Origin of the sequence: Caenimonas koreensis DSM 17982 (assembly GCF_009646335.1) — a bacterium.
GTDB lineage: Bacteria > Pseudomonadota > Gammaproteobacteria > Burkholderiales > Burkholderiaceae_C > Ramlibacter > Ramlibacter koreensis.
This window is the reverse complement of sequence record NZ_WJBU01000009.1, coordinates 1-111,458: the sequence shown is the minus strand read 5'-3', so window position 1 is coordinate 111,458 and position 111,458 is coordinate 1. Positions and strand designations below refer to the sequence as shown.

Below are 111,458 nucleotides of genomic sequence, written 5' to 3'. Positions count from 1 at the left end.
CGAAGCGGTCAAAGATCGCGCGATATGCCTTCGCCATGACCTGGTAGCTGGCCTTGGCGGACGTCACATCACGGTCGAAGCTGTACGCATCTTTCATGATGAATTCGCGGCTGCGCATCACGCCGAAGCGGGGCCGGCGCTCATCGCGGAATTTCGTCTGGATGTGATACAGGTTTCGCGGCAGTTGCTTGTAGCTGCGCAGCTCCTGGCGGGCGATGTCAGTGACAACTTCCTCGCTGGTGGGCTGCACGATGAAATCGCGGTCGTGCCGGTCTTTGATGCGCAGCAGCTCGGGGCCCATGGACTGGTAGCGGCCAGTTTCCTGCCAGTATTCAGCAGGCTGGATGACGGGCATCAACAGCTCGACGGCGCCGGCGCGATTCATCTCTTCGCGCACGATGCCTTCAATCTTGCGCAACACCCTCAGGCCCATGGGCATCCAGGTGTAGATGCCGGCGCCGAGCTTTTTGATCATGCCCGCGCGCATCATGAGCTGATGGCTGGCGACTTCGGCGTCGGCGGGGGCTTCCTTCAGGGTAGAAACTAGAAACTGGGAAGCTTTCATTCGTCGTGAGTGTCGCGCGTTAATCGCGGCTTACCGCGCAAGACAAGGTAGTACCAAGCCCATAGCCTGCGCGTGTGGCGCCGTGCATAATGAACTCAGTTTAAAAAATTTGGGGTTTGATTATGCTTGACCGGGACGGCTTTCGGCCGAACGTCGGCATCATCCTGCTCAACCAGAAAAACCAGGTTTTTTGGGGCAAGAGGATACGCACCCACAGCTGGCAGTTTCCGCAAGGAGGCATCGACCGGGGCGAAACCCCGGAGCAGGCGATGTTCCGCGAACTGCACGAAGAAGTCGGGCTCGCGCCCGAGCATGTGCGTATCGTTGCCCGTACCCGCGACTGGTTGCGCTACGAGGTGCCTGACAGGTACATACGCCGCGACGCGCGCGGCCACTACAAGGGCCAGAAGCAGATCTGGTACCTGCTGCAGTTGATAGGCCACGACTGGGACCTCAACCTGCGCGCCACCAACCATCCGGAGTTCGATGCCTGGCGCTGGAACGACTATTGGGTGCCGCTCGATGTCGTCGTTGAATTCAAGCGTGGTGTGTACGAGATGGCGCTCACGGAGCTCGCCCGGTTCCTGCCGCGGCACGACCATCGCAATCGCTACCTGCGAAGCGGCATGCGAGTGCGCGACCAGGACCACGATGGCCCTGAGCACGCCATGGACCATATGCCGGGCGCGAGCTTCGAGCTGCCGCCCGGCGCGACTTTCGAGCCAGACCCCCAGGCCGCGTTGAATACGCAGGCCCACGAAGACAAGCATGCGCCCTAGTATTTCAAAAGTCCTTCTCTGCCTTTCACTCTCTGTTGTTTGCGCGTCCGTTCAGGCGCAACTCTTCGCCCCGACGATCGATCCCGACTGGCGTGAGGCCGCAGCGCCCCCGCCGCCACCTATCAGGACTGAGGGCTTGGTCGCGCTGGAAATGCCAGGCTCCCAGCTTCGATTTGGCGTCGATCCGGCATCCATACAGATCGGCAAAGACGGCGTCGTCAATTACGTGGTGGTCGCGTCCAGCAGCTCCGGCGCCGTCAACGGCATGTACGAAGGCGTGCGCTGCGCAACGGGTGAGATGAAACTCTACGCACGCAACCTGCCGGGCTCGGGGTGGGTGCCCGCCAAGGAGGCAGAGTGGAGGCCGCTGCACTCGCAGGGCATGTCGCGTCACAGCCTGCTTATTGCGCGCAACGGGGCTTGCGTTGGCCAGGCGCCGAACCAGTCGCCGTCACAAATCGCTCGCGACTTGCAGGGCAATCCGGAATATCGCTTTCGCCCGGAAATTCGCTAATCCGCTTTTTGGCGGGCAACCTAGCGAGTGACGACCAGGTTGGTGCGGTGGATCATTTCCGGCTCGGCGACGTAGCCCAGCAGCTTCTCGATGTCGCCGGAAGGCTTGCGGCAAAGCAGGCGCGCTTCGGCGCTGGCGTAGTTGGCAAGCCCGCGCGCCACTTCCACGCCTGACGGATCGCGCACGGCGATCACGTCACCGCGCGAGAAATCACCTTCGACCTGCATCATGCCGATCGGCAGCAGGCTCTTGCCCTCGGCGCGCACCTTGGCGGCGGCGCCTTCGTCCACCACCACGGCCCCACGCATCTGCAGGTGATCGGCCATCCACTGCTTGCGGGCCTGACTCTTTTGCGTCGGTGCGACAAGCAGCGTGCCGATTGCTTCGCCGCCAACCAGCCGCAACAGACAGTCGCGCTCCCTGCCCCACGCAATCACTGTCGATGCGCCCGAACCTGCCGCACGCTTGGCCGCGAGGATTTTGGTGATCATGCCGCCACTGCCGATGTTCGAGCCGGCACCGCCCGCCATCGCTTCGAGCGCAGGATCGCCGGCGCGGGCTTCGCTGATAAAGGTTGCCGCAGGGTCCTTGCGGGGGTCGGCGCTGTAGAGGCCCTTCTGGTCGGTGAGGATGACCAGTGCGTCGGCCTCGACCAGGTTGGCGACAAGTGCACCAAGCGTGTCGTTGTCACCAAACTTGATTTCGTCGTTGACGACCGTGTCGTTCTCGTTGATGACCGGCACCACGCCGAGCCGCAGCAACGTGATGAGCGTGGATCGCGCGTTGAGATACCGCTCACGGTCTGCCAGATCCGCATGCGTGAGCAGCACCTGGGCGGAGCCCATGCCGTTTTCACGAAGTTTGGTTTCGTACATCTGCGCCAGGCCCATCTGCCCGACTGCCGCAGCGGCCTGCAGTTCATTGACTTCATGCGGACGGACTTTCCAGCCCAGGCGCTTCATGCCTTCAGCAATCGCGCCGCTGGACACCATGATCACCTCGCGGCCGTCCTTCGCGAGCAGGGCCAGCTGGCGACACCACTCGCCGATCGCCTGTTCGTCGAGGCCGCGACCCTCGTTGGTGACAAGACTCGATCCAACCTTGACAACAATGCGTCGCGCCTCAGGCAAGACGCCTGACGACGCCTTGCCGCTGGCGTCAATCATTCGGCTGCCTCGCCAGAAAACCGCGGGTCAACATACACCGGTGGCTGCTCGGCCACCTGCAGTGACTTGATGTGGCGATAGACATCGCGGATCAACTGCTCGCAGCCTTCACGCGTCAACGCGGAAATCTCGAATACAGGCCCCTTGTGCTTGAAGCGCTTGACGAAGTCTTTCACGCGCGCGGCCCGCTCGTCGTCAGGAACCATGTCGAGCTTGTTCAACACAAGCCAGCGCGGCTTTTCGTAAAGACCGGCGTCGTACTTCTTCAGCTCGAGGACGATGGCCTTGGCTTGCGCGACCGGATCGACGCCATCAAAGGGCGCAAGGTCCACGATGTGCAGCAGAAGGCGCGTGCGTTGCAGGTGGCGCAGGAACTGGTGGCCCAGGCCCGCGCCTTCGGATGCGCCTTCGATCAGGCCCGGCAGATCGGCCACGACGAAGCTTTGTTCAGGCCCAACGCGCACAACACCCAGATTGGGGTGCAGCGTGGTGAAGGGGTAATCTGCAATGCGGGGCTTCGCATTGGAAATCGCGGTGATGAGCGTGGACTTGCCTGCATTGGGCATGCCAAGCAGGCCGACGTCGGCAAGCACCTTGAGTTCGAGCTTCAGGCTCTTTTTCTCGCCGGGCCAGCCGGGTGTCTTTTGCCGGGGTGCACGATTGATGGCACTCTTGAAGCGCATGTTGCCGAAGCCGCCATCGCCGCCTTTGGCGATCGTGATGACTTCGCCGGGCGTGAGCAACTCATAGAGGACTTCACCAGTTTCTGCGTCGGTAATGATCGTGCCGACTGGCATCTTCAAAGTGATGTCGTCACCGGCCGCGCCGAACATGTCGGAGCCCATTCCATGCTCGCCGCGCTTGGCGTCGTGGCGCCTGGCATAGCGAAAGTCGACCAGCGTGTTGAGGTTGGGATCTGCCACGGCGAACACGTGACCGCCTCGTCCACCATCGCCGCCGTTCGGCCCGCCGAACTCCTTGTATTTCTCATGGCGGAAGGACACGCAGCCGTTGCCGCCATCGCCTGCAGCGATGTCGATGAAGGCTTCGTCGACGAATTTCATGGAAGGGCCAGTATAAAAAACAAAGCCCCGACGTTGGTCGGGGCTTCGCGAAATCAGGAACGGCGCCTGGGCGCCGCGCGAAGTAACGGCTCAGGCCGGAACAACGCTGACGGTTTGCTTGCTCAGCGAACCTTTGACCTTGAACGCCACATGGCCATCGACCAGGGCGAAAAGGGTGTGGTCCTTGCCCAAACCGACATTCGTGCCAGGGTGGAACTTGGTGCCACGCTGGCGCACGATGATGGAACCAGCGCTGATGAGTTCACCGCCGAAAGCCTTCACGCCAAGCATCTTGGGCTGGGAATCCCGCCCGTTTCGCGTAGAGCCGCCGCCTTTTTTCTGTGCCATTTCTTAGCTCCTGAACCGGCTTTTAACCGGCAATTGCGCCGATTTGCAGTTCAGTGAACTGCTGGCGGTGGCCTTGGCGCTTCTGGTAGTGCTTGCGACGGCGCATCTTGAAGATGCGAACCTTGTCGTGCTTGCCGTGAGACAGCACGGTGACTGTGACAGTAGCGCCGGACACCAGGGGCGTGCCAACCTTGATTTCGCTGCCGTTGCCGACGGCGAGAACCTGATCGATCACGATTTCCTGGCCTACGTCCGCAGCAATCTGTTCTACTTTAATTTTTTCGCCGGAAGCAACGCGATACTGCTTGCCACCGGTTTTTATGACCGCGTACATGATGACCTCTGAAATTGAGACGAAACGCTTGCAATGCTTTTCAGCACGCTCGCGCTTCTTTTCATACCCACCGGACGGATTTCCGGTGAGCCCGCGATTATAGCTTGGTTTGTGACCACTCACAATCACCGCAGCGCGACGTGATCAGGCCGGTTTCTATAATCGCCAGAACCCTTTACTTTCCTTGCCCTTGACCGCTCCTTCCGCCAGTTCGGGCTCCGTGCTCTCCCTCATCGCCGCCGACATGGACCAGGTCGATGCCGTGATCGCCCGTCGGCTCCAGTCGGCCGTGCCGCTGGTCGGCGAAGTATCGCGTTACATCATCAGCGCGGGTGGCAAGCGCCTGCGGCCCGCGCTGCTGTTGATGGTGTGCGGCTCCCTTGGCTACAAGGGCGACCAACGCTTCAACCTGGCCGCAGTGGTCGAGTTCATCCACACCGCAACGCTCCTGCACGACGACGTGGTCGACGAATCGACTCTGCGGCGCGGACGCGCGACTGCCAATGAAAGCTTCGGCAACCCGGCGAGTGTGCTGGTCGGCGACTTCCTGTATTCGCGCGCATTCCAGATGATGCTGGATGCGGGCGACATGCGCATCATGGAAATCCTGGCCGATGCGACCAACGTCATCGCCGAAGGCGAAGTGCTGCAGCTGATGAACATGCACGACGCCTCGCTGGACGAAGAGGCGTACCTGCTGGTCATCCGGTCCAAAACCGCCAAATTGTTTGAGGCCAGCGCCCGGCTGGGCGCCGTTCTGGCGGGCGCAGATTCCCGCGTGGAACAAGCGTGCGCCACATTCGGCCAGGCGTTAGGCACAGCCTTCCAGGTCATCGACGACATGCTCGACTATGACGGCGACGCCAGCGAGATGGGCAAGAACCTCGGTGACGACTTGCGCGAAGGCAAGGCGACACTGCCGCTGATTGCTGCGATGCAGCGCGGCTCCAGCGAACAGCGCGAGTTGATCCGCCACGCCATCGAAACCGGGGGCTTGACCGATCTCGACAACATTGTTGCCATCGTTCGCGCAACCGGCGCGCTTGAAGCGACACGCCAAGCTGCGGCGGCTGAAGCACAACGGGCCATGGACGCGGCCCGGTGCCTGCCCGTCAACGCCTACAGCGCCGGCCTGCTTGATCTGGCGGGCCAATTGCTCCAGCGGCGCAACTGACCGGTTGCCGCCAGCACGCGGGCATGCGTTCGTCCGACCTTCGAATACCCGCTCAGCTGCTGCCCAGGATCGGCGGAATGGCGACCATGCCGAGCCGCATCGACACGCTGCGTGTCGCGTTGCCGGGCATCCTTGCCCAAGTCGACCGCCTCTATCTGTATCTCGACAAGCAGGTCAAGATTCCGCAGGAGCTCGCCTCCATTCCAAAGCTCGTTTGCATACTGCCAACGTCGGGCGAAAGAGTGCTGGGCACGTCGGGCAAGTTCCTGGCCCTCAAAGCCTATCGCGAACCATGCCTTTTCTTCACGTTCGACGATGACATCCTGTATGCGCAGGACTACGTGAAAGTGCTGTCGGCTGCGCTACGGCGGCACCACTACAGGGCCATTGTCGGGCTGCACGGCGCCATCTACCGGCAACCCTTGGCGTCGTATGTCCGCGACCGGGAGGTCATCCACTTTCGCAAGGCACTCGGATTCGATTCGCACGTCGATGAGCTGGGCACAGGCGTCCTCGCCTTCCATTCGAGCCTGGTCGACATCGACCTGGCGCGTTGGGCCCACCCCAACATGGCAGACCTTCACCTCATGCTCGACGCCGTGCGGCAGGAGATTCCGCGCATCTGCGTGCGCCGCAGGCAGGAACAGGCGACGCCGCTCGAGCAGCACCAGCCAGATTCGCTCTTCATGCAATCGCTGCGCGATGACAGTGTGGAGACCGCCCTGCTCCGGGACGCGTTTCGCCACTACCCCGGCAGGTGGTGCATGTCGTCCTGAAGCACCCACACCGCCTCGTGGGGCATGGCCGGTGGCGCCACCGCCGGAGAGTAGGCTTCGATGGAATCGATTCGGGCAGTCAGCTGCGACGGATAGAGCCGCACCAGCTCCATCTTCGACAGCTGCGCAGCTTCGTCGGCCAGCGCAATCACGCGACGCGCGAGCGAGCGGTCACCAGCGAGCTCCTTCAGGCGAGTCACACCGCTGGCTCTCACATCGGCTTTTGACGCGTAGTGCAGGTCTTCGTAGAAAGCAATCCGGTACAGCGGACTCAACCGGTCGATGTTGTCCATCACGACCGTCGTGACAGCCAGGTGGTCTACATGGCCGCCAATACCCGCCGGGCAGAACAACCAAGGGCGAGGATGGGTCACGCGGCCAATGGTAGGGGCGAGAATCGCCCTCATCACGACCTCTGCTATTTGCCGCGCAACCTCACCCGCTGGCGCAGCGTCAAACGGCGGTTGCCCGCGTGCGAACGCATCAGGAAACGACAGCCACTGGGGAACAAGTCCGCATCGTTGCGCGAAGGATGCATCTTCAGCGATGCGAATTCGGGTCGTCGCGCGGATGTCGTCGGCGACAAGTTGCCTGCGGCCCGCCTGGTAAGCGGTGACGGTGAACACCGTGCACAACATGCCAGCTCCGCGCGAGTGCGCTAGCTGACCGATCGAAAAGCAGACGTCGTCCGAATGCGGGGCCAGGTAAAAGTCCAGCGCAGCGGCACCGTCCGGCCCAAATTCCTCGGTCACCGCGTCCAAGTTCCAATTTCCCCCGAATTTTGATAAGCGCGATTTGCTACAATTAAAGGCTGAACTGCTGCTTCGTTGCGATCTTGTCCAAGATGGCGACGCTGACACGCAGAACGGGGTGTAGCTTAGCCTGGTAGAGCGCTACGTTCGGGACGTAGAGGCCGGAGGTTCGAATCCTCTCACCCCGACCAGTTTCCACAAGTGTGCAAACAGGTTGTGCGAACAGATACGCGAGCCGTATGCCTTCACCCCCCTCCAGTTCGTACGGGTTGCATCTGACCGCGAGTTGGCGTCCCCTACAAGGTGCAGGTTTCGCGGTCACGCAGTCAGGCCTTGTGGCGCGCATCAGCACCACCATCCCCCAACAACTTGATTTCAGCGCAATCGACCAACTTTTCGGCACGCTGCTTGAGTCGCCAGGCACCGTTTCGGTCCCCGCATCTGACCCACGCCTAGGGTTGATCGAGCGCATCGTTCTTTGGCACCTTTGTGTCCAGCGCCAGCAAAAGATCCCCGTCTTCGGCCCCTACTACATTGCCGCCATCGATGCCGACCAGGCGGCGTTCGATGTCGCAGTGCCTTCCTTTGAACCGGAAGCAACCACGCTGGCGTTTCGCTGGATGCGCGAGGCGGTCAACAGCCTGATCGGCACGCCGTCCCCGTCTGCCAGTTCTATCGCACGTGTGCGAGCCGATTTTGAGTCACTGCTTGGGCGCCTGCAAAAGCATGCGCTCGTGGGTGTCAACAACTTCCACTTGATGGCTGCCGCCCATGCCTGCGGTATTCCCAGCCTGCGCATCAGCCGTGACACGTTCTGTTTCGGTCAGGGGCATCGTGCACGCTGGTTCAACAGCACCATCACTGACCGCACCCCGTCCATGGGCGTCAAGATGTCCAAGAGCAAGACCATGACGGCGCACGTGCTTGCGCTGCACGGTCTGCCCGTACCGGTTCACGAGCTCGCAAAGGATGAGGGCGAAGCACTCCAGGTTGCCGCGCGGCTTGGCTGGCCCGTGGTGGTCAAGCCAGACGACCACGACCAGGGCCGCGGCGTAGAGGCAGGGCTCAGGGACGAGGCCGGCGTGCGACGGGCCTTCGCCAGCGCGAGCGCGCTCTCCAGCCGGGTGCTCGTCGAGAAGCATCACTTTGGCGAAGACTACCGCCTGACAGTGCTTCACGATCGCGTCGTGAAGATCCTGCATCGGCGCGCCGGCGGCGTCACCGGCGACGGCAGGCAGAGCGTCGCCCAGCTCATCGCCGCTTCGCAGATGACCGAACGCGCGGTGCGCATCAGGCGACAGTCGGGGCGCGAGCTTCTGGCACTCGACAGTGAAGCCAACGGGCTGCTACAGGAACAGGGGCTCGCTGCGCATGACATTCCTGCGCAGGGCGCTTTCGTTGTGCTGCGACGACGCAACAACATCTCGGCAGGCGGCATCCAGACGCTTGTTCCCGTCGAAGATGCACATCCCGACAACCTGGCGCTCGCCGTGCGAGCGACACGCGCGATTCGCCTCGATATTTCCGGCGTCGACCTGCTCATAGCTGATATCCGACGCTCGTGGCTGGAGACCGGCGCCTGCATCATCGAGATGAATTCGCAGCCGCAGGTCGGCATCCAGAACGCGCCGCACGTGTACGAGGAAATCATCCGCGCCGCGGTACCTGGGGACGGCCGCATCCCGGTGCATCTGGTCCTGTGCGCAACACAGGCGGATGAACCGTCTGACAAGTCAATTCTTGAGCGGGCGGCGGCACTGGGCTGCAACGGCGTGGCCACCAGGCGGGGCCTGTGGGTAAGCGGTCAACAGGTCGCAGCGGCTTTCACCAACCCACTCGACGCGGGCCGCGCCTTGCTGCTCGACGACCGCGTGACGAGCGCCTTGTGCGTGATGACCGCGCGCGATGCAGTGGTGTGCGGCCTGCCATCGGATCAGATTGAATCGCTCACGATGGCGGGTCCGCAGGACGCGCCCGTGGTGCGCGCCGCGCTGGTCATGGCGGCGCCGCACGTCAAACGTCCTACCTTTGGTAACACGATGGCACCAATGCCGACGTGACATTGTTCCAACTCCCGCAGGCGGGCAACAGCTGAGAAGATTTACAGGGCTGGGCCAATGAGCGATGATCAGACAGCGTAGTGCGCCCCGTGCTGGCGCGGACTGTTTCTAAAGAGTATTCGTCATTCCAATGGCAGCCGTCGATCCTGTAGCCGCAGAACCTCAAGCAATGGCATTGCCAGGGCTCGCACGCGCCCTGATTTCCGCTGGCAAGCTGGGCCAGAAATCCGCCGAAGACATCTCGCGCAAGGCGCAGACCAACCGGGTGAGCTTCATCCAGGAGCTCACAGGCTCGGGTGCCGTCTCCGCCTCGGACCTGGCCCACACCATGTCCGCCGCATTTGGCGCACCGCTGCTCGACCTTGACGCGATCGACCTGACCCGGCTGCCCAAGAACCTGCTCGACAACAAGGTCTGCCAGCAGTTCCGCGTGATCGTGCTGTCCAAGCGCAGCAACCGCCTGATCGTCGCCACGGCCGACCCGTCTGATTCACAAGCCGCCGAGCGCATCAAGTTCTCCACCCAGATGGGTGTGGACTGGATCATTGCCGAATACGACAAGCTCACCAAGATGGTGGAGCAGAACACCACCAGCGCCACCGAGGCGATGGACAGCATCATCGGTGACGACTTCGAGTTCGACGAGTCCACCATGGAGGCGGGCGACGAAGACAAAGAGGTCGCCGCCTCTGAAGTCGAAGACGCGCCAGTCGTCAAGTTCCTGCACAAGATGCTGCTCGACGCTTTCAGCATGCGCGCATCGGACCTGCACTTCGAGCCGTACGAGCACAACTACCGCGTGCGCTTTCGCATTGACGGCGAGCTGCGCGAGATCGCCTCGCCACCCATTGCCATCAAGGACAAGCTCGCCTCGCGCATCAAGGTGATCTCGCGGATGGACATCTCCGAGAAGCGCGTGCCGCAAGACGGCAAGATGAAGCTGAAGGTCGGCCCCGATCGCGTGATCGACTTCCGCGTCAGCACATTGCCCACGCTCTTTGGCGAAAAGATCGTGATCCGTATCCTGGATCCGTCCAGCGCGCGCCTGGGCATTGAAGCGCTGGGCTACGAGCCCGACGAGAAAAAGCGCCTGCTCGATGCAGTGGCCAGGCCGTACGGCATGGTGCTGGTCACTGGGCCGACCGGTTCAGGCAAGACGGTGTCGCTCTACACCTGCCTGAACATCCTGAACAAGCCTGGCGTGAACATCTCGACGGCCGAAGACCCGTCGGAAATCAACATGCCAGGCATCAACCAGGTCAACGTGAACGACAAGGCGGGCCTGACATTCGCGGCGGCACTCAAATCGTTCCTGCGTCAGGATCCGGACGTGATCATGGTCGGCGAAATCCGCGACCTTGAAACCGCCGACATCGCGATCAAAGCCGCGCAAACGGGCCACATGGTGCTGTCCACCCTGCACACCAACGACGCACCCACCACGCTGACGCGCATGCGCAACATGGGCATCGCGCCGTTCAACATCGCGTCGAGCGTGATCCTGATCACGGCCCAGCGGCTGGCGCGGCGCCTGTGCCCGAGCTGCAAGGCGCCAGCCGATATCCCGCACGAGACACTGATCGACGCCGGCTTCACAGAAGAAGAAGTCGATGGCTCCTGGACGCCCTACCGGCCCGTCGGCTGCACGATGTGCAACAACGGCTACAAGGGCCGCGTCGGCATCTACCAGGTCATGCCGATCAGCGATGAAATCCAGCGCATCATTCTGGCCGACGGCAGCGCCATGGACATCGCGGCGCAGGCGCAGGCAGAAGGCGTTCGCTCGCTGCGCCAATCGGGTCTGCACAAGGTGAAGCTCGGTGTGACCTCGCTCGAAGAGGTGCTGGGCTGCACCAATGTATAAAGTCTAAGGAGCAAGCGCATGGCAACGGCCGCAGTCAGCAAGGTCACCGAGTTCGTCTTCGAATGGGAAGGGCGTGACCGCAATGGCAAGCAGGTCCGCGGCGAGACACGCGCGGCAGGTGAAAACCAGGTGCAGGCCGCGCTCAGGCGCCAGGGCATCACGCCCAACAAGGTCAAGAAGCGCCGCATGCGCTCGGGCGCGTCGATCAAGCCCAAGGACATCGCGATTTTCACGCGCCAGCTGGCCACCATGATGAAAGCCGGTGTGCCGCTGCTGCAGGCCTTCGACATCGTCGGCCGCGGCAACGCCAATGCCAGCGTCACCAAGCTGCTGAACGACATCCGCACTGACGTCGAGACAGGCACGTCACTCTCCGCAGCGTTCCGCAAATATCCGCTTTACTTCGATAGCCTGTATTGCAACCTCGTCGAAGCAGGCGAAGCCGCCGGTATTCTTGAAGCGCTGCTCGACCGCCTGGCGATTTACATGGAAAAGACCGAGGCGATCAAGTCCAAGATCAAGTCGGCGCTGATGTACCCGATCTCCGTGGTCGTGGTGGCGTTCGTCGTGGTCGCGGTGATCATGATCTTCGTGATCCCGGCCTTCAAGGAAGTGTTCTCGTCCTTCGGTGCCGACCTGCCCGCGCCGACGCTGTTCGTGATTGCGCTGAGCGAGATTTTCGTCAAGTGGTGGTGGCTGATCTTCGGCGGCATCGGCGGCGGCCTCTACTTCTTCATGCAGGCGTGGAAGCGCAGCGAGAAGGTGCAGATGTTCATGGACCGGCTTATGCTCAAGGTGCCCGTCTTCGGCAACCTCGTCTACAAGTCGGTCATCGCGCGCTGGACGCGCACGCTGGCAACCATGTTTGCCGCGGGCGTGCCACTCGTGGAAGCACTTGACTCCGTGGGCGGCGCGTCCGGCAATTCCGTCTACGCCATGGCCACGGAAAAAATCCAGACCGAGGTGTCCACCGGCACCAGCCTGACGGTGGCCATGACCAACGCCAATGTGTTCCCGACCATGGTGCTGCAGATGTGCGCCATCGGCGAAGAATCCGGCTCGATCGACCACATGCTGGGCAAGGCAGCCGACTTCTATGAAGCCGAGGTGGACGACATGGTGGCTGGCCTCTCAAGCCTGATGGAGCCAATCATCATCGTGTTCCTGGGCACGCTCATTGGCGGCATCGTCGTGTCGATGTACCTGCCGATCTTCAAGCTGGGCCAGGTCGTCTGAAGAAATGATCGTTTCCCCATTGGTGGACGCTGCACTGGCGGGCGTCATAGGCCTACTCGTGGGCAGCTTCCTCAATGTCGTCATCTACCGGCTGCCGATGATGATGTACCGCGACTGGCTCGATAACTACCTTGACGAGCTCGTCCCGGCCGACGGCATCCCGGGTCTGTGGCGGCTCGTGTTCGGGCCCGCGTCCACCCAGCCCAAACCGCTCGCAGATGCCGCAACCGCTGCCCTTGCAGACGTGCGCGCCCTGCCCGCCTTGACGCTGTCGAAGCCCCGCTCACGCTGCCCGCATTGCGGCGCACCTATCCACTGGTACCAGAACATTCCCGTCATCAGCTGGCTGGCGCTGCGCGGCAAATGCGCGTCGTGCAGCGCTAGGATCAGCGTGCGCTATCCCATCGTCGAACTGGTCACGGCCGGCTTCTTCGCGTTTTGCGTGGCGCGCTTTGGCGTCTCACTGGCGGCTGCTTTCTGGATAGCCTTCTGCTGCATCCTCATCTGCCAGTTCCTCATCGACGTCGACACGATGATGCTGCCCGACGCATTGAACTATCCGCTGCTCTGGCTGGGCCTGATTGCTGCGGCATTGAAGCTCACACCCGTCACCCTCGTATCGGCCGTCTGGGGCGCCGTGTTCGGCTACCTGGCCTTGTGGATCGTGTTCCACGCTTACCGGCTGCTCACGGGCAAGGAAGGCTTTGGCTATGGCGACTTCAAGCTGCTCGCGGCGCTAGGCGCCTGGTTCGGCGGCGAGTACCTGATCGCGATCATCCTGCTGTCGTCCATCGTGGGCTCTATCGTGGGTGTCGGCCTAGTGCTGGCCGGCCGTATCGCCAACTTGCAGGTGAAGATTTCGTACGGCCCGTTCCTTGCCGCCACGGGCCTCGTCGCCATGATCCTCGGGCCGCAGGGCTTTCACGAGTACTTCGCGTTCGCCTTCCCCTTTGACAAGTATTGAAGAGGCAGCCGGCATGCGTATCGGCCTGACGGGCGGCATCGGCAGCGGCAAGAGCACCGTGCTCCAGCTGCTCGCCGCGCGCGGTGCAGCGGCGATTGATGCAGACGCCATCTCGCGCGCGACAACGGCCAGCGGCGGCGCGGCCATCGAGGCGATCCGCCAGCAGTTTGGCGCCAGCTTCATCACGGCCGAAGGGGCACTCGATCGCGCCCTCATGCGCGATCACGCCTACGCCAATCCGCAGGCGCGAAGGCAGCTCGAAGCGATCATTCACCCGCTGGTCGGGCAGGAAAGTGCGCGCCAGGTGCAGGCTGCGTTGGCCCGCGGCGCGCGCTGCATCGTCTTTGACATTCCGCTACTGGTGGAATCGGGCCGGTGGCGCTCCCAGGTCGATCGCGTGCTGGTGGTGGATTGTTCGCCGCAATCCCAAGTCGACCGCGTCATGACGCGCAGCGGCCTGAAAGCCGACGAAGTTCGCGCCATCATGGCCGCCCAAGCCACTCGCGCCGCGCGCCTGGCGGCTGCGGACATCGTCATCTGCAACGACGGCATCTCGCTGGCTGAACTGGGTGACATCGTGGAACAGGCCGCGCGCCGCTTGGGGCTATGATTGGGCGCTTTGTGGTGAAGGCCCTCGCCGCGTGATCCTCTACGAATACCCCTTCAACGAACGCATCCGCACTTACCTGCGGCTTGAGCACCTGTTCCGCCGGCTCAGCGAGCTGGTGCCGCGTTCGCACCCCATCGATCACCACTACGCGCTCGCCACCATTTTCGAAGTGATGGACGTGGCAGCCCGCGCCGACCTCAAGTCCGACGTGATGAAGGACTTGGACAAGCAAAAGCAGATCCTCAATGCGTATCGCGGCAACCCGGCCATCTCGGAAGACGTGCTCGACGAAATCACGGGCAAGCTCGACCGCTACTTCAACGCCCTGAACACCACCCCCGGCAAGGCAGGCCTGTCGCTCACCGAGAACGACTGGCTGATGAGCATTCGCAGCCGCGTCGGCATTCCCGGCGGCACCTGCGAATTCGACCTGCCTTCCTACTACGCCTGGCAGCATCGCGACGCCGCTGACCGCCAGAGCGACCTTGAAAACTGGGCCGCACCGCTGGGCACGCTGGCCGAATCGATTCACCTGCTGCTGAAGCTGCTGCGCGACTCCGGCACGCCGCAAAAAGTCGTCGCCGCGCATGGCCAGCTGCAGCAGAACCTGCCGCAGGGCCGCACCTTCCAGCTGCTTCGCCTGCGCCTGGACCCGGCCATGGGCCTCGTGCCGGAAATCAGCGGCAACCGCCTCATGGTCTCCGTGCGCCTGATGAAGCAGGAAGCGCCCGATCGCCTCGCCGTCAGCACCGACGACGCGCAATTCGAACTCACGCTTTGCTCCTGAGATGTCGGCGAGCGAACCTGTCGTGAAGCCGCGCATCGTGAGATGCCCCGCCTGCGGAGGCGACAGCATCTACGCGTCCACCAACCCGTTCCGGCCGTTCTGCAGCGATCGTTGCAAGAGCATGGATTTCGGCGCCTGGGCCAGCGAGAACTTCCGCGTGCCAGACCCCACACCGCCCGACGACCTGCCGTTTGGCGACCCGAAGGTGCACTAGGCGGCTGCGCGCGCGGGCCTCAGGTCGCGGGCTCGTGCGTGGCACCTTCAAAGCTGCGCTCCTGCGCGAACCACGCCAGCACCGGCACCGTTCCCGGCAACACCGGCTTCACACGCACCGGCAATGTCTCCCACGAGAAGCTCTGGCCTTCGTGCATGTGCAGCTCGCCGCTCCACTCGTAGACCTTGCAGAAGTTCAGCCGCACGAGCGCATGCGGATAGTCGACCAGCTCGACGCGCCACGGATGCACCGCGCCGATGGTCACGCCGATCTCTTCGATCAGCTCGCGCCGCAGCGCCTGCTCAATCGACTCGCCCGCCTCGACCTTGCCGCCCGGGAATTCCCAATAGCCCTCGTACACCTTGCCGGCTGGCCGTGACGTGAGCAGGAAGGCTCCGTCTGCGCGCAGCAGCACACCGACTGCGACTTCGACTTGCTTGCGGTTGGGGCCGCCCTCGCGTGGCCGGTCGCCGTGGGCAACAAGAATCTCAGTTGCCATGCCGTCCGGCGTAGTCGCGAGCGAATTGGTAGGCCACGCGACCGCTGCGCGAGCCGCGCTCCAGCGCCCACACCAGCGCCTCGGGCCGCGCCGCATCGATGGCTTCACGCTTCACGCCAAACGACGACAACCACTGCGCCGTGATCGTCAGGTACTCATCCTGCGTGAACGGATAAAAACTCACCCACAAACCAAACCGCTCTGACAACGAAATCTTTTCCTCCACCACCTCACCCGGATGCACCTCGCCATCCTCAGTGTGCGTGTACGTGAGGTTTTCCTTCATGTACTCGGGCAACAAGTGCCGCCGGTTGCTGGTCGCGTAGATCAGCACATTTGGCGTTGCCGCCGCAACCGAGCCATCAAGAATCGACTTCAGCGCCTTGTAGCCCGGCTCGCCATCTTCAAAGCTCAGGTCGTCGCAGTACACGATGAACTTTTCCGGCTCGCCCGAGACGACATCGACGATATCGGGCAAGTCCACCAGGTCGGCCTTGTCGACCTCGATCAAACGCAAGCCCTGCGCTGCGTATTCGTTCAGGCACGCCTTGATCAGTGACGACTTGCCCGTGCCGCGCGCGCCCGTGAGCAGCACGTTGTTGGCCGGCAGGCCATTGACGAACTGCAAGGTATTGCGTTGGATCTTCTCTTTTTGCGGCTCAATCTCCTTCAGGTCCGCCAACGAGATCGACGCGATGTGCCGCACAGGTTCGAGCGCGCCGTGCCCCGACGAGCGTTTGCGGTAGCGCCATGCAACGGCTTGCGACCAGTCCGGCGCCGTGAGGGGCTGCGGAAGAATCGCCTCGATGCGCTCGAGCAGTTGCGCGGCCCGCTCGATCAGGTGTTCGAACTTTTCGTTCATGATGTTCTTTTGAACCGCTCAGGAACGGTAATCGGCGTTGATCGTCACGTACTCGTGGCTGAAGTCGCACGTCCATACCGTGTCGCTCGCGTCGCCACGGCCCAGGCCGACACGAACCGTGATCTCGCTTTGCTTCATCACGCGCTGGCCGTCTTCTTCGCGGTAAGCGGGGTTGCGCCCGCCCTTCACGGCAACATGCACGTCGTCCAGATGCAGGTCGATCTTTGTCTGGTCGAGATCGGTGATGCCGGCATAGCCCACCGCGGCCAGGATGCGACCCAGGTTCGGGTCACTGGCGAAGAACGCCGTTTTCACGAGTGGCGAATGCGCGATTGCATACGCAACCAGCCGGCACTCCTGCTGCGTCTTGCCACCATCCACCTGCACGGTGATGAACTTGGTCGCACCTTCACCATCGCGCACGATCGCCTGCGCGAGCTGGCGCGCAACGCCGAGCATGGCTTGCTTCAACGCCTTGCCAGCATCGCTGTCGAGGGAAGTGACGGGCGCATTCGCCGCCTTGTTCGTCGCAATCACGACGAATGAATCGTTCGTGGACGTATCGCCATCGACCGTCACGCGGTTGAACGAGCCTTCTGCCAGCTCGAACGCAAGTTGATGCATCACCGCCTGGTCCACCTTCGCGTCCGTCGCCATGAAGCCCAGCATCGTCGCCATGTTCGGCCGGATCATGCCCGCGCCCTTGCTGATGCCCGTGACAGTGATCGTCGCGCCACCCACCGTCGCCTGCGCGCTGAACGCCTTGGCGATCGTGTCTGTGGTCATGATGCCTTCGGCGGCGCGCAGCCAGTTGTCGGCCTTCGCATCGGCAATCGCAGCGTCGAGGCCTGCCGTGATGCGATCGACAGGCAGCGGCTCCATGATCACGCCGGTCGAGAAAGGCAGCACCTGTTCGGCAGACAGCGAGAGCTTTTGCGCCAGCGCATCGCACGTCGCACGCGCGCGTGCCAGGCCTTCTTCGCCCGTGCCGGCATTGGCGTTGCCGGTATTGATCACCATCGCGCGAATGCCGCCCTTGGCGAGATGCTCGCGGCACACCTGCACAGGCGCGGCGCAAAAGCGGTTCTGCGTGAACACGCCGGCCACCGACGAGCCTTCATCGATCAGGACCACGGTCAAGTCCTTGCGATTGGCTTTGCGCACACCGGCTTCGGTGACGCCGATCTTCAGGCCCGCAACGGGACGCAGGTCGCGCGCTTGCGGCGCGTTCAGGTTCACTGGCATGTCTTGCTTGCTCTTGGAAAAAAATTTGAATCGAGAGGAATGGCTTGTCAGCCCTGGCGCCACGGCAAGCCACGCAGGCGCCAGCCGCCGCGCTTGCCGCGTTGCCCATTGTCGTCGGGGTCGCCCTCGAAGCCTTCGAGGATGTTGTAGGCCTCGATGCCCAGTTCGGTCGCGCGCCGCGCAGCCGCGATGGATCGCACGCCGCTGCGGCACAGCAGCACGGCCTTCTTGCCGGGCGGCACAGCGGCCTTGATGCCTTCATCAAAGCTCGCGTTCATCGCCATGCCCGGCCATTGCTTCCACGCGAGCGCCACGGCACCGGGCACAAAGCCGACCCACTCGCGCTCGGCGTCGCTGCGCACATCGACCAGTACGGCATCACCTGCCTGCCACCAGTCATACGCCAGATGAGCCGATACATCGCCTGCATAGCCAACCGCGGGCTTGGGCTGCGCGGCTGGGCCGCCACCTGCATCCTGCCGCAGGCCTGAACTCAGGTTTGCGGGAACCGCTTCGTCAATGCGTCGCGGCTTGGGCAGATTCAGCTCGTCCATGATTGCCTTGAACTCGGCCAGTGTCTTGCCTGCAATGCGCGGGTTGCCCTGCTTCTGCGCGCCGATGGTCGTGTTGCTGCGGCCGTGGTAGTCATGCCCCGGCCACACCACCGTGTCGTCGGGCAGGGCAAACAGCACCTCGTTCAGGCTGCGATAAAGCGCTGTGGCACTGCCCGACTGGAAATCCGTGCGGCCGCAGCCGTCGATCAACAGCGTGTCGCCTGTAAATACATTGCCGTCCCATACATAGCTCATGCTGCCCGCGGTGTGCCCAGGCGTGTGCAAGGCTCGCAGTTCCTGGCTGCCAAAGCGCAGCACGTCGCCGTGCTTGAGCTGCACCGCCACCGTGCCGATGTTGCAACCGTCGGGTGCCGCTGTCTTGGCGCCCGCATGCTCGGCAAGCAAGCCCGCGCTGGTGATGTGATCGGCATGGGCATGCGTCTCAACAGTCCATAGGAGTTTCAGGCCGTTGTCGCGCAACACGTCAAGGTCGCGCTGCAGCTGCTCATCGACGGGATCGATGATCAGCGCCTCGCGCGTTGCCGGGTCAACCAGGATGTAGGTGTAAGTGCTCGACGCGGCGTCGAACAGCTGGATGGGAGTCATCCCATGTTTCTACACGATCTTGACGCTCAGGTTCGGCAGGCCATCGATATGCATTTCGATCACATCGCCGCGCACGACCGGCCCGACGTTTTCCGGCGTGCCCGAATAGATGATGTCGCCGGGGAACAGCTCGTTGGCCTCCGACAGCTTGCTGATCTGCTCCGCAACCGACCAGATCATCTGGCTCAGGTTGGCGTTCTGCTTGACCTGCCCATTGACCTTCAACCAGATGGCACCCTTGGCGAAGTGCCCGATCTGTGCCACCTTGTGCACCGGGCCGATCGGTGCAGACCGGTCGAAGCTCTTGCCAATTTCCCACGGCTTCTTCTCGTCGCCCATCGCGCGCTGCAAATCGCGGCGCGTCATGTCCAGGCCCAGCGTGTAGCCCCACACATGTTCAAGCGCAGTGGCCACGGGAATGTTGCGCCCGCCCTTGCCGATCATCGCGACCAGCTCGGCTTCGTAGTGATAGTTTTTCGTCAGCGACGGATACGGATGGTCCGCCACGGTGCCGGGCGCAACATATTGAATCGCGTCGGTGGGTTTCTGGAAGAAGAACGGCGGCTCACGATCCGGGTTGGAGCCCATCTCAATGGAGTGCGCGCGATAGTTGCGGCCGATGCAGTAGATGCGGCGCACGGGGAACACTTCGTCAGATCCCACGACCGGAATCGTGATGGCGGGCACGGCAAACGGCGTGCGACCTGCCGCTTGCGCCTGGCCCGGGGCTGCGCATCCGCCCAGCGCCGCTGCTGAAGCTGCGGCCACGGTCCCTTCAAAAAATTTTCGTCTCTGCATGGCTGTCTCCATCGGTTGTTATGAGCACACTTGATGAGTGAAGATAGCTTGCTAACGATTCGAAATCAATCGCTGCAAACCCAACCAGCCTGATGCACAGCAGAGTCTGATCGGCCTACTATCGGGTCAACACTTGAAAGGTCAGGCGATGCCGCACAAATCCGCAACCACCCTAGATTCGAAGCGCCTGCGGCCCTGGCTGGTCGCATCGCCATCGAGCAAGCCGTGGCCGCTCGAACTAGCCGACCCGTCCGCGCAACCCTTCTCCAGCGGCAACAAGTCGCGCGACAAGGACGAGGTGCGCAAGATCGCTGACGACATCGACGTGTTGCAGGACACGCTGTTTGCCGACCGGCGCTTTCGCGTGCTGGTCGTGCTGCAGGGCATGGACGCGGCGGGCAAAGACGGCACCGTTCGCGGCGTGTTCGGCGAAGTGAGCCCGCTGGGCGTGCGCACGATGAGCTGGAAGGCGCCGACACCCGAAGAGCGGGATCACGATTTCCTATGGCGCATCCACCAGCACGTGCCCGCGTCGGGCGAGTTGATGATCTTCAATCGCAGCCACTATGAAGACGTGCTCGTGCCGGTGGTCAACGGCGACATCTCCGCCGCCACCACGCTCGACCGCTACCGCCAGATCAACGACTTCGAGCGGCTGCTCACCGAGACGGGCACCGTCATCCTGAAATTCATGCTGCACATCAGCCGGGATGAGCAACGCAAGCGCCTGCAGGCCCGGCTGGACGAGCCCGCCAAGGGCTGGAAGTTCATGCCACGCGACCTGGAAGTGCGCGCGCAATGGCCGGCCTACATGAAGGCCTACGAAGCACTGCTGGGCGCCACCGGCACCGCCATCGCGCCCTGGATCGTCGTGCCGTCGAACTCCAAAACCCACCGCAACCTGATGATCGGCACCATCGTGCGCGAGCGGCTGAAGCTACTGGGGCTGCGGTACCCGCCGCGCGACCCGCGGTTCGATGGACTCAAGGTAAGTTGAGCGTTAGGCGTTCGGCGTTGAGCGAGGAATTCCGCATTCACGCCTGACGCCGCACGCTCATCGCCCAACCTCCCCAACATGGGAGTTGAGCGTTGGGCGTTCGGCGTTGAGCGAGGAATTCCGCATTCACGCCTAACGCCGCACGCCCAACGCTCAACCTCCGCCGGTTGACGTTGACGTAAACGTCAAGTAATGTAGCGGTCTCCCGAAGGACACCCATGACCGACCTGTCCGCCGAATTCAAGGCGCTTGCGAACTACCGCCCCACGCACAAGGTGCGTTTCGTCACCGCTGCCAGCCTGTTCGACGGGCATGACGCAGCCATCAACATCATGCGGCGCATCCTGCAGGGCATGGGCGCCGAGGTGATCCACCTCGGGCACAACCGCAGCGTCGATGAGGTTGTCACCGCCGCCTTGCAGGAAGACGTGCAGGGCATCGCCATCAGCTCTTACCAGGGCGGGCACGTCGAATATTTCAAGTACATGGTCGATCTGCTGCGCTCGCGCGGTGGCGAGCACATCCAGGTGTTCGGCGGCGGTGGCGGCGTGATCGTGCCGCCGGAAATCCGCGAACTGCAGGCCTATGGCGTCACACGCATCTACAGCCCCGAAGACGGCCAGCGCATGGGCCTGGCCGGGATGATCGGCGAGATGGTGATGCGCTGCGACAAGGACATCTCGTCGTTCGCGCCCAAGAGCGTTGAAGCCATCGACGGACATGGCGAGATGAACTGGCGTGCGCTGGCCCAGCTGATCACCGCGCTGGAAGCCGACGTTGCCGATGCAGCGCTGCTTGATGCGGTGAAGAGCAAGGCTGCGACGCGCAAGGTGCCCGTCATCGGGATCACCGGCACAGGTGGTGCAGGCAAGTCATCGCTGACTGACGAGCTCATCCGCCGCCTGCGGCTCGACCAGGACGATGCGCTGCGCGTTGCCGTGATCTCGATCGACCCCTCGCGCCGCAAGAGCGGCGGCGCGCTGCTGGGCGACCGCATCCGCATGAACGCGATATCGCCGTGGAGCCAAGGCCCGCGCGTGTTCATGCGATCGCTCGCCACGCGCGACTTCGGCAGCGAGATTTCTGCGGCGCTGCCTGATGTGCTCTCGGCTTGCAAGGCTGCGGGCTTTGATCTCATCGTGGTCGAGACGTCCGGCATCGGCCAGGGCGACGCCGCCATCGTGCCGCTGGTCGATGTGCCGATGTATGTGATGACGCCCGAGTTCGGGGCCGCGAGCCAGCTCGAGAAAATCGACATGCTCGACTTCGCCGAATTCGTGGCGATCAACAAGTTCGACCGCAAGGGCGCGTCCGATGCGCTGCGCGATGTCGCCAAGCAAGTGCAGCGCAACAAGGAAGCGTGGACGAAGCGGCCCGAGGAAATGCCGGTGTTCGGCACCATGGCCGCGCGCTTCAACGACGACGGTGTTACCGCGCTATACCAGGCACTGAAGGCACGCCTGGCCGACCTCGGCATGAAGCTGGCCGACGGCTCGCTGCCGCTCGTGGACGTGCGCCACAGCACCAACCAGTCGCCCGTCGTGCCCGCTGCGCGCGTGCGCTACCTGGCCGAGATCAGCGACACGGTGCGCGGCTACAAGAAGCGCGCCCGCCAGCAGGCCACGCTCGCGCGCGAAGTGCAGCAGCTCAGTGAAGCAGCGCGCATGCTGAAGGCCGACAAGCCCGACCGCGCCACCGCCGCCGAAGCAGCGCTGGACCTTGCCGGCCAGCGCCAGTCGCGCATGGACCGCGATGCGCAGCACCTGCTCAAGCAATGGCCCGACCTGCAGAAAGCGTATGCGGGCGATGAATACGTCGTGAAGATCCGCGACAAGGAAATCCGCACGGCCCTCACGAGCAAGTCGCTCTCGGGCACCACGATCCGCAAGGTGAGCCTGCCGCAATACGAAGACCACGGCGAAATCCTCAAGTGGCTGATGCTCGACAACGTGCCGGGCAGCTACCCGTACACAGCGGGCACCTTCGCGTTCAAGCGCGAGAACGAAGACCCCACGCGCATGTTCGCCGGTGAAGGCGATGCGTTCCGCACCAACACACGCTTCAAGCTGCTCAGCTCGGGCATGGATGCGAAACGCCTGTCCACCGCGTTCGACTCCGTCACGCTGTACGGCAACAACCCCGATCCGCGGCCGGACATCTACGGCAAGGTCGGCAACTCGGGCGTGTCGATCGCCACGCTCGACGACATGAAGGTGCTGTATTCAGGCTTTGACCTGTGCTCGCCCACGACATCGGTCTCGATGACGATCAACGGCCCCGCGCCGTCGATCCTGGCGATGTTCATGAACACCGCCATCGACCAGAACATCGACAAGTTCAAGGCCGACAACGGCCGCGAACCGACGGACACGGAAGCAGCCAAAATCCGTGAATGGGTGCTGGCGAATGTGCGCGGCACGGTGCAGGCCGACATCCTGAAAGAAGACCAGGGCCAGAACACCTGCATCTTCTCCACCGAGTTCTCGCTCAAGGTCATGGGCGATATCGCGCAGTACTTCGTGCACCACAACGTGCGCAATTTCTACTCGGTGTCGATCTCCGGCTATCACATCGCCGAAGCCGGTGCGAACCCGATTTCGCAGCTGGCCTTCACGCTGTCGAACGGCTTCACGTTTGTCGAGGCGTATCTCGCGCGCGGCATGCACATTGACGACTTCGCGCCCAACCTGTCGTTCTTCTTCTCCAACGGCATGGACCCGGAATACACGGTGATGGGCCGCGTCGCGCGCCGCATCTGGGCCGTGGCGATGAAAGAGAAGTACGGCGCGAACGAGCGCTCGCAAAAACTCAAATATCACATCCAGACGTCGGGCCGCTCGCTGCATGCGCAAGAGATCCAGTTCAACGACATCCGCACCACGCTGCAGGCGCTGATTGCGATCTACGACAACTGCAACTCGCTGCACACCAACGCATTCGACGAGGCGATCACCACGCCGACCGAAGACAGCGTGCGCCGCGCGATGGCCATCCAGCTGATCATCAACCGCGAGTGGGGCCTGGCAAAGAACGAGAACCCGAACCAGGGCGCGTTCATCATCGAGGAGCTGACGGAACTCGTTGAAGAAGCAGTGCTCGCCGAATTCGAGCGCATCGCCGAGCGTGGCGGCGTGCTGGGCGCGATGGAAACGGGCTACCAGCGTGGCCGTATCCAGGACGAGTCGATGCACTACGAGATGCTCAAGCACACGGGCGAGCTGCCCATCGTGGGCGTGAACACCTTCCGCAACCCGCATGGCGATGTGGTGCAGGACAAGCTCGAACTCGCGCGCTCGACGGATGAAGAAAAGCAGAGCCAGTTGAAGCGCCTGGCCGACTTCCACCAGCGCAATGAGGCGCAGGCGCCAGCCATGCTCAAGCGCCTGCAGCAGGCCGTGATCGACAACCAGAACGTGTTCGAAGTGTTGATGGACGCCGTGCGTGTTTGCTCGCTTGGCCAGATCACGAACGCGCTGTTTGAAGTGGGCGGGCAATACCGGCGCAACATGTAATTGGGGGCGTGAAGAGGCTTCACGCAAAACTACCTAGGGTCTAACCCCGTTCCGCAGTGCAGCAAAGGTTCCTAGCATTCGCCATCCCAATCAGGAGCGCGATTTGCCAGGTGACTTCATCCTTGAGACGAGAGGCTTGACCAAGGAGTTCAAGGGCTTCGTCGCGGTCAACAACGTCGATCTCCAGGTCCGCCGCGGTCACATCCATGCGTTGATCGGCCCGAACGGCGCAGGCAAGACGACGTTCTTCAACCTGCTCACGAAGTTTTTGCCGCCCACGCGTGGCACCATCACCTATCTCGGCGACGACATCACGCATGAAAAGCCCGCGCAGACAGCGCGCCGCGGCATCGTGCGTTCGTTCCAGATTTCTGCCGTGTTCCCGCACATGACCGTGCTGGAAAACGTTCGTGCTGCGCTGCAGCGCAACCTGGGCACATCGTTTCACTTCTGGAAGCCCGAGCAATCGCTCTTCCATTTGCACCAGCGCGCTGAAGAGCTGCTAGCTGCGGTTGACCTCCAATCGTTCACCAACGAGCTCACCGTGAACCTGCCCTATGGCCGCAAGCGCGCGCTGGAGCTGGCAACAACGATGGCGCTGGAGCCTGACCTGATGCTGCTAGACGAGCCGACGCAGGGCATGGGCCATGAAGACGTGCATCGCGTCACCGAGCTCATCAAGAAGGTGAGCGCCGGCCGCACGATCCTGATGGTTGAGCACAACATGAACGTCGTCTCCAGCATTGCTGACCGCATCACGGTGCTGCAGCGCGGCGCGGTGATTGCGGATGGTCCGTATGCGGAAGTGTCAGCGAACCCGCTCGTGATCGAGGCGTATATGGGCACAGCCGACACCCAGCTGGCGGGGGCGCACTGATGACGAAAGAAGTCCTGCGCATCGAAGGCCTGCACGCCTGGTACGGCGAATCGCACATCCTGCATGGCGTTGACGTGAGCGTGAACGAAGGCGAAGTGGTGTGCCTGCTGGGGCGCAACGGCGCTGGCCGCACGACCACGATGCGCGCCATCATGGGCCTGACCGGCTCGCGCAAGGGCTCGATCCGCATTGGCGGTGAAGAGTCGATCAAGATGGCACCGCACAAGATCGCGCGGCTGGGCGTGGGCTACTGCCCCGAAGAGCGCGGCATCTTCGCGAGCCTGTCGGCTGAAGAAAACCTGATGCTGCCGCCCGTGATCAAGTCCGGCGGCATGAGCATCGACGAGATCTACGCGATGTTCCCCAACCTGAAAGAGCGCGCCAGCAGCCCCGGCACACGCCTGTCGGGTGGCGAGCAGCAGATGCTGGCTGTCGCGCGCATCCTGCGCACCGGTGCGCACTTGCTGCTGCTCGATGAAATATCGGAAGGCCTCGCGCCCGTCATCGTGCAAAAGCTGGCCGAGATGATCCGCACGCTCAAGGCCCGGGGCTACACCATCGTGCTGGTCGAGCAGAACTTCCGCTTTGCGGCGCCGCTGGCCGATCGCTTCTACGTGATGGAGCACGGCCAGATCGTCAAGCAGTTCGAACAGCGCGAGCTCGCGAACAACATGGCGATGCTGCAGGAATTCCTCGGCGTCTAGGCGTCCCGCGACTTTCGATTTAGTTTTTTTGATTTTGTTCAGCACTACAACCCAGTTCTATCCAGGAGACCTTTGACATGAAACTCAAGACCCTCGTTGCAGCCATGGCCGTGGGCCTCGGCACTGTGAGCGCTTTCGCGCAAGCCCAGTCCGGCCCCGTCAAGATCGGCATGATCACCGACATGTCGAGCCTCTACGCCGACATCGACGGCCCCGCAGGCGCCGAGATGGTGAAGTGGGCCGTGCAGGACTTCGGCGGCAAGGTGCTGGGCCGCCCGGTCGAAGTGCTCTCTGCTGACCACCAGAACAAGGCCGACGTCGCATCGTCCAAGGCCCGTGAGTGGATCGACAAGGAAAACCTCGCGATGCTCGTCGGCGGCACGTCGTCGGGCACTGCGCTCGCCATGGCCAAGGTCGCTGCTGAAAAGAAGCGCCCCTTCCTCGTGATCGGCGCCGGCTCGGCCCGCCTGACGAACGAAGACTGCAACCCGTACACCGTTCACTACGCTTACGACACAGTGTCGCTGGCCAAGGTGGCTGGCTCTGCACTCGTGAAGGCCGGCAACAAGAGCTGGTACTTCCTGTCGGCTGACTACGCTTTCGGCGCTTCGCTCGAAGCAGACGCCACTACGGTGGTGAAGGCCAATGGCGGCTCTGTCGCCGGCTCCGTGAAGCATCCGCTCAACGCATCGGACTTTTCGTCGTTCCTGCTGCAGGCACAAGGCTCCAAGGCGCAGATCCTGGCCATGGCCAACGCCGGTGGTGACTTCACCAACGCGATGAAGGCTGCCAAGGAATTCGGCATCACCAAGACGATGAAGGTCGCCGGCCTGCTGGTGTTCATCAACGACGTGCACTCGCTGGGCCTGTCCAACACCGAAGGCCTGCAACTGGCCGACAGCTGGTACTGGAACCAGGACGACGCTTCGCGCAAGTTCGCCAAGCGCTTCTTCGAGAAGTACAAGCGCATGCCTTCGAGCCTGCAGGCTGCTGACTACTCGGTGACCATGAACTACCTGAAGGCCGTGCAAGCCGCCGGCACGACGGATGCCGACAAGGTCATGGCCACGCTCAAGGGCATGAAGATCGACGACTTCTATAACAAGGGCCAGATCCGCGCTTCGGACAACCGCATGATCCACGACATGTACCTGTACGAAGTCAAGAGCCAGAAAGACTCCACGACGCCCTGGGACTACTACAAGCTGATCTCCAAGGTGCCCGGCGAGCAGGCGTTCACGACGCCCGCCGAGTCCAAGTGCAAGATGCCCAAGTAACCTGGCGCAGTAACTGAAGACCGCAGCCGGGCCGATGAGCCTGGCTGCAACCTGGACCTCGAGGAATTGATGGAGATATTCGGCATACCGTTGCAGGCGTTCCTGGGCCAGCTCGTGCTCGGGCTGGTCAATGGCGCGTTCTACGCCATGCTCAGCCTGGGCCTGGCCGTGATCTTCGGATTGCTGGACATCGTGAACTTTGCGCATGGCGCGCTGTACATGGTTGGCGCGTTCGCCGCGTGGATCATGCTCGACAAGTTCGGCATCAATTTCTGGTTTGCGCTCGTGATCGCGCCGCTCATCGTCGGTGTGCTCGGTGTGATCATCGAGCGAACTTTTCTCAAGCGGCTGTACGGGCTCGACCCGCTCTACGGCCTGCTTCTTACCTTCGGCCTGTCGCTGATCCTTGAAGGCGTCTTCCGCGATCAATACGGCGTATCTGGCCAGTCTTATCCGGTGCCCGACCTGCTGGCGGGCGCGACCAACCTGGGCTTCATGGTGCTGCCGAACTACCGCGCCTTCGTCGTGGTGGCCTCGCTGGTCGTCTGCCTTGGCACCTGGTACCTCATCGAGCGCACACGCCTGGGTGCCTACCTGCGTGCCGGCACTGAAAACGCCAAGCTCGTGCAGGCGTTCGGCGTGAATGTGCCGCTGATGGTGATGCTGACTTACGGTGGTGGTGCCGCGCTGGCCGCGATGGCCGGTGTGCTCGCTGCGCCCATTATTCAAGTGACACCGCTGATGGGGTCCAACCTGATCATCGTGGTGTTCGCCGTCGTCGTGATTGGCGGCATGGGCTCGATTCTTGGCTCCGTGATCACAGGCCTGGGGCTGGGCGTGATCGAGGGCCTGACCCGCGTGTTCTACCCCGAAGCGTCGAGCGTCGTCGTCTTCGTGGTGATGGTGATCGTGCTGATCATTCGTCCCGCTGGCCTGTTCGGCAAGGAAGCCTGAGATGACGAACGACGCCAAACTCATCCGCATCACTTACTTCGTGCTGTTTGCGCTGGCGCTGGTGGCGCCGGTGATCGGCCTGTACCCCGTGTTCGTGATGAAGCTGCTGTGCTTCGCCCTGTTCGCGTGCGCCTTCAACCTGCTGCTGGGCTTCACGGGCCTGCTGTCATTCGGCCATGCGGCGTTCTTTGGCTTCGCGGCGTACATCACCGGCTACTGCATCAAGTCGCAGGGCCTGCCGCCTGAAGTGGCGATCCTGGCGGGCACGCTGGTCGCTGCGTTCATCGGCCTGGTGTTCGGCCTCGTCGCGATCCGCCGGCAAGGCATCTACTTCGCGATGATCACGCTGGCGCTGGCGCAGATGGTGTACTTCATCTGCCTGCAAGCTTCATTCACGGGCGGCGAAGACGGCCTGCAAGGCGTGCCGCGCGGCAAGCTGCTGGGCATGCTCGACCTGTCGTCGGACACCACGATGTACTACGTGGTGCTGGCCGTGTTTGTGGTGTGTTTCCTCGCGATCACGCGGATCGTCACCTCGCCCTACGGCCAGGTGCTGAAGATGATTCGCGAGAACGAGCCGCGCGCCGTGTCGCTCGGCTATGAAGTCGACAAGTACAAGCTGCTCGCATTCGTTCTGTCCGCCTCGCTCGCCGGCCTGGCCGGCTCGCTCAAGACGCTGGTGATGGGCTTTGCCACGCTGTCCGATGTGCATTGGTCCATGTCCGGCGAAGTGATCCTGATGAGCCTGCTCGGTGGCGTCGGCACGTTCTTCGGCCCGGTGTTCGGCGCTGGCGTGGTGATCGCCCTGCAAGACCTGCTGGCCGACAAGGTCGGCGCTTGGGTCACCGTGATCATCGGCGTGATCTTCGTGGTGTGCGTGCTCGCCTTCCGCAAGGGCGTGGTCGGTGAAGTGCGCGCGTACCTCGACAGGCGGCGCGCAAGGGCGTAGCCGCCGGGCCTGGCCCCGCGCGGCGGCGGGTGTCATCCATGTGATTGGGCCGTGGGCCAGCTCGCGCTAACCTCTGCGCAGTCAACCAAGGACTGCACATGAACGACCTCTTTTCCCTCCAGGGCCGCACGGCACTCGTTACCGGCGGCTCGCGCGGCATCGGCAAGATGATCGCCGCGGGCTTTCTGCAGCAAGGCGCGAAGGTGTACATCTCGTCGCGCAAGGCCGATGCGTGCGAAGCCACGGCGCGTGAGTTGTCCGCCCTCGGCACCTGCATTCCCTTGCCGATGGACGTATCAACGGTTCAAGGCGCACAGGCGCTCGCTGCTGCGTACGCCAAGCTCGAGCCCTCGCTCAACATCCTGGTGAACAACGCGGGCGCAGCGTGGGGCGAGTCGTTCGATACCTTCCCCGAAAAGGGCTGGGACAAGGTGATGGACCTGAACCTGAAGTCGCCCTTCTTCCTGACGCAGGCTTTGCACGAGCTGCTGCGCAAGGGTGCTGCGAAGCAGCCGGCGAAGGTGATCAACATTGCGTCGATCGATGGTGTGTCGGTCAATCCGCAGGAAACGTATTCCTACGCTGCCAGCAAGGCGGGCTTGATTCACCTCATCAAGCGCATGTCGCTGCGGCTCGTGCAGGACAACATCGTCGTGAGCGGCATTGCGCCGGGCGCTTTCGCGTCAGAGATGAATCGCGTGGCGCGCGACCATGAAGCCGAGACAGCCAAGCGCATTCCGGCGGGGCGCATCGGGCGCGACGAAGACATGGCGGGCGTTGCCATCTACCTTGCTTCGCGTGCGGGCGACTATGTGGTGGGCGAGACCATCGTGGTCGATGGTGGGGTGACGCTCGCGCGGGGGTGAATTCTTCGGTATCATTCCTTATCATCAGATGATAAGGCTATGACTTGACAGCGCGTGATCAGGGTATCGAGACCCTTCTAGACCTTGACGCAAGCTTGCTTGAACAGGAGGCTGGATATTGGATAAAGATCGAGGCCAGACGGGTCGCTCCGACGGACTTCATACCGCACGGCATTCGCTACACATTGACCTTGCATAACCAGCATGGGACGCGTGTTCTGGGCTACGACAACGCCCACGCGGTGAAGCCGCCGGGCAAGTTCAAGTTCGCTGGCCGTCGCCTGCCCTATGACCACAAGCACCGCACCGCAAGCGACAAGGGCGTGCCCTATACATTTGATTCTGCCCAGAAGTTGTTGGAAGACTTCTTTGCAGAGGTAGACAGAGTGATTACCGCTGCATCTCAAGGAGGTTCGAAATGAAGACCATTGTCATTGGCGTGATGTCGCAGGAAAAGGTTCGCGCCCGGACGATCGCGATTGCCAAGGGGGAATACAAACCCAAGCCAGGCGAGCCGAAGATCTGGTTCAACTCCATGCGTTCGATGGCAGAGGTATTGAGCGATTCGAATCGCGCCCTGTTGAAGGCGATCGAAGAAACCGCACCACACTCCATGAGTGAGCTTGCTGAGACAACAGGCCGCAAGCCTGGCAACTTGTCTCGCACACTGAAGACGATGGAGCGGTACGGGCTCGTGTCACTGCACCGCGAAAAGAATCAGATTCGCCCCGTTGCGAGAGCGACTGATTTCAAGATCCTCGCATCTGCTTAAGCGAAGTAAGCAGCGGCCGATTCAAGGCAATGCGAAGCGAGCCGAGACTTCGCCACTCACCCGCGCAACGAAGACAAGTCGTAGTTCTGCGGCCCCCGGCTGGCGATCTTGAGCGCCCCGACCTGATTGCCCAGTTCGGCACACTTCGCCAGCGACCAGCCCTGCTCCAGGCCAAACAGCAGGGCGCCACGCCAGGCATCGCCGCAACCCGTCGGGTCAACCACCGCCTCGGCCGTCACGGCAGGCACGACCGTCTTTTCGCCGCCCACCCACACCTCGCAGCCTTCACCGCCGAGTGTCACCACCAGCCCCTGGACGCGGCGAGATATCTCGGCGCTGCTCCAGCCGGTGCGCTCTGACAGCATCTTGCCTTCGTAGTCATTGACGGTGACCCACGTCGCGCGCTCGATGAAAGCAGCGAGTTCCTTGCCGTCGAACATCGGCAAGCCCTGGCCCGGATCGAACACGAAAGGAATGCCAGCCGCTTTGAATTGCTCGGCGTGCTGCAGCATCGCATCGCGCCCATCGGGCGAGATGATGCCGAGCTTGAAATCACCGCGCTGCTCGATGCGCGTCACGTGCGCCTGCATCATCGCGCCGGGGTGAAACGCCGTGATCTGGTTGTTGTCACGGTCGGTCATGATCATGGCCTGCGCGGTATAGGAGTCGGCGATCTCGCGCACGAAACTCGTGTCGATGCCAAGATCCTTGAAGCGCGCCACATAGCCGGCACCGTCGCTGCCCACAGTCGCCATCGGCACCGGTTTGCCACCCAGCGAATTCAGTGCGTATGCGATGTTGCCCGCGCAGCCGCCGAAGTCGCGGCGCAGCGCGGGAACCAGGAACGACACGTTCAGGATGTGCAGCTGGTCGGGCAGGATCTGCTCGGCAAAGCGGCCCTCGAAGGTCATGATCGTGTCGAAGGCGAGGGAGCCGCAAATCAGGGAAGCCATGTTGATTCTCTTGTTGGTGAATTCGTTCGGGAAAAGATCGGGGCAAAAATCAGCGAAGCATCACGGGTAAAAAGCCAGCACCCGGTAGCCCGCCACGCGCGACGCTGAACCATTCGCGGCCACCGCAAGCGCAACACTTCCGGCCCAGTCGCCGCCCGCGGGCATCACGGCGCGTTTGCTGCTGAGCTCAGCCGGCGTCAGCACGCGGCGCAGCACGGGTTGGTCTTGCGCGTCCGTCAGCGTGAGTTCAACCGCAGGCACTTCCACTTCCATGGCGCCCTGGTTCTTGAGCGTGACGTTCAGGCGGTAGGTGTCTGCGCGCAGCTTGTTGAAAGACGAGCTGTCGATCGCGATTGCCTCGATCTGGCGCGGCGGTGCAATCTGGCAATTCATGCGTTCACAAATGGCCACCAGCCACGGCTTCCAGTCGGGCCGCATCGCGGCAATCTTGTCGCGATCATGGATGGCGAACTGCAGCGCCAGCAACGCGCCGAATGCCAGCACTGCCGCCCACTGGGCCAGCAGCATCGGCTTGCTCGACCAGAAAGCGTTGCGGCGCGCATCGCGCACAAACGACAAGTCGTGCAGGTCTGCTGAGTCAGCGAATCCGGATTCCAGCGGCAGTGATTGCTGCCGGTCATCGGGCGGCGGGTCTTCAACACGCTGCAGCACAAAGGGCCGGTCGAGCGGGCCTTCGTGCAGGAACTGCGCTTCTTCGCGAAGCATGGCCGAGTCGGGCGGCTCCGGCGGCAGGCTGGAGCCGACTTCGGTGATCAATGACGACTGGTAGCCCTCTGAGGGCATGAACGGCATGGACGGTGCCGCTGGCGCCGACGGCATGGGCGGCATCGATGGCAAACCCGAGTCGCCCGGATCACGTACGTTGGTGTTGACGGGTGGCGGGGGCAAAGCGGCGGGAAGCTCGCCCGGCACAGTGACGCGGCCTGCCGTATCGCCTTGCAGTTGCGAGGCGGCATCGAACACTTCGGAGCAATGGCCGCACCGCACCCAACCTTCAGAGATCCTGAGTTGGTCGGGCACGACTTTGAACATCGTCCCGCAGGCGGGGCAGCGCGTGATCAGGCTCATCTGCGGGCGATTGTAGCCAGCGCCTGTGGAATACGGCGAGCCGCTACAGCGTGGCCGTCATCAGGATCCAGCCGTCCTCGGCGTCGGACACCTCGAGCCTGGCGAACGGCGCGTAAGCCGCCTTCAGTTCGTCGGCCTGCCGCTCCAGGATGCCGGCCAGCACCAGCGAACCCCCCGGCGCGACATAGGAGCACAGCAGCGGCGCAAGCATCTTCAAAGGCGTGGCGAGGATGTTCGCGAGCACCACACGGTAGGTGCCCATGGCCATGTCCGGCAGGCCGGCATCCAGCTGCACTTCATTGGCGACGGCGTTGTCGATCGTGGACTGAACTGCCGCCGGATCAATGTCCACTGCGTCGATGCCTGATGCACCAAACCGCGCCGCGCCAATGGCCAGGATGCCCGAACCACAGCCGTAGTCGAGCACGCGCGCACCAGTGGGCGCGTGCTTCGCGATCCAGCGCAGGCACATGCGAGTCGTAGGATGGGTGCCGGTGCCAAATGCCAGCCCGGGGTCAAGCCGGATCACCTGCTTCGCCTGCTCGGGCGCCTCATGCCAGGTGGGCACGATCCAGAACTCAGGCGTGATCTCCACTGGCGCGAACTGCGATTGCGTCAGGCGCACCCAGTCTTCATCGGGCACGGGCTGCACGCCCAGCACCTCGCAGTCAGCAAAAAAATCCTGCAGCTTGAGCAAGCCGGCGGCTTCCAGCGCGAGGGCTTCCGTGGGAAACAGCGCCGAAATGCGCGAACGCTGCCAGCCCTCCTTGGGCGGCGGCAAGCCCGGCTCGCCGAAGAGCGCCTGCTCGGCATCCGTCTGGGCGTCGGCGTCTTCGACGGACACACTCAGCACATCGAGCGCGTCGAGCGCCTCGCTCACCGCCTCGATGCGGTGCTCCGGACACATCAGCCGCAGCTCGTGCATCAGCGGCCCCTTACCGCTTATGGTGCGACAACCACTCTTCGAGGTAGTGGATGTTGGTGCCGCCGGCCATGAACTTCGCATCGACCAACAGCTCCCGATGCAGCGGGATGTTGGTGTTGATGCCTTCGATGACGGTCTCCAGCAGCGCCGTGCGCATGCGCGCCAGGGCCTGCTCGCGTGTGTCGCCATGCACGATGATCTTGCCGACCATCGAGTCGTAGTTCGGCGGCACGAAGTAGTTCGTGTACACGTGCGAATCGACACGCACGCCCGGCCCGCCCGGTGCATGCCACATGGTGATGCGGCCCGGCGACGGCACAAACTTGTAGGGGTCTTCCGCGTTGATGCGGCATTCGATCGCGTGGCCGCGAATCGCGATGTCGCGCTGCGCGAACGGCAGCTTTTCGCCGGCAGCGACCATGATCTGCGTCTTGACGATATCGACACCCGTGATCAGCTCGGTCACGGGGTGCTCGACCTGCACGCGGGTGTTCATCTCGATGAAGTAGAACTCGCCGTTCTCATACAGGAACTCGAACGTGCCGGCACCGCGGTAGCCGATCTTCTTGACGGCAAGAACACAGCGCTCGCCGATCTTGTCGATCAGCTTGCGCGGGATGCCCGGCGCCGGCCCTTCCTCGATCACCTTCTGGTGGCGCCGCTGCATCGAGCAGTCGCGCTCGCCCAGGTACACGGCGTTGCGGTGCTTGTCGGCCAGGATCTGGATTTCGATGTGGCGCGGGTTCTGGAGAAATTTCTCCATGTACACAGCGGGATTGTTGAAAGCCGCGCCCGCCTCCGCCTTGGTCATCTGCACTGCGTTGATCAGCGCTGCCTCGGTGTGCACCACCCGCATGCCACGCCCGCCGCCGCCGCCCGCCGCCTTGATGATGACCGGATAGCCGACTGCCTTCGCAATCCTGCGGATGACGACGGGGTCATCAGGCAGTTCGCCTTCGGAGCCGGGCACACAGGGCACACCCGCCTTGATCATGGCCTGCTTGGCCGACACCTTGTCGCCCATGATGCGGATCGACTCGGGCGTGGGGCCGATGAACTGGAAGCCGCTCTTTTCCACACGCTCGGCGAAGTCGGCGTTTTCGGAGAGAAAGCCGTAGCCGGGGTGAATCGCTTCGGCGTCGGTCACTTCGGCCGCCGAAATGATGGCGGGCATATTCAGGTAGCTCTGCCCGGACGGCGCCGGACCAATGCAGACGGCCTCTTCGGCGAGCTTGACGTACTTGGCTTCGCGGTCGGCCTCGGAATAGACCATCACGGCCTTCACGCCCAGTTCGCGACAGGCTCTCTGGATGCGAAGGGCGATCTCGCCCCGGTTCGCGACTAGGATTTTCTTGAACATTCAGTCTCCGCTGATCCGTCGCGTGCTTACTCGATGATGAAGAGCGGCTGGCCGTATTCGACCGCCTGGCCGTTCTCGACCAGGATCTTTGAAATCGTGCCGGACTTGTCGGTCTCGATTTCGTTGAGGATCTTCATGGCTTCAATGATGCAAACCGTCTCGCCTTCCTTGACCTGGCTGCCGATCTCGATGAAGGGCTTGGCGCCGGGGCTGGCGGAGCGATAGAAGGTCCCCACCATGGGCGACTTGACGACGTGGCCCGTGGCGGCCTCGACGGGTGCGGGTGACGCGGCCACCACTGGTGCAGCGACCGGTTGCGGCGCGGCTTGAGGTTGCGGCGTGACGACTTGATGCATGACGGGGGCTGCGCCACCGCCCTTGACGATGCGTACTTTGCCTTCCGCCTCGGTGATCTCGAGTTCGGAAACATTCGATTCCGACACCAGGTCGATCAGCGTTTTCAGCTTTCGCAGGTCCATTGTGTCCCCTCCAACGATCTAATGAAGGATCGCGAATTTACAGCAAAATTCGCGTTCTTTTCGCATCATCGGTCTTTTTTCGTTATTTTTCCGGAAAGCCTTGACTTCTCCGGATGTGCCGCAGCGAGTCGCCTGGGGCTCGGCTGCTTCAGCTGGCGCGGCTCCAGGCAGCCAGATCATCTGCCGTGACGCGCCCGATTCTACGCTGCAGCACACCACCAGACGAATTCAAAGCCACCGAGAAAGGCAGGCCGCCACTCACATTCCCCAGAGCCTTGGACAGTTCCGTGCCGCCCAGACCCGCCAGCCCGATCGGAAAACTGACGGGCGTCTTGCGCAGGAATTCGCGCACTTTGCTGGGCTGGTCGATAGCCAGGCCAACAACTTGCCAACCGTTAGCTGCATTTTGCTTGAAGAAGCTATCGAGTAGCGGCATTTCTTCAACGCAGGGCGGACACCATGTGGCCCAGAAATTGATCAACAGAGGCTTGCCTCGCAGCGACTGCATGGCAATCGGTGCGCCGGAAGGTGAATCGAAACTCATGGGCCAAAGCAATGCGACTTCCTCGCTCGACACCTTGGCTGGCGCCCACTTCCACCAGGCCGTGCCTGCGCCCGCCAATGCTGCGACCGCGCCGACACCTGCGTAGATCAATCCGCGCCGCGATGCGCTGGCGGTGGTTTCAGTCTGTTCGTTCATGTCGCCGGATTGTCCAGCAATGCACGCACCGCTGCGGCATTGCCGCGGGGCGGCCTGCCCTTCGTGTCGGGTTTGAGCGCGCCGCGCACGTCGTCGTGGTCGTAGACAAGCAGGTGCACACCGATCGACTCCCCCAACTCACGGCTGACGCTTGACAGACTCAGTGCCTCGACCGGCTCGCCGTGAAAGCCGGTCACGGTGCGCGCCTCGTAGTCGACGTTCTTGTCGATCAGCGCGATCTCGGCCGACTTCGGGTCGTCGCAGAACAGCTGGATATAGATATCGGACAGGCGGGTGGCCGTCCCCCGCCACACGGCGCCACCCAGGTAGGGACGAAACTGTTCCAGCCGTTCCATCCAGGTCAGTGCAAGCCGGCGCAGTGCCGCGAGTTCGGCAGGTTGTGTGTCGGCGCAGAACAGCTCGATGTACTCCAGCACAGCCTCCTCCACTTCGCTGTTGTCCGGCAAGGCCGAGCGCGCATTCAGCCCCAGCTGTTTGACTGCGCGCCGTTTCGCCGGGCCGTATTCCATGCCCTCTTCGACCACCATGCGTGCAGCAGTGGCCGCAATCTCAGATTTCGCGCTTTCCATCTGCAGGCATTTTGCATGGACTGCGACGGCGCCGGGGCGCGGCAGCCTGCCATTTCGCCGCGTCGATAATTCGACGATGCACATTCACATTCTCGGCATCTGCGGGACCTTCATGGGCGGCGTTGCCGCACTGGCGCGCGAAGCCGGCCACCGGGTCACCGGTTGCGACAGCGGCGTCTACCCTCCCATGAGCGAGCAGTTGCGCGCACTCGGCATCGAGCTGATCGAAGGCTATGGCGCGGACCAGGTTTCACTGCGGCCCGACGCCTGGGTGATCGGCAACGTCGTCTCGCGCGCGCGGCTGGCCGACGGGGCGCCACGCTATCCCCTGATGGAGGCAATCCTCGATGGGGGCCTGCCCTACATCAGCGGGCCGCAGTGGCTGGCCGAGAACGTCCTGCAGGGGCGCCACGTTCTTGCCGTGGCGGGGACTCACGGAAAGACGACCACAACGTCGATGCTGGCGTGGATCCTTGAGCATGCCGGGCTGCAGCCGGGCTTTCTTGTAGGCGGCGTGCCCACCAATTTCGGCATCTCGGCGCGGCTGGGGGGCGGCAAGTACTTCGTCATCGAAGCCGACGAGTACGACACGGCATTTTTCGACAAGCGCAGCAAGTTCGTGCACTACCGGCCGCGCACGGCCGTGCTGAACAACCTCGAGTTCGATCACGCCGACATCTTTGACGATCTTGCTGCGATCGAGCGGCAATTCCATCATCTTGTGCGAACGGTGCCCGCATCAGGCAGGGTGGTGGTCAATGGCCTGGAAGAAAGCCTGGCCCGCGTGCTGCATGCCGGCGTCTGGAGCGAGGTGCGCACCTTCGGCGCCACCAACAGTGACTTCACTGCCGTGGGCGAGCCGGGCCACTTCGACGTGCTCTCGAAAGGGCTGCCGGTCGCGCAGCTCGACTGGGAGTTGAGCGGCGTGCACAACCAGCTCAATGCACTGGCGGCCATCGCTGCGGCCGACCACGTGGGCGTGGCGCCAGCCGCTTGCGCAGCGGCCCTGGCGAAATTCCTCAACGTGCGGCGGCGCATGGAGGTGCGCGGTACCGTCAACGGGGTGACGGTGTACGACGACTTCGCCCATCACCCAACGGCCATTCGCACCACCGTCGACGGCCTGCGTCGTAAAGTGGGCGCGCAACGCATCCTGGCGGTATTCGAGCCGCGCAGCAATACGATGAAGCTCGGCTCGATGAAAGCGCAGCTGCCGTGGAGCCTGGAGCAGGCCGACCTGGCTTTCACGCATCGGACCAACCTGGGCTGGGACCCGGCCGAATCGCTGCTGCCCCTGGGCGATCGCGCACACGTGAGCGACGACATTGCGCAGCTGCTGGCGAACGTGCTGGCGGCAGTGCGACCGGGCGATCACATCCTGTGCATGAGCAATGGGTCGTTCGGCGGCATCCACGGCCTGCTGCTGCAAGCGCTCGCAAAAAAAGCCTAGTACAGCCCGATTGGCGCAGGCGCCGTGAAGTCGGGGTCTGCGCCGTTGCGGCGCGCCATGTCCGGCGGCACCGAATCGAGGCCCGAGGGCAGGTTGCTCGCCGGCCCTGACCTCATCTCCACATCCGGGCCTGTCGTGCGTGTCGGCGGCCGGGCAGCGCGCTTCGGGTTCGAGGTGATGCTCCCCACGAAGTACAGCGCCGCCAGGTGATGCGACAGTTGCCGCTCGCCCATGCCGCTGCGCCGCTGGAGCGCCTCGAATGTTGCGGGTGCGGCCGAGAGTTCGCGCAGCAGGTACAGATGCGAGTCATCGAGCTGGCGCTGCTGCACACGCGGTGGGCGCCTGAAGAACAGCGCACCCGTCGTGTAATGAGCCGGCAGCATGTCGCGCTTGGTACGTGAGGCGTATTGCCACATCAGCTGCGACATCGTGGCGCGCGAGAAGTTGTCCGGGATGACCAGGTCGGGCGTCTGGCGGGTCCACACCGCCGCATCCAGGTCAGCCGGCCCCAGCGAAGGGAGCACGCCGGTCTCGCCATGCATGCTGACCACCGCCAGCGTCACGCCACGTGCACGCAGGTCGAACACGCCCGAACGCAGCGCCGACTGATGCTCGACGATGCTGGACGCCAGGCAGAACTGGGCAATCAGCGGTGCGAGCCAGACTTCGAACTTGTGCAGCACGGCAGCAAGGCTCGGCCGCGAACCCATGTCGAAGGTGAAATGCGGCGCCGCCAGCTTGGCGGGCTTGGTGAAGGCGATCGGCCGGTCCAGCTCGGCGAGGTTGATCTTGATAGCATGGCCCGACGCAATGCCAGAGCCGATGCGGATACGCCCATCGTCCAGCTCCTGCACGCGCGAGCCATTGACCAGCCACGCGTCGGCACGCTCGATGTCGCAGAAATCCCAGTTGACGTCGCCGACTGCCACACTGGGAACGAGCGCGAACAGGTGCTCCTGCTCCTCTCTTGAGAAGCCGGCAAGGCCGAGGCGCAGGACGGGTAGTTCGTTGGTCAAAGCAGCAGTCAATATAGATGCGCTGTTACCAAAGGTAAATACCCACTGACACGGGCAGGGCCCAAATAGTTCAGAGGCTGCGACGCGCGAGGACAGACTGCGACAGGATGTCGAGCACTTCCAGCGATTGATCCCAACCTAGGCATGCATCGGTGATGCTTTTGCCGTACTCAAGGCCCGCGGGGTTGTCGCGCCCGGGTGTGAACTTCTGTGCACCGCCGCTCAAATGGCTCTCGATCATGACCCCGAAGACCGAGTGCGAGCCCTTGGCGATTTGCCTGCCAATTTCAGCCGCGACTTCAACTTGCCGCTCATGCTGCTTGCTGCTGTTGGCGTGGCTGCAGTCGACCATCAACGTGGCGGGCAGTTTTGCTGCCTCCAGGTCGCGGCACGCTGCTGCGACGCTTGCTTCGTCGTAGTTCGGCGCTTTGCCGCCGCGCAGGATCACATGGCAGTCCTTGTTGCCGTTGGTCTGCACCACCGCCACCTGGCCGTTCTTGTGCACCGACAGGAAGTGGTGCCCGCGCGCCGCCGCCTGGATCGCGTCAGTGGCGATACGGATGTTGCCGTCCGTGCCGTTCTTGAACCCGATCGGCGCCGACAGCCCCGAAGCCAGTTCGCGGTGAACCTGGCTCTCGGTCGTGCGTGCGCCGATGGCGCCCCACGAAATCAGGTCACCAATGTATTGCGGCGAGATCACGTCCAGGAACTCGCTGGCTGCAGGCAGGCCCGCGCGATTGATCTCGATGAGCAGCTGCCGAGCAATGCGCAGGCCTTCGTCGATGCGATAGCTCTCGTCGAGGTAGGGGTCGTTGATCAGGCCCTTCCAGCCGACAGTGGTGCGCGGCTTTTCGAAGTAAACGCGCATCACGATCTCCAGCGTGCCGGAATGGCGGTCGCGCACTACTTTCAGCCTGCGTGCGTAGTCGAGTGCGGCAGCAGGGTCGTGGATGGAACACGGCCCGATCACCACCAGCAGCCGGTCGTCCTGGCCGGCCATGATGTTGTGGATGTTGCGCCGCGTGGCGGTGATCAGCGCCTCCACGGCTGTGTTGCGGATCGGGAAGAACCTGATCAGGTGCTCGGGAGGCGGCAGCACGGTGATTTCCTTGATGCGCTCGTCATCGGTCAGGCTGGTCTTGTCGACGGGGCGCGCATTCCAGGCGGTGTTGCCGGGCGAGGTCTTGGTGGTCATCGTGTGCTCTCTCGGATGGACAGAAGGGATGGACAAAAAAAAACCGCCGGTGTGTCCGGCGGTTTGGTGGGAGTCTTTCGCGTACTGGTTGGAAACGCTTCAGTTCTCTCGACCGCCGGTGGGCGTGAGATGCCAGAAGAAGCCAAAAAAGTAGGCGCAAGCCAAATGCATGAGAGGCAATGTATCACATGGATGGGCTCGCACGGCTACAGGATGGGCTCGCACTTACTACAGCCGCAGCTTCTTCCACCACTGCAGCGCCCGCTCGAGCTGGGGCTCTTCCAGCGGGCCCAGGTCCGAAGGCGGCTGCGTCTCGGCTGGCTCGCCGCGGCGCCACTGGTCATACATGTCGATCATCAGCATGCCCTCGCCGAGGGTGCGCCACGCGACCAGCTCGAAGTCTTCGGCCGTCAGCAGCAGGTCGACGCTGCGGGGCCCGCCATCGAGCAGCCACTGGCCGATCAGCACGCGGAAGTTGTTCAATGCCTGCAGGTAGGCGGCGTACTCGTAGAGGCCGCGCCAGGCAAGCGGCAGTTTGACAACCAGTGTGCGATGCGCCCGCAGCACCGACAGCATGTCCACCAGCATCGGCGCCACGTTGGTACGCATGCGGCTGATGCGCAGCTGCGCAATGATCGCCTCAATGTGCAGCGACAGCTGCGCCATGCTCTCCGAGACCACGCGGCTGTCTTCATCAGCGACCGCGCCGCGCAGGAAGTTGCTGAGCTCGCCAAACGAGTGAATGCTCGGCAGGTTCGTGGAAGGATCGAGACGCAGGCGCGATGGTGTCGACACAGTTGCTCCTGTCCCAATTCGCGCTAAGTGGCTGCGCGGCTAGGCGGTACCGCCGACTGTCAGGCCGTCGATGCGCAAGGTGGGTTGCCCCACCCCCACCGGCACGCTCTGGCCTTCCTTGCCGCAGGTGCCCACACCGCTGTCGAGCTTCATGTCGTTGCCGATCATGGTCACGCGCGTCAGGGCATCAGGGCCATTGCCCACAATGGTCGCGCCCTTGACGGGATACAGGATCTTGCCCTTCTCGACCCAGAAAGCCTGGGCTGCAGAGAACACGAACTTGCCGGAGGTGATGTCCACCTGGCCGCCTGCGAAGTTCGCGGCGTAAATGCCCTTGTCGATGCTGGCGATGATCTCTTCGGGCGGCGTGTTCCCACCGAGCATGTAGGTGTTGGTCATGCGCGGCATCGGCACATGCGCATAGCTCTCGCGGCGGCCGTTGCCTGTGGGCGCGACCCCCATCAGGCGCGCATTCATCGAGTCCTGGATGTAGCCGCGCAGGATGCCGTCTTCGATCAGCACCGTGCGCTCTGTCGCATTGCCTTCGTCATCGACGTTGAGCGAGCCGCGGCGATCGGCGATCGTGCCGTCGTCAAGCACCGTGACGCCCTTGGCGGCCACACGCTGTCCGACGCGGCCCGAGAAAGCACTGGAGCCCTTGCGGTTGAAGTCGCCTTCGAGCCCGTGGCCAATCGCCTCGTGCAGCAGGATGCCGGGCCAGCCCGGCCCGAGCACCACCGTCATTTCACCGGCAGGCGCCGGCCGCGAATCGAGGTTGGTCAGGGCCGTGTGAACCGCCTCGTGCACATACGACTCGACCTGCTCATCGGTGAAGAAGGCCATGCCGAAGCGGCCGCCCCCGCCGGCCGACGCTGTTTCGCGGCGGCCCTTCTGTTCGGCGATCACGGTCACCGACAGCCGCACCAGCGGGCGAATGTCAGCGGCGATGGTTCCATCGGCGCGCGCGACCATGACCACGTCGTACTCGGCAGCCAGGCCCGCCATCACTTGCACAATGCGCGGGTCTTTGGCGCGCGCCATCTTTTCGCAGCGCTCGAGCAGCTTCACTTTGGATGCACTGTCGAGCGAGGAAATCGGGTCGAGCCCGTTGTACAACGCCCGCGCGCCCGCAATCTTCTTCGTGCCAACGCGGCTCTTGCCGGTCGCACCGGCCGACGCAATGGTGCGCACAGTACGCGCTGCGTCCAGCAACGAGGCCAGCGAGATGTCGTCCGAGTAAGCGAACGCCGTCTTCTCGCCGCTCACGGCCCGCACGCCGACCCCCTGGTCGATGCTGAAGCTGCCTGTCTTGACGATGCCCTCTTCCAGGCTCCAGCCTTCGCTGCGGGTGTACTGGAAGTAAAGATCGGCGTCGTCAACCTTGCGGGCGGTGATCTCGGCCAGCGCTTTCATCAAGTGGCTTTCGTCGAGGCCGAACGGCTCGAGAAGCAGGTGCCGCGCCGTGGCCAGGCGCTCGATCGTGGGTTCGCGTGAAATCATCGGGACATTCTAGGCGTGGCGGCACGCCACTGTGGCAGCGCGGGCATCGCCCGAAAGCCGTCAGCGCGAAATAGCCTGCAGGTCGTCCAGCAGCGCCTGCGCCGACGGGTAGCGCTCAGCCGGCTTCTTGCACATCAGCCGCTCAACAATGGGCTGCAACGCCTCATGGGGCGCCGGCAACAGCGGTGTCGGCGCCGAAATATGCTGCGCCAGCAACGACTCCAGTGTCTCGGCCTTGTACGGCCGCGCGCCCGCCAGCATCTCGAACATCATCACGCCCAGGCTGTAGAGGTCAGAAACGGGCGTGATCGCGCCGCCTGCTGCCTGCTCGGGGCTGAGGTAATACGGCGTGCCCACCACATCGCCATGGCGCGTCTGCGTGAAAGCCATGTTCTCCTGCTGCAGCATCGACTTGGCAATGCCGAAGTCAGCGAGCGCAACACTGCCATCGGCGCGCTGCATGATGTTCTCGGGTTTCAGGTCGCGGTGGATCACGCCCATCTGGTGGATGGCCTCCAGGGCCTGCGCCACCTGCGTGATGATCTCTATCACGCGCGGCCCGCTCATGCCTTTGGTGATCTCCGCGCGCAAGTCACCTGTCTCGAAATACTCCATCGCGATGTACGCGTGGTCGTCGGTAAAGCCCTGGTCGTAGATGCGGATCACATGCGGATGGTCGATGCGCGAGAGCAGCGTGTATTCCTGGATGAACCGCGACAAGTGCTCGCTCACGGCCTTGCCGCTGGCATCCAGCACCTTGAGCACTACGGGCAACGAGTCGCTCTCGCGCACAGCGAGGAACACCTCTGTCATGCCGCCCGTGCCTATCTTTCGCGTGAGGCGATAGCCCTTCAGGCGCAGCGGCTCGTCGCCCTGCGAGAACTGGTGGTCCTTGAAGGCGGAGAGTTTCGACTGCAGCGCCCCTTTGACGGCGCGCGCCGTGATCTCGGAATTGACGCGCACGGCGTCGCGCACGTCCTGCGCCCGCTCAGTGAGCGTCGCCATGCCGTGTCGCATGTCTTCGATGTTGGTGACCAGGCCGATGATCTCGGCCACGTCGACAAAACCATCCTTGCCGCGCGCGTTCAACGATGTCATGCCGCCGGTCTGGATGCCGTCGCCGGCACCTTCAAGCACTGCGCTGCTGGCAACCACCGTCCAGCCCAGTTCCTTGCTGGACGATTCGAGCCGCGCCGCCACGTTCACCGTGTCGCCGATCGGAGTGGTTTCCTTGTTGTGGATGGTGCCCAGCCGGCAGATCGTGACTTCGCCCGAATGCATGCCCACGCCAATGGCAAAGGGCGGCAGCCCGCGGTGGCCGAAGCGCTCGTGCAGCCAGGCGCGAAATTCATGCGTGGCCAGTGCCATGCCGAGCGCGGCGGACACGCTGCGCCGCGCCGCCGGCAGGGGCGAGCCGCCGCTGAGCGTATCGGCAAAAACAGCCATCAGCCCGTCGCCGATGAACTTGAGGTGCCGCCCGCCGTTCTTGAGCACGGGCTCGCACACGCGCTCGAAGTACTGCGTGAGCAGCTCAGCGACTTCCGCCGAATCGAGCCGCTCGGCCAGGGACGTGAAATTGCGGATGTCCGAGAAGAGCACTGTCGCCGCCATCACCGTATCTGGCACGGCCCCCAGCGGCGCCTCCAGGCCGAATTTGTCAGCCACGGTCGCGCCGCCCAGGCTCTGCGTGAAAGCACGGCGCAGGTGATCTTCGCGCGCCTTCACGGCAGACTCGACCGTCTCGTCGATGCGTTCCTTTTTCTTGAGCAGGCCCTGAAGTGCATCCAGCAGCTCCACCCGCGTGAAAGGCTTGGCCAGATAGTCGTCGGCGCCGGATGTCATGCCGCGGCGCATGCTGGCCCGGTCATCAAGGGCGGTGAGCAGCATCACCGACGTTGAAGCCAGGAACCGGTCGGCGCGGATGGCTTCGAGCAGCTGGAAGCCGTCCATCAGCGGCATGCTCACGTCGGAAATAACGACATCGGGCTTGTGGCGCAGCGCCTGCTCCAGCCCCGCCTGCCCGTTCTCGGCCGACACGATCTCGAACCCCTCCAGCTTGAGCAGGCGGATGATGTTGTTGCGGATGGCGTCGTCGTCTTCGACGATCAGGACCGTGGGCATGGGCTACAGCTTAACGCCGGGCTGTAAAAAAACGGAAGAGTGCTGCGTCATCCAGGCCACCCAGGCCCGCCCGCGTGGCGGATTCGAACACGTCACGGGCAACCGGCCCGAGCGTGCAGCTAAAACCCGCGGCAGCCGCCGCTTCGACGGCCAGCCGGGTGTCCTTTTGCAGCAGCGTCACGTGGGCGCGCGGCTCATAGTCGCCGGCAATGGCCCGCTTCATCCGGTCCGAGCCTATCCAGCTTTGGGCACTCGACTGCTCGATCACCGCCAGCGTCCTGGCCAGGTCAAGCCCCAGCCGCTGCGCCATCGCCATGGCTTCAGCGGCACCTGCGAGGTTGATGCCGGCGAGCAGGTTATTCACCAGCTTGGTCCGCGCGCCGTCGCCGGGCTTTTCGCTGATGCGGAAAATGTGGCCACTCAGGACATTGAGCATCGCGCTGTGTTCATCGAACACAGCGTGGTCGCACGCGACCATGAGGCTCATCGTGCCTTCGCGCGCCCGCACGGGGCCGCCGGACATGGGCGCGTCGATCACGGCAACGCCGCGCTCGGCCAGCCGGGCGGCAAAACCTTCGACATCGGCCGGTGAAATCGTCGGGCACAGCACCACCACCTGGCCCGCGCCCATCGCTGCTGCCGCGCCACGCGGGCCAAACAGCACCTCTTGCGTTTGCGCAGCGTCGACCACGCAGACGATCAGCACGTCGCAGCCGTCAGTAGCGTGCGCTGCGTCGGCACACGGCACCGCGCCGTGCGCCTGCAGCGCGGCCATCTTTGCGCTGTCGATATCGAAGATCTGCACCGGCCAGCGCTGCTCCAGCAGGCGCTGGCACATGGCCCCACCCATGTTGCCCACGCCGACCATCGCCACGCGCTTCATGCTGGCCTCACGATTGCACCAGCCGCTTGGCTTTGGCGATCGACATCAGGATGCCCAGGCCCAGGCCGAGCGTCACCATGGCGGTGCCGCCGTAGCTGATGAAAGGCAACGGCACGCCCACCACAGGCAGGATGCCGCTCACCATGCCCATGTTCACGAAGGCGTAGGTGAAGAAGATCATCGTGATGGCGCCGGCCAGCAGCCGCGAAAACACCGTGGACGCTTCCAGCGCAATGCCCAGCCCGCGCAGCACGAGGAAGAGAAATCCGCAGATCAGGAACAGGTTGCCCAGCAGCCCGAATTCTTCGGAATACGCGGCAAAGATGAAGTCAGTCGTGCGCTCGGGAATGAATTCGAGGTGGGTCTGCGTGCCCTGCATGAAGCCCTTGCCCAGAACACCCCCGGAGCCGATGGCGATCATCCCCTGGATGATGTGAAAGCCTTTGCCCAGCGGGTCTTTGCTCGGGTCCAGCAGGGTGCAGACGCGCTGCTGCTGGTAGTCATGCAGCAGGGGCCAGCGCACACCGTCCGCGCACAACTGCGGCTCGAAAAAAACGATCAACGTCGCGCCGACGATGCCCAGCATCAGTGGCGGCAGGATGAGCTTCCATGAGAGGCCGGCAAAGAAGATCACGGCAAAACCGGCCGCCGTGACCAGGATGGCGGTGCCCAAGTCAGGCTGCTTCACGATCAGGCCCACGGGCACGATCAGCAGCAAGCCCGCCACCAGGAAGTCGAGCGGCCGCATCTGGCCTTCGCGCTTCTGGAACCACCAAGCCAGCATGAGCGGCATGGCGATCTTCAGGATTTCGCTCGGCTGGATGACGATGCCCACGTTGAGCCAGCGCCGTGCGCCTTTTTTGGTGATACCGAAGACAGCAACAGCGATCAGCAACGCCACGCCGGCCATATAAAGCGGCACGGCAAAGGTCTGCAGCCGCTGCGGCGGTATTTGCGCCACCACGAACATGATGACCCCGGCCAGCAGCATGTTGCGCCCGTGATCGACAAAGCGCGAGCCGTAGTCGAACCCGGACGAATACATCGTCAGCAACCCCGCGCACGCCAGCAGGAAAACAGCAAATGCCAGGGGGCCATCGAAGCCATGCAGCATGGGCGCCACGCGGCTGAGGTACGACGGCTTTTCGAATACAGCGGACATGGCCGCAATTATCGTGGGAACATCGCCCGATGCCCGCCGCGCCCACCACTCATCTGCTCTATCTGCACGGCTTTCGCTCATCGCCGCAATCCACCAAGGCGCGCAAGGTCGCCGCGTGGATGCAAGCACACCACCCCGAGGTGACGTGGTGGTGCCCGCAGCTGCCACACTCGCCTGCTGCTGCCATGAAGCTGATCGAAGCTGGCACGGCGGCGTGGCCTACTGAAACCATGGGCGTGATGGGCTCGTCGTCAGGCGGCTTCTATGCCACCTGCATTGCCGAGCGCAGGGGCTGCCGCGCCGTGCTGCTCAACCCGGCGGTGTATCCGGCGCGTGATTTGGCCAAGTACATCGGCGAACAAACGTCATGGCATGACGCCGGAGAGCGATTTTTCTTTGAGCCGCGCTTCATCGACGAGCTGCGCGCGCTGGATACCGGCACGCTCGCACACCCCGACCGCTACTTTGCCGTGATCGCCAAAGGCGACGAGGTGCTGGACTGGCGCGAGATGACGGGGCGGTATCCGGGGGCACACATCAAGCTGCTGGAAGGCAGCGACCACGCCTTGAGTGAGTTTGACGATGACATGGATGATGCCCTCGGCTTCCTGGGTCTTGCCTAGCTGAAGCCGCCCAAACCCCGCATGGGACAATCGCGCCCATGTTCGCAATGTTTGAAGAAGCCGGCAAGTTTCAGGCCGGACGTGTGCTCAGCGAGGCGGATTCGTCCGCACAGGTCGAGCTCGACAGTGGCAAGCGCGTCAAAGTCAAGGCGGCCAACATCCTGTTGAAGTTCGAAAAGCCCTCGCCCGCCGACCTGATCCGTGAATCGCAGGCGCTGGCTGAATCGATCGAGCTGGAAATGGCCTGGGAATTCGCACCCGATGAAGAGTTTGGCTTCGCCGACCTGGCGCGCGACTACTTCAGCGACAAAGCCACGCTCACGCAGCAGACGGCCATGCTGTTTCGCCTGTTCGAGGCGCCGCATTACTTTCGCCGCGCAGGCAAGGGGCGCTTTCGCAAGGCCGCCGCTGACATCGTGCAGCAGGCACTGGCCGCCATCGAAAAGAAAAAGCAGATCCAGGCACAGATCGCGCAGTGGGCGAGCGAACTCGCAGCCGGCCAGTGCCCGCAACCTATCCGCGAGCAGCTGTTCAAGATCCTGTTCAAGCCCGACAAGAACGCGCCCGAATACAAGGCCGTGGTGGACGCCTCGCGTGCCACGCAAACCGCGCCGCTCGATTTGCTGCAGCGCTCGGGCGCCATCTCATCGCCCTACCAGTTCCACTGGCAGCGCTTTTTGTTCGACAACTTCCCCAAAGGCACGGCCTTCCCGCCGCTGCAGGCACCGCCTATCGTGGACGACCTGCCGGTGGCCCCGGTGAAGGCCTTTTCGATCGACGACTCCAGCACCACTGAAATAGACGACGCCCTCTCCGTGCAGGGCCTGGGCACAGGCACCGTCACTGTCGGCATCCACATCGCAGCGCCGGGGCTGGCACTGCTGCCGTCGTCACCCGTGGACGCAGTGGCACGGCAACGCCTGTCCACCGTGTACATGCCGGGCTACAAGATCACGATGCTGCCCAACGACGTGGTCGAGGCCTACACGCTGCAGGAAGGGCGCGACTGCCCCGCCGTCTCGCTGTACGTCACCTTCGACGAAACCACGCTCAGCTTCATGTCGAGCGAAACAAAGCTCGAACGCGTGCCGATTGCAGCCAACCTGCGCCACGACCAGCTCGATGAAGTCATCACCGAAGACTGGTTGCTCGCCACCGACCCGCCCGCCGACGCACGCTTGCCGATGGAAGGCTTGCATGGGCCGATGTCATTCCTGTTCCGGCTCGCGCGCTACCTGAAGTCGCTGCGCGAGATCGCACGTGGCAAGCCCGAGAACTTCAACCGGCCCGACTACAACTTCCGCCTGGCCGATCACGATGGCACAGAGCCACAGGGCGACGAGCAAGTGCAGATCAGCGTGCGCCGCCGCGGCGCGCCGCTGGACCTGATCGTCTCGGAAGCGATGATTCTGGCCAACAGCACCTGGGGCAGCTGGCTGGCCGATCACGGCGTGCCGGGCATCTATCGCAGCCAGGCCAGCCTTGCGCCGGGTGTGAAGGTGCGCATGGGCACCAAGGCGCTGCCGCACGCGGGCATCGGTGTGAAAAGCTATGCGTGGAGCACCTCCCCCCTGCGCCGCTACACCGATCTGGTCAACCAGTGGCAGATCATTGCCGTGGCGCGCCATGGCCGCACCGCGGCGCTGGCCGCGCCCTTCAAGCCGAAAGATGCGGAACTGTTCTCGGTGATCTCCGCATTCGATTCAGCCTACAGCGCCTACAACGGCTACCAGGGCGGCATGGAGCGCTTCTGGACGCTGAAGTACCTGCTGCAGAACGGCATCACCGAAATCACGGGCACGCTGTTCAAGGAAGGCATGGTGCGCGCGGACGACCTGCCGCTCGTGCTGCCCGTGATGGGCGCGGGCGATGCACCACGCGGCGCGCACCTTCGCGTCAAGCTCGGCGACATCGACCTGATCTCGCTCGACGTGCGCGGCACGGTGGTCGAACGCCTCGACATGCCGGCAGAAGAATTGCCGTCGGAAGAAGACGACAGCGAGGAAGAATCGGTAGCAGGCCCGATTGCCATTGCGGTGGACGTGAACGACACTGGCGAGGCTGCTTCTTCCCCTGGCACCGTCAATACACCCGCGTGAACCTCCGGCAGTTCTCGACACTACAGATTGCTCTCGGCGTCTCGTTCGCCGTCCACGCCGTTCTGCTGACGGTTCGCTTCGTCGACCCTGAAGGCTTCAACCGCGTCTTCCAGGACACGCCGCTCGAAGTGATCCTGGTCAACGCCAAGACCAACGAAAAGCCCGACAAGGCGCGCGCCATCGCGCAGAGCTCGCTCGCCGGTGGCGGCGACGCCGAGAAGGGCCATGCCACGTCGCCCCTGCCGCCGTCTGCGCTCACGGAAATTGGCGACTCCGCCGAGGACGCGCAAAAGAAGATCGACGCCATGCAGGAGCAGCAGACCATCCTGCTCACGCAGCTCAAGCGCGCGCTGGCCGCGCTGCCGCCGCCCGATCCGCGCGAGTCGAACACACAGCCTGAAGCGATTGCGCGCGAAGACAAGCGCCGCCAGCTGATCAAGTTGCTGGCCGAAATCGAAAAGCGCATCAATGAAGAGAACGCGCGGCCCAAGAAGCGCTACATCAGCCCCGCCACGCGTGAAGAGGTGTATGCCGTCTATTACGACGCACTGCGCCGCAAGATCGAGGACAGGGGCACACAGAACTTTCCGGAGCTTGCCGGCAAGAAGCTGTACGGCGAGCTGACGATGGTCGTCACGGTGAACCACGATGGCCGCGTGATCGACACCGATGTCGTCCAGACATCGGGCAGCCTCATCCTGGACCGGCGCGCCAAGGCCATCGCGCGCTCGGCGGGCCCGTTCGGCAACTTCACAGACTCCATGCGCCGCCGTGCCGACCAGATCGTCGTGGTGTCGCGCTTCAAGTTCACGCGCGACGAAACGCTCGAAACGCAACTGACTGCACGCTAAACAGAATCAGACAATGGACAAGTACTGCGTGATGGGCAACCCCGTCGAGCACAGCAAATCGCCGTGGATCCACGCGCGGTTTGCACAGCTGACCGGGCAGGACATGGAATACGGCAAGCGGCTGGTGGCCACCAACACCTTTGCCAGCACCGTGCGCGCGTTTCGCGCCGAAGGCGGCAAGGGCTGCAACATCACGGTGCCGTTCAAGTTCGAGGCTGCGCCGCTTGCAACGACACTGACCGCGCGGGCCGAACTGGCAGGCGCAGTCAACACGCTGCGCTTTGACGGCGACGACGTGTTTGCCGACAACACCGATGGCATCGGCCTCGTGGCGGACCTCACCCGCAATGCGGGCATCAAGCTCGCGCGTGTCGATGTGCTGCTGATAGGCGCGGGCGGCGCGGCCGCAGGCGTGCTGGGGCCGCTGATCGAAGCGAGGCCGCGCTCCATCGTCGTCGCCAATCGCACGCAGGCCAAGGCAGGCGTGCTGATCGAGCGCCACGCCGAGCTCGCCGCGATGCACAACGTGCGGCTCGCCGCGCCCGAATTGCACGAAGTGCGCGACGGCTTTGAAGTGGTCATCAATGCCACCGCCAGCAGCCTGGCCGGCGAAGCGGTGCCCGTATCGCCCGAAGTGCTGATGCGCGGCACGCTCGCCTGCGACCTGATGTACGGGCCCGCCGCGCAAGGTTTCATGGACTGGGCGAGCCAACACGGCGCCATCGCGCGCGACGGCCTGGGCATGCTGGTCGAGCAGGCGGCCGAAGCGTTTGCGGTGTGGCGCGGCGTGCGGCCACCTTCTGCCCAAGTGCTTGCTGAACTGCGGGCCGCGCTGGCGTGATGCGAGCGACATGAAAGCGCTCACACGCTGGCTGTTCCTGGCAATCGTTGCAGCGCTTGCGTTGCAAGTCTTCTTTCTCATGCGCATCGCCATGGCCGCGGCGGTTGCGCCGCAATCGACAACGTTCCAGCGCTCTGAAGCCTGGCGCATTGCCACGCACAAAGGCAGCCTCGCGTGGCGCGAGCAATGGGTGCCCTACGACAGCATTTCCGACAACCTCAAGCGCGCAGTGATCGCATCGGAGGACGACAGCTTCGTCAATCACGATGGTGTGGATTGGGAGGCGATGGAAAAAGCGTGGCAGAAGAACCAGCAGGCCGAAGAACGTGCCGCGCGGCAGGCTCCCCGCAAGGCTCAAGCCGCGAATGCAGCGCCGCCCGCCAAGCCGCCCAAGATCGTCGGCGGCTCCACCATCACACAGCAGCTTGCGAAAAACCTGCTGCTCTCGGGCGAGCGCACGTTGTTTCGCAAAGGACAGGAGATCGTGCTGACGTTCGCGCTCGAAAAAATGTTGAGCAAACAGCGCATCCTGGAGGTGTACCTGAACAACGTCGAATGGGGCGAGGGCGTGTTCGGCGCGGAAGCAGCGTCGCAGCATTACTTCCGCAAGAGCGCTTCGCAGTTGTCGGCCTACGAAGCCGCGCGGCTTGCCGTGATGCTGCCGCGGCCAAAGTATTTCGAGAAGCTCGCCAACTCCGGCTATCTCGCAAGTCGTGCACAAACAATCGTGCAGCGCATGCGCGGGGCCGAGCTGCCCTGAGCTGCTCGCGCCTGCGCCTATCATTCGCGCCATGCTTGCGAAGTTGATGAGTCTGTTCCTGCTGGGCCTGGTCCGTGTATTGACCGGCGCGCAAGCCCGTTGGTATGGATGCCCGCCCAAGGCAGAACAGCGAATCTATTTTGCGAACCACCAGAGCCACGCCGATCTCGTGATGATCTGGGCGGCACTGCCCAAAGAGCTGCGCAGCATCACGCGGCCTATCGCCGCGAAGGACTACTGGACGAAAACGCCGTTTCGCGAATGGATCACCACTCGGGTGTTCAATGCCATCTATGTGGACCGCGCGCGCGTGGGCGAGCAAGACCCGCTCGAGCCGCTGATCGACGCGCTGCGCAGCGGCGACTCGATCATCATCTTTCCTGAAGGCACGCGCGGGTTTGCCGATGAGCCGCAGCCGTTCAAGGCAGGCCTGTACAACCTGGCGCAGAAGTTCCCCAACGTAGTGCTCGTGCCTGCGTGGATCGACAACATCCAGCGCGTGATGCCCAAGGGCGAAGTCGTGCCGGTGCCGATTCTTTGCTCGGTGACATTTGGCGCGCCGATCCAGCTCGAAGAAGGTGAAGACCGGCGCGCGTTCCTCGACCGCGCTCGTGCCGCCGTTATTGCGCTGCGGGAGATCTGAGCGATGAACCAGTATCTTCGCGGCCTCACCTCGACGCAGCAAGTCGGCGTGCTGTTCCTCATCGTGTTTGGCGTGCTCATCGTCGTGAGCGTCACCGCCTTCCTGCTCACATTCCGCCGTGCCACCACCGAGCAGGACGAAGCGCGCCTGGGCGAGTTGCGCGATTTCCGCGCGGTGCTCAGCACCTCATGGTTCATGGTGATCGCGTTCTGGCTTGCGTGGGCGGCCGGCAACTACTTCGCGACGGTGCTGTTTGCCTTTATCTCGTTCTTTGCGTTGCGCGAGTTCATCACGCTGTCGCCCACACGGCGCGGCGATCACAACAGCCTGGTGCTCGCGTTCTTCATCGTCCTGCCCGTGCAGTACTGGCTGGCGGGATCGCGCCACTTTGACTTGTTCACTGTGTTCATCCCGGTCTATGTGTTCCTTGCGATTCCGCTGGCGAGCGCGCTTGCGGGCGACACGCAACGCTTCCTGGAGCGCAACGCCAAGCTGCAGTGGGGGATCATGGTGTGCATCTACGGCATGAGTCATGTGCCGGCGCTGCTGCTGCTTGAGTTCCGCAAGTACCAGGGCAAAGGCGCGTTCCTCGTGTTCTTCCTGGTGTTTGTCGTGCAGACCTGCATGTTCGTGCAGTACGTGGTCGCGCGTCGCCTCAAGCGTGCGCCCAGCCTGCCCGAGGTGAGCAAGAGCTTCAACTGGCTCAGCTGGGGCCTGGGCATGATCGTTGGCAGTTTTGCCGGTGGTGTGCTGTCATTCATCACGCCCTTCAAGCCGGGCCAGGCGCTGGCGATGGCGTTCATCGCGTGTGTCGCAGGGTCGATGGGGCACCTGGTGATGAAGGCGCTCAAGCGTGATCGCGGTGTGACGTCATGGGGCAAGCGCACGATGTCGGTTACTGGCGCGAATGGTCTGCTGGATCGTGTCGATGCGTTGTGTTTTGCGGCGCCGATCTTTTTTCATTCGGTGCGGTGGTATTTTGGTGGGGCTGGTGGGGTGTGATTGCCTCTTGTTGTTTTGCGCCTTCTGTTCAGGGGTGGGCTGCGAGCGATGGGCGGCCTTTTCCCTCCGTGTCATTCCGCCGGCCACGAGGCCGGGCTCCCTTCTTTACCTGCGGGAAAAGGCCGCCCATCGCTCGCAGCCTGCTCAGAGCGGTTCAGTATTTACTCAGTGATCACCGCTGCACGTTAAACAAGACACAGCGGTTGTCACAGAGTTGATCGCCAACCGCACAGTGCGAGGACGTGGACGCTGTGTGGCCGTTTCCCGCAGGTAAAGAAGGGAGCTCGCCAGCACCAGTAGGGTGCTTCGCAATTAGGGCGGCGGAATGACACGGAGGGAAACGGCCACACAGCGGCCGCGTCCTGACCCCGAATCGAGAGACAATGCACCATGCGAATTCTCGGCATTGACCCTGGCCTGCAGACGACTGGCTTTGGCGTCGTTGATGTCAATGGCGCAGCGCTGACTTACGTCGCTAGCGGCACCATCACCACCACACATCTCTCGCGCGGCGACCTGCCTGCACGCCTGAAGGTTTTGTTCGACGGCATCGCCGAAGTCAAAGCGCGCTACCAGCCTGATGTTGCCGCCGTTGAGATCGTGTTTGTGAATGTGAATCCGCAGGCCACGCTCCTGCTCGGCCAGGCGCGCGGCGCGTGCGTCACAGCTCTGGTGTCATGCGACTTGCCGGTGGCCGAATACACCGCGCTGCAAATGAAGCGCGCCGTCGCAGGGCACGGTCAAGCCGCGAAGGCGCAGGTGCAAGAGATGGTCAAGCGCTTGCTGAAGCTGCCGGGGCTGCCGGGCAAAGACGCAGCCGATGCGCTTGGGTTGGCGATCACGCATGCCCACGCGGGCGCATCGATGGCGCGCATTGCGACAGCTGTGGATGCCACACGCAAGACGACCGGCATGTACCGCGCTGGCCGTACGCACTGAGCCCCCGCGCAGGTCTGTTCACGCAGCGTTATTCGAGCAGGTTTTCCGCGATCAACACCGCGAAAAAGACGAACCCAGCCGCGAGCGTTGTGAACAGGAGCTTCAGGCCGACGGCTTTGTAGCGAGGCTGCCCTGTCACGGCGAAGATCAGGAAGCAGATCGCCGAGGCGACCAGCAGGACAAGCACCGCCCAGCGAAAGACAGCCATCGCCTACCAGGCCCGTGCGGGTTTCAGGAAACCAGCGGGTGCCTGCTTGTCGTCTTCGAAGGTGACGATCTCGTACGCATCAGGATGCGAAAGCAATTCGCGCAGCAACTTGTTGTTCATCGCGTGGCCGGAGCGGAATGCCGTGTACGACGCCAGCAGCGGCTTGCCCACGAGGTACAGGTCGCCCATCGCGTCGAGGATCTTGTGCTTGACGAACTCGTCGTCGTAGCGAAGGCCGTCGCTATTGAGCACACGGTAGTCGTCCATCACCACCGCATTGTCGAGACCACCGCCGAGGCCCAGGCCGTTGGCGCGCATCGTCTCCAGGTCTTTCGTGAAGCCGAAGGTGCGGGCGCGTGCGATGTCGCGCGCATACGAGCCAGAGCCGAGATCGAACGTCACGCGCTGGCCCGTCGAGTCCACCACGCGATGCGCGAAGTCAATTTCAAAGCTGAGCTTGAAGCCGTGATACGGATCCAGCCGCGCCCACTTCAAGTCATCGCCCTCGCCCAGCCGGACTTCCACAGGCTTGATCACGCGCATGAAGCGCTTGGGCGCGTTCTGCAATTGCACGCCCGCGCTTTGCAGCAGGAACACGAACGATGCCGATGAGCCATCCAGAATCGGCACTTCTTCAGCGGTGATATCAACGTAAAGGTTGTCCAGCCCGAGCCCAGCGCAGGCCGACATCAGGTGTTCGACCGTCTGCACCTTGGCGCTGCCGTTGGAAATTGTGGAAGCGAGCCGCGTATCCGTCGCCGCATCAGCGCGCACCGGAATATCAACAGGCACCGGCAGGTCAATGCGGCGAAAGACGATGCCCGTATCAGGCGCTGCAGGCCGCAACGTCAGCTCAACGCGCTGGCCGCTGTGCAGCCCCACGCCCACAGCCTTGGTGAGAGTCTTGAGTGTGCGTTGCTGGAGCATGGCGGAATTTTAGTGGTTCAACAGTGAGTTGACATTTAGCAGCCGTAAAGACCACCCGGGGTCCAAACCCGCTAGCGACACTGCCCGGCCGCAGCGCAGTGAAAAAAGAAATGGGGCGAATCCACTTGCAACGGATTCGCCCCGAACACTCCCCTTGGAGAACACTCTTTAAATTTGTAAATACAGCGTTTCTCTCAAACTTTTGAATCTCTTCAATCAGTCCGCTTGCTTGCGCAGGAATGCGGGGATCTCAAAGTCATCCATGCCGCCGCTGGACAGCGCGTCAACCTTCGCAGCTGCCTGCGTGCGGTTCGTGCGCCATACGCTGGGCACAGCCATGCCTGCGTAGTCCTGCTGGCCGGCGACACCCATCTGCTGGTCACGCGTGACGATGGCGCCTGGGCCGGCAACAGCGTTGTTCACCGTGGGCACGTTGATCGGCGTGTTGTCGGTGCCGGTGCGCAGCACTTGCAGCGGAGGCGCCGTGCGGCGCTGGCCATGACGCGACAGGCCCGTGGCCACCACCGTGACGCGCATTTCGTCGCCCAGCTGGTCGTCGTACGCAGCGCCGTAGATCACATGCGCATCCGGCGAGGCATAGGCGCGGATCGTGTTCATCGCCAGCTTCGACTCCGACAGCTTCAGGCTGCCCTTGGCTGCTGTCACCAGCACCAGCACGCCCTTGGCGCCCGAGAGGTCGATGCCTTCGAGCAGCGGGCAGGCCACAGCCTGCTCGGCGGCGATGCGCGCGCGGTCCGGGCCGGCAGCGATGGCAGTGCCCATCATGGCCTTGCCCGGCTCGCCCATCACGGTGCGCACGTCTTCGAAGTCGACGTTCACGTTGCCGTACTCGTTGATGATTTCCGCGATACCGCCGACAGCGTTCTTGAGCACGTCGTTGGCGTGCGCAAACGCTTCGTCTTGCGTGATGTCATCGCCCAGCACTTCGAGCAGCTTCTCGTTCAGCACCACGATCAGCGAATCAACATTCGCTTCGAGCTCGGCCAGGCCGTTGTCGGCGTTGGTCATGCGGCGGCCACCTTCCCAGTCGAACGGCTTGGTCACGACGCCGACCGTGAGGATGCCCATCTCCTTCGCGACGCGTGCGATCACCGGCGCTGCACCGGTGCCCGTGCCGCCACCCATGCCAGCGGTGATGAAGAGCATGTGCGCGCCTTCGATGGCCGCGCGAATTTCTTCGACGGCTGTCTCAGCGGCATCGCGGCCCTTCTCAGGCTTGCTGCCTGCGCCCAGGCCCGTGACGCCCAGCTGGATCGTCTTGTGGGCGGCGCTGCGTGCGAGCGCCTGCGCGTCCGTATTCGCGCAGATGAACTCCACGCCCTGCACGGCGCGGCCGATCATGTGTTCGACAGCGTTGCCGCCACCGCCACCGACGCCGATCACCTTGATCTGCGTGCCGAGGTTGAACTCTTCGACTTCGATCATTTCGATGCTCATTTCATATCTCCTGAATGCTTTTGCAGTTGCCGTTAACGATTGTTGATAGTTGTTGTTCATGAACGCGCCGATGGCGGCCCGGTGCACCGCCTTCGGTCTTTTCTTTTCCGGTGGGGACTCCCACGCGCAAGCCAGAGCTTGGCCGAGCACCGACGGGCCGCCCCTAGGTGCGAGAGCCCCCTCGGGGGGCAGCGCAGCGCTAGCAAGCGTGGGGGCCAATTGCTCATTGTTAGAAGTTCCCCACGATGAAGTCCTTGAAGCGGCCAAAGGCCGTTTTCACTGAACCGTTTTTCTGCGCGACCTTCAGCCCGCGGATGCGGCCGAGCCGCGCTTCTTCGAGCAGGCCCATCACCGTCGCGGCGCGCACTTGCGCCACCATGTCAGACAGCGAGCCGCGATATTTCGGGATGCCGCGCCGCACGGGCTTGAGGAAGATGTCTTCGCCCAGCTCCACCATGCCGGGCATGATCGAGCTGCCGCCCGTGATCACAATGCCCGACGACAGCACTTCCTCGTAGCCCGACTCGCGAATCACCTGCTGCACGAGCGAATAAATCTCTTCGATGCGCGGCTCGATCACACCAGCCAGCGCCTGCTTGCTCAGCATGCGCGGGCCACGGTCACCCAGGCCCGGCACTTCCACTTGCTGCTCGGGGTCAGCCAGCAGCTGCTTGGCATAGCCGCTCTCGACCTTGATGTCCTCTGCGTCCTTCGTCGGCGTGCGCAGCGCCATCGCGATATCGCTCGTGATCAGGTCGCCCGCAATCGGAATCACCGCCGTGTGGCGAATCGCGCCGTTCGTGAAAATCGCCACGTCGGTCGTGCCCGCACCGATATCGACCACCGCAACGCCAAGTTCGCGCTCGTCTTCGGTCAACACAGCAAGACTGGACGCGAGCGGGTTCAGCAAAAGCTGGTCAACTTCCAGGCCGCAGCGGCGCACGCACTTGATGATGTTTTCTGCCGCGCTTTGCGCGCCCGTGACGATATGCACCTTCGCCTCCAGGCGGATGCCGCTCATGCCGATCGGCTCTTTCACGTCCTGGCCGTCGATCACGAATTCCTGTGGCTCCACGAGCAGCAGGCGCTGGTCGGTCGAGATGTTGATGGCGCGCGCTGTCTCCACCACGCGCGCCACATCAGCCGCCGTCACTTCCTTGTCCTTCACGGCCACCATGCCGCTGGAGTTGATGCCGCGGATGTGTGCACCGGTGATGCCGGTGTACACGCGCGTGATCTTGCAGTCGGCCATCAGCTCGGCTTCTTTCAAGGCCTGCTGGATGCTCTGCACCGTGGCATCGATGTTCACCACCACGCCGCGCTTCAATCCGTTCGACGGCGCCACGCCCAGCCCCGCCAGCTTGAGCTCGCCGCCGGGCATGACTTCGGCGACGACCACCATCACCTTGGCGGTCCCGATGTCCAGCCCTACTACCAGGTCCTTGTATTCCTTTGCCATGGTGCCTTTCGCCCTCTATTTCTTCGCCTCGCCCACCACAGTGGTGGCGACGCCCCTCAACCGAATTGCATACCCGTCCGCGTGCCGCAGGTCCGCTGACTGCAGCGCCTCCGGCCGGCGGTTGTAGCGCGACACGACTTGCGTGAGCGATTGCGTGAACCGCTGTGTACGCGCAATCACTTCATCAGCGGTGCCACGCCCCAACTCCACCAGCGCACCCGTCTCCAGTTCCACTTGCCAGCTGCCACGCGCCGACAGCGTGACGTGGTCGACCGACAGGTCAAGCGCCTCGAACAGCGGCTTGACAGCTTGGTACATCGCCAGCACCTGCGGCGCCTGGTCGGCGGGCCCCGCCAGGCGCGGCAGCTCTTCATGCTCCACATCGCCCACGTTCGCCTCAAACACTTCACCGAAGTTGTTGATCAACTTCGATTCGCCATCCGTGCCCCACAGGGCAACGGCCTTGTGTTCCTGCAACTGCACGCGCAAGCGGTTCGGGAAGTCGCGCCGCACCACGGCTTTGCGCACCCATGGCACGGCCTCGAAGGCCTCGCGCGCTTTCGTCAGGTTGATGGTGAAGAAGTTGCCCGCCAGTCGCGGTGCCACATTGGCGCGCAACGTCACTGCGTTGTTGTGCGCTGTGTCACCTTGCACAGTGATCCCTGCGATGGCGAACACCGGGTTGCGCACAGCCCACCACGCCGCCGCTGCCACCAGCAGGACGAAAAAGCCCATGAACAGCAGCGACGCTGCGATGTTCATCAGCTTCACGTCAAAGGGCGGTGGCATGCCGGGGTTCACTTCTTGCCCGTTCCTTTCTGCTGGTCAAGCGAGGCCAGCGCCAGCAACTGCACGCACAGGTCCTCATAGCTGATGCCGGCCGCGCGCGCGGACATCGGCACCAGTGAGTGGCCCGTCATGCCCGGCGACGTATTGATCTCCAGCAGGTAGGGCTTGCGGGTGGCACCGTCGATCATCACGTCGACCCGGCCCCAGCCGCGGCAGCCCAGCACGCGATAGGCGCGCAACACCAGATCCTGGATCGCCTGCTCCTCGCCTGCCGGCAGGCCGCAGGGCACGATGTACTTCGTGTCGTCCGTGAAGTACTTGTTCTGGTAGTCGTAGTTGCCCTCGGGCGCAACGATGCGAATGACAGGCAGCGCAACAGCGCTGTCGCCGGTGCCCAGCACCGGGCATGTCACTTCATCGCCGCTGATGAACTGCTCGCACAGCACATCCGAGTCAAGCGCCGCGGCTTGCTCGACGGCGTTCTGCATCTCTGAATAGCCCTTGACCTTCGCGACGCCGATCGACGAGCCTTCACGCGCTGGCTTGACGATCACTGGCAGGCCGAGGTCGTCAGGCACGGTGCGAATGATTTCGCGCGTGTACGACTCGCGGCGCAGCAGCGTGAACTTCGGCGTCGGGATGCCTTCTGCCATCCACACACGCTTGGTCATCACCTTGTCGATGGCGATGCTCGATGCCATCACGCCCGAGCCAGTGTACGGAATGCCCAGCAGCTCCAGCGCGCCTTGCACCGTGCCGTCTTCACCGAAGCGGCCATGCAGCGCAATGAAGCAGCGCTGGAAGCCCTTTTGCTTGAGCTCGACCAATTCGCGCTCAGCCGGGTCGAACGCATGCGCGTCAACGCCCTTGGATTGCAGCGCCTTGAGCACACCGCTGCCTGACATGAGCGAGACCTCGCGCTCGGCGGAATGGCCGCCCATGAGCACCGCGACTTTTCCAAAGTCGCTGCCCGGTTGGGCGTTGGGCGTTGGGCGTTGGGCGTGTGAAGTCATGCCTGGCTCCCACGCTCAACGCCCAACGCTGAACGCTCAACCGCAAGCTCCACGAGCTTGCCAGGCACGCCGCCGATGGAGCCGGCGCCCATGCACATGACGACGTCGCCGTCGCGTGCCATTTCGAGAATCGCGGCAGGCATTGCGGCAATGTCGTCAACAAAGATCGGTTCGACCTTGCCCGACACACGCACCGCGCGCACGAGTGAGCGGCCGTCTGCCGCGACGATCGGCGCCTCACCGGCGGCGTACACCTCGGCGAGCAACAACGCATCGGCCTTGCCCAGCACCTTCACGAAGTCTTCAAAGCAGTCGCGCGTGCGCGTGTAGCGATGCGGCTGGAAAGCGAGCACGATGCGACGGCCCGGGAACGCACCGTGCGCGGCCGCCAGCGTGGTTGCCACTTCGACAGGATGGTGGCCATAGTCTTCGATCACCGTGAAGGTGCCGCCACCGTTTTCGGGCTTCAAGGCAATCTCGCCGTAGCTCTGGAAGCGGCGGCCCACGCCCTTGAACTCGGCCAGTGACTTGAGCACGGCTTCATCCGGCACGTTCAGTTCAACGGCAACTGCAATGGCCGACAACGCGTTCAGCACGTTGTGGTGCCCCACCAGGTTGAGCTTCACATCAAGATCGGGCAGCGTGATGCCGTTGCGCCGCTGCACCGTGAAATGCATTTGCGTGCCCACCGCGCGGATGTTGACGGCGCGCACCTGCGCGTCTTCGCTCACGCCGTAGCTTGTGACCGGGCACTGCACGTTGGGCATGATCTCGCGCACAGCCGGGCTGTCGATGCAAAGAATGGCCGTGCCGTAGAACGGCATGCGATGCAGGAAATCGAGGAACGCCGACTTCAGCTTGTTGAAGTCATGGTCGTACGTTTCCATGTGGTCTTCGTCGATGTTCGTCACGACGGCCATCACCGGGAACAGGTTCAGGAACGACGCATCGGATTCATCGGCTTCCACCACGATGTAGTCGCCACTGCCGAGCTTGGCATTGGCGCCTGCACTGTTGAGCCGGCCGCCAATCACGAACGTGGGGTCGAGCCCGCCTTCGGCGAGCACGCTGGCGACGAGCGATGTCGTCGTCGTCTTGCCGTGCGTGCCTGCAATGGCAATGCCCTGCTTGAGGCGCATCAATTCAGCCAGCATCATCGCGCGCGGCACGACGGGAATCTTGCGTGCGCGTGCAGCCAGCACTTCGGGGTTATTGCTTTGCACGGCCGTTGAGGTAACCACTGCATCAGCGCCCTCCACGTTCGCAGCCGCATGGCCGACGAAGGTGCTGATGCCCAGGCCCTTCAGGCGGCGCAGCGTGGCGCTGTCGGACAGGTCAGAGCCGGAAATCTCGTAGCCCTGGTTGCGCAGCACTTCGGCAATGCCGGACATGCCGGCGCCGCCTACCCCGACGAAATGAATGTGCTTGATCGCGTGCTTCATGACTTGTTCGCCAGTTCTTCGCAGGCCTTCACCACTTCGTGGGTGGCGTCGGTCTTCTGCATCTTCCTGGCCGCGAGCGCTTTTTTGACGAGCTCGTCGCGGCTGGTGTTTTGGATGAGGTGCGCAAGCCACTCGGGCGTGAGGTCGCGCTGCTGGACCAGCCAGCCGCCTCCCGCATCGACGAGGAACTTCGCGTTGGTCGTCTGGTGGTCGTCCACCGCAAACGGGAACGGCACGAAGACCGCAGCCGCACCCACGGCAGCGATTTCCGTCACGGTGCTGGCGCCCGCGCGGCAGACGATCAGGTCCGCGTCGGCATACGCACGCGCTGTGTCGTCGATGAACGGCGTGAGCTCTGCTTCAACGCCTGCTGCGGCGTAGTTCGCACGCAGTTCATCCAGCTGCTTCGCGCCGCCTTGATGCACGACGATCGGCCGCTGTGCCGCGTCGATGAGCGCCAGCGCCTTCGGCACCGCATCGTTCAAACCCTTGGCACCCAGGCTGCCACCCACGACGAGCAGCTTCAGTTTGCCCGTGCGCCCGGCGAATCGCTCTTGCGGCCCGGGCTGGTTCAGGAACGATTCGCGCAGCGGATTGCCCACCCATGCACCCTTGCGGAACACATTCGGGAAAGCGGTGAACACACGATCGGCCACTGCCGCAAGCACCTTGTTGGCCATGCCCGCGATTGAGTTCTGTTCGTGCAGCACAAGCGGCTTGCCGAGCAGCACACTCATCAGGCCCGCAGGGAACGTGATGTAGCCGCCCAGGCCAATCACCACATCGGGCTTCACGCGGCGCACGACGCCAATCGAATCCCAGAAGGCCTTGAGCAGGCGCAGCGGCAACAGCAGCAGCGTCTTGAAGCCCTTGCCGCGCACGCCGGAGAAAGCGATCGTCTCGAACGGGAAACCGCGTGCCGGAACGAGTTGGCTTTCCATGCTGCCTGGCCCGCCCAGCCAATGCACACGCCACGACTTGTCGCGCAGCGCCTGCGCCACGGCAAGCCCCGGGAAGATGTGGCCGCCCGTGCCGCCCGCCATGACGAGCGCGCACTTGGGAGCGAGCTGGCGTGCCGTCATGCCCGGCCTCCGCGCATCAGCACTTTGTTCTCGTAGTCGATTCGCAGCACGACAGCGATCGCGATGAGGTTCAGCAAGATCGCCGAGCCGCCATAACTCATCAGCGGCAGCGTCAGCCCCTTTGTCGGCAGCGCACCCAGGTTCACGCCCATGTTGATGAACGCCTGGAAGCCGATCCAGATGCCGACACCTTGCGCCACCAGCCCCGCGAACACGCGGTCGAGGGCAATCGCCTGGCGGCCGATGTGCATGATGCGGCGCGTCATCCACAAGAAGGCGACGATCACGATCAGCACGCCCACCAGGCCAAACTCCTCGCCGATCACAGCGAGCAGGAAGTCGGTGTGCGCTTCAGGCAGCCAGTGCAGCTTCTCAACGCTGCCGCCCAGCCCCACGCCAAAAATTTCACCGCGACCAATCGCAATCAGCGAGTGCGACAGCTGGTAGCCCTTGCCCACGGCGTTCTTCTCGCTCCACGGGTCGAGGTACGCAAAGATGCGTTCGCGCCGCCACTCGGACATCGCAATCATCAGCATGAACGCAATGACCATCACCGCAGCAATCAGGAAGAACATGCGCGCGTTCACGCCGCCCAGGAACAGGATGCCCATGGCGATGACAGAAATCACCATGAAGGCACCCATGTCGGGCTCGGCCAGCAGCAGCAGGCCGACGATGGCCACGGCCGCAGCCATCGGCAGCACGGCGCGGAAGAACCGCTCCTTGACTTCCATCTTGCGCACCATGTAGTCGGCGGCGTAGAGCAGCGTCGCAAACTTCGCCAGCTCTGATGGCTGGAAGCTCATGAAGCCAAAGCCGATCCAGCGGCGCGCGCCGTTCACGCCCTTGCCGATGTGCGGCAGCAGCACGAGGATGAGCATCAGCAGTGACGCGATGAACAGCCACGGCGCAATCTTTTCCCACGTGGCCACGGGCACCTGGAATGCCAGCAGCGCGGCGATAAAAGAGAACGCGATGAAGCCGGCGTGGCGGATCAGGAAGTGCATGTGCGCATAGCGCGCGAACTTCGGGTTGTCCGGCATCGCGACCGAGGCCGAATAGACCATCACCAGGCCGAAAGCGAGCAGGCCGACCGTGACCCAGATCAGCGCCTGGTCGATCGGCTGGATGCGCACGGGCGCCTTCGCCAGCACGCGATCGCGCCGCAAGAAGCCTGAGAGCGCCGCGGCCATGCTCATGCCGCGCCCTCCAGTTCGACACCCGCCGCGTCGGCCAGCGTGCGCACGGCAGCGCGAAACACTTCAGCGCGGTGCGGATAGTTGCGGAACATGTCGAAGCTCGCGCAGGCGGGCGACATCAGCACGGCGTCACCGGGGTGCGCAACTTGCGCAGCCTTTGTCACTGCTTCTTCCATCGACGCTGCATCGATCAGCCGCACGCCTTGCGGCTCGAGCACTTCACGCAGCAGCGGCGCGTCGCGGCCAATGAGCACCGCTGCACGCGCATGGCGCACGACTGGCGCGGCCAGCGGAGAGAAGTCCTGGCCCTTGCCGTCGCCGCCCAGAATCACGACCAGCTTGCGCTCCGCGCCCAGCCCTTGCAGCGCTGCCACGGTGGCGCCCACATTCGTGCCCTTGCTGTCGTCGAAGTATTCGACCTCACCCACGATGCCCACCGACTCGACACGATGTGGCTCGCCGCGATACTCGCGCAGGCCGTACAACATCGGGCCGAGCGCGCAACCGGCAGCGCTGGCCAGCGCAAGCGCCGCCAGCGCATTCACCGCGTTGTGCCGGCCCCGGATGCGCAGTGCATCGCAAGGCATCAGGCGCTGGACAAAGATTTCTTCGGCTTCTTCGCTGCGCTTGCGCCGCGTTTCGTCTGCCTCATGCGCGCGCACGAGCCAGGCCATGCCGCTTGTTTCCTCAATGCCGAAGTCACCTGCGCGCTGCGGCGAATCGGCACCGAACGTGATGTACTCGCGCTGCTCGAACTTGCCGCGATTCCTGGCCCCCACGCTTGCCACGGCGTGGACTGCACTGCCCTCCGAGGGGGCCTTCGCGCCTGCGGGCGGCCGAGCGGCGCTCACTCGCACGGGCTCAGGCAGCATCGCCATGACCATCGCGTCTTCGCGGTTGAGGATCATCAGCGTCGACTTGCCGAACACACGCTGTTTGGCTGCTGCATAGGCCTTCATGGAGCCATGCCAGTCGAGGTGGTCCTGCGTGATGTTCAGCACCGTGGCTGCAGTGGGCTCGAACTCACCGGGCGTCTCGAGCTGGAAGCTCGACAGCTCGATCACCCACACCTGCGGCAGCGCGTCGGCGTCGATTTTCTGCGCCAGTGTGTCGAGCAGCGTCGGGCCGATGTTGCCCGCCACCGCAACACTGCGCCCCGAGCGTTCGACGAGCTGGCCCGCGAGCGCCGTGACCGTCGTCTTGCCATTGGTGCCGGTGACGGCGAGCACCGCGGGCGAATACGCTTTGTCTGCCTTGAGCGCGGCGAGTGCCGACGCAAACAGGCTCAGCTCGCCGCCGACCGGAATGCCGAGTTCATCTGCCGATGCTGTGACATGCGCGATCTGCTCGGGTGACAGGCCCGGGCTGCGCATCACCGCCTGCACACCGTCGTCCAGCAAGTGCGCCTGGAATTCGCCAGCGACAAATTTCGCGTCGGGCAACTCCTCGCGCAGCGTGGCGAGTTGCGGCGGCTCACCGCGCGTATCAGCCACTGTGATGCGTGCACCGTGGCGCGCACACCAGCGCGCCATCGCGAGGCCGGACAACCCGAGCCCCAGGACGAGAACGTGCTTGCCTTGAAGGTCGTGTGCGTTCATCGGAGTTTTAGGGTGGACAGGCCGACCAGGCACAGCAGCATCGTGATGATCCAGAACCGGACCACGACCTGCGTTTCCTTCCAGCCGCTCTTTTCAAAGTGGTGGTGCAGCGGCGCCATCTTCAGAATGCGCCGGCCCTCACCGTATTTGCGTTTCGTGTACTTGAAGTACACGACCTGCGCCATCACCGACAGCGCCTCGACCACGAAGATGCCGCCCATGATCGATAGCACGATTTCCTGCCGCACGATCACCGCGATCGTGCCGAGCGCGCCGCCAAGCGCGAGCGCGCCGACGTCGCCCATGAACACCTGCGCCGGATGGGTGTTGAACCACAGGAATGCCAGGCCCGCACCAGCGAGCGCGGCGCAGAAAATCAGCAGCTCACCTGAGCCGGGGATGTACGGGAAGAACAGGTACTTCGAGTAGACCGCACTGCCCGTGACATACGCGAACACGCCGAGCGCCGAGCCGACCATCACCACCGGCATGATCGCCAGGCCATCGAGGCCATCAGTCAGGTTCACCGCATTGCTCGAGCCCACAATCACCAGGTACGTGAGGATCACGAAGCCGAACACACCGAGCGGATAGCTCACTTCCTTGAAAAATGGCAGCAGCAGGCCTGCCTTGGGCGGCAGGTTCACATCGAAGCCTGACGCGACCCATTTGAAGAACAGCTGGATCACGAGGTAGTTGTTGCTCTCGGAGATGCTGAACACAAGGTACAGCGCGGCGATCAGGCCGATCAGCGATTGCCAGAAATACTTCTCGCGCGAGCGCATGCCCTCCGGGTCTTTGTTGACGACCTTGCGCCAGTCGTCCGCCCAGCCAATGGCGCCGAAGCCGATCATCACCAAGAGCACGATCCACACGAAGCGGTTCGTCAGATCGAACCACAGCACGGTGGAGATCACGATCGACAGCAGCACGAGCACGCCACCCATCGTCGGCGTGCCGCTCTTGGACAGGTGCGTCTCCATGCCATAGCCACGCACAGGCTGGCCGATCTTCAAGGCGGTGAGGCGGCGAATCACGGCGGGGCCGGCGATCAGGCCGATCAGCAGCGATGTCATCGCGGCCATCACCGCGCGGAACGTGAGGTACTGGATGACCCGCAGGAAGCCGAACTCCGGCCCGAGCGTCTGCAACCACGCGGCCAGGCTAAGCAGCATGCGAACCCTCCTTGCCTGCAGCGCCGGCATGCGCCACGATCGCCTCGACCACGCGCTCCATCTTCATGAAGCGCGAGCCCTTGACGAGCACGCTTGCTGCTGACGACAGCTCGGCCAGCACAGCAGTCTTGAGCGACTCGATATCCGTGAAGTGCCAGCCGCGCATGGCTTTTGACTGCTCGCCGAGTGTGAAGAGGTGTTCGATCTGCATGTCGCGTGCGTGGTCGCCGACTTCGGCGTGGAATTGCGGCCCCTGGTCGCCGACTTCGCCCATGTCGCCGAGCACCAGCAGGCGCGGTGCAGGCAGCTCGGCAAGCACGTCGATGGCGGCGCGCGCGGAGTCGGGGTTGGAGTTGTAGGTGTCGTCGACCAGTGTGATCGTGCGGCCCGCGAGCTCGACGCTCATGGCGCGCGAGCGGCCCTTGACGGGCTCAAAGGTGTCGAGCCCGCGCCCAATGGCAGCGAGCGGCACGCCGGCTGCGAGTGCGCATGCAACTGCAGCCAGCGAGTTGCGCACGTTATGGCGGCCGGCGATATGGAGTCGGTAAGTGACAGCACCTGCGGGCGTTTGCACGTCCACCTGCCAATGCCCACCTTGCCATTGCGTCCCGGCCAAACTGATGTCAGCACCACCTGAGGTGCCGAAAACCAGGGTGGGCCGTATTCCTGCCAGTTCATTCCAGACGAGCGTGAATTCCTCGTCTGCAGGAAACACGGCCACACCGTTTGCTGCAAGCGACGCAAGAACCATTCCATTTTCGTGGGCCACGGCTTCCACGGTGGCCATGAATTCCTGGTGCTCGCGCTGCGCGTTGTTCACAAGCGCCACCGTCGGTTTCGCGATGTTGGCGAGATATTCAATCTCACCCGGATGGTTCATGCCCAGCTCGATCACACCAATGCGGTGCGCGGCGCGCAGGCACAGCAGCGTCAGCGGCAGGCCGATGTCGTTGTTGAAGTTGCCTTGCGTCGCGAGCGTTGCATCCGCCTGCCACGCGCGCAGGATGCACGCGATCATCTGCGTCACCGTGGTCTTGCCGTTGCTGCCCGTGACGGCGATCAGCGGCAGCGTGAACTGCGAGCGCCAGCCTGCGGCCAGTGTGCCGAGTGCGAGCTTCGTGTCATCCACTTCAATGCCGGCCATACCCTCAGGCAACTTGCCGCGATGCGCCAGCGCGGCGACAGCACCGTTGGCGCCGGCCTGGCCGATGAAGTCGTTCGCATCGAAGCGCTCGCCTTTGAGCGCGACGAACAGGTCGCCGTGCTGCAGCGTGCGGCTGTCGGTGTGCACGCGCGTGATCGCAATACTGCCGTCGCCGACGAGCTTGCCGCCGGGAATCCAGGCGAGCGCTTGTTCGAGGGTCATCATGGCTGTCATGCAGCACTCCCTGCAGTCCACGCAGCGAGCGCCGCGCGCGCATGCGCCATGTCGGAGAACGGGTGCTTCACGCCGGCGATCTCCTGGTAGTCCTCATGGCCCTTGCCTGCGACCAGCACGACGTCGCTTGCAGCTGCCTGGCGGATGGTCTCGGCGATGGCGAGCGCGCGGTCGCCTTGCACGCGCACGCATTCGTGGTGCGACAGGCCCAGCAGGATCTGGCTGATGATGTTGCGCGGCTCTTCGCTGCGCGGGTTGTCGCTCGTGACCACCACGCGGTCAGCGTTCTTCTCGGCGACGGCGGCCATCAGCGGCCGCTTGACCGGGTCGCGGTCGCCGCCGCAGCCGAATACGCACCACAGCTGCCCGCCGCGCTGGCGGGCCATGGGCTGCAGGGCCAGCAGTGCCTTGTCGAGGGCGTCGGGCGTGTGTGCGTAGTCGATGGCGACGACGGGCTTGCCCGCTTCGCTCAGGCGCTCCATGCGGCCCGGCACGGGTGTGAGCGAGCCGCAGGCCCGCACGGCCTGTTCGAGTGACACACCCATTGCGCGCATCGCACCCATCACACCGAGCAGGTTCGACACGTTGTACTGGCCGATGAGTTGCGTGGAAAGCGAGTGCTGCTCGCTGCCTTCGCACACCTTGAACGTCAAGCTGCCGTTGACGTAGCCGATGTCGCGCGCAACCAGGCGTGCAGGCTGCTCGCACGAGACGGTCCACACGTCGAGCGCGTTGCCGATGGTGCGCGCGAGCTGCCCGCCCTTTTCGTCGTCGATGTTGATGACCGCAGCCTTGAGCCCCGGCCAGCGGAACAGCTCTGCCTTCGCCTCCCAGTAGGCCTGCATCGTGCCGTGATAGTCGAGGTGGTCCTGCGTGAAATTGGTGAAGATCGCCACGCGGACCTTCGTGCCGTCCATGCGGCGCTCGACGATGCCTACCGACGACGCTTCGATGGCGCAGGCCTTCACGCCTTGATCGACAAACGCGCGGAACTGCCGCTGCATCAGTACCGGGTCGGGCGTGGTCAGCCCCGTGAATTCGACGTTGGGCGGGCGGCCCGTTCCGAGTGTGCCGATCAATCCGCAAGGAATTGGCGCAGGCTGCACACTCGACAGCGCCTGAGCCAGCCACCACGCCGTGGAGGTCTTCCCGTTGGTCCCTGTGACAGCAAGAACATCGAGCTCGTTCGTCGGCTCGCCGAAGTAGGCCGCTGCGATGGGGCCGCACGCGGGCTTGAGCTGCACGTACGTGGCGATCGCATCGCCTTCGAATGTGTAGGCCTCGACACCCGTCTTCTCGACGAGGCATGCTGCTGCGCCCTGTGCCAGCGCGGCCGGTACATGGTTGCGGCCATCGGCGGCCGCGCCGGGCCATGCAATGAAGCCGTCGCCTGCGCGCAGCTTGCGGCTGTCGCATTGCAGCGTGCCGGTGACGCGCGAACGCAGCCACTGCGCTGCTTCCTGCGGGGAGTGCATCTCGTTCATCAGAACGACTCCTCCACCGCGTTCACGACGATCTGCGGCTTGACGCTCATGTCGGGCTGCACGCCCATCATGCGCAGCGTCTGCTGCACTGTGGTGCTGAACACAGGCGCCGCCACATCACCGCCGTAATATTTGCCTGCGCTCGGCTCGTCCACCATCACGGCGACGACGATGCGCGGCTTTTCGATAGGCGCAATGCCAACGAACCACGAGCGATAGCGCTTCGTGTCGTAGCCCTTGCCAACCTGCTTGTAGGCCGTGCCCGACTTGCCGCCGACCGAATAGCCGAGCGTCTGCGCCTTGGGGCCGGTGCCGCCGGGGCCGGCGGCCATCTGCAGCATCGTGCGGACTTCAGCAACGGTCTTGGGCGAGAGCACCTGCACGCCGTGCGCAGGCTCGCTGGTCTTGAGCAGTGTGGCGGGGATGATCTGGCCGTCGTGCGCCCACACGGTGTACGAGCGCGCCATCTGGAACAGCGATGCCGACAGGCCGTAGCCATACGACATCGTGGCCTGCTCGACCGGCTTCCAGGTCTTGTAGGGCCGCAGCTTGCCGCTCACGGCACCCGGGAAGGTGATCTGCGGCTTCTGGCCGAAACCCGCTGCGGAGAAGAGCTCCCACATGTCCTTGGCGGGCATCTGCAGCGCGATCTTGAGCGTGCCGATGTTGCTCGACTTCTGGATCACTTCCTGCACGGTGAGGACGCCATGCGCGTGCGAGTCCGAGATCTTCATGCCGCCGAACATCACGAAGCCGGGCGCCGTCTGGATTGGCGTTTGCGGCGTGACAAGGCCGCTCTCCAGCCCCAGGCCGATCGTGAAAGGCTTCATCGTCGAGCCGGGCTCGAACACATCGGTGAGCGCGCGGTTGCGCAGCTGTTCGCCCGACAGGTTCTGGCGCTTGTTCGGTGAATAGCTCGGGTAGTTGGCAAGCGCCAGCACTTCGCCCGTGATGGTGTCGAGCACCACGACGCTGCCGCCCTTGGCGCGGTTTTCGATCACGGCGTCGCGCAGCTTCTGGTAGGCGAAGAACTGCACCTTGCTATCGACTGACAGTTGCAGGTCTTTGCCCGCCACCGGCGGCACTTGCTCGCCCACATCTTCCACGACGCGGCCCAGGCGGTCCTTGATGACGCGGCGCGAGCCCGCGCGACCTGCAAGCTCCTTCTCGAACGCGAGCTCCATGCCCTCCTGGCCGATGTCTTCGACATTGGTGAAACCAACGATGTGCGCAGCTGCTTCGCCCTCGGGGTATTGCCGGCGGTATTCCTTGCGCTGGTAGATGCCCTTGATGTCGAGCGCCGCAACTTGCTTGGCGACGTCTTCTTCGACTTGCCGCTTGAGCCACACGAACGACTTGTCTTCGTCGCCGAGCTTCCTGTCGAGTTCGGCCAGCGGCATTTCCAGCAGCTTCGCGAGCTTGGCGAATTTTTCAGGGTCGCGCTCGATGTCCTCGGGAATCGCCCAGATGCTGGGTGCCAGCACGCTGGTCGCCAGCAGCAGTCCGTTGCGATCAAGAATGCGCCCCCGCGTGGCGGGCAGCTCGAGGGTGCGAGCAAAGCGCACTTCGCCTTGCCGCTGGAAGAAGTCGTTGGCGAACACCTGGATCCACGCGGCGCGGCCTGCGAGCGCGAGAAAGCCCACGGCGATCGCCGCAACGATGAACTTGCTGCGCCACACGGGCGTCTTGCTCGCGAGCAGCGGGCTGGAGGTGTAGACGACGCTGCGGCTACTCATGGTGTCGCCCCGCCAGTCTGCGAAGACTGCGCCGAAGCCGGCGGCTTGAGCGTTGCGTACTGCGTGATCGCCGGCGTCGCCGTGCGCATCTGCAGTTGCTCCTTGGCGATTTTTTCAACGCGCAGCGGCGTGGCCTGCCCGCGCTTTTCCACCTGCAGGCGCTCATGCTCGATCTCGAGCTTGCGCGCCTCGCTCGTGGCCCGGTCGATCTCGGTGAACAGGCGCCGCGACTCATACTGCGACTGCACGAGGTACAGCGCGCTCGCGAGCACGGCAACCAGCAATACGAGGTTCAATCTTGTCACGCCGATGTCCTCTCGGCGATGCGCATGATCGCGCTGCGCGAACGCGGATTGCGGGCAACTTCTTCGGCAGACGGCTTGACGCGGTCCAGCGCGATGAGCTTCATCGCCTTCGGCTCGGCAAACGGCGCACGGCGGTCAAACACTTCGCGCGAATGCTGCGCGATGAACTGCTTGACGATACGGTCTTCCAGCGAATGGAAGCTGATCACCACCAGTCGGCCGCCGGGCTTGAGGATGTTCAAGCTCGCTCCTAGCGCCTCGTGGAGCTCTTCAAGCTCGGCATTGATGAAAATCCGAAGAGCCTGAAATGTGCGCGTTGCAGGGTCCTGGCCCGGCTCGCGGGTTTTGACCGTGCCAGCCACGAGTTGGGCCAGCTCGGCGGTGGTTGAAAGAGCGCCCCGTTCTTGTCGGCGAGCAACAATCGCCTTTGCAATCTGAACAGCAAACCGTTCTTCGCCATAGTCACGAATCACCTCCGCGATCTGAGATTGTTCTGCCGTTGCCAGCCACTGCGCCACGCTCTCGCCGCGAGTCGTGTCCATGCGCATGTCCAGGGGACCGTCGCCACGGAACGAGAAGCCGCGCGCCGGGTTGTCGATTTGCGGTGAGCTCACGCCCAGGTCCATCAGCAGGCCATCGACGCTGGCGGGCGGCAGCTCGCCCAGATGCGCAAAGCCTTCGTGGCGAATGGAAAAGCGCGGGTCGGTGATGGTTTGTGCTTCGCGAATCGCTTCGGTGTCTTTGTCGAAGGCGATCAGCCGCCCTTGGGGCGACAGCCTCGAGAGAATCAGCCGCGAGTGACCGCCGCGACCAAACGTCGCATCGACGTAAGTGCGATTCGCTGGTGTGTGGTCCGCTTGTTGCGCCGCAGTGTGGAAGAGGGCTTCGACTGCTTCGTTCAACAAGACGGTGGTGTGTTGCCATTGCGTTTCCACCGTCTGTACTCAAAAGGAAAATTCCCGGAAGACGTCGGGCATCTCGCCGCGCATCGCCTCCGCTTCCTTGGCCTCGTACGTCGCCTTGTCCCAGAGCTCGAAGTGGTTGCCCATGCCCAGCAGCATGGTCTCCCGTTCGATTCCGGCTGCGGCGCGCAGTTCGGGAGAAATCAGCACGCGGCCTGTGCCGTCGAGCTCCACGTCCATCGCATTGCCCAGGAAAATTCTCTTCCACCATTGCGCAGACATGGGCAGCGCAGCGATACGGTCACGGAATTTTTCCCATTCGGGGCGAGGGAAAATCATCAGGCAGCCATGCGGGTGCTTGGTAATCGTGAGGTGGTTCTCAGCCGTCGCGCTCAGTACGTCACGATGCCGGGTTGGCACTGAGAGCCGACCCTTTCCATCGAGACTGAGCGATGACGCGCCTTGGAACACCTGTGTGAGCCCTTGCTACAGAAAAAGCGCAAAGGCGGTGTCGGTTCACCACTTAATTGCACTTTTTTGCACTGTATCAGGAAAACTCTGCGGTGCAAGCTATCTTGTTCGGTGTTTTCTGAATGAAATCAAGGACTTAGGACGACTTCTGTGTGCGATTGCGCGGTAAAAAACGCGCTAGATCAAGCACTTAGCGAGGCCACTGAAAGTGAAACCTCAGCACAGGTGCAACTCGTTAAAGAATGTAGCGGGCGACGCGCTCGACCCACTCAGCAGCCAGGCGTGTGGCGCCGTGTCAGTCGGTGCGCGCCAGAACGCGCGCATGTTCGCTGATGCCGATGACGTTGAAGAACGCGGCAACGAGGCGATGCACCTCGACGAACTGCACTTGCCGGCCTTCAGCCTGGCGCGCCGTCACCCAGTTCAACAGGGTGCCGGCCGCGGAGAAGTCGATGCGGATCAGCCGCGCGCAGGAGATGACCATCACATCGGCGCCGAGCAGTTTTGACTCCAGGGTGTCGAGCGCTTCGGTCGAATCGCCCAGGATCTGCCCGGCGAGTTCAACCGTCGACACGTTCGACATCTGCGACGAGAAGGCGCCATGCGTGTCGCTGTAGCCCTGACTCATGCTGGAGGACATCGAATCACGGAAGGCTTCACCGATGATCGTGTGGCCCGCCATGTAGCTGCCGTCTGCCTGGAGGGGCTTGTATTCGCAACGCGCGCTGTCCCACGACGGTGGCGAGACCTCGTACGTCACGCAGTAGTCAAGCGCCACGAGCTCGAATTCGTCAGGACGGTGCATGACTCGCAGCACTTCCATGCGCAACTTCCACCAGGCAGGGTTGACTCCCTTGTCGCCCGATGGCGTCGAGTTGCGCAGCACTTTCTCAAAATTTTCGGCGCCGATGAAGCGCAGCTGGATCGGCTGCGATGCCCAGCTGGTGAAGACTTTGGTCAGGCCTTCAACGGCGGCTTCATCGATCGAGTTGAGCTTGACCCACGACAGGCGATAAGGGGTCGAGGCCTTGGCCAGTGCTGCATTGAGCGCAGCAATGGTCTGGGTGCCCATCGTGGAAGGACTTGTCCACTGCGGCTGCTGTCCGGCCGCTGGGGCGGGCGCCGGTGCGCTCATGCGGCTGACGGCCTCGGGCAGCGAAAACCACTGCGGCGCCGAGCGGCCGAAGCGGCCCGCGAAGTCGATGGCCGCTGTCTCGAAGCGGTCCTGCTGGCCGGTCGCGCGGTAGAGATCAAACAGCGTGAGCCAGGTTTCGTCGTGGTCGATGCGTGCGCCCTTCGGGCCGAGCACGTCGAGCAGGCCCGACTCCGCACCGGTGTCGTCGCCATTGGCAAAACGGATAGACGCTTCTTCAAGCTCCGGGTCGTGGGCGAACTCATCGACATCGATGGCGAAGAGTTTCGATGCAGAGAATGCCGTGGAGTTGTGCTCCGACGAACTACCATTGCCCGTGCTCACGGGCGAGAACGAAGGCGCCGAGGGCGAACGCGGCACGGGCGTTCGTTGTGAGGCTGGCGCGGGCTGCGGCGCAGCCTGCGCAGGCGAAGGACCTGGCGCCGCGGGCCGCGCGCCTGCACGGGCGTTGAGCGCCTGTGCGGGTGGCAGCGTCGTGGGCGCTGCCGGCGCCGATGCACTCACGGGCCGGGGCGGGGTGTAGAGCTCCGGCGGCTGCGAATCGAACGACGGGACATCGTTGAGCATCGGCAGCTCTGCCTGCATCGTCTTGTCGTCCGGCTTTTCAGGCTTGCCGGAGTCGAGTTCAGTCGGCGCGGTCTTGGTGTAGGCCGTCGAGCGCAGGGGTGGCGGCATCGGCGGGCGTGTTGAGTCGGCCGGCCCGTGCGTGGACATCGGAAAGTTCGTGCTGCTGCCCGTGCGCGTGGAAGCATCGCCGTGCTTGGTTTTCCACCACTGCATCGACATCTGCGCTTCGATCTCGTCGATCTTCTTGAGCGTTGTCGCGCGATCGTCCGGCTTGGACGGCATGGAGCTCTGGAAGAACGATGGCCGCGCGGCAGGGTCTTGCCCCGCCATCACCTCGCTGCGGCGCATCTTGCGAAGCATGTCGAACTCGCGCTTGCGGACGAAGTCGTTGCGCCGCTTGCGCTCGATCATCTCCTTGAGCATCTGCTTGGAGTAGCTGCTCTCGCGATCGGCTTCCTGCTGGTCGAGGTCGGCCCAGTTCGTCGTCGGATTCTTGACGAACTTGACTACCTTCGACAGCAGGCCGGCGTTCTCGTCCTTCGTCGACATGGCGGCGGTCTGCTAGTCCCCGAACATCTTCTGCTTCAGTTCGCGGCGCTGCTGCGCTTCGAGCGAAAGCGTTGCCGTGGGCCGGGCCAGCAGGCGCCCCACCCCGATCGGCTCACCGGTCTCGGCGCAGTAACCGTAGTCACCGGCGTCAATCAGTGCGATGGATTGTTCGATCTTCTTGAGCAGCTTGCGCTCGCGGTCGCGGGTGCGCAATTCAAGCGCGTGCTCTTCCTCGATCGTGGCCCGGTCGGCCGGGTCCGGGACGATCACGGTGTCTTCACGAAGGTGCTCCGTCGTCTCGCCGGCGCTGTTGAGGATCTCCGTCTTGAGCTGCATGAGCTTGGCACGGAAGAACGCCATCTGCTTGTCGTTCATGTATTCCGTGTCGGGCATGGCCATGACTTCGGCGTCGGTCAGCTCCTCGGCTGATTTGGTCTTCCAGTTGTTGGCAAGCTTGGCGTCCTTCTTGGGCGCGATCAAAGGCGGGGGCGTGAGTACAGGGTGGGACATCGTTTGGGTATAGCTGGCTTTGGCCGCCGTCGAAGCAGTCACGGTCTGCGACATGGACGGGACCGTGATCTGCGCGAGGCGCGCTGAAGGTTTGGTAGCCCGTGCCGGCTCGGCGTTGACCGTGGCGGCATCGGGACGGGGCGGCATGGCCCGGGATTCGTTGGCTGGCGCCGCTTTCACGGCGGCCTTGGCCACGACAGGCACTGCCGCAGCAGGCTTTGCCTTGGCAGCGGGTGCTGCTGCCAACGCGGAAGCCGCCTTGGCTGGAGTCTGTTTTGCCGCAGCCTTGGCGGGGGCATGGGCACTGGGTTTATTCACGGGGGCCTTTGCCGCTGGCTTTGCTGCCTTGGCGGTTGTCTTTTTCGAGGCGACCTTCACTGCCACTTTCGCAGCGGTCTTGGCCGGCTTGGCTGCTGGTTTGGCTGCAGGCTTTGCAGCAGCTTTTGCCGCTACCTTGGCTGCTGGTTTGGCTGCTGGTTTGGCCGCTGGTTTTGCGGCCGGTTTGGCAGGCGCTTTCACAGCGGCCTTGGGAGCTGCATTCACAGCGGTTTTAGCCTTGACCGCCTTCTTGGCAGCCTTGGGTTGAGCCTTCACTTCCTGTCTCCTCGCGCCAGCGGCGGCGGCATGAAAGGGCCGCTTGCCCGCAGGTGTTCCTCTGTGTGGTGCCCGGTCGCTTTCATGAAGGCGAGTTATACCCTGATTGTCAGGTTCCCGACCTTCACTGCCCGGTTTTTCACTGCCGCGACTGCTTCGCATGCCGCCAAAGGGAAGCGCCATGAGTTGCAGAATCGAGACAATCATGGCCGCGCAGTCCCCGGAATTTTTGGAAGGCGCAAGCCTACCTCAAATCAGGCACTGCTCAAGCCCTTGCAGGAAGATATCTTTGGGCAGGTCGATTCCGATGAAGACCATCTTGTTGGTCTTTTTTTCATCCGGGCCCCACGGCGGGCCCAGGTCGCTTCCCATGAGCTGGTGCACGCCCTGGAAGATCACCTTGCGCTCGGTGCCCTGCATATTGAGCACGCCCTTGTAGCGCAGCATCTTCGGGCCATAGATATTCACGATGGCGCCCAGGAAGTCCTCGAGCTTTGCGGCGTCGAACGCGCGGTCGGAGCGGAACACGAAGCTTTTCACGTCGTCGTCATGATGATGGTGATGCCCATGGCTTTCATGCGCATGCGAGGGGTGATCGCAAGCTTCACCGTGCTCATGGTCATGATGGGCGTGATCGTGATCGTCTTCTTCCTTGAGGAAGTCCGGGTCGATGTCGAGCTTGGCGTTCAGGTTGAAGCCGCGCAGGTCGAACACTTCCTTGAGCGCCACTTCGCCGAAATGCACGGGCCGCTGCGGCGCGCGGGGGTTCATGTGCTTGAGGCGGTGAATGAGCGCATCCGTCTCGTCCTGGGCCACCAGGTCGGTCTTGCTGATGAAGATCTGGTCGGCAAAGCCCACCTGGCGGCGCGCTTCCTGGCGGTCATTCAACTGGCTGGCGGCATGCTTCGCATCGACCAGGGTGATGATGGAGTCGAGCAGGTAGGTCTCGGCGATCTCGTCGTCCATGAAGAACGTCTGTGCCACGGGGCCGGGGTCGGCCAGGCCCGTGGTCTCGATCACGACGCGGTCAAAGTCGAGCAGGCCCTTGCGCTTCTTGGCGGCCAGCAACTGCAGCGTGTCGCGCAGGTCTTCGCGGATGGTGCAGCAGATGCAGCCGTTGCTCATCTGGATGATCTGCTCTTTCGACTCCGTCACCAGGATGTCGCTGTCGATGTTTTCCTCGCCGAACTCGTTTTCGATCACGGCGATCTTCTGGCCATGCGCCTCGCTGAGCACGCGCTTGAGCAGCGTCGTCTTGCCCGAGCCGAGAAAGCCGGTGAGGATGGTGGCGGGAATGAGGGCCATTGTTGCGGTACTCCTGAGAGCGGCATAGTTTAAGGAGGTTGGGCGTTGGGCGTTCGGAGTTGAGCGAGAAGACCTACTGCAGCGACGCTCAACGCTCAACGCCGAACGCTCAACCTGCGTGCTTAGCCCCTGCGCTGCACGACCAGGCCCTTGAGGTACTCGCCCTCAGGGAACAGCAGGGTCATGGGGTGATCGGGCGCTGCGCCCAGCCGCTCGGTGATGAATCCATCGACATTTGCGTCAATTCCGGCCGAGGCCACGATCTTGTGGAACAGGTCCGCGCTGATGCCGCCCGAGCACGAGAACGTGAACAACACGCCACCAGGCTCCAGCAGCGTGAGTGCAAGCCGGTTGATGTCCTTGTAGGCACGGGCGGCCCTTTCCGCGTGAGCTGCAGTGGGCGCGAGCTTGGGCGGGTCGAGCACGATCGCGTCGAACGTGCGCCCCTCTTCGATGAAGCGGCGCAACGACGCATTCACATCTGCATCGACAAAATCCACGCGGGCCGCATCGAAGCCATTGAGCTGCACATGGGCCGCCGCGCGCTCGAGCGCAGGTGCCGACGAGTCGATCGAGGTCACATGCGCCGCGCCGCCCGCCAGCGCCGCCACCGTGAATCCGCCGGTGTAGCTATAGCAGTTGAGCACGCGCTGGAATTTCAGGCGCTGGGCGTGGTCGGCAAAGCGCTTGCGGCTGTCGCGCTGGTCGAGATAGAAGCCCGTCTTGTGGCCCGTTGCGATATCGAGTGTCAATTGCCAGCCGTGCTCGCGGATCGTCACTTCGGTCGGGCCTTCGCCTCGCAGCCAGCCTGTGGCCGGTGCCAGCCCTTCGAGCGAGCGTGAATTCGTGTCGGAGCGCTCGTAGAGCCTGGCAAGGCCCGTGCATTCGAGCAATGCATCGGCGATAGGCGCTTTCCAGCGCTCGACACCGGCCGAGAGAAACTGCGCCACCAGCGTGTCGCCATAGCGGTCAACGATCAGGCCCGGCAGGCCGTCAGACTCGCCATGCACGATCCGAAGCCCGTCGCTGGCAATGTCGAATCCCTCGCGTGCCTTGACGGCTTCTCGGCAACGCTGTGCCATGAACGCCGCGTCGATGCGCTGCGCTTCGTCAAAGCTCCAGGCACGCGCGCGTATCTTCGAAGTGGGGCTGAACGCCGCCCACGCCAGGAACTGGCCCTGGCTCGATTCGACACGCACCGTTTCACCTGCGTCTGCGCCGCCCTTGGCAATGGCCGAATCAAAAACCCAGGGGTGGTGCCGCGCGAGCGAGCGCTCCTTGCCTTCTCTCAGACGAATGGATTTCATGGGCTGTATTGTCGGGCCGCTGGATCGGGCACAACTGCGCGCAGGCACAATCGCGCTCATGCGGAGTCACAACAAATGAACTACAAGGCTGCCAGCCTGTGGCGATCAGCCTGCGCGCTGCTGCTGGGCTTCGCACTCATGGTCCTGGCTGTGCAGACCGCGTCTGCGCGCAGCGTGCTGGAACTCGACGTCGCCAGGCAGCCGGTACAAATGCTCGACTGGGGTGATGCCTGGATGGACGAATCGGGCTCGGCACTTGTCGATTTTGTGGCCAGCAGCGACAAGATCGTGTGGGAGCCAACGCACGATCACGCGATCTACCCGCTGACCACCGGCAAGGCGCTGTGGATCCGCTTCACGATCCCGCCCGCGCCTGACGCAGAGCGCTGGTATCTCGAGATTCCTTACTCGGCCGTGAACCGCGTGACGCTCTACACGCCCGACAGCATCGGCAAGTGGCTGCCGCAAACTGCGGGCGACCTGATTGCCGTGGCCGACTGGCCCGTGCCGCACCGCCACCCGCTGATGCCGCTGGTTGTTTCGGCCGAAGAGCCGCGCAAGTTCCTGTTGCGCGTGGAAAACCCGCACAGCTTCAGCGCGCCGCTGTCATTCGTGAGCGAGAGCTACCTCAGCCGCCACGAACAGCAGACATCGCTCATCCTCGGCATTTACTTCGGCCTTGCAGGCCTGGCCGTCGCGGTGGCGTTGCTCAGTGCCATCTCGCTGCGCGACAGGGCCTACGCTTTCTACGCATTGAGCGTTGCCTTGATGGCATTCAGCCAGGCTGCGCTTACAGGCATTGGCGGCTTGCACCTCTGGCCCCACTGGCGAGGCTGGAACGATGTGTCGTCGATGGTGTTCCCGGTGCTCACCGTGGGCTCGCTGATCTGGTTCTTCTCGGAAGTCGTCTCGATCACGGAGCGCTCGCCCCGGCTGCACAGGATGCTGGTGGTGCTGGCGCTCTCGTCGCTGCCGGTTGCTGCGCTCGTCGGGCTTATCGAGCCGTCGCTGCGCTTTCGCATCATGGTGCCGTATATCGTGTTCACCACAACAGTCGCCGTCGTCGTCGTGGTGTGGGCGGCGCGGCGCGGGGACCGCTACGGGCTGTGGCTGCTCGGCGGCATGGCGCCGGTGATCATCGGCGCGTGCTTTCCGATGGCGCGGCTGCTCGGGTTGATCCCGATCAGCTTCTGGACGATGCATGGCATGCAGGTAGGCATCGCCATCGAACTGCCCGTCTTGCTCGTGATCCTGATGCTGCGTAGCCAGCAACGGCGCGAGCACCATCGGCGCATGCAGGGGCTCGACCGCATCGATCCCGCAACGGGCCTGATCAACAGCTACGTGTTCAGGGAGCGGCTGGCTCGCATGATGCACCGCTGCGAACGGCTGAAGTACCAAAGCGCCGTCCTGATGATCGACATCGTCAACTCGGAGCAGATCCGGCGCGACTTCGGCCAGCGTGCGGCTGATGAACTGCCACTGCTCGTGGCGGGCCGCCTGCTCTCGTCGGCGCGCGAGATCGATAGCGTGGCGCGGCTGGGCGACTTGCGGTTCGGCCTGCTGATGGAAGGACCCATGAATGAAGAAGAGGCCGCCTCTGCCGGGCCGCGCGTGGTCGCACGCTGCCTGATGCCCTTCAAGAACAAACCCATCGAATGTGTGGCTCGGGTGCGTATCGGCCTGACCGTCGTGCCCACCGAGCGCGCCGACGCTGATGGCGTCATCCAGCGGCTGGAAGCATTGCTGGCTGCTGTGCCGCCCGAGAGCAAGCGCGCAGTGTTCACGCTGCGCAGCTGAACGTGCGCAAGCACTGGCGCGTCACTTGCCGCGCTTGGCACGCGGATGCGCCGCGTCGTAAGCCTTGGCCAGATGCTGGAAATCCAGCCGCGTATACACCTGCGTCGTCGTGATGTTCGCGTGACCCAACAGTTCCTGCACGGCACGCAAGTCACCGCTGGATTGCAGCAGGTGGCTCGCAAATGAATGGCGCAGCATGTGCGGGTGCACGGGTGTGGCCAGCCCCGCCATCAGGCTTCGCCGCTTCAGCCGCTGCCAGATCGACTGGGCTGTCAGGCGTGTGCCGTGCCTGCCGATGAACAGCGCTGTTTCCGTTTGAGGGACCTGGTTTCGCACGGCCAGCCACGCTTGAAGCGCCTCCAGGGCTTTGGTGCCTACCGGCACGCTGCGCCGCTTGCTGCCTTTGCCCAGCACGTTCGCTTCGGCAGACGGCAAGTCGATCCACCCACGTGCTGCTGCACTGGCCTGCACATCGAGCCCCACGATTTCGCCGACGCGCAGGCCGCAGCCATAGAGCAGCTCGACAATTGCCACGTCGCGCGCTTGCAGCCATGGGTCTTCGTCGTCGCTGCGATGCTCGGCGAGCTGCACCGAATCATCGACGCTGAGTGCCTTGGGCAGCGGCTTGGGCGCCTTGGGCGCACGCACATCCTGCACCGGGTTGCTCGCGACCAACCCTTGCTTGCCCAGCCACACATAGAAGCCGCGCCAGCCCGACAGGATCAGCGCAATGCCGCGGCCGCTGCGCCCTGCGCTGTGCATTTGCGCGACCCAGCGGCGGATGTGCGCGTTCTGCACATGGGCAAGCGCAACGCCTGCGGCTGATGCGTTGTCCAACAGTCGCTTCAAGTCGAGCGAATACAGCTCGACGGTGCGCTGCGCGAGCCGCTTTTCGACACGCACATGCTCGAGGTACTTCTCGACGAGCGCGGCGTCGTCCACTCTGCAGGCTTCCTTACCTGGGGCGCAAGCGCAGCAGCGCGGCGCTTGCCAGCTCGGCGATGCGTTCGAGGAAATCCGTGCCCATGCCACTCTGGTAGCGCTGCGGATCGGGCGACGCGAGCACCAGCATGCCGAAAGCAGGGCCAGCGTTGTTTGCCGCGCCTTCGCGCAGCGGCAGCAGCGCAAGCGACATCGCTATCGACGGGTTCTCGAGCCAGCCCGCGGCCTCGAAGCCGGAGTTCACGCCGCAATACGGCTGGCTGAGCGACGCAGCGAGCGTCTTCGCGTCGTCGCTCACGCCCTCGGCGAACACGTCGCCGCCGTAGCGAGCATCGACATCCCACATCTTGATCGCGACCTGCGGCACCTGGAACTGCGCAGCGAGTTCAGCTGCGATGGTGGCGGGCAGCGCCCTGCCCGACTGCACGGCGAAGATCGCACGCGCCCAGCGATGCAGGCGGTCGGAGATGATGACGTTCTCGGTGCCGTTGCGCACCATGTCCATCAGGCGGTGCTCCAGCGCCTTGATCTTCTCGCGCAGCATCTCGGCCTGGCGCTCCTGCAGGCTCACTGCGCGATTGCCGTGCGGGCTGGTGAGCTGCACGGTCGCGAGCAACTCGGCATGGCGTGAGAAGAAGTCAGGCGTGTTCGCCAGGTAGTTGGCAATGTCGTCTTCGGTGATCGGGTTCATGTTTTCGCTTGTCATTGATCGGGTACCTCGATTTCGCCTTCGAACACAGTCACGGCCGGGCCAGTCATGAGCACCGGCTCGCCGACGCCGTTCCATTCGATCGTCAGCATGCCGCCGCGCGTTTGCACATCAACGCGGCTTTCCAGCCGGCCCAGGCGGATTCCGGCCACGACGGCGGCGCATGCACCCGTGCCGCATGCGAGGGTTTCGCCGGCTCCGCGCTCCCACACGCGCAGCTTGATGAGCGCGCGATTCACGACTTCCATGAAACCCGCGTTCACGCGCCTGGGAAAGCGCGGGTGGTTTTCGACTTGCGGCCCCACGGTGTGGACGGGCGCGTCGTCAACACTCGGCACCTCCTGCACGGCATGGGGATTGCCCATTGAGACGAGAGCCACGGCCACCTTCGGCGAAGCCGGGTCGGCGCCGAGCGCGAGCGTCCATTTCTCCCAGGTGCCGGCTTCGTGCGGCGAAAGCCCGGCGCGGTCAAAAGGGATCTGGCCGGCCTCGAACACCGGCGCACCCATGTCCACGGTCACGCGCCCATCCGGGTTGAGCCGCGGCTCGATCACGCCGCCGAGCGTCTTGACGCGCACGCGGTCACGATCGGTCAGGTGCTTGTCGCTCACATAGCGGACAAAGCAGCGCGCGCCATTGCCGCACTGCTCCACTTCGCCGCCGTCGGCGTTATGGATCACATATTCGAAGTCGATGCCCGGCGCGGGCGATAGCCGCACGGACAGCACCTGGTCGGCGCCAACACCGAAGTGCCTGTCGGCCAGGAAGCGGTACTGCGCGGGGGTGAGCTGCAGCAGGGCGCGTGTCTCGTCGAGCACGACGAAGTCGTTGCCGGCACCCTGCATCTTGGTAAAGCGAATCCGCATGGCGCGATTATCGGGCCACGGCGCAAGGCCACAGCGCCGCGGCGCACCGATAATCGCGCATGGTCCGAACCACGCAGCACCTCCACCCCCAGATCGAACCTGCCCGGCCGCGCCCCGCCGCCACCGTGCTCCTGCTGCGCGACACGCCGCATGGCATCGAGGTGTTGATGACGCGCCGTTCCGCCACGGCGAGCTTCGCGCCCGGTGCGTATGTCTTTCCTGGCGGCACGATCGACGCGGCGGATTCGCAAGCCCACGCCTATGCCACGCGTCGCGCCACCCAGAGCGACGAACGCCTCACCCAAGCCATCGCCGCGATTCGCGAGAGCTTCGAGGAACTCGGCGTGCTTATCGCGCGCCATGCCGATGGCCGCGCTGCAGATGCCAGCGACATTGCTGCGCTTGATCGCCATCAGCCACTGGCCGCCCAGTGCGCGCAGCGCGGGCTCCTGCTCGCCGCCGACGACGTGTACTTGCTCGCGCACTGGATCACCGATCGCGATTTGCCGCGCCGCTTCGATGTGCAGTTCCTTGTGGCGCGCATGCCCGAGGGCCAGACGCCCGTCGCCGATGAAACTGAACAGTTCGAGCCGTCATGGGTGCGGCCCGCGCAGGCGCTGGAGCGGCACGAGGCGGGCACGTTCTTCATGATCTTCCCGACCATCCGTACGTTGCAGCGGCTCGCAAAGTTCGAGTCCGTGCAGGCCGTGCTCGACGCATGCGCAGGCGAGCAACCGTTGTGGACGAGCTGCCCGCGCGCGGGCTTCGTGAACGGCGCGGATACGCGCTACATGGAAAGCGACATGCCCTTCGGCGAGCTGGCACTGGTCAGCCCCGACGGGCAGCTCGTGCATCACCTGGACTGGCGAGTGGGCCAGCCGGTGCCGCTGCTCAAGAACGTGACGCGTATCACCGCGCCAAATCCGGGCGTGATGACGGGGCCGGGCACCAACAGCTACCTCATCGGCGACCCGGCCACGGGCTACATCGCCATCGACCCCGGCCCGAACGAGCCGGAGCACATCGAGCGCATCTGGCGCGCGGCAAATGGCGACATTCGCGCGATCATCTGCACGCATTCGCATGCCGACCATTCACCGGGCGCGCGGCCGTTGCAGGCGTTGTGCGCCAAGCCGCCGTTGATCCTCGGGTTGCCTTCTGCACCCACGGCGAGGGCAGCAAGCGAATTCACGCCCGACCGTTCGCTTGCCGATGGCGACGACGTGTCGGTCGAAGGCGCCGGCGTGAAACACACGCTGCGCGCGATTCACACGCCGGGCCACGCGGCCAATCACCTGTGCCTCGTGCTGGTCGAAGATGGGCTGCTGTTCTCGGGTGACCACGTGCTCAACGGCAGCACAACCATCGTCGACCCGCCCGACGGCAACATGAGCGACTACCTCGACTCGCTCGACAAGCTCACGGCTGCGTGCGGGCAGTACGGCATCGAATTCATCCTGCCCGCGCACGGACACGTTCTGGGCTTCGCGACGCAAGCCATTGCGCAGCTGAAGGCACACCGCCTGCAACGCGAAGCCAAGGTCATCGCGGCGATGCAGGCGCTGCCGCACGGCTCCATGCAAGACTGGGTTGGCGTCGCCTACAACGACGTGCCGCCGCGCATGTGGCCCATCGCGATGCGCTCGCTGCTGGCGCACGTGCAACGTATCGAGTCGCTCGGACTGGCTGCTCTATGAATGCGCGGTCCGCCCATGGCTGAACCCATACGCCTGGCCAAGCGCGTCGCGGCGCTGGCGCAGTGCTCGCGGCGCGAGGCCGAGCTGTTCATCGAAGGCGGCTGGGTGCGCGTGGATGGCGTCGTGGTTGAGGAGCCGCAATCACGCGTCGCGGAACAACAGAACGTGGTGATCGACCCGCATGCCGTGGCTGAAGACGCGCAGCCCGTCACGCTGCTGCTGCACAAGCCTGTTGGCATGGGCTACGACGAAGCGCAGAGGCTGCTCACGCCCGCCAACCACGCGGCTGAAGCTGGAACTTCAGGAGGCGCTTCGCCGCGCATTCTCAAACGGCATTTCGCCAAGCTCGCACCGATGCTCGACATGCCCGCGCAGGCCAGCGGCCTGGCCGTGTACAGCCAGGACTTCCGCATTGTTCGCAAGCTGACTGAAGACGCGCTGCTGATCGAACAGGAACTCGTGGTGGAAGTCAGCGGCACGATCCGTGACGGCGGCATGGCGCTGCTCGCGAATGGCCTGGCGTATCGAGGCTGGCGCCTGCCGCCCGCCAAGGTGAGCTGGCAGAGCGAGACGCGGCTGCGCTTTGCGATCAAGGGCATGGACCCTGCGCTCGTGCCGTGGATGTGCGAGGAAGTCGGCCTGCGGCCGCTATCGATGAAGCGCCTGCGCCTGGGCCGCGTGCCGCTGGCGGGGCTGCCGCTCGGGCAGTGGCGCTATCTGCCTGCCGACGCGCGGTTTTGACGCGGCCGGCGCAATAAGTGTGAAGTCCGCCGATAAGCCGGATTTTGTGTCGCTTGCATCTTCTTTCGAAGGTGCAAGCGTGACCGCCATTACTCTTGGCTGATCGTCGCCGATCAGCTCGGTGCTACCTACCCGCCAGCTCTGCGGAGCCACATCAACACTGGCCTACTTGGTATTGCTGCGCGTAGAGATTGCCCGTTTCACCCGAACTCAATCGGCTCGTCTCTGTTGCTCTGATCCTCACCTCACGGTGGACAGGTGTTACCTGCTACGCTGCCCTATGCAGTCCGGACGTTCCTCCAGTGCCTGGTTTCCCAGATTGCACCAGCGGCGGTCTGGCGGGCTTCACCAGCGCATTATCGGCGACCTTGGCATCGCAAGGGCAACCGCGTGGCTTACCAGGTCGGCTTGAACACCATCAGCCCAAAAACGGCGATCAACGAACAGAAGGCGGGCACGCCCAGCCAGAACCATGCACGCGCATAGGCGCGGTACTGCGCGGGCAATGGCGAATTGCCATCGTCGGCTGCCCGCGCCAAGTCGCGCATGCGAAGCTGCAGCCAGACAACCGGCAGCCAGCAGCCACCGGCCACCAGGTAGAGGCCCTGCGACACCAAGAGCCAACCGCTTGCAAGCGGGTACCCCGCGACCCACGCCATCGCAAGGCCAGTGACCGGTTGCAGCACGACCGCCGGCAGGGTGAACATCCAGTCGGCCAGCACCGTCCGCTCGTTCACGACGCGAATCACATGCACGTCACCCGCTCGATCTGCCATCCACTTGAAAAAGGCAATGCCGATGCCGGTGCCGAACAGGACCGTGGAGCTGACGACATGCAGCCATTTGAGAACGAGATAGGTATTCAAGCGGGCAGTTCCTGGATGTCGAAGCGTTGCAGCGCCGCGAGGTAGTCCTTGACGCTCAACTGGCCCATGCAGGCCATCGCACCCGATGGCATCGGCAAGCCGGCCGCGAGTTTGCGGGCGAGCGCAATCGAAGCGCCGCAAGGTATCCATGGCCCGTGGTTTTGCGCGGCGACCAGATGCCAGTCGAGCTTGAGCTTCTCACCGTCATGCCCGGTGCCTTCAAGCGACACGAACATCCCTCCCTTGTCGCTGATCCACGGCTCCATCCACGCGCTCATGGCATGCAACGGCTGCGCGAGAGAAACCAGGCTGGGCAGCAGTTGCAAACGCACCAGCCATGAAGCGCACCACACGAACAGGTGCCCGAGGGTGCCGGCAAAGCCCGCCTGGAACCTCACGGTTTTTACCCCCGGATAGCGCTCGGGGAACAACAGGAGGTCGGGCACGTTGATGCTGCTCAGCCACCGCGGGCCAACAGGTTCAGGAAAGCGGTAGCGCCGCAAGTTCAGCCAGCCCCACTGCGGCACCCAGCGGCCGCGCTGAAGCCACCGGAACGGCTTGCCGCAATAGCTGAAAACACCGCGCATGGTGGCAAGGCCCGGCGAGCGAGCGCCCGATCCGATGCCGTGCCTGATCGTGTCGAGCTGCCTGAAGCGGGGCAGGTACTGGTCCACCACCGCGGACGAGAGCGCCGGCAGCGAACTCGCCCCGCTCGTCACGAACACGCCTGCCTCACGCGCGGCTTGATCCAGTGCGCCGATGCCGGCGACAAAGTCGCGACCGTCTGCCAGGTCGATGTAGTTCGCGCCGGCCGCAATTGCAGCGCGGGCCACTTCATAGCCCTGCCCTTGAAAGGGCCCCGCGGTATGAATGACGGTCTTGACGCCCAGTTCAACCAGACGCGCTGAGAGATCAGGGGCTTGCGCGTCGAGGGTGACGGCCTGATCTGCGGCAAGACCGAGTTCAGTGGCGAATGCGAGCGCCCTCTTGCCATCGCGCCCCGCGACCAGGACGCGAATGCCGGAATCGGCGGCAAGTTCCTGGCAAATGCGGCTGCCGAAAAAACCGTAGCCGCCAAGAACCAGGATCGTGTGCTTGCCCATGGATGTTGAACTTTGAAAACAAGCCGCAGTCCACAGGGCTTCACGGCAGTATTATCGGCGACCCCTCTTGCCACTTCCCTTTGCCCGTTAACCATGGGCCGCAAGGACAAGCATGATCCGCCTTTCTGAAATCAAGCTCACGCTCGCGCAGGCCGAGCAGCCCGAGCCCAACCTGCGCGCTGCCGTCTGCGGCGTGCTGCACGTGCCGCCCACCGACCTTGCCAAGGTCGACGTCTTCAAGCGCAGCTTCGACGCACGCAAGGCCGAGTTGATGGTCGTGTACATCGTCGACGTGACGCTCGCTGATGCGTCGAAGCAGGCTGCCCTGCTCGCGAAATTCGACAAGAACCCGCACGTGACAGTGACGCCCGACATGGTGTGGCGCGCACCCGTAACCACGCAGGCCGCGCCATCGCCACGGCCTGTCGTCATCGGCTTCGGCCCCTGCGGAATCTTTGCAGCGCTCGTGCTCGCGCAAATGGGCCTCAAACCCATCGTGCTCGAACGCGGCAAGCCCGTGCGCGAACGCACGAAAGACACCTGGGGCCTGTGGCGCAAGAACGTGCTCAACCCCGAGAGCAACGTGCAGTTTGGCGAAGGCGGCGCAGGCACCTTCTCCGACGGCAAGCTCTATAGCCAGATCAAGGACCCGCGGCACCTGGGCCGCAAGGTGATGGAAGAATTCGTGAAGGCTGGCGCGCCCGAAGAAATTCTTTATGTCGCGCATCCGCATATCGGCACGTTCAAGCTGGTCAAGGTGGTGGAACACATGCGCGAGCAGATCATCGCCATGGGCGGCGAGATCCGCTTCCAGCAGCGCGTGGTCGATCTTGACCTGCAAGAGACACGTGACGGCAAGCAGCTGCGCGGTCTTGTCGTGCTCGACCAGGTGACGGGGCAAACGAGCGAGCTGCGCTGCGACCATGCCGTGATGGCGCTGGGTCACAGCTCGCGCGACACGTTCGAGATGCTTCATGCGCGCGGCGTGTTCCTCGAAGCCAAGCCGTTTTCAATCGGCTTTCGCATCGAGCATCCGCAGGGCGTGATCGACCGGGCGCGGTGGGGTCGTCACGCAGGCCACCCGTTGCTTGGCGCGGCGGACTACAAGCTGGTGCATCACGCGAGCAATGGCCGCTCGGTGTACAGCTTCTGCATGTGCCCTGGCGGCACCGTGGTGGCTGCGACGTCGGAGCCTGGCCGCGTGGTGACCAACGGCATGAGCCAGTATTCGCGCAACGAGCGCAACGCCAATGCGGGGATCGTTGTCGGCATCTCTCCCCTCGACTATCCGGGCGGGCCGCTCGCGGGTGTCGTGCTGCAACGCACGCTTGAATCACAGGCATTTGCGCTGGGCGGCGGCACCTATGAAGCGCCCGGGCAGCTCGTTGGCGACTTCATTGCTGGCCGTGAATCAGCGCAGCTCGGTGACGTGATGCCGTCGTACAAACCCGGTGTGAAGCTGGGTGACTTGCACGCTGCGTTGCCTGAGTACGCCATCACCGCCATCCGCGAAGCGCTCCCCGTGTTCGGCAAGAAGATCCGCGGCTTCGACATGCCCGATGCCGTGCTGACAGGCGTTGAAACACGCACATCGTCGCCGCTGAAGATCACGCGCGGCGACGACTTCCAGAGTTTGAATGTGCGCGGCCTGTACCCGGCCGGTGAAGGCGCGAGCTACGCGGGCGGGATTTTGTCGGCCGGAGTCGACGGGATCAAGGTGGGCGAGGCGGTGGCCGTCAGCATCGCTCAGCCCGGCAGATAAACTCCCTCCAGGAATTTAGTCAAAAGACCTCAGGAGGGAAAATTCATGTCGCCAACCCTTGGCAAGTTTTCGCGCGTCGTTTGCGCGCTCGTCCTCGCGCAGCTCGCCGGCTGCGCCAGCTTTGAATTCACCAAGCCCATGCCCGTGCAAGCCCAGCCGGTGGCGATCAAAGTCTCGGGCGAAGACCTTTCAGCATGGAGCGACATGCCGCTGGGCGTGTACCGCGTGCCCAACAGCCAGGTCGTGATCTCGGGTCACCAGACGGGCCAGGCCGGCGCACTCCTGTTCGGCCTGATCGGTGTCGCCATCGTGCACTCCGCCAATGCAAGCGCGGGCGCCACCATGATTCGCGACGCGGAAAAGCAGCTCAACATCAACCTGAACAAGCCACTGCAAGCAGAGGTTGACCGCCTCGTCGCCGCAGGCGCCTTCGGCCCCTCGGTCAAGGCGGAGCCCGCCTCGGCGAAAGTGATGCTCACGCCCGCCATCGTGCTGTCGTATGTCAGCGCGCAGGAACTGCGTCCTTACGTCGTCATCCGCACCAGCCTGGCCGGGGCCGATGGCAAGCCGGTCTGGAATACGCGCTACATCGCGTCGAGCGGCGCGGCGCGCCCGCTTCTCGGCCTTGACAGCTGGCTCGAGAACGATGCCGCACCCTTGAAGGCCTCCATTCAGCGCAGCCTTGAACTGGCTACGGGCACATTGGCCCGCGACATCGCCAAGCCGTTCCCGCGCGTTGAAGACCAGTTTTCGGTTGTCGAAGGTCACTTCCCGTTCGTCAAGCCGCGACTGCACGTGAAGGGCTATCCGGCGGCGGAAGACGAATCGACGGTGACCTTCATCCCGAAGATCGGTGACGTGATCGTCTTCGCCGGCGTGAACGTGATGGACAAGTCGGTGATCAAGTACCGGCCCGCCCTCAAGGACGACGTCATCTTCAAGATCGTCGAAGACGCCAAGAAGTAAAGGCGCTGGAATCAGCCCTGCGCTGCCTGCAGCGCAGCAATGCGCTCTTCAATCGGCGGATGCGTCGAGAACAACTTGCCGACACCCGAGGTGATGCCCATGGCCTGCAGGCTCTTCGGCAATTCGCCGGGCACCATGCCGCCCAGGCGGGCCAGTGCATTGATCATGGGCTGCTTCTGGCCGAGCAACTTCGCAGAACCCGAATCAGCGCGGAACTCACGCTGGCGCGAGAACCAGGCAACGATGATCGCGGCCAGGAAGCCCAGCAGGATGTCGAGCACGATGGTCGTGATGTAGTAACCAATGCCAGGGCCTGAACGGTTGTCGCCCTTCGACAGGAAGCTGTCGACCGCGTAACCGATCACACGCGACAGGAACACGACAAACGTGTTCATCACACCCTGGATCAGCGTCATGGTGACCATGTCGCCATTCGCGATGTGCGCGACCTCATGGCCGATCACTGCTTCGACCTCTTCACGCGTCATGCCTTGCAGCAGGCCGGTGGAGATGGCAACGAGCGCGCTGTTCTTGAAAGCGCCAGTGGCGAATGCATTGGGCTCGCCTTCGAAGATGCCGACTTCCGGCATGCCGATGCCGGCCTTGTCGGCAAACCTGCGAACGGTGTCGACGATCCATGCCTCATCGGCATTGGAGGGCTGGTCGATCACCCTCACGCCCGAGCTCCACTTGGCGATTGGCTTGGACAGCAGCAGCGAAATGAACGCGCCACCAAAGCCCATGATGAAAGCGAAGCCCAGCAGCGCGCCGAGGTTCAGGCCGTTCGCGGTGAGGAAGCGATTGACGCCCAGCAGGCTGGCAACAACACCCAGCACCAGGACGACAGCCAGGTTGGTCACGACAAACAGAAAGATGCGTTTCATAGCGGTAGTTTTCTCCGAGGTAAGCGAATGCCACCTCGCGCCTCAGATAGGGCCTGTTCGGGCCGATTCAAGGGCGCAAGGCCTCGGGTCGCACTGTTGTCATTTGGTTCTGCCGCCCCGCTGGCCGAAAGACCAGGCGGTCATCATAAAAGGAAATATCGCTGTTACACGGGTGCCAGCCCGGCACGCCAGAAAGGGGCAGCGGCGTGAAGGGTTTTTCTGCCAGCCTGGCGTGCGTCAGTTGGGCAGCCAGCCACGCGTCGTCGTCACCGGCGCTCGCGGGCGCATCTGCGCACCAGACATGCGCCGTGATCTCCTTGCGCGGCGACGCCATCTTCTCCAGCAAAGCGTGACCGAACAAGACGATACGGGTCTCGGCCCACAGCGAGCGTAAGTCGATGAACAGCCGCTGCCAGTCACGCGCCACCAGCGCCTGCCAGATCAGCGCCGGCGCATGCAACAGTGCGCCGTTTTCATCGAACACGGTCATCGCGTCGCGCACAGGCCCGCGGGTGGTGCCTTCGCCACCGCAACCAACAGCGCGCAGCTGATCGCCATGCAGCGCATTGAGCCGCCGCTTGGCCAGCGGAAACTTCAGCCACACGAGGGCGTTGAAGAAGTCATGCAGGTTGTCGCGCGTCGGGCAACGGTTGGTGCGCAGGATGAATGCCTCATACGCCTCGCCAGCGGGCAGTTCGTCTTGCGCGACAAACTGCAGCGGCGCCGATGGCTCGCGCGCCAGCGCTTCATGCAGCGCAATGCCTTGCCCGTGCATCTGCGCGATGCGCTCGCCCGGCCCGCGCCACGGCGTGAACCAGTGCGTTGCCCAATCAATGCCCAGCGAGGGCACCGCCTACCTCAGTTCGAGCGCCACGCGGACCGGAAACCCCATCCGGCACGGCGTGCCGTCGCACAAAGCGGGCTTGTATTGCTCGAGCATCAGGATCGACGCAACGGCGCGAGCGATCTTGGGATCAGGCGCCTCGAAGACAGATACCGACTCAGGTTCGCCCTTGGGATTGACCTCGACAAACACCGAGACCGTGCCCTGTACCAGCAGGACGTTCTGAGCCACGGAAATCGCGCGGTAGACCCTGCCCAGCCCGTTGGCAGGAAACGGCGGCTCGTCGTGCGGCCCCAGCCGCTGGTATTGCGACTTGAAAAGCGCCTGTTGGTCGGGCGTGAGTTCGTCGTAGCGCTTGTCGAAAGGGATCGAGCCCGTCACGATGTTGCGGCGGATATTCGAGCCGGTCTCGGCCACATCTTCACGAATGCTGTAGCGCGGCGCGTTGGCCCTGTCGGGCACCGGGGCGGCACTGGTCACGAAGCCCTGGCGGATATGCGGCGAGAGATCAGGCGCATCCAGCAGCGTGGAGCCCGCCTGGGCCCAGCTGGCAACGTGCACGAGGCAGCCGAACGCAATCAATGCAAAACGGGTAAGCATGGCTGGAGCCTCCTTTGTCATGACGTGGCCACCAACTTCCACGGCAGTGCTTCGCCCGAGCGCAGCGGCTTGAGCTGTGCCTGGCCGAATGCATAGCTCTCGGGCGGTGTCCACGATCCGCGACGCAACGTGATGGTGCCCTCATTCACAGGCAAGCCATAAAACGCAGGGCCGTGCAGGCTTGCAAAGCCTTCAAGGCTGCCCAGTGCACCAGCGTTGTCGAATGCTTCGGCGTAGAGCTCCATCGCCGCATGAGCGGTGTAGCAACCGGCACAGCCAACCGCGTGCTCCTTCAAATGCGCAGGATGCGGCGCGCTGTCGGTGCCGAGAAAGAATTTCGCGCTTCCACCCGTTGCCGCTTCAACCAGCGCAACGCGATGCACTTCACGCTTGAGCACCGGCAGGCAGTAGTAGTGCGGACGTATGCCGCCCGTGAAAATCGCGTTGCGGTTGTAGAGCAGGTGATGCGCCGTGATCGTTGCGGCGAGGAAGCCGTCGCTCGAATGCAGGTACTGCACCGCGTCGCGTGTCGTGATGTGCTCCATCACGATCTTGAGTTCGGGGAAGTCACGGCGCAGCGGAATGAGCTGCTGCTCGATGAAGACGGCTTCACGGTCGAACAGGTCGATGTCCGGCGATGTGACTTCACCGTGCACGAGCAGGATGACGCCTTCACGCTGCATCGCCTCCAGCGTCTTGTAGGTCTTGCGGATGTCGGTCACGCCCGCATCGCTGTTGGTGGTGGCGCCAGCGGGATAGAGCTTCAACGCCACCACGCCAGCGTCGCGCGCACGCCTGATTTCGTCGGGCGCGAGGTTGTCGGTGAGGTAGAGCGTCATCAACGGCTCGAACTTCACGCCTGCTGGAACCGCAGCCAGGATGCGATCGCGGTAGGCCGTTGCCATGGCCGCCGTGGTCACGGGCGGCCGCAGGTTCGGCATGATGATGGCGCGCGCAAATTGCGCGGCTGTGTGAGGCACCACGGTGGCGAGCACATCGCCATCGCGCACGTGGAGGTGCCAGTCGTCAGGACGGCGGATCGTGATTTCGTCGGTCATGGGAGCGATTCTCCCAGAGCGCGCGCGATCCTCCGGGATTCGCCTGCGCGACGCCCCCAGATTCGCCTGCGCTCAGTGCTGCAGGATCTTGTTGAGGAAGTCCTTCGTGCGCGCCTGCCGGTTTTCCGGATGGCTGAAGAACTCGTCCTTCGAGCAGTCTTCGAGAATCTTGCCGCCCACGTCGATGAAGATCACGCGGCTGGCCACCTTGCGTGCAAAACCCATTTCGTGCGTGACGACCATCATCGTCATGCCTTCCTTGGCGAGCGTGACCATCACATCAAGCACTTCGCCGACCATCTCGGGGTCAAGCGCGGAAGTCGGCTCGTCAAAGAGCATCACGACGGGGTCCATCGACAGTGCGCGTGCAATCGCCACGCGCTGCTGCTGGCCGCCGGACAGCTGGCCCGGGAACTTGTCTTTGTGAGCCATGAGGCCCACGCGGTCGAGCATCTTCAGGCCGCGCGTCTTGGCTTCGTCGGGGCTGCGGCCGAGCACCTTGATCTGGGCGATGGTGAGGTTTTCCGTCACCGACAGGTGCGGGAACAGCTCGAAGTGCTGGAACACCATGCCGACGCGGCTGCGGACCTTGGGCAGGTCCGTCTTGGGGTCCGTCACGACAGTGCCGTCCACAATGATCTCGCCCTTTTGCACAGGCTCGAGCGCGTTCACCGTCTTGATCAGCGTGGACTTGCCGGAGCCCGACGGGCCGCAGACCACCACCACATCGCCCTTGTTGATCTTGACGGAACAGTCCGTCAGCACTTGCACGGGGCCGTACCACTTCGAGATGTTGTTGATTTCGATCATGACCCAGTTCTTTCTATCGAATGATGGCGACCTTCATCTGCACGCGCTTGACGATCCACGACAGGCTGAAGCAGATGACGAAGTAAAAGACAGCCGCGAGGATATAGGCCTCACGCGGGTGGCTCAGGTTCGAGCCGGCGGTGGAAAAGCCGTGCAGCAAGTCATTCGCGGTGATGATGTACACAAGCGAGGTGTCCTGGAACAGGATGATCGTCTGCGTGAGCAAGATCGGGATCATGTTGCGGAACGCCTGCGGCAGGATCACCAGGCGCATGTTCTGGCCGTAGGTCATGCCGAGCGCTTGCCCTGCAAACACCTGCCCGCGAGCGATTGACTGGATGCCCGCACGCATGATCTCGCTGAAGTACGCGGCTTCGAACGCGATGAATGTGATCACGGCCGACCACTCGGCGCCGATCGGCCTGCCAATCACGATAGGCACCAGCAGGAAGAACCACAGCAGCACCATCAGCAGCGGAATCGACCGCATGCCGTTGACGTAGATGGTGGCAGGCAGCACCAGCAGCTTGATGCCAGACAGGCGCATGAGCGCCAGCAGCGTGCCGAACACGATGCCACCCAGCGTGGCGACTGCCGTCAGCGCCAGGCTGAAGTAAAGGCCGTGCAACACGAAGGCACGGAAGACTTCCCAGGTGAAGAAGGAGAAGTCCATGGTCAGTGTCCTCCGCCGCCGGTGGTGTTCGAGACGAAGCCTGGCACGCGGGCACGCTTTTCGATGAACGCCATGATGCGGTTGATGGTGAAGGCCGAGATGATGTACAGCGCCGTAACGCCCATGTAGATCTCGATGCCCTTGGAGGTTTCCTCGCCAGCCTGTTGCGCGAAGAACGTCAACTCAGTCACGGAGACGGCGAACGCCACCGACGAGTTCTTGAAGATGTTCATGCTCTCGCTGGTCAGCGGCGGGATGATGATGCGGTACGCCATCGGTAGCAGCACATAACGGTAGTACTGCGCGGTGGTGAAACCCATGGCCATGCCGGCATAGCGCTGGCCGCGTGGCAAAGCCTGGATGCCGGCACGCACCTGCTCTGCAATACGGGCCGAAGTGAAAAGCCCCAGCCCCATGATCACCAGGGCCAGCTTGGGCATGCCGGCGAAGGCGGGAATGATGAAGGGCATGACGTGGTACCAGAGAAAAATCTGGACCAGCAGCGGAATATTTCTGAAGAGCTCGACCCACCAGTTGCCCACCCTCGTGAGGATGGGACTGTCGGGCAGTGTTCGCATGACGCCGATGATCGAGCCGACCACCAGTGCAACGATGAGTGCGCCAGCCGCGACGATCACGGTCTGACCCCAGGCCTGGAGCAACCAGTCCAGGTAGGTGATGTCTTTGCCTGAACCGAAGCAACCCTTGACGGGCTCCTTGTCCAGGGTATCCAGGCAGAAAACCTGCCAGTCGAGAGCCATCGCTTTCACTCCTCCTCGTTATGCGAAGCCGGCCCGCGTTGTCGGCGGGCCGGAATCGTTGGGGCGGATGCCCCTACTACTTGGCGCTGATGGCGGCTGCACCGCCCACCTTCAGCTTACTTCTTGGCGTTGTAGTCTTCAGCCGGCTTGTCTGCCGGGTTGGCGATCAGGCCCTTCATCACCGAGCCCATCGCGAGATTCACGCTGGTGTTCTTCGGCGGGATCGGCTGCATGAACCACTTCGTGTACAGCTTGTCCAGGTCGCCAGACTTCATCATGCCGCGAATTTGGTCGTCCACGGCCTTCTTCATCGCCGGGTCATCCTTACGGATCATGATGGCGATGGGCTCGACGTTCAGTGTTTCGCCAACGATCGCGTAGTCGCCAGGCGTCTTGGAGCCGGCAATCAGGCCAGCCAGGATGTTGTCGTCCATCACGAAGGCATCAGCGCGGCCCGACTCGAGCAGCAGGAAGCTGTCGGCGTGATCCTTGCCATAGACCTCCTTGAAGTCAACGCCGGTGGCGCGCTCGTTCTTGCGAAGCAACGCCACAGAGGTCGTGCCCGTTGTCGTTGCGACGCTGCGGCCGTTCAGCTGGGCAATGGAGGAGATGCCCGAGCTCTTCTTGACGGCGGTGCGCACTTCAGTGACGTAGGTCGTCAGGGCGAAGGTCACGTCCTTCTGGCGGGCTGCGTTGTTGGTGGTGGAGCCGCACTCGATGTCCACGGTGCCGTTCTGCACCAAGGGGATGCGGTTGGCCGAGGTGACCGGCGTGTATTCGATCTTGGCCGCAGGTGCGATGGCCTTGATGATGCGCTCGCACAGCTCGACGTGGTAGCCGGTGAACTTGCCATCACCCAGGGTGAAAGACAGAGGCGCAGACGACTCGCGGACACCCATCACGATCTTGCCCTGTGCCTTGACTTTGGCGAGCGTGTCGGTGGCTTGGGCTTGTGCCCCGCCCGCGGCAAGAGCAGCGATGGCGATGGTCAACAAATGCTTTTTCATGGATATCTCCTGTGGTGAAGCTGTAGGTGAAATGAAAACGAAATTCTAGGGAATCGGCGTCTCGGGATTACCCTGCCTTCGATTCTGACAACCGCAAGCAGGCTTTATGCCCGCGTTGCCATGTCGCGTCGAAAGCCGCAAGCGCTGTGTCAGTTTTTCTGGTGTTGCGGCCGATGGTTCAAGGTGGCGCGAACTGTAGGGACTGCTGCTGCCGAGCGCCAATGCCGTTTGCGCGCTCACTCATGCAAAAAACTTATAACCGTGGCGTGCAGCTGATGCACGAGCTACTTCACACTGGTGGCTTTGGTCGCGAGGTAGGTCCAGAGCGCCTGCGCCGTTCCTTTTGGAGCGTCCTTGCCTACGGGTTTCTCCCGATAAGCGCGCACCTCCATCGTCATCGCCAGGCTGTCCATTCCAGGCGCCGCGTTCACAAGGCGGCGCGATTTCACTTCTTTTTTGACGGCGCTCCCCGGAAGGAATGCAACGCCGTGCCCTTCGACCGCCATCACCTTCAGGCCCTCAGCCATATCGGTTTCATAGACCCGGTCCAGGTGAATGGCCGTTGCTGATTGCTTGAGAATCAGGTCTGTCACGCGGCCGAGATACGCCCCCGGGGCATAGCCCAGATAGGGCAAAGGCTGCCCCGCCCGGCCTGGCAACTTGAACATGGGCTCGCCGTCGGCATCGGCGCGGCAGTAAGGCGCCAGCACCTCCTGGCCGAGCGTCACCATCTCATAGCGGTCAGCGTCGAGCTGCAGTGGCTGTGACGCATGGTGATAGGCAATGAGCAAGTCGCAACCCCCTTCGACGAGGCGCATCACTGCGTCGTGCACATTCAGCGCAATGAGGCGGCTCTTGATCGGCCCGAACTTCTCGCGCAGCGACGACACCCACACCGGAAAGAACGTAAACGCCAGCGTGTGCGGCACCGCGAACTCGATCACGTCTTGCCCGGCTGCCGAATGGCCGCGCAACATCGCGCGCGTGCTTTGCAGCGACTGCAGCATCTCGATGGACTGGGAATACAGCGTCTCGCCAGCAGGCGTCAGACGCGTGGGGTACGACGAGCGGTCAACCAGGTCAGTCCCGGCCCACGCCTCCAAGGCCTGGATGCGGCGCGAGAAAGCGGGTTGCGTGACATGGCGCAGCTGCGCCGAGCGGCTGAAGCTGCGGGTTTCCGCGAGGCTCACAAAGTCCTCGAGCCATTTCGTCTCCATGGCCCGGATATTACGGCTTGCAGTCGCAGACCTCGCCGCCCTTGTCAAAAATGATGCGCCACTGGCCCGGCGCCTCCAGCCGCCAGATCGACGAGTAACGCGCAACAAGCTTGCCCTGCGGGTCGTAAACCGGCCCGGCGCTCAGGCCCAGGTTGCCGCTGTCGAGCACCTCGACTTCTTCGGGCTTCCAGGAAAACGGCGCGACGGGCTTGACGAAAAACTTCGACCAGAACTCCATCACCGCTTTCTTGCCACGCAGCGGCGTAGGGCCGGAGAAGAACACGGTGTCCTCCGACAGAAAGCTCTCGAATGCCTTTGCGTCGCGGTCGGCCATCGACTTGGCAAAAGCGCGCTCAGTGTCGGCCACTTGCTGCTTCGCCAGTTCAGCTGGCATGGTGAGTGGGCGGCTGGCACAGCCAGCAAGAAGCGCAGACACCGCAATCAGGGCAACAGACAGGACGCGCATGGGAGTTCCTTTCGAAAACTATTTGGAGGCAGGCTGCTTGAGCTGCGCATTTAACTGCGCGTAATGCTTCGCACGCGCCTCGTCGCCTTTGGCGCGATAGATCGCCTCGAGCTCTTCGAAGACGTATTCGTCCGGCTCGTTCGCGGCCTGCCGCTCCTGCTCAAGCCGCAACTGGATCGCCAATGCTTCATCGAGGCGGCCCAGCGACCGAAGCGTCATGGCGACCATCCAGTGCGCCACATGCGTCATGTAGGCGTTGTTGCCTTGCTGGCGCAGCGCAAGTGCCTTGCGGAATTCGACCAGCGCTTCTTCATCTCGCCCCAGCCGATGCAGCTCATTGCCCGTGTTGTTGCGCAAACTCGCTTCCCAGGCTCTTGCGTTCGGCTGCTTTGACGCAAGCGCAATCGCCAGGCCCTTGTTGTTCCAAGCGATCTGCTGGAGCGGCTCCGTGTCCACGAAAGCGAGCATGTGATACGCGTCGATGGCGAACTGCTCCAAGCCCGCGGGCATCGCGATCTCGACGACACGCTCATACGCCGTTCGAGCTTTGTCGCGCGCTTCAGTCGTTTGCAATTGCGGCGGATGCGCGGCCGATATCCATGAGCGGCCCAGTTCAAGCTGGTAGCGCGCCTGGGCTTCGGGCCCGGCCTTGGCAATCTGTGGCGCGATGCTGTCCAGCACCTGGCGTGCGCGGTCGAAGTCCTTGCGCAGCCCGTACGTTCGCGCGATTTGTGTCTGCAGGATCAGCGCGTCATCACCGGTGGCGCTAGCCATCGCAGCGCGAAATCGCTGCTCGCTGACGTCGGGGTTGCGAAAGTCCCAAAGGGCGTTGAGGTCCACGGTCATGGCAAAAGTCGGGCTCAATAGCAGTGCCGGGAAAAGACCTGTTATCCACTTCACTTACCGGACTCCTTCGATGGTGCGCCGCAACTGGCACGCGTCATCGGGAAAGGAATCGACCGCATCACGCCATTGCGCAGGCCTTCGATACTGGCATCGAGCTTATCGGGCGGCACGTTGCGGTAGATGACACGCTGGGGAAAGTCGTGCTGCAAGTTCTCGAACACAACTTCGCTTGCGCTTTGCTTGACCGCAACAAGACTTTCGGCCGGCTTGCCGGACGGCTGCGCATGGAACACGAACTTGCCATCGGGCGACACAGTAATGCGCATGAATTCATAGGCGGCCGTCTTGCCACCGCGCACCGTACGACTCATACCCAAAAGCGTGCCACCTGCTGCCGACGTCCACTGTTCGCCTGATCCTGCTTCGGCGCCAATCGTGGTCCAGCAGCCAGTCAACCAACCAAGTTGATCGAGGGTCGCTTCCTGCGCTGCGGCAGCCATTGGCAAGGCAAGTGCGATGAGCGGTAAGGCACAAAAACCGGGATGCATGGCTGGCTCCTCAATAAAAGTCGAAGGCTATGCCCGCCTTCTTCAATTGCGCGCCAACCAGCTGCCTCCAGGGGCCGCGGGGTGACCACACCTTGGCAACCGCCTCGTAAGCCAGCTCGGGTGATTCGTGCAGCGTGAGCACGCGGTAGAGAAACGTGAACGTTGAAGCGCGCATATTCACCTGGCAGTGCACGAGGACCTTCTGCCCCTTCAGGCGTTCCATGGTTTCGGTGAACCTGGCGAATTCTGCTTCAGTCGGCTCGCCGAAGTCGATGGGGATATTGATGAACTCCAGGCCCTGTGCCCGCACAATCTCGGCCTCTTCGCGAACGGCGTCCATCACCGTCATCGGCGCGAGATAAATCACCGCGCGAAAGCCGTCGCTGCCCAACGCCTTCAGCGACGCTGCGTTGGGCTGCCCTGCGGTCACAAGCGCCGGCGAGATCGTCACCACATTGGGCGCAACCAGCGCTGCCGCGTGCGACAAAGAAGCAAATACCACTGCCTGCAAAAGCATCGCCAGCACCCAGCGCGCGGCGACTGATTGGCACGAAGTCATAAGCTCTTGTTGACCCGCAACGCTTCGAGCCGCAGGGCAATCTTCTGCTGCAGGTCTGCCAGCTTGCGTTGCATCTCGATCTTGTCGGATTCGCTTGTTGACGCCTCGATCTGCGCGGCGAGCTCGGCGCGCTGGCGGAACATTTCCACCTCTGGCGGCGCGTAGCCAGCGTTCTTCAGTATCTTGAATGGCATGCGGAATTCGTCGGGTGTCGCGTCCCAGCCCGCGTCTTCCGGCAATGGCTTGCCGTACCCGGCAATGCGCTGCATCTCACCCGATTCAGCGGCCTCGCGCAGGTGGCGCGCGATCTCTTCGTCTTGCGTCGGCATGCCGATTTTCCTTGTCGCAGTGGCGTCAGGCATGACTTTGCATGAATGGGCAAGGCGAGGCAATGCCTGACTAATCCTTCAGCTTGGTGATCTGCACGCTCGCCACGCGCCATACCCCGGCCTTGCGAACATAAATGTCGATATACCGGTAGTGGGTCTTGAATGGTTTTCCGTCGTACACGCCGGTCATGCGCGTGCGGCCGCTGAGCAAGGCGACGTTGCCGTACACACGCACCTCGAAATCTTCGACTGTGTAGGGATCAATGCGCAACTTCTCGTCGAGCACACTTTCAAGAAACGACGCCTTGGTCTCGATATCGCCCGCAGCGTCGATCTGGCGGAAGTCCGCAGCCATGTTGTTGGCGATGGCCGCCTTGTCCTTGCGAACAATCGCCTTGTCCCATGCATCGGCTTGCAGCGTGAGTTGCCGCACCACAGCTGCCGGCGTTTTAGCCACCGACACGGAAGAAGCCGCGATAAGCAACGCAGCGAACAGCGCTTTGAAATACCAGGTCATGTCATCCCCTCACCAGACTGCATACACCATGACAAACCCGCACAGCACCATGCCCGTGAGCGCCAGCAAAAAGAGCGTGTCGGCGACCTTCTCCAGAAACACAGCCATCTTCTCGTTGCGCGTTCGCAGTGCGATGAAGATCGTGTAGGTGCACAGCAGGAAAAGCAGCGCTGACACGGCCAGCACATCGTCAGCGACGGTTGCAATGGCTGCGCGGCCCGTGGTGTGGAACAGCGTCACACCGGTGATGCACAGACCAGCCAGCGTGCCGGCAAGCGATAGCAGTTGGAGCAGCTCCTCGCGAAGCCAGTTGGTATTGCGCGGTTGCATTTTTATTGGTGCCCCTTGTGGATTCAAGACAGCGCCAGGGCTGCATGCTGCATCGACACACGCTTGTCAGCGTATGCCACTCGCTTCATGCCGACCTCGCGAAAACCGTAGCGCTCATGCAGGCGCCGCGAGATCTCGTTGGGCGGCTCCACGTCAAACTCGCATGTCACGCACGCAACGCCGGCCGCACTGGCGAAGGCGAACAGGTCGTCATACAGCTTTGCACCCAGGCCCTTGCCCTGCTGCTGCGACGCGACCACCACGCGGTCAACGTACATGAAAGAGGGATAGCGCTCGTCGAACCAGCGGTAGTTCTCGCTGTCGTAGGCCGCGCCTTGCCGGAACGCCAGCAGGAAAGCAGCGACGCCCGCCTCGCCCTCCACCACCCGGCAGTACGCACAATTCGAGTGCAGGTGCCGAAAGCGCGGCAGATCCATTGCGCTCAGGAACTTCTCCGACTCGAGATTCAACGCAACGATCGCGTCGAAATCCGCTTCGCACACATCACGGATCACGCTCGCGCCCACTTGCCCGCCTTCACCCAGCCAGGTACACGGTACACATCTGCCAGATAGGCAAACGTCGCGCGATCCGTCACGACGCGGGCGAAGCCCACTTGCGCGCCATCATGAAGCGCAGCGAAACAGATCGAGTTCTGGATCGCACGGCGCACGATGTCGACCGGCACGCCCGGTGACCAGTAGCTGGTCGTCAGGAATGCATGCGCCGCCTCAACGTCGATGCGTGACGGGTCGGCAGTGATCTCGTACACGCCCGGCTCCTGCATCACACTCGTTTGACAGTGCGAATCGCAATCGGCTCTGCGAGGAACTGCCGGGCTTGCCCCTGGCTGTGGATGGCACGCACGACATCCATGCCTTGCACCACCTGGCCGAACGCGGCAAAGCCCTGGCCGTCCGGATTGCGGCCGCCGCCGAAATCCAGCGCAGGCTGGTCGCCGATACAAATGAAGAATTCGCCGCTGGCGCTACCCGGCTCGGCGCGCGCCATCGAGATGGTTCCGTCACGATGGCGCAAGCCAGTGGCTTGTGTGGTCTCGTGCGCTATCGGCGCGAAGGGCGCCTTGCGGTCCTCGGGCAGGTTCGTGCCCCACTGCACGACCTCAATTTTGTGAACGGTCTCGCTCGCCTGGTTGGCGAGCGTGACGATGCGGTAGATCGACGCGTTGTCGAGGTGCTTGCCGTCGACATACGCAAGGAAATTGGCCACCGTGATGGGCGCGACGGCGGGATCGACAGCGATGACAAAGGCTCCGAAGGCACCTTCGACACGCGTGAGCACCTGCGTGGCGCTGCGAGCCTGAATGCCAAACATCCCGAGACCGGCTGCCGCAGGTAGAGCGAGCAGGTCGCGTCGGCGCAAGCGAGGCGAGCCGAGGTGAGCTGGCGCGGATTCGCGGTTGGAGCAAAGGCTGTGAGTCATGAATGGCACGGCAGTCGTTGGTCGGCGATTGTGACGCAAACCGGCATCAGCCGGTGGTGGGCCAGCGCGCATACCGGCACGTGTTGCGCAGCGTGCCCGCAGGGTCGCGCCGCTCGAAGCGCTGCGTGGCTTCGAGCGTGAAGCCGCAACGCTGCGCGACCTTGCGCGACGACGTATTTTCCTCATCCGTCACCAGCTCGATGCGAACGGCACGGATGTGCTCGAAGGCGTACTGGCACAGCGCCATCACACCTTCAGTAACGAAGCCCTGCCCGTTGCGGGACGTGCGACCCCAATAGCCCACCTCGGTCTTCGGTGTTGTCCAGACGGTGCGGTGCAGGCCACTCGCGCCAACAATGTCACCGCTTGCCTTTTCGATCAGCAGGAAGGGCAAGTCCTTTCGCGTCAGGAAATTCGCATTCGCGGTGCGGCACCACAGCTCCGCCGACTCCAGCGTCTGTTCACGCTCGACCCACGGCAGCGAACCAAGAAAGCGGCGCAGCTCGGCCAGCGACTCCACCAGCGCCGCATGAAGCGCAGCGCCATCACCGGGTTGCGGTGGCCGCATGTGCAAGCGCGCCGTGTCGATGGACGCAGGCAAGTCGATGAGGATGGGGTCAATGTCCGTCATGGCCGCATGTAGTAAATATCGAATTCTCCCTGCGCCACTTCAACGAAGCCGTGCTTTCGATAGAAGTCATTCGAGCGGCTGCCACGAAGCGCTCCCACCTTGATGGCGCAGCCGGCACGAAGCGCCTGGTCAAACACTTCCTGCAGCACGGCAGCGCCAACGCCCTGCCCCTGGAACGCAGGCCGCACATACAGGTGGTCGAGCAGCAGTGTGGCGCCTTCGGGCTTGACGACGACAAAGCCGGCTCGCTGCCCATCCACCTCGATGTGACGCGTGAACTCAGGCGCAAAGCCTGACAGAAATCGCTCACGCGATCGCACGGGGTCGAAGCGGCCGATGCGCTCCAGACTCTCGCGCATCGCCTCGATGCGAAGCTGCACCAGATCTTCTGCATCAGCCGCCGTTGCGGGCACCAGCGCTATCGACGCACGCGCGCCACCGGTACGGGCAAACCGGGGCTGCAATTTGCCATCGACTTCGATGCTTTCGAAGAACATGGCGTGCGGGCGAGCCCACAACCCCGACTCGTTGTAGAGCGGCCTGTACACCACCAGCGGCTCCAGTGTCTCGCTGTGGCGCGCGACACCAACAACCTCGTACTCGCCGCCCTTGTAGTGGCGATAGCGGCCCGTGGGTGTGGCAGGAAGCGGCGCCAGATCAGACACTGCTCGCTAGCCCTGGATCTCGGGTTCGACAAGCAGGGCCAGCTGCACGAGCGACTCCTGCCAGCCCAGGTAGCACATCTCGACCGGAATCATTTCCGCAATGCCTTCCTGCACGATGTTGATCTCGGTGCCGACCATCACCGCCCTGATGTCGATGGTCGTCTGCATTTCACCAGGCAAGTTCACGTCGTCGAATTTGCTCGTGTAGCGAACCTTCTCATTCGCAATCAACTCCTGGTACGCAGCCGCGAACGAATGACTTGCGCCATTCGTGAAGTTGGTAAAGGACATCCTGTACCCACCGCCAACCCTGGCATCCATCGAATGCATCTTCGCCGTGAAACCAAAGGGCGGTAACCACTTCACCAGGGCATCGGCGTCAAGCAAGGCGCGATAAACGCGTTCAGGCTTGGCCTTGAACACACGATGAAACCGAACTGTTCCTTTTGTCATGCGAATCTTTCGTTGGGGCTGTTCAGGCCTGCTTACAAGGTCGGCAAGACGCCGAGCTTTTCACGCTCTTCTTCCAGCGCGTCGAGCTCCATCGTGTGACTCTTGAGCCAGGCGTCGTAGGCATTGGTCTTGATGAACTGCTCTGGATGAAGCGCCTCGTTCAAGCCCGCTTTGGCGCCAAGCTGCGGATGCGCCAGCAGGCCGCTCATCGCGCCACACAAAGTGTGTGCGGCGGTGAATGCGGCATGCAGCGAACCAGCCGGAACCAGCACGCGATCAAACAGGGCGCAGTAGCCCGCGCCGTCGATATCGAATGCGGACTGGTCGGCAAAGTCGTCCTGCTGCAGCTGCGTCCGGCCCGACTTGTGGCGCGCATAGCCCCAGGTCCACATGTCGAAAAAGCGCAGCTTGTTCAGCTGCGCGTGCGCTGCCTTGTCAAGCCCGACTGCAGGGCTGAGCGCATATTCAAGGACGACGGCCGAGAAGGGCTCCGTGCCCGGTGCATTGAGAAAGTCGCTCAGGTAGCGAAGCGCTGCGGGATGCCGCGGATTGAGTTCGAGCGCGCGATACACAAGGCGCCCCACCACCGGCTGGCGGCCCGTGATCAGGAAGACATTGAAGGCGTGGCGCGCGAGCTCGCTGGCGCTGAGTTGTTCCACGATGTACGGCACGATGGAAGTCCTGGGGAAAGAAGACACGCATTGTGCCTTCTACGGCGCACGCTGGAACACAAACTCCTCGCCGCGCAGGTTGTCCTTGCCTGTGAACTGCCTGCTCGTCACCGACGTCAGGTCCAGGGTGGCAAACCTGACCACGCTGCCCGAGTACTGCCGCCCGTTCTCGCGAAGATAGCGGCGCGCGAACTTGACGCCGTCGAAAGACCATTCGCCGGCAAACTCTTGCTGCTGGGTGCGCCCGTCAGGCTCGACATAGTCGATGCGCTCGACGAACTTGCGGTCTGCCCCAAGTGATAACACCAGATGCGCTTTCGCGCCGCGAAATTCGAAGTCGCGCTGCCAGGTGCCGACGAGCTTTGAGGGCGGCTCATCTTCGCCCAGCGCTTTGCTGTCGCATCCGCCCAGGCCAGCAAGAAAGCCAACGGCTGCGATCAGTGCGAAGACAAAGCGCATCAGATGCTTCGCTTCGCAGATGCCACATACAGCCCCAGGCCAACCAGCGTGAGCCCAGACACCTTGTTCAACACCCGAGCGCGCCTGCGTGCAGTGAAACCTGACCTGAGAAGCCGAACTGCGAGCAGCACGGCAACGATATCAACGAGCGTATTGAGTGTGACGCAGATGGTCCCCATCACAACCAGCTGCATGGCAGCGGGACTTCCGCTGTTCAGGAACTGCGGCAGGAAGGCCAGGAAGAACAGCGCCGTTTTCACATTGAGCGCTTCGACCAGAATGCCCTCGACCAGGGCACGGCGGCTGCCGCTCGCAAAGGCTACTGGAGCGCTGTCGGGAGGCGGGGAGCTTGATATCAGCATCCGCACACCCAGGAAAATCAGGTAGGCGGCACCAACGTACTTGAGCGCGACGAAGGCGGCAGCTGATTGCGCGAGCAGTAGCGACAAGCCCAACGCGGCCGCGCCAACGTGGACCATGCCGCCGACCCCCGTGCCCACGCAAGAGGCCAAGCCTTCCGCTCGACCACCTGCAGCCGTGCGTGCAACGACATAGGCAATGCCCGGCCCTGGCGTAACAGCGAGGATGATCGCTGCGAGGAAAAAAGCAAGTGACGGGATCATCGCAACGTCGTCACTTCACTTCGCGCTTGAAGATGCCTTTCATGTCCTCGAACCCAATAGGTGCAGACGTATGTTCGTGGATCACGCGCAGCACGTGGCCGCGCATTCGCATGGCCCAGCTGATGCGGTTTTGCATGGACCGAAGCTCCTCGCCCAAGGCCGACAAGCCGGTGTAGGTGACCACGGCGCTCATCGACGCAAAGGTCGGCTCCGCAACGATCTTCACGTCGTCGAACGAAACCCTGACGCGCTCGCCACCTAACGAAGTGAACCAGCCTTCCACTGCAATTCGCCAGGCCGCAGCGCCTTCGTAAGACCACACGCCCCACGTGTCGAAGACCCGCACTTCGGGGTCGTACAGGTGCATGAACGTTTCGGCGTTCTTTGCCAATACAGCTGATTGGTAAGTGTCGAGCGCTTTGCGCACGAGCTTTTCGGTGTCAATCATTGCGTGCTTTCACACTGGAGGGCAGATCGCCGTAGTCCTCGGTTCGGGGAAGGGACCGATAAGCGGCAAGCACAGCGGGTGGAGGTGCGACCAGCTTTCGTGCGTCAAGATCAAGAAAGCCGCCTGTCGTGGTGATGCAAGCGGCCAGCTCCCCGGTCGCGCGAAATACCTCGTTGCGCACTTTGAATCGGCTGCCATCTGGGGCCAGACCAGCAAGCGAGAAATTGATGTCGAACTCTTCCATCCACTTGATCTCGCGCTTGTATTCGATCTCGTCCTTCATGACGACCACGCCCAGGCGCAGGCGCAGGAATTCGTCCGTCGGAAAGCCCTTGTCGGCAAGAGCCAGAACGCGCGCATCCACGGCCTTGTTCAGATAGGCCGTGTTGGCCATATGTGAGTTCCAGTCCATGTCGGCCCATCCCGCAAGGAATCGTCTTGTGACCGGGGGTGTGACCGATAGCTCAAGGTCCATGAACACGCTGAACGGATTTTCGGGATAGCTGCCGAAGGCGCCGCAAACCTTGAAGCCCTTGCTGCGATACAGGTTGTGCGCAGGCTCGAAAGCTGGATGACTGCCGGTCTCCAGGCTGAGCCTGGTGTACCCACGCTGCCTTGCAGTGGCGATGATGTGTTCAAGCAGCGCGCGCCCTGCGCCGCGCCCTCGCGCCGCCGATGGCGTGCGCATCGACTTGATCTCGCCGTGCGTTGGCGAGAGCTCTTTGAGCGCACCACAGCCCATCAGAGCTCCTTGGTCCCAGACAGTCCAGAAAGTGATTTCAGAAACCCGCAACTTGGAGAGGTCCAATGCAAACACCTGCTCGGGCGGCGACAGCTCATGCATGTTGGCAAGGTGTTCCTCCAGCAGGGCATGAACCTGGGGCCGGGTGAGGTCGTCGATTTCAATTTGCATAGGGCGCAGCGAAGGTTAGATGTAAAGCAGGCATCAGAGCTCGGCCAGGAACCGGGCTATCTCGGCGTTGACCACATCTGGATGCGTCACAGGCGCCATATGCCCCAGGCCCGGGAACTCGACCACATTCGCAGCGGGCAAGACCGGAAGAAGGACGCGCGCGACCGCATGGGCAGATTCTGGCGACGAGGCGCCAAGCATGTACAGAACCGGCATATCCAATGCGGCAAAGGCTTGCACCGGTGTGGGCTCGGTCGTGAGCGCATGCGCCCATCGGCGAACATTGGCCACGGACTCAACGATGGCCGGCTTGCGTTGGGGCGGCGTGGCGCCCCAGCTGCCGTCGCCCATCCAGTAGTCGATGAAGTGCCGGGCAGCTGCATCGCAATCGCCCATGTCCAATGCCGCGCTTGCGGCTGTCACAGCATTGCGGATGCCATCAACTCCGTTGGTCGATGCACCTTGTGCTTCCACAACAGCAAACAGGGTGGGCTCAAAGAGCACGAGCGACCGAATGCGCGCCGGTTTGGCAAGTGCAGCCATCAGCGCAACGGCAGCACCATGCGAATGACCCACCAGCGTTACCGGTGAGCCAGCACGCGCCAGCACCGGCTCGATGAAATTCACTTCATCCTGCAGCGCAATCTCACGGTCTGAATGCCAATCGGGGCTCTTTCCCGAGCCGTACAAGTCTGGCGCAAACACCCGATGGTTTGTGGCGAGCAAATCGATAAGCCCGCGCCATTGCGCCGAACTGCTGGCATTCGAGTGAAGGCAGACCACGGCTGGCCCGCTGCCAGCTTCGCGAAAGAAAGGTTCTGCAATCGTCATGTCGTCACCGCCTGCGTTTGATGGCCCGGACAGTAGCCGCCACCGCCAGCCAGAGCGTGCTGCCAAGAAGGGCCGGATAAATCAGCAACAGGTCAATCCGGATATTGCAATCACCACTGCACAGCACGCGTGCGTACATCAGGTACTCGTACACACTGTAAACAAGCCAGAGCAGCGCCACGACCAGGAATGCACGTCGGCCAGACACGCGCCAACCGATCGCCATAGAGAGCGCCAAGAAGAGGGCGATAGGGATGGGCTGGATCACACTGGCCTTTGCAACGTCACTCGCGTTGTCTGTGCTGCTGCGTGGCGACGTTGGATACGTTGAAACCCACTCACGGCGCCAGAGCCTCCAACACCACCCATCCCGACTTGAGCGTGCACTGCGCCTGAACGCAGCTCGGAACCGGCAGCGGCTCGACATAGGCGGCGCACGCAAAGTTGGGAGGAGGCAGCAGCTTCTTCGCTTCGGCCGCCCAGAATCGCTGCTCCTGCGCTGCTTCAGCCGCGGCAGGCGCATTGCGCGATACGAGCAGCAAAGCCGCATGCTCACCCTGCGAACAGCTGTGAAAAGGCGTCTGGAACGTGACGTAGCCGCACTGCGCATCTGACGTGCAAGCCGAGGTTTGCAGAAGGCTTCGCGCGCGCGCTTCAGCGGCTTCAGTCTTGGCCAGCGGCGTCTGCGGTGATACAGCGGTGCCATCGCCTCCGCCGCACGACTGCAGCAGGGCGCACAGCGTCAATAGAAAAATGATGCGCACGAGGCAGTCCCTATTTGTTTTTCGCCCTAGAACCTGGAACCTGGCTGCGCCAGGAACGAAAGTTCCTCAGCCGTTGATTCACGCCCGAGTATCTCGTTGCGATGAGGATAGCGCCCGAAGCGGTCGATGATGGCTTTGTGCCGCAGCTCGAAGTCGTAGTTGTTCTTTGCGGCGTGCTCGCGAAAAAGCCGCTCAGCCACTTCATGGATCTGCCTGGACTCGCTGTGCATGTACGGCATGTACAGGAACGTCCGCTCGTCCTGGGTGAGTGCAAGATCCGCCCCCGCAGCAACTGCCTCCTGTGCGAGAGCCAATGCCAGGGGATCAGCCTCGAAGGCCCGGCGGCTTCCGCGGAAGATGTTCCTTGAAAACTGGTCGAGCACAATCACTTCTGCCAACCTGCCGCCGGCATTCGCGCGCCATTCGAAGAGCTCTGAGCGAACGGCGCGCTGGTGCACTTGACCAAAGCGCTCAGCGATCAAACGGTCAAACACCGAATCGACCTTCCACCATTGGGCAGGTTTGATTTCGTGAAACCAGAATTGAAGGATCGATTCATACATAACTGACTACTTCTTGCTCCACAGCGCCATGAATCGGTTGGCTGAAGCTTGCCACTTCGCCTCTTCTTCATCAGTCATCGCAGGCAGCTTGCCACCGACCAGTACATCGCGATAGTCGATCTTGGCGCACATCACAAAATACGCAAGCCTGCTGAGCTTTCCATCGCTCACCTCCAGAATCGCAAGCTTGACGCGATTGACCTCGCCTTCGCGGCTTTGCGTTCCGTAGTCGTCAACAAGTGCCAGCGCGGCAGCTGCCTGGGTTTCGCCAAACAGCGCGTGAGCCTTGTTCACAACGTCGGTGCGGGTCGGTGACATTTGTCAGGGGGCATTTGCGCAACTATGCCGGGCGCTCAATCCAAAAACGTCCACGTATCCGCGCCGTCAAAGCGCCTGACCACTGCGCACTCCAGCAGCTTGGGATCGAAGTTGCGCAGATTCACGCCGTGCCGCGCACCCGCCTCAGCATCGAGCGGCTCCCAGTGAGTGACATTGCCGCACGTCTTGCAGCGGATGTTTTTGAGCGTTCGATCGCCCCAGATGTACTCCTCGGTGTTCTCCGGGTGGCCCTGGACAGAAACCGTTCCGAATTCGTAGTAGCCAAAGATGGCACCCGTGCGGCGACACATCGAACAGTTGCAGCTGGTCGCCTTCTCAGGCGCGCTCGGAAGCGTCAGGCGAACGGCCCCGCAATGGCAGGTGACCTTGCCCCCGAAAAACGGATTCCTTGCTGAGGTGTAATTTGGCAAGGAGAAACGACAAATGGGTAAGAAGCCGAGGGCGAGGTACACGCTCGAATTCAAGCTGGAGGCGCTGAGGCAGATTGC

Annotated in this window: 120 protein-coding genes, 1 tRNA gene, 1 other RNA gene and 2 pseudogenes (1 of these 124 running past the window's edge); 37 read left to right on the top strand and 87 right to left on the bottom strand. The window is 63.2% G+C overall.

Annotated features, from left to right (window positions below; translation table 11 throughout):
* Window positions 1–565 carry the beginning of a proline--tRNA ligase gene (locus GHT07_RS10210; protein WP_153584976.1) on the bottom strand. 1,181 nt of this gene lie to the left of the window's left edge, so the window shows 565 of its 1,746 coding nt (coding positions 1–565); it begins with the start codon at window positions 563–565; its stop codon lies beyond the left edge, outside the window.
* Between the two features lie 122 nt (window positions 566–687).
* Between GHT07_RS10210 and GHT07_RS10205 the strand changes: the two genes are divergently transcribed.
* Window positions 688–1,344, top strand: a complete 657-nt coding sequence (locus tag GHT07_RS10205) for an RNA pyrophosphohydrolase (RefSeq protein WP_153584975.1) — start codon at window positions 688–690, stop codon at window positions 1,342–1,344.
* The gene (locus tag GHT07_RS10200) at window positions 1,334–1,858 is read left to right on the top strand and encodes a CNP1-like family protein (RefSeq protein ID WP_153584974.1); all 525 of its coding nucleotides are present in this window, start codon (window positions 1,334–1,336) and stop codon (window positions 1,856–1,858) included. Before GHT07_RS10205 ends, GHT07_RS10200 begins: the two co-directional genes overlap by 11 nt.
* Before the next feature lie 20 nt (window positions 1,859–1,878).
* Here the strand turns inward: GHT07_RS10200 and proB are convergent, their stop codons facing one another.
* From proB to rplU, 4 genes are all read right to left on the bottom strand, one after another.
* Complete coding sequence (gene proB, locus GHT07_RS10195; RefSeq protein WP_153584973.1) at window positions 1,879–3,024, bottom strand: glutamate 5-kinase; 1,146 nt, start codon at window positions 3,022–3,024, stop codon at window positions 1,879–1,881.
* Entirely contained in the window at window positions 3,021–4,088 is a 1,068-nt protein-coding gene (cgtA, locus tag GHT07_RS10190; RefSeq protein WP_153584972.1) for an Obg family GTPase CgtA, read from the bottom strand. Before cgtA ends, proB begins: the two co-directional genes overlap by 4 nt.
* Window positions 4,089–4,178: 90 nt before the next feature.
* On the bottom strand, window positions 4,179–4,436 hold the full coding sequence (gene rpmA, locus GHT07_RS10185) for a 50S ribosomal protein L27 (RefSeq protein WP_153584971.1): 258 nt from the start codon (window positions 4,434–4,436) through the stop codon (window positions 4,179–4,181).
* A 22-nt stretch (window positions 4,437–4,458) separates the two neighbouring features.
* The gene (gene rplU / locus GHT07_RS10180) at window positions 4,459–4,770 is read right to left on the bottom strand and encodes a 50S ribosomal protein L21 (RefSeq protein ID WP_028259151.1); all 312 of its coding nucleotides are present in this window, start codon (window positions 4,768–4,770) and stop codon (window positions 4,459–4,461) included.
* A 244-nt stretch (window positions 4,771–5,014) separates the two neighbouring features.
* Here rplU and GHT07_RS10175 point away from each other — a divergent pair, with 244 nt between their 5' ends.
* Window positions 5,015–5,944: a polyprenyl synthetase family protein gene (locus GHT07_RS10175; RefSeq protein WP_194792903.1), complete on the top strand. Its 930-nt coding sequence runs from the start codon at window positions 5,015–5,017 to the stop codon at window positions 5,942–5,944.
* Between the two features lie 77 nt (window positions 5,945–6,021).
* The gene (locus tag GHT07_RS10170) at window positions 6,022–6,720 is read left to right on the top strand and encodes a hypothetical protein (protein ID WP_153584969.1); all 699 of its coding nucleotides are present in this window, start codon (window positions 6,022–6,024) and stop codon (window positions 6,718–6,720) included.
* On the opposite strand, the gene GHT07_RS10165 is transcribed toward GHT07_RS10170, so the two are convergent.
* Window positions 6,690–7,472: a PIG-L family deacetylase gene (locus tag GHT07_RS10165; RefSeq protein WP_323740891.1), complete on the bottom strand. Its 783-nt coding sequence runs from the start codon at window positions 7,470–7,472 to the stop codon at window positions 6,690–6,692. The genes GHT07_RS10170 and GHT07_RS10165 overlap by 31 nt on opposite strands.
* Window positions 7,473–7,586: 114 nt before the next feature.
* On the opposite strand from GHT07_RS10165, the gene GHT07_RS10160 reads away from it, so the two are divergent.
* From GHT07_RS10160 to GHT07_RS10125, 8 genes are all read left to right on the top strand, one after another.
* Window positions 7,587–7,663 (top strand) — tRNA-Pro (locus tag GHT07_RS10160).
* A gap of 144 nt (window positions 7,664–7,807) precedes the next feature.
* Window positions 7,808–9,532, top strand: coding sequence for an acetate--CoA ligase family protein (locus GHT07_RS10155; RefSeq protein WP_153584967.1), 1,725 nt, complete (start codon window positions 7,808–7,810; stop codon window positions 9,530–9,532).
* Window positions 9,533–9,662: 130 nt separating this feature from the next.
* Window positions 9,663–11,396 (top strand): type IV-A pilus assembly ATPase PilB, encoded by a 1,734-nt coding sequence (pilB, locus tag GHT07_RS10150; RefSeq protein ID WP_153584966.1) that lies wholly within the window; start codon window positions 9,663–9,665, stop codon window positions 11,394–11,396.
* 18 nt (window positions 11,397–11,414) lie between these two features.
* Entirely contained in the window at window positions 11,415–12,632 is a 1,218-nt protein-coding gene (locus GHT07_RS10145) for a type II secretion system F family protein (RefSeq protein WP_153584965.1), read from the top strand.
* A 4-nt stretch (window positions 12,633–12,636) separates the two neighbouring features.
* Window positions 12,637–13,596 carry a prepilin peptidase gene (locus GHT07_RS10140; RefSeq protein WP_153584964.1) on the top strand — a complete coding sequence of 320 codons (960 nt, stop codon included), beginning with the start codon at window positions 12,637–12,639 and terminating at the stop codon, window positions 13,594–13,596.
* Window positions 13,597–13,609: 13 nt separating this feature from the next.
* Entirely contained in the window at window positions 13,610–14,206 is a 597-nt protein-coding gene (gene coaE / locus GHT07_RS10135) for a dephospho-CoA kinase (protein ID WP_153585124.1), read from the top strand.
* Window positions 14,207–14,237: 31 nt separating this feature from the next.
* Window positions 14,238–14,993 (top strand): cell division protein ZapD, encoded by a 756-nt coding sequence (gene zapD / locus GHT07_RS10130; protein ID WP_323740874.1) that lies wholly within the window; start codon window positions 14,238–14,240, stop codon window positions 14,991–14,993.
* A gap of 1 nt (window position 14,994) precedes the next feature.
* Window positions 14,995–15,207 (top strand): DNA gyrase inhibitor YacG, encoded by a 213-nt coding sequence (locus tag GHT07_RS10125; RefSeq protein ID WP_153584962.1) that lies wholly within the window; start codon window positions 14,995–14,997, stop codon window positions 15,205–15,207.
* Window positions 15,208–15,226: 19 nt separating this feature from the next.
* Here the strand turns inward: GHT07_RS10125 and GHT07_RS10120 are convergent, their stop codons facing one another.
* From GHT07_RS10120 to GHT07_RS10100, 6 genes and pseudogenes are all read right to left on the bottom strand, one after another.
* Window positions 15,227–15,706 carry an NUDIX domain-containing protein gene (locus GHT07_RS10120; protein ID WP_153584961.1) on the bottom strand — a complete coding sequence of 160 codons (480 nt, stop codon included), beginning with the start codon at window positions 15,704–15,706 and terminating at the stop codon, window positions 15,227–15,229.
* A complete protein-coding gene (locus GHT07_RS10115) occupies window positions 15,696–16,568 on the bottom strand; it encodes an ATP-binding protein (protein ID WP_153584960.1) in 873 nt (290 codons plus the stop codon). Before GHT07_RS10115 ends, GHT07_RS10120 begins: the two co-directional genes overlap by 11 nt.
* An 18-nt stretch (window positions 16,569–16,586) precedes the next feature.
* Complete coding sequence (gene argJ / locus GHT07_RS10110) at window positions 16,587–17,813, bottom strand: bifunctional glutamate N-acetyltransferase/amino-acid acetyltransferase ArgJ (protein WP_153584959.1); 1,227 nt, start codon at window positions 17,811–17,813, stop codon at window positions 16,587–16,589.
* A gap of 47 nt (window positions 17,814–17,860) precedes the next feature.
* Window positions 17,861–18,298: a rhodanese-like domain-containing protein gene (locus GHT07_RS21460; RefSeq protein ID WP_228488289.1), complete on the bottom strand. Its 438-nt coding sequence runs from the start codon at window positions 18,296–18,298 to the stop codon at window positions 17,861–17,863.
* A gap of 174 nt (window positions 18,299–18,472) precedes the next feature.
* A pseudogene (locus tag GHT07_RS21455) lies at window positions 18,473–18,973 on the bottom strand (MBL fold metallo-hydrolase); the annotation flags it as partial.
* 9 nt (window positions 18,974–18,982) lie between these two features.
* A complete protein-coding gene (locus GHT07_RS10100) occupies window positions 18,983–19,771 on the bottom strand; it encodes a fumarylacetoacetate hydrolase family protein (protein ID WP_228488277.1) in 789 nt (262 codons plus the stop codon).
* Between the two features lie 148 nt (window positions 19,772–19,919).
* Here GHT07_RS10100 and GHT07_RS10095 point away from each other — a divergent pair, with 148 nt between their 5' ends.
* From GHT07_RS10095 to GHT07_RS10050, 10 genes are all read left to right on the top strand, one after another.
* Entirely contained in the window at window positions 19,920–20,768 is an 849-nt protein-coding gene (locus tag GHT07_RS10095; protein ID WP_153584956.1) for a PPK2 family polyphosphate kinase, read from the top strand.
* A 218-nt stretch (window positions 20,769–20,986) separates the two neighbouring features.
* Window positions 20,987–24,280: a fused isobutyryl-CoA mutase/GTPase IcmF gene (gene icmF / locus GHT07_RS10090; RefSeq protein ID WP_153584955.1), complete on the top strand. Its 3,294-nt coding sequence runs from the start codon at window positions 20,987–20,989 to the stop codon at window positions 24,278–24,280.
* Between the two features lie 103 nt (window positions 24,281–24,383).
* Window positions 24,384–25,157 (top strand): ABC transporter ATP-binding protein, encoded by a 774-nt coding sequence (locus tag GHT07_RS10085; RefSeq protein WP_153584954.1) that lies wholly within the window; start codon window positions 24,384–24,386, stop codon window positions 25,155–25,157.
* On the top strand, window positions 25,157–25,861 hold the full coding sequence (locus tag GHT07_RS10080) for an ABC transporter ATP-binding protein (RefSeq protein ID WP_153584953.1): 705 nt from the start codon (window positions 25,157–25,159) through the stop codon (window positions 25,859–25,861). Before GHT07_RS10085 ends, GHT07_RS10080 begins: the two co-directional genes overlap by 1 nt.
* Before the next feature lie 77 nt (window positions 25,862–25,938).
* Window positions 25,939–27,138, top strand: coding sequence for an ABC transporter substrate-binding protein (locus tag GHT07_RS10075; RefSeq protein WP_153584952.1), 1,200 nt, complete (start codon window positions 25,939–25,941; stop codon window positions 27,136–27,138).
* A 69-nt stretch (window positions 27,139–27,207) separates the two neighbouring features.
* Window positions 27,208–28,092 carry a branched-chain amino acid ABC transporter permease gene (locus tag GHT07_RS10070; protein ID WP_153584951.1) on the top strand — a complete coding sequence of 295 codons (885 nt, stop codon included), beginning with the start codon at window positions 27,208–27,210 and terminating at the stop codon, window positions 28,090–28,092.
* 1 nt (window position 28,093) lies between these two features.
* Complete coding sequence (locus GHT07_RS10065) at window positions 28,094–29,041, top strand: branched-chain amino acid ABC transporter permease (protein WP_153584950.1); 948 nt, start codon at window positions 28,094–28,096, stop codon at window positions 29,039–29,041.
* A 98-nt stretch (window positions 29,042–29,139) separates the two neighbouring features.
* Window positions 29,140–29,907, top strand: coding sequence for an SDR family oxidoreductase (locus GHT07_RS10060; RefSeq protein WP_153584949.1), 768 nt, complete (start codon window positions 29,140–29,142; stop codon window positions 29,905–29,907).
* A 44-nt stretch (window positions 29,908–29,951) separates the two neighbouring features.
* Window positions 29,952–30,329 carry a toxin-antitoxin system TumE family protein gene (locus GHT07_RS10055; protein WP_153584948.1) on the top strand — a complete coding sequence of 126 codons (378 nt, stop codon included), beginning with the start codon at window positions 29,952–29,954 and terminating at the stop codon, window positions 30,327–30,329.
* Window positions 30,326–30,679, top strand: a complete 354-nt coding sequence (locus GHT07_RS10050; protein ID WP_153584947.1) for an HVO_A0114 family putative DNA-binding protein — start codon at window positions 30,326–30,328, stop codon at window positions 30,677–30,679. The genes GHT07_RS10055 and GHT07_RS10050 overlap by 4 nt, the downstream gene beginning before the upstream one ends.
* Before the next feature lie 56 nt (window positions 30,680–30,735).
* On the opposite strand, the gene GHT07_RS10045 is transcribed toward GHT07_RS10050, so the two are convergent.
* From GHT07_RS10045 to GHT07_RS10015, 7 genes are all read right to left on the bottom strand, one after another.
* Window positions 30,736–31,632 carry a carbohydrate kinase family protein gene (locus GHT07_RS10045; RefSeq protein ID WP_153584946.1) on the bottom strand — a complete coding sequence of 299 codons (897 nt, stop codon included), beginning with the start codon at window positions 31,630–31,632 and terminating at the stop codon, window positions 30,736–30,738.
* A gap of 60 nt (window positions 31,633–31,692) precedes the next feature.
* On the bottom strand, window positions 31,693–32,721 hold the full coding sequence (locus GHT07_RS21305) for a DUF3426 domain-containing protein (protein ID WP_194792896.1): 1,029 nt from the start codon (window positions 32,719–32,721) through the stop codon (window positions 31,693–31,695).
* A 43-nt stretch (window positions 32,722–32,764) separates the two neighbouring features.
* Window positions 32,765–33,646, bottom strand: coding sequence for a 50S ribosomal protein L11 methyltransferase (prmA, locus tag GHT07_RS10035; protein ID WP_153584945.1), 882 nt, complete (start codon window positions 33,644–33,646; stop codon window positions 32,765–32,767).
* 10 nt (window positions 33,647–33,656) lie between these two features.
* Complete coding sequence (gene accC / locus GHT07_RS10030) at window positions 33,657–35,006, bottom strand: acetyl-CoA carboxylase biotin carboxylase subunit (RefSeq protein ID WP_153584944.1); 1,350 nt, start codon at window positions 35,004–35,006, stop codon at window positions 33,657–33,659.
* A 26-nt stretch (window positions 35,007–35,032) separates the two neighbouring features.
* Complete coding sequence (gene accB / locus GHT07_RS10025; RefSeq protein ID WP_153584943.1) at window positions 35,033–35,485, bottom strand: acetyl-CoA carboxylase biotin carboxyl carrier protein; 453 nt, start codon at window positions 35,483–35,485, stop codon at window positions 35,033–35,035.
* A gap of 148 nt (window positions 35,486–35,633) precedes the next feature.
* The gene (locus GHT07_RS10020) at window positions 35,634–36,185 is read right to left on the bottom strand and encodes a TlpA family protein disulfide reductase (RefSeq protein ID WP_153584942.1); all 552 of its coding nucleotides are present in this window, start codon (window positions 36,183–36,185) and stop codon (window positions 35,634–35,636) included.
* Window positions 36,182–36,775 (bottom strand): hypothetical protein, encoded by a 594-nt coding sequence (locus tag GHT07_RS10015; RefSeq protein ID WP_153584941.1) that lies wholly within the window; start codon window positions 36,773–36,775, stop codon window positions 36,182–36,184. Before GHT07_RS10015 ends, GHT07_RS10020 begins: the two co-directional genes overlap by 4 nt.
* Window positions 36,776–36,851: 76 nt before the next feature.
* On the opposite strand from GHT07_RS10015, the gene mpl reads away from it, so the two are divergent.
* Window positions 36,852–38,225, top strand: a complete 1,374-nt coding sequence (gene mpl / locus GHT07_RS10010) for a UDP-N-acetylmuramate:L-alanyl-gamma-D-glutamyl-meso-diaminopimelate ligase (RefSeq protein ID WP_153584940.1) — start codon at window positions 36,852–36,854, stop codon at window positions 38,223–38,225.
* Here mpl and GHT07_RS10005 read toward each other — a convergent pair.
* The 7 genes from GHT07_RS10005 to rodA form a co-directional block, all read right to left on the bottom strand.
* Window positions 38,222–39,241, bottom strand: a complete 1,020-nt coding sequence (locus GHT07_RS10005; RefSeq protein WP_153584939.1) for a hypothetical protein — start codon at window positions 39,239–39,241, stop codon at window positions 38,222–38,224. The genes mpl and GHT07_RS10005 overlap by 4 nt on opposite strands.
* A gap of 70 nt (window positions 39,242–39,311) precedes the next feature.
* On the bottom strand, window positions 39,312–40,436 hold the full coding sequence (locus GHT07_RS10000; RefSeq protein WP_153584938.1) for a 3-deoxy-7-phosphoheptulonate synthase: 1,125 nt from the start codon (window positions 40,434–40,436) through the stop codon (window positions 39,312–39,314).
* 228 nt (window positions 40,437–40,664) lie between these two features.
* Window positions 40,665–41,231, bottom strand: a complete 567-nt coding sequence (locus GHT07_RS09995; protein ID WP_153584937.1) for a hypothetical protein — start codon at window positions 41,229–41,231, stop codon at window positions 40,665–40,667.
* Between the two features lie 39 nt (window positions 41,232–41,270).
* Complete coding sequence (gene tldD / locus GHT07_RS09990) at window positions 41,271–42,731, bottom strand: metalloprotease TldD (protein ID WP_153584936.1); 1,461 nt, start codon at window positions 42,729–42,731, stop codon at window positions 41,271–41,273.
* Between the two features lie 60 nt (window positions 42,732–42,791).
* Window positions 42,792–44,852 carry a protein kinase domain-containing protein gene (locus tag GHT07_RS09985; protein WP_153584935.1) on the bottom strand — a complete coding sequence of 687 codons (2,061 nt, stop codon included), beginning with the start codon at window positions 44,850–44,852 and terminating at the stop codon, window positions 42,792–42,794.
* 10 nt (window positions 44,853–44,862) lie between these two features.
* Window positions 44,863–45,735 carry an NAD(P)-dependent oxidoreductase gene (locus GHT07_RS09980; RefSeq protein WP_153584934.1) on the bottom strand — a complete coding sequence of 291 codons (873 nt, stop codon included), beginning with the start codon at window positions 45,733–45,735 and terminating at the stop codon, window positions 44,863–44,865.
* Window positions 45,736–45,742: 7 nt separating this feature from the next.
* On the bottom strand, window positions 45,743–46,897 hold the full coding sequence (gene rodA / locus GHT07_RS09975) for a rod shape-determining protein RodA (RefSeq protein WP_153584933.1): 1,155 nt from the start codon (window positions 46,895–46,897) through the stop codon (window positions 45,743–45,745).
* 29 nt (window positions 46,898–46,926) lie between these two features.
* On the opposite strand from rodA, the gene GHT07_RS09970 reads away from it, so the two are divergent.
* From GHT07_RS09970 to ruvC, 8 genes are all read left to right on the top strand, one after another.
* Window positions 46,927–47,520, top strand: a complete 594-nt coding sequence (locus tag GHT07_RS09970; RefSeq protein ID WP_153584932.1) for a YqiA/YcfP family alpha/beta fold hydrolase — start codon at window positions 46,927–46,929, stop codon at window positions 47,518–47,520.
* Between the two features lie 38 nt (window positions 47,521–47,558).
* Window positions 47,559–49,619, top strand: coding sequence for a ribonuclease catalytic domain-containing protein (locus tag GHT07_RS09965; protein WP_153584931.1), 2,061 nt, complete (start codon window positions 47,559–47,561; stop codon window positions 49,617–49,619).
* Window positions 49,616–50,470, top strand: a complete 855-nt coding sequence (locus GHT07_RS09960; RefSeq protein WP_323740873.1) for an energy transducer TonB — start codon at window positions 49,616–49,618, stop codon at window positions 50,468–50,470. Before GHT07_RS09965 ends, GHT07_RS09960 begins: the two co-directional genes overlap by 4 nt.
* Window positions 50,471–50,483: 13 nt before the next feature.
* Window positions 50,484–51,311 carry a shikimate dehydrogenase gene (aroE, locus tag GHT07_RS09955; protein WP_153584930.1) on the top strand — a complete coding sequence of 276 codons (828 nt, stop codon included), beginning with the start codon at window positions 50,484–50,486 and terminating at the stop codon, window positions 51,309–51,311.
* A gap of 10 nt (window positions 51,312–51,321) precedes the next feature.
* Entirely contained in the window at window positions 51,322–52,071 is a 750-nt protein-coding gene (locus tag GHT07_RS09950) for a transglycosylase domain-containing protein (RefSeq protein WP_153584929.1), read from the top strand.
* Window positions 52,072–52,102: 31 nt separating this feature from the next.
* Window positions 52,103–52,714, top strand: a complete 612-nt coding sequence (locus tag GHT07_RS09945; RefSeq protein WP_153584928.1) for a lysophospholipid acyltransferase family protein — start codon at window positions 52,103–52,105, stop codon at window positions 52,712–52,714.
* Window positions 52,715–52,717: 3 nt separating this feature from the next.
* Complete coding sequence (locus GHT07_RS09940; protein ID WP_153584927.1) at window positions 52,718–53,716, top strand: phosphatidate cytidylyltransferase; 999 nt, start codon at window positions 52,718–52,720, stop codon at window positions 53,714–53,716.
* Window positions 53,717–54,106: 390 nt separating this feature from the next.
* Window positions 54,107–54,655: a crossover junction endodeoxyribonuclease RuvC gene (gene ruvC / locus GHT07_RS09935; RefSeq protein ID WP_153584926.1), complete on the top strand. Its 549-nt coding sequence runs from the start codon at window positions 54,107–54,109 to the stop codon at window positions 54,653–54,655.
* A 28-nt stretch (window positions 54,656–54,683) separates the two neighbouring features.
* On the opposite strand, the gene GHT07_RS09930 is transcribed toward ruvC, so the two are convergent.
* From GHT07_RS09930 to dksA, 19 genes are all read right to left on the bottom strand, one after another.
* Window positions 54,684–54,863 carry a hypothetical protein gene (locus GHT07_RS09930; protein WP_153584925.1) on the bottom strand — a complete coding sequence of 60 codons (180 nt, stop codon included), beginning with the start codon at window positions 54,861–54,863 and terminating at the stop codon, window positions 54,684–54,686.
* 3 nt (window positions 54,864–54,866) lie between these two features.
* A complete protein-coding gene (gene lpxC, locus GHT07_RS09925) occupies window positions 54,867–55,790 on the bottom strand; it encodes a UDP-3-O-acyl-N-acetylglucosamine deacetylase (protein WP_153584924.1) in 924 nt (307 codons plus the stop codon).
* 216 nt (window positions 55,791–56,006) lie between these two features.
* Complete coding sequence (gene ftsZ / locus GHT07_RS09920; RefSeq protein ID WP_153584923.1) at window positions 56,007–57,248, bottom strand: cell division protein FtsZ; 1,242 nt, start codon at window positions 57,246–57,248, stop codon at window positions 56,007–56,009.
* A gap of 229 nt (window positions 57,249–57,477) precedes the next feature.
* The gene (gene ftsA, locus GHT07_RS09915) at window positions 57,478–58,707 is read right to left on the bottom strand and encodes a cell division protein FtsA (protein ID WP_153584922.1); all 1,230 of its coding nucleotides are present in this window, start codon (window positions 58,705–58,707) and stop codon (window positions 57,478–57,480) included.
* A gap of 15 nt (window positions 58,708–58,722) precedes the next feature.
* The gene (locus GHT07_RS09910; protein ID WP_323740872.1) at window positions 58,723–59,508 is read right to left on the bottom strand and encodes a cell division protein FtsQ/DivIB; all 786 of its coding nucleotides are present in this window, start codon (window positions 59,506–59,508) and stop codon (window positions 58,723–58,725) included.
* Window positions 59,505–60,509, bottom strand: coding sequence for a D-alanine--D-alanine ligase (locus GHT07_RS09905; RefSeq protein WP_153584920.1), 1,005 nt, complete (start codon window positions 60,507–60,509; stop codon window positions 59,505–59,507). The genes GHT07_RS09910 and GHT07_RS09905 overlap by 4 nt, the downstream gene beginning before the upstream one ends.
* Window positions 60,506–61,951 carry a UDP-N-acetylmuramate--L-alanine ligase gene (murC, locus tag GHT07_RS09900; RefSeq protein WP_153584919.1) on the bottom strand — a complete coding sequence of 482 codons (1,446 nt, stop codon included), beginning with the start codon at window positions 61,949–61,951 and terminating at the stop codon, window positions 60,506–60,508. Before murC ends, GHT07_RS09905 begins: the two co-directional genes overlap by 4 nt.
* Window positions 61,948–63,033 carry an undecaprenyldiphospho-muramoylpentapeptide beta-N-acetylglucosaminyltransferase gene (gene murG / locus GHT07_RS09895; RefSeq protein WP_153584918.1) on the bottom strand — a complete coding sequence of 362 codons (1,086 nt, stop codon included), beginning with the start codon at window positions 63,031–63,033 and terminating at the stop codon, window positions 61,948–61,950. Before murG ends, murC begins: the two co-directional genes overlap by 4 nt.
* Window positions 63,030–64,232, bottom strand: coding sequence for a putative lipid II flippase FtsW (gene ftsW, locus GHT07_RS09890; protein WP_153584917.1), 1,203 nt, complete (start codon window positions 64,230–64,232; stop codon window positions 63,030–63,032). Before ftsW ends, murG begins: the two co-directional genes overlap by 4 nt.
* Entirely contained in the window at window positions 64,229–65,830 is a 1,602-nt protein-coding gene (locus GHT07_RS09885) for a Mur ligase family protein (RefSeq protein ID WP_153584916.1), read from the bottom strand. Before GHT07_RS09885 ends, ftsW begins: the two co-directional genes overlap by 4 nt.
* Complete coding sequence (mraY, locus tag GHT07_RS09880; protein WP_153584915.1) at window positions 65,827–67,005, bottom strand: phospho-N-acetylmuramoyl-pentapeptide-transferase; 1,179 nt, start codon at window positions 67,003–67,005, stop codon at window positions 65,827–65,829. Before mraY ends, GHT07_RS09885 begins: the two co-directional genes overlap by 4 nt.
* On the bottom strand, window positions 66,995–68,374 hold the full coding sequence (locus tag GHT07_RS09875; RefSeq protein WP_153585122.1) for a UDP-N-acetylmuramoyl-tripeptide--D-alanyl-D-alanine ligase: 1,380 nt from the start codon (window positions 68,372–68,374) through the stop codon (window positions 66,995–66,997). The genes mraY and GHT07_RS09875 overlap by 11 nt, the downstream gene beginning before the upstream one ends.
* Before the next feature lie 5 nt (window positions 68,375–68,379).
* Window positions 68,380–69,867 carry a UDP-N-acetylmuramoyl-L-alanyl-D-glutamate--2,6-diaminopimelate ligase gene (locus tag GHT07_RS09870; protein WP_153584914.1) on the bottom strand — a complete coding sequence of 496 codons (1,488 nt, stop codon included), beginning with the start codon at window positions 69,865–69,867 and terminating at the stop codon, window positions 68,380–68,382.
* On the bottom strand, window positions 69,867–71,603 hold the full coding sequence (locus GHT07_RS09865; RefSeq protein ID WP_153584913.1) for a peptidoglycan D,D-transpeptidase FtsI family protein: 1,737 nt from the start codon (window positions 71,601–71,603) through the stop codon (window positions 69,867–69,869). The genes GHT07_RS09870 and GHT07_RS09865 overlap by 1 nt, the downstream gene beginning before the upstream one ends.
* Window positions 71,600–71,908 carry a cell division protein FtsL gene (ftsL, locus tag GHT07_RS09860; RefSeq protein WP_323740871.1) on the bottom strand — a complete coding sequence of 103 codons (309 nt, stop codon included), beginning with the start codon at window positions 71,906–71,908 and terminating at the stop codon, window positions 71,600–71,602. The genes GHT07_RS09865 and ftsL overlap by 4 nt, the downstream gene beginning before the upstream one ends.
* Window positions 71,905–72,843: a 16S rRNA (cytosine(1402)-N(4))-methyltransferase RsmH gene (gene rsmH, locus GHT07_RS09855; RefSeq protein WP_323740870.1), complete on the bottom strand. Its 939-nt coding sequence runs from the start codon at window positions 72,841–72,843 to the stop codon at window positions 71,905–71,907. The genes ftsL and rsmH overlap by 4 nt, the downstream gene beginning before the upstream one ends.
* 9 nt (window positions 72,844–72,852) lie before the next feature.
* On the bottom strand, window positions 72,853–73,281 hold the full coding sequence (mraZ, locus tag GHT07_RS09850; protein ID WP_323740869.1) for a division/cell wall cluster transcriptional repressor MraZ: 429 nt from the start codon (window positions 73,279–73,281) through the stop codon (window positions 72,853–72,855).
* A 295-nt stretch (window positions 73,282–73,576) separates the two neighbouring features.
* Window positions 73,577–75,550, bottom strand: coding sequence for an STAS domain-containing protein (locus GHT07_RS09845; protein WP_153584911.1), 1,974 nt, complete (start codon window positions 75,548–75,550; stop codon window positions 73,577–73,579).
* A 12-nt stretch (window positions 75,551–75,562) separates the two neighbouring features.
* Window positions 75,563–76,306 (bottom strand): RNA polymerase-binding protein DksA, encoded by a 744-nt coding sequence (gene dksA, locus GHT07_RS21450; protein WP_228488287.1) that lies wholly within the window; start codon window positions 76,304–76,306, stop codon window positions 75,563–75,565.
* Here dksA and GHT07_RS21445 point away from each other — a divergent pair.
* Window positions 76,248–76,646, top strand: a complete 399-nt coding sequence (locus GHT07_RS21445; RefSeq protein WP_228488301.1) for a hypothetical protein — start codon at window positions 76,248–76,250, stop codon at window positions 76,644–76,646. The genes dksA and GHT07_RS21445 overlap by 59 nt on opposite strands.
* A 257-nt stretch (window positions 76,647–76,903) precedes the next feature.
* Here the strand turns inward: GHT07_RS21445 and GHT07_RS09835 are convergent, their stop codons facing one another.
* Together GHT07_RS09835 and GHT07_RS09830 are read right to left on the bottom strand one after the other, a co-directional pair.
* Window positions 76,904–77,959 carry a CobW family GTP-binding protein gene (locus tag GHT07_RS09835; RefSeq protein WP_153584910.1) on the bottom strand — a complete coding sequence of 352 codons (1,056 nt, stop codon included), beginning with the start codon at window positions 77,957–77,959 and terminating at the stop codon, window positions 76,904–76,906.
* 122 nt (window positions 77,960–78,081) lie between these two features.
* Window positions 78,082–79,266 (bottom strand): class I SAM-dependent rRNA methyltransferase, encoded by a 1,185-nt coding sequence (locus GHT07_RS09830; RefSeq protein WP_153584909.1) that lies wholly within the window; start codon window positions 79,264–79,266, stop codon window positions 78,082–78,084.
* Between the two features lie 75 nt (window positions 79,267–79,341).
* Between GHT07_RS09830 and GHT07_RS09825 the strand changes: the two genes are divergently transcribed.
* A complete protein-coding gene (locus GHT07_RS09825; RefSeq protein WP_153584908.1) occupies window positions 79,342–81,066 on the top strand; it encodes a sensor domain-containing diguanylate cyclase in 1,725 nt (574 codons plus the stop codon).
* A 21-nt stretch (window positions 81,067–81,087) separates the two neighbouring features.
* Here the strand turns inward: GHT07_RS09825 and GHT07_RS09820 are convergent, their stop codons facing one another.
* The 3 genes from GHT07_RS09820 to dapF are packed head-to-tail and all read right to left on the bottom strand — an operon-like array spanning window position 81,088 to window position 83,583.
* Entirely contained in the window at window positions 81,088–82,008 is a 921-nt protein-coding gene (locus tag GHT07_RS09820; protein ID WP_323740867.1) for a tyrosine recombinase XerC, read from the bottom strand.
* 13 nt (window positions 82,009–82,021) lie between these two features.
* Window positions 82,022–82,699 (bottom strand): DUF484 family protein, encoded by a 678-nt coding sequence (locus GHT07_RS09815; RefSeq protein ID WP_228488276.1) that lies wholly within the window; start codon window positions 82,697–82,699, stop codon window positions 82,022–82,024.
* 11 nt (window positions 82,700–82,710) lie between these two features.
* A complete protein-coding gene (gene dapF / locus GHT07_RS09810) occupies window positions 82,711–83,583 on the bottom strand; it encodes a diaminopimelate epimerase (protein ID WP_153584906.1) in 873 nt (290 codons plus the stop codon).
* A gap of 59 nt (window positions 83,584–83,642) precedes the next feature.
* On the opposite strand from dapF, the gene GHT07_RS09805 reads away from it, so the two are divergent.
* Together GHT07_RS09805 and GHT07_RS09800 are read left to right on the top strand one after the other, a co-directional pair.
* Window positions 83,643–85,280 (top strand): MBL fold metallo-hydrolase, encoded by a 1,638-nt coding sequence (locus GHT07_RS09805; protein ID WP_153584905.1) that lies wholly within the window; start codon window positions 83,643–83,645, stop codon window positions 85,278–85,280.
* A 15-nt stretch (window positions 85,281–85,295) separates the two neighbouring features.
* Window positions 85,296–86,021 carry an RNA pseudouridine synthase gene (locus tag GHT07_RS09800; protein ID WP_153584904.1) on the top strand — a complete coding sequence of 242 codons (726 nt, stop codon included), beginning with the start codon at window positions 85,296–85,298 and terminating at the stop codon, window positions 86,019–86,021.
* Between the two features lie 17 nt (window positions 86,022–86,038).
* Here the strand turns inward: GHT07_RS09800 and rnpB are convergent.
* The 3 genes from rnpB to GHT07_RS09785 all read right to left on the bottom strand — a co-directional run bounded on the left by rnpB (window position 86,039) and on the right by GHT07_RS09785 (window position 87,990).
* An RNA gene (rnpB, locus tag GHT07_RS09795) (RNase P RNA component class A) lies at window positions 86,039–86,368 on the bottom strand.
* Window positions 86,369–86,416: 48 nt separating this feature from the next.
* On the bottom strand, window positions 86,417–86,887 hold the full coding sequence (locus tag GHT07_RS09790) for a DUF2269 family protein (protein WP_153584903.1): 471 nt from the start codon (window positions 86,885–86,887) through the stop codon (window positions 86,417–86,419).
* On the bottom strand, window positions 86,884–87,990 hold the full coding sequence (locus GHT07_RS09785) for a saccharopine dehydrogenase family protein (protein WP_153584902.1): 1,107 nt from the start codon (window positions 87,988–87,990) through the stop codon (window positions 86,884–86,886). Before GHT07_RS09785 ends, GHT07_RS09790 begins: the two co-directional genes overlap by 4 nt.
* 112 nt (window positions 87,991–88,102) lie before the next feature.
* Between GHT07_RS09785 and GHT07_RS09780 the strand changes: the two genes are divergently transcribed.
* Window positions 88,103–89,752, top strand: coding sequence for an NAD(P)/FAD-dependent oxidoreductase (locus GHT07_RS09780; RefSeq protein ID WP_153584901.1), 1,650 nt, complete (start codon window positions 88,103–88,105; stop codon window positions 89,750–89,752).
* A 45-nt stretch (window positions 89,753–89,797) separates the two neighbouring features.
* On the top strand, window positions 89,798–90,718 hold the full coding sequence (locus GHT07_RS09775) for a hypothetical protein (protein WP_153584900.1): 921 nt from the start codon (window positions 89,798–89,800) through the stop codon (window positions 90,716–90,718).
* 11 nt (window positions 90,719–90,729) lie between these two features.
* Here GHT07_RS09775 and htpX read toward each other — a convergent pair whose 3' ends face one another.
* The 34 genes and pseudogenes from htpX to GHT07_RS09610 all read right to left on the bottom strand — a co-directional run.
* Window positions 90,730–91,602, bottom strand: coding sequence for a protease HtpX (htpX, locus tag GHT07_RS09770; RefSeq protein WP_153584899.1), 873 nt, complete (start codon window positions 91,600–91,602; stop codon window positions 90,730–90,732).
* 67 nt (window positions 91,603–91,669) lie between these two features.
* Window positions 91,670–92,452 (bottom strand): DUF3025 domain-containing protein, encoded by a 783-nt coding sequence (locus tag GHT07_RS09765; RefSeq protein ID WP_323740866.1) that lies wholly within the window; start codon window positions 92,450–92,452, stop codon window positions 91,670–91,672.
* Between the two features lie 3 nt (window positions 92,453–92,455).
* Window positions 92,456–93,046 (bottom strand): energy transducer TonB, encoded by a 591-nt coding sequence (locus GHT07_RS09760; RefSeq protein WP_153584898.1) that lies wholly within the window; start codon window positions 93,044–93,046, stop codon window positions 92,456–92,458.
* Between the two features lie 17 nt (window positions 93,047–93,063).
* Complete coding sequence (pyrC, locus tag GHT07_RS09755; protein WP_153584897.1) at window positions 93,064–94,104, bottom strand: dihydroorotase; 1,041 nt, start codon at window positions 94,102–94,104, stop codon at window positions 93,064–93,066.
* Between the two features lie 72 nt (window positions 94,105–94,176).
* The gene (locus GHT07_RS09750; RefSeq protein ID WP_153584896.1) at window positions 94,177–94,914 is read right to left on the bottom strand and encodes an amino acid ABC transporter ATP-binding protein; all 738 of its coding nucleotides are present in this window, start codon (window positions 94,912–94,914) and stop codon (window positions 94,177–94,179) included.
* A gap of 13 nt (window positions 94,915–94,927) precedes the next feature.
* Window positions 94,928–95,587, bottom strand: coding sequence for an amino acid ABC transporter permease (locus tag GHT07_RS09745; protein WP_153584895.1), 660 nt, complete (start codon window positions 95,585–95,587; stop codon window positions 94,928–94,930).
* 2 nt (window positions 95,588–95,589) lie between these two features.
* Window positions 95,590–96,348 (bottom strand): amino acid ABC transporter permease, encoded by a 759-nt coding sequence (locus tag GHT07_RS09740; RefSeq protein ID WP_153584894.1) that lies wholly within the window; start codon window positions 96,346–96,348, stop codon window positions 95,590–95,592.
* Between the two features lie 116 nt (window positions 96,349–96,464).
* A complete protein-coding gene (locus GHT07_RS09735) occupies window positions 96,465–97,355 on the bottom strand; it encodes an amino acid ABC transporter substrate-binding protein (RefSeq protein WP_153584893.1) in 891 nt (296 codons plus the stop codon).
* A gap of 284 nt (window positions 97,356–97,639) precedes the next feature.
* Window positions 97,640–98,572, bottom strand: coding sequence for a LysR family transcriptional regulator (locus GHT07_RS09730; RefSeq protein WP_153584892.1), 933 nt, complete (start codon window positions 98,570–98,572; stop codon window positions 97,640–97,642).
* A 10-nt stretch (window positions 98,573–98,582) separates the two neighbouring features.
* Entirely contained in the window at window positions 98,583–99,038 is a 456-nt protein-coding gene (locus GHT07_RS09725) for a YybH family protein (protein WP_153584891.1), read from the bottom strand.
* A gap of 18 nt (window positions 99,039–99,056) precedes the next feature.
* The gene (locus GHT07_RS09720; protein ID WP_153584890.1) at window positions 99,057–99,884 is read right to left on the bottom strand and encodes a tetratricopeptide repeat protein; all 828 of its coding nucleotides are present in this window, start codon (window positions 99,882–99,884) and stop codon (window positions 99,057–99,059) included.
* A 50-nt stretch (window positions 99,885–99,934) separates the two neighbouring features.
* A complete protein-coding gene (locus tag GHT07_RS09715; RefSeq protein WP_228488275.1) occupies window positions 99,935–100,432 on the bottom strand; it encodes a DUF6265 family protein in 498 nt (165 codons plus the stop codon).
* Window positions 100,433–100,442: 10 nt separating this feature from the next.
* Window positions 100,443–100,991 (bottom strand): protein tyrosine phosphatase family protein, encoded by a 549-nt coding sequence (locus tag GHT07_RS09710; protein WP_153584889.1) that lies wholly within the window; start codon window positions 100,989–100,991, stop codon window positions 100,443–100,445.
* A complete protein-coding gene (locus GHT07_RS09705; protein ID WP_153584888.1) occupies window positions 100,988–101,320 on the bottom strand; it encodes a DnaJ family domain-containing protein in 333 nt (110 codons plus the stop codon). The genes GHT07_RS09710 and GHT07_RS09705 overlap by 4 nt, the downstream gene beginning before the upstream one ends.
* 70 nt (window positions 101,321–101,390) lie before the next feature.
* On the bottom strand, window positions 101,391–101,837 hold the full coding sequence (locus GHT07_RS09700; RefSeq protein ID WP_153584887.1) for a nuclear transport factor 2 family protein: 447 nt from the start codon (window positions 101,835–101,837) through the stop codon (window positions 101,391–101,393).
* Window positions 101,838–101,846: 9 nt separating this feature from the next.
* Entirely contained in the window at window positions 101,847–102,167 is a 321-nt protein-coding gene (locus GHT07_RS09695; RefSeq protein WP_153584886.1) for a hypothetical protein, read from the bottom strand.
* Window positions 102,168–102,190: 23 nt separating this feature from the next.
* Window positions 102,191–102,694, bottom strand: coding sequence for a GNAT family N-acetyltransferase (locus GHT07_RS09690; protein WP_323740865.1), 504 nt, complete (start codon window positions 102,692–102,694; stop codon window positions 102,191–102,193).
* A complete protein-coding gene (locus GHT07_RS09685; RefSeq protein ID WP_194792895.1) occupies window positions 102,679–102,939 on the bottom strand; it encodes a hypothetical protein in 261 nt (86 codons plus the stop codon). Before GHT07_RS09685 ends, GHT07_RS09690 begins: the two co-directional genes overlap by 16 nt.
* A gap of 14 nt (window positions 102,940–102,953) precedes the next feature.
* A complete protein-coding gene (locus GHT07_RS09680; protein ID WP_153584885.1) occupies window positions 102,954–103,502 on the bottom strand; it encodes a peptidylprolyl isomerase in 549 nt (182 codons plus the stop codon).
* Between the two features lie 154 nt (window positions 103,503–103,656).
* Window positions 103,657–104,241, bottom strand: a complete 585-nt coding sequence (locus GHT07_RS09675) for a GNAT family N-acetyltransferase (protein WP_153584884.1) — start codon at window positions 104,239–104,241, stop codon at window positions 103,657–103,659.
* Complete coding sequence (locus GHT07_RS09670; protein ID WP_407646622.1) at window positions 104,238–104,705, bottom strand: GNAT family N-acetyltransferase; 468 nt, start codon at window positions 104,703–104,705, stop codon at window positions 104,238–104,240. Before GHT07_RS09670 ends, GHT07_RS09675 begins: the two co-directional genes overlap by 4 nt.
* Window positions 104,688–104,906: pseudogene (locus GHT07_RS21440) on the bottom strand (DUF1653 domain-containing protein); the annotation flags it as partial. The gene GHT07_RS09670 and the pseudogene GHT07_RS21440, both read right to left, overlap by 18 nt.
* Before the next feature lie 6 nt (window positions 104,907–104,912).
* Complete coding sequence (locus GHT07_RS09665) at window positions 104,913–105,359, bottom strand: SRPBCC family protein (protein ID WP_153584882.1); 447 nt, start codon at window positions 105,357–105,359, stop codon at window positions 104,913–104,915.
* A 32-nt stretch (window positions 105,360–105,391) separates the two neighbouring features.
* On the bottom strand, window positions 105,392–106,057 hold the full coding sequence (locus GHT07_RS09660) for a hypothetical protein (protein ID WP_153584881.1): 666 nt from the start codon (window positions 106,055–106,057) through the stop codon (window positions 105,392–105,394).
* A 12-nt stretch (window positions 106,058–106,069) separates the two neighbouring features.
* The gene (locus GHT07_RS09655) at window positions 106,070–106,489 is read right to left on the bottom strand and encodes a hypothetical protein (RefSeq protein WP_153584880.1); all 420 of its coding nucleotides are present in this window, start codon (window positions 106,487–106,489) and stop codon (window positions 106,070–106,072) included.
* Window positions 106,489–107,109, bottom strand: coding sequence for a LysE family translocator (locus GHT07_RS09650; protein WP_323740890.1), 621 nt, complete (start codon window positions 107,107–107,109; stop codon window positions 106,489–106,491). The genes GHT07_RS09655 and GHT07_RS09650 overlap by 1 nt, the downstream gene beginning before the upstream one ends.
* 13 nt (window positions 107,110–107,122) lie before the next feature.
* Window positions 107,123–107,560 (bottom strand): nuclear transport factor 2 family protein, encoded by a 438-nt coding sequence (locus tag GHT07_RS09645; protein ID WP_153584878.1) that lies wholly within the window; start codon window positions 107,558–107,560, stop codon window positions 107,123–107,125.
* Window positions 107,553–108,473, bottom strand: coding sequence for a GNAT family N-acetyltransferase (locus tag GHT07_RS21725; protein ID WP_323740864.1), 921 nt, complete (start codon window positions 108,471–108,473; stop codon window positions 107,553–107,555). Before GHT07_RS21725 ends, GHT07_RS09645 begins: the two co-directional genes overlap by 8 nt.
* 33 nt (window positions 108,474–108,506) lie before the next feature.
* On the bottom strand, window positions 108,507–109,304 hold the full coding sequence (locus tag GHT07_RS09635; protein ID WP_153584877.1) for an alpha/beta fold hydrolase: 798 nt from the start codon (window positions 109,302–109,304) through the stop codon (window positions 108,507–108,509).
* 4 nt (window positions 109,305–109,308) lie between these two features.
* Window positions 109,309–109,572: a hypothetical protein gene (locus GHT07_RS09630; protein WP_153584876.1), complete on the bottom strand. Its 264-nt coding sequence runs from the start codon at window positions 109,570–109,572 to the stop codon at window positions 109,309–109,311.
* A 70-nt stretch (window positions 109,573–109,642) separates the two neighbouring features.
* Complete coding sequence (locus GHT07_RS09625; protein WP_153584875.1) at window positions 109,643–110,068, bottom strand: hypothetical protein; 426 nt, start codon at window positions 110,066–110,068, stop codon at window positions 109,643–109,645.
* 26 nt (window positions 110,069–110,094) lie between these two features.
* Window positions 110,095–110,631, bottom strand: coding sequence for a DUF924 family protein (locus tag GHT07_RS09620; RefSeq protein ID WP_153584874.1), 537 nt, complete (start codon window positions 110,629–110,631; stop codon window positions 110,095–110,097).
* A gap of 6 nt (window positions 110,632–110,637) precedes the next feature.
* Entirely contained in the window at window positions 110,638–110,949 is a 312-nt protein-coding gene (locus tag GHT07_RS09615) for a hypothetical protein (protein ID WP_153584873.1), read from the bottom strand.
* A 35-nt stretch (window positions 110,950–110,984) separates the two neighbouring features.
* The coding region (locus GHT07_RS09610; protein WP_228488274.1) for a GFA family protein at window positions 110,985–111,458 on the bottom strand (474 nt) is incomplete at its 5' end.

Coding starts and splice junctions, on each gene's coding strand:
- GHT07_RS10205 (WP_153584975.1), top strand. CDS start 688: ATGCTTGACCGGGACGGCTTTCGGCCGAACGTCGGCATCATCCTGCTC.
- GHT07_RS10200 (WP_153584974.1), top strand. CDS start 1,334: ATGCGCCCTAGTATTTCAAAAGTCCTTCTCTGCCTTTCACTCTCTGTT.
- proB (WP_153584973.1), bottom strand. CDS start 3,024: ATGATTGACGCCAGCGGCAAGGCGTCGTCAGGCGTCTTGCCTGAGGCG.
- cgtA (WP_153584972.1), bottom strand. CDS start 4,088: ATGAAATTCGTCGACGAAGCCTTCATCGACATCGCTGCAGGCGATGGC.
- rpmA (WP_153584971.1), bottom strand. CDS start 4,436: ATGGCACAGAAAAAAGGCGGCGGCTCTACGCGAAACGGGCGGGATTCC.
- rplU (WP_028259151.1), bottom strand. CDS start 4,770: ATGTACGCGGTCATAAAAACCGGTGGCAAGCAGTATCGCGTTGCTTCC.
- GHT07_RS10175 (WP_194792903.1), top strand. CDS start 5,015: ATGGACCAGGTCGATGCCGTGATCGCCCGTCGGCTCCAGTCGGCCGTG.
- GHT07_RS10170 (WP_153584969.1), top strand. CDS start 6,022: ATGGCGACCATGCCGAGCCGCATCGACACGCTGCGTGTCGCGTTGCCG.
- pilB (WP_153584966.1), top strand. CDS start 9,663: ATGGCAGCCGTCGATCCTGTAGCCGCAGAACCTCAAGCAATGGCATTG.
- GHT07_RS10145 (WP_153584965.1), top strand. CDS start 11,415: ATGGCAACGGCCGCAGTCAGCAAGGTCACCGAGTTCGTCTTCGAATGG.
- GHT07_RS10140 (WP_153584964.1), top strand. CDS start 12,637: ATGATCGTTTCCCCATTGGTGGACGCTGCACTGGCGGGCGTCATAGGC.
- coaE (WP_153585124.1), top strand. CDS start 13,610: ATGCGTATCGGCCTGACGGGCGGCATCGGCAGCGGCAAGAGCACCGTG.
- GHT07_RS10125 (WP_153584962.1), top strand. CDS start 14,995: ATGTCGGCGAGCGAACCTGTCGTGAAGCCGCGCATCGTGAGATGCCCC.
- GHT07_RS10120 (WP_153584961.1), bottom strand. CDS start 15,706: ATGGCAACTGAGATTCTTGTTGCCCACGGCGACCGGCCACGCGAGGGC.
- GHT07_RS10115 (WP_153584960.1), bottom strand. CDS start 16,568: ATGAACGAAAAGTTCGAACACCTGATCGAGCGGGCCGCGCAACTGCTC.
- argJ (WP_153584959.1), bottom strand. CDS start 17,813: ATGCCAGTGAACCTGAACGCGCCGCAAGCGCGCGACCTGCGTCCCGTT.
- GHT07_RS10100 (WP_228488277.1), bottom strand. CDS start 19,771: ATGCAGAGACGAAAATTTTTTGAAGGGACCGTGGCCGCAGCTTCAGCA.
- GHT07_RS10095 (WP_153584956.1), top strand. CDS start 19,920: ATGCCGCACAAATCCGCAACCACCCTAGATTCGAAGCGCCTGCGGCCC.
- icmF (WP_153584955.1), top strand. CDS start 20,987: ATGACCGACCTGTCCGCCGAATTCAAGGCGCTTGCGAACTACCGCCCC.
- GHT07_RS10080 (WP_153584953.1), top strand. CDS start 25,157: ATGACGAAAGAAGTCCTGCGCATCGAAGGCCTGCACGCCTGGTACGGC.
- GHT07_RS10075 (WP_153584952.1), top strand. CDS start 25,939: ATGAAACTCAAGACCCTCGTTGCAGCCATGGCCGTGGGCCTCGGCACT.
- GHT07_RS10070 (WP_153584951.1), top strand. CDS start 27,208: ATGGAGATATTCGGCATACCGTTGCAGGCGTTCCTGGGCCAGCTCGTG.
- GHT07_RS10065 (WP_153584950.1), top strand. CDS start 28,094: ATGACGAACGACGCCAAACTCATCCGCATCACTTACTTCGTGCTGTTT.
- GHT07_RS10060 (WP_153584949.1), top strand. CDS start 29,140: ATGAACGACCTCTTTTCCCTCCAGGGCCGCACGGCACTCGTTACCGGC.
- GHT07_RS10050 (WP_153584947.1), top strand. CDS start 30,326: ATGAAGACCATTGTCATTGGCGTGATGTCGCAGGAAAAGGTTCGCGCC.
- GHT07_RS10045 (WP_153584946.1), bottom strand. CDS start 31,632: ATGGCTTCCCTGATTTGCGGCTCCCTCGCCTTCGACACGATCATGACC.
- GHT07_RS21305 (WP_194792896.1), bottom strand. CDS start 32,721: ATGAGCCTGATCACGCGCTGCCCCGCCTGCGGGACGATGTTCAAAGTC.
- prmA (WP_153584945.1), bottom strand. CDS start 33,646: ATGCACGAGCTGCGGCTGATGTGTCCGGAGCACCGCATCGAGGCGGTG.
- accC (WP_153584944.1), bottom strand. CDS start 35,006: ATGTTCAAGAAAATCCTAGTCGCGAACCGGGGCGAGATCGCCCTTCGC.
- accB (WP_153584943.1), bottom strand. CDS start 35,485: ATGGACCTGCGAAAGCTGAAAACGCTGATCGACCTGGTGTCGGAATCG.
- GHT07_RS10020 (WP_153584942.1), bottom strand. CDS start 36,185: ATGAACGAACAGACTGAAACCACCGCCAGCGCATCGCGGCGCGGATTG.
- GHT07_RS10015 (WP_153584941.1), bottom strand. CDS start 36,775: ATGGAAAGCGCGAAATCTGAGATTGCGGCCACTGCTGCACGCATGGTG.
- mpl (WP_153584940.1), top strand. CDS start 36,852: ATGCACATTCACATTCTCGGCATCTGCGGGACCTTCATGGGCGGCGTT.
- GHT07_RS10000 (WP_153584938.1), bottom strand. CDS start 40,436: ATGACCACCAAGACCTCGCCCGGCAACACCGCCTGGAATGCGCGCCCC.
- tldD (WP_153584936.1), bottom strand. CDS start 42,731: ATGATTTCACGCGAACCCACGATCGAGCGCCTGGCCACGGCGCGGCAC.
- GHT07_RS09985 (WP_153584935.1), bottom strand. CDS start 44,852: ATGCCCACGGTCCTGATCGTCGAAGACGACGACGCCATCCGCAACAAC.
- GHT07_RS09980 (WP_153584934.1), bottom strand. CDS start 45,735: ATGAAGCGCGTGGCGATGGTCGGCGTGGGCAACATGGGTGGGGCCATG.
- rodA (WP_153584933.1), bottom strand. CDS start 46,897: ATGTCCGCTGTATTCGAAAAGCCGTCGTACCTCAGCCGCGTGGCGCCC.
- GHT07_RS09970 (WP_153584932.1), top strand. CDS start 46,927: ATGCCCGCCGCGCCCACCACTCATCTGCTCTATCTGCACGGCTTTCGC.
- GHT07_RS09965 (WP_153584931.1), top strand. CDS start 47,559: ATGTTCGCAATGTTTGAAGAAGCCGGCAAGTTTCAGGCCGGACGTGTG.
- aroE (WP_153584930.1), top strand. CDS start 50,484: ATGGACAAGTACTGCGTGATGGGCAACCCCGTCGAGCACAGCAAATCG.
- GHT07_RS09950 (WP_153584929.1), top strand. CDS start 51,322: ATGAAAGCGCTCACACGCTGGCTGTTCCTGGCAATCGTTGCAGCGCTT.
- GHT07_RS09945 (WP_153584928.1), top strand. CDS start 52,103: ATGCTTGCGAAGTTGATGAGTCTGTTCCTGCTGGGCCTGGTCCGTGTA.
- GHT07_RS09940 (WP_153584927.1), top strand. CDS start 52,718: ATGAACCAGTATCTTCGCGGCCTCACCTCGACGCAGCAAGTCGGCGTG.
- ruvC (WP_153584926.1), top strand. CDS start 54,107: ATGCGAATTCTCGGCATTGACCCTGGCCTGCAGACGACTGGCTTTGGC.
- GHT07_RS09930 (WP_153584925.1), bottom strand. CDS start 54,863: ATGGCTGTCTTTCGCTGGGCGGTGCTTGTCCTGCTGGTCGCCTCGGCG.
- lpxC (WP_153584924.1), bottom strand. CDS start 55,790: ATGCTCCAGCAACGCACACTCAAGACTCTCACCAAGGCTGTGGGCGTG.
- ftsZ (WP_153584923.1), bottom strand. CDS start 57,248: ATGAGCATCGAAATGATCGAAGTCGAAGAGTTCAACCTCGGCACGCAG.
- ftsA (WP_153584922.1), bottom strand. CDS start 58,707: ATGGCAAAGGAATACAAGGACCTGGTAGTAGGGCTGGACATCGGGACC.
- GHT07_RS09905 (WP_153584920.1), bottom strand. CDS start 60,509: ATGACTTCACACGCCCAACGCCCAACGCCCAACGCCCAACCGGGCAGC.
- murC (WP_153584919.1), bottom strand. CDS start 61,951: ATGAAGCACGCGATCAAGCACATTCATTTCGTCGGGGTAGGCGGCGCC.
- murG (WP_153584918.1), bottom strand. CDS start 63,033: ATGACGGCACGCCAGCTCGCTCCCAAGTGCGCGCTCGTCATGGCGGGC.
- ftsW (WP_153584917.1), bottom strand. CDS start 64,232: ATGAGCATGGCCGCGGCGCTCTCAGGCTTCTTGCGGCGCGATCGCGTG.
- GHT07_RS09885 (WP_153584916.1), bottom strand. CDS start 65,830: ATGAACGCACACGACCTTCAAGGCAAGCACGTTCTCGTCCTGGGGCTC.
- mraY (WP_153584915.1), bottom strand. CDS start 67,005: ATGCTGCTTAGCCTGGCCGCGTGGTTGCAGACGCTCGGGCCGGAGTTC.
- GHT07_RS09875 (WP_153585122.1), bottom strand. CDS start 68,374: ATGATGACCCTCGAACAAGCGCTCGCCTGGATTCCCGGCGGCAAGCTC.
- GHT07_RS09870 (WP_153584914.1), bottom strand. CDS start 69,867: ATGAACGAGATGCACTCCCCGCAGGAAGCAGCGCAGTGGCTGCGTTCG.
- GHT07_RS09865 (WP_153584913.1), bottom strand. CDS start 71,603: ATGAGTAGCCGCAGCGTCGTCTACACCTCCAGCCCGCTGCTCGCGAGC.
- GHT07_RS09845 (WP_153584911.1), bottom strand. CDS start 75,550: ATGTCGACGAAGGACGAGAACGCCGGCCTGCTGTCGAAGGTAGTCAAG.
- GHT07_RS09835 (WP_153584910.1), bottom strand. CDS start 77,959: ATGGCCCTCATTCCCGCCACCATCCTCACCGGCTTTCTCGGCTCGGGC.
- GHT07_RS09830 (WP_153584909.1), bottom strand. CDS start 79,266: ATGAAATCCATTCGTCTGAGAGAAGGCAAGGAGCGCTCGCTCGCGCGG.
- GHT07_RS09825 (WP_153584908.1), top strand. CDS start 79,342: ATGAACTACAAGGCTGCCAGCCTGTGGCGATCAGCCTGCGCGCTGCTG.
- GHT07_RS09815 (WP_228488276.1), bottom strand. CDS start 82,699: ATGAACCCGATCACCGAAGACGACATTGCCAACTACCTGGCGAACACG.
- dapF (WP_153584906.1), bottom strand. CDS start 83,583: ATGCGGATTCGCTTTACCAAGATGCAGGGTGCCGGCAACGACTTCGTC.
- GHT07_RS09805 (WP_153584905.1), top strand. CDS start 83,643: ATGGTCCGAACCACGCAGCACCTCCACCCCCAGATCGAACCTGCCCGG.
- GHT07_RS09800 (WP_153584904.1), top strand. CDS start 85,296: ATGGCTGAACCCATACGCCTGGCCAAGCGCGTCGCGGCGCTGGCGCAG.
- GHT07_RS09785 (WP_153584902.1), bottom strand. CDS start 87,990: ATGGGCAAGCACACGATCCTGGTTCTTGGCGGCTACGGTTTTTTCGGC.
- GHT07_RS09780 (WP_153584901.1), top strand. CDS start 88,103: ATGATCCGCCTTTCTGAAATCAAGCTCACGCTCGCGCAGGCCGAGCAG.
- GHT07_RS09775 (WP_153584900.1), top strand. CDS start 89,798: ATGTCGCCAACCCTTGGCAAGTTTTCGCGCGTCGTTTGCGCGCTCGTC.
- htpX (WP_153584899.1), bottom strand. CDS start 91,602: ATGAAACGCATCTTTCTGTTTGTCGTGACCAACCTGGCTGTCGTCCTG.
- GHT07_RS09760 (WP_153584898.1), bottom strand. CDS start 93,046: ATGCTTACCCGTTTTGCATTGATTGCGTTCGGCTGCCTCGTGCACGTT.
- pyrC (WP_153584897.1), bottom strand. CDS start 94,104: ATGACCGACGAAATCACGATCCGCCGTCCTGACGACTGGCACCTCCAC.
- GHT07_RS09750 (WP_153584896.1), bottom strand. CDS start 94,914: ATGATCGAAATCAACAACATCTCGAAGTGGTACGGCCCCGTGCAAGTG.
- GHT07_RS09745 (WP_153584895.1), bottom strand. CDS start 95,587: ATGGACTTCTCCTTCTTCACCTGGGAAGTCTTCCGTGCCTTCGTGTTG.
- GHT07_RS09740 (WP_153584894.1), bottom strand. CDS start 96,348: ATGGCTCTCGACTGGCAGGTTTTCTGCCTGGATACCCTGGACAAGGAG.
- GHT07_RS09735 (WP_153584893.1), bottom strand. CDS start 97,355: ATGAAAAAGCATTTGTTGACCATCGCCATCGCTGCTCTTGCCGCGGGC.
- GHT07_RS09730 (WP_153584892.1), bottom strand. CDS start 98,572: ATGGAGACGAAATGGCTCGAGGACTTTGTGAGCCTCGCGGAAACCCGC.
- GHT07_RS09725 (WP_153584891.1), bottom strand. CDS start 99,038: ATGCGCGTCCTGTCTGTTGCCCTGATTGCGGTGTCTGCGCTTCTTGCT.
- GHT07_RS09720 (WP_153584890.1), bottom strand. CDS start 99,884: ATGACCGTGGACCTCAACGCCCTTTGGGACTTTCGCAACCCCGACGTC.
- GHT07_RS09715 (WP_228488275.1), bottom strand. CDS start 100,432: ATGCATCCCGGTTTTTGTGCCTTACCGCTCATCGCACTTGCCTTGCCA.
- GHT07_RS09710 (WP_153584889.1), bottom strand. CDS start 100,991: ATGACTTCGTGCCAATCAGTCGCCGCGCGCTGGGTGCTGGCGATGCTT.
- GHT07_RS09705 (WP_153584888.1), bottom strand. CDS start 101,320: ATGCCGACGCAAGACGAAGAGATCGCGCGCCACCTGCGCGAGGCCGCT.
- GHT07_RS09700 (WP_153584887.1), bottom strand. CDS start 101,837: ATGACCTGGTATTTCAAAGCGCTGTTCGCTGCGTTGCTTATCGCGGCT.
- GHT07_RS09695 (WP_153584886.1), bottom strand. CDS start 102,167: ATGCAACCGCGCAATACCAACTGGCTTCGCGAGGAGCTGCTCCAACTG.
- GHT07_RS09680 (WP_153584885.1), bottom strand. CDS start 103,502: ATGTTTGGCATTCAGGCTCGCAGCGCCACGCAGGTGCTCACGCGTGTC.
- GHT07_RS09675 (WP_153584884.1), bottom strand. CDS start 104,241: ATGACGGACATTGACCCCATCCTCATCGACTTGCCTGCGTCCATCGAC.
- GHT07_RS09665 (WP_153584882.1), bottom strand. CDS start 105,359: ATGACAAAAGGAACAGTTCGGTTTCATCGTGTGTTCAAGGCCAAGCCT.
- GHT07_RS09655 (WP_153584880.1), bottom strand. CDS start 106,489: ATGCGCTTTGTCTTCGCACTGATCGCAGCCGTTGGCTTTCTTGCTGGC.
- GHT07_RS09645 (WP_153584878.1), bottom strand. CDS start 107,560: ATGATTGACACCGAAAAGCTCGTGCGCAAAGCGCTCGACACTTACCAA.
- GHT07_RS21725 (WP_323740864.1), bottom strand. CDS start 108,473: ATGCAAATTGAAATCGACGACCTCACCCGGCCCCAGGTTCATGCCCTG.
- GHT07_RS09635 (WP_153584877.1), bottom strand. CDS start 109,304: ATGACGATTGCAGAACCTTTCTTTCGCGAAGCTGGCAGCGGGCCAGCC.
- GHT07_RS09620 (WP_153584874.1), bottom strand. CDS start 110,631: ATGTATGAATCGATCCTTCAATTCTGGTTTCACGAAATCAAACCTGCC.
- GHT07_RS09615 (WP_153584873.1), bottom strand. CDS start 110,949: ATGTCACCGACCCGCACCGACGTTGTGAACAAGGCTCACGCGCTGTTT.